We start from the raw sequence: 115,343 nt of genomic DNA, 5'->3' as shown, positions 1-115,343 counted from the left end.
GAAACAACCAACCGACTGATGCAGGGAATCGACCCGCACTCGCAGGTCTGGATGTCGCACGCCGATACGATCACGCAGGTCCCCGATTCGTTCCACATCATTGCCTCAACCGAAACGGTCCGCGTGGCTGCTTTTCAGGTTACGGGCGAAGAGACGTACGGCATTCAGTTTCACCCCGAGGTGACGCACTCACTACAGGGAAAGCAGTTACTGCACAACTTTGTCGTTGATGTGTGTGGCTGTAAGCAGGACTGGACCGCCGATTCGTTTGTGGATAGCACCGTGGCCGATTTGAAAGCCAAACTGGGCAACGACAAAGTAGTGATGGCGCTCTCGGGCGGTGTCGACTCGTCGGTGGCCGCCATGTTGGTACACCGCGCCATCGGGCAAAACCTGTACTGCATTTTTGTCGACAACGGGCTGCTCCGTAAAGATGAGTTTGCGAGCGTACTGGAGAGCTACCGTACGCTGGGCCTAAACATTAAAGGGGTCGACGCCAAGGAGCAGTTTTACACCGCACTCGCCGGTCTTACCGACCCCGAAGCGAAGCGGAAAGCCATTGGCAAGACGTTTATCGACGTTTTCGACCAGGAGGCTCACTTGCTTGAAGATGTCGTGTGGCTGGGTCAGGGCACCATATACCCCGACGTAATTGAGTCGGTTTCGGTCAAAGGCCCCTCGGCCACGATCAAGTCGCACCACAACGTGGGTGGTCTGCCCGATTTCATGAAACTGAAAGTCGTGGAGCCGCTCAATACCTTGTTTAAGGATGAGGTGCGGGCCGTGGGTCGGTCGCTTGGGTTGCCACAAAATATTCTGGGCCGTCACCCATTCCCCGGTCCGGGTCTGGCGATTCGGATTCTGGGCGACATCACCCCCGAGAAAGTAGCTATTTTGCAGGAAGTCGATTATCTATTTATCGACGGTCTTCGCCGGTACGGCCTATACGATCAGGTTTGGCAAGCCGGTGCCATGTTGCTCCCGATTCAGTCGGTGGGTGTTATGGGCGACGAGCGTACGTACGAGCGAGTTGTTGCTTTACGAGCCGTAACCAGCGTGGACGGTATGACCGCCGACTGGGCCCATCTCCCCTACGAGTTTCTGGCCGACATCTCCAACGAGATTATAAACCGGGTCAAAGGCGTTAACCGGGTTGTGTACGATATATCGAGCAAACCACCCGCTACCATTGAGTGGGAATAATACGTAGTAGGCAGTAATTAGTGGCATTGGGCAGTGGCAGTAAGCAGTAGCTGACCGCACCGGCGGACCGGCAAGAGTACTGCCTACTGCCACTGCCCACTGCTACTGCCTACTACTTACAAGAGAAGCAATTTTATCGACGTCGTTCGGGCTAAACCACGCATAATTAGCTCGGTGCCTGAACCAGGTCAGTTGCCGTTTAGCGTAGCGCCGGGTATTGCGTTTGAGCAGAAACACCATTTCGTCGTAGTCGTAGGCGCCATCGAAATAACCAAATACCTCCTGATACCCCACCGTACGCAGCGCCAGGTGATCTCGGTAGGGCAATAGACTCCGTGCCTCGTCGACGAGCCCAGCCGCAAGCATGGCATCCATGCGGGCGTCGATGCGAGCGTATAACTCCTCCCGGGGTCGGTCGAGGGCACAGAGAATAATCTCGAACGGGCGCGGGGCCACCTGCTGCCGCCGGAACGACGAAAACGGCTGCCCGGTCCCCAGGCACACCTCCAAAGCTCGTACTACCCGCTGTGTATTTTGCAAATCAGCCTCGGCTGCGTACACCGGATCGAGTTGACGCAACTCCTGCTGCAGAGGTTCGAGCCCCTCGGATGCGACCCGAGCCATGAGCCCGTCACGAATGGTGCCATCGATAGGCGGAATATCGTCAAGGCCAAAACAAAGCGCGTCGATATATAAGCCCGTTCCACCGGTCAGAATCACTACATCGTGTTGGTTGAAAAGCCCATTGAGCAGGGTCAGGCACTCACGTTCGTAGCGCCCCGCGCTGACCACCTCCTGTATGGAGTGTGAATTGATAAAATGATGCGTAACCCCGTCCATCTCGGCCCGAGTCGGTTTGGCCGTACCGATATTCAGTTCGCGATATAGCTGCCGGGAGTCGGCCGATACAACGTCGGTTTGTAATTTTTTGGCCAGGCGAACACACAACTCTGTTTTTCCGACGGCGGTGGGTCCGGCAATGACCAGCAACGTTTTTTTCACAAATGATTTACCTTTTCCGCAAAGGTACGGGTCGGACGGTTTGCCTTTTCATCTAAGTACCGGTTCCCTGTAATTTGCCTCACGAACGAAACAATTATCTACCAAAACTATATAGATTACTGGCACTATTCTGGTTCAACTACCGTTATGGAAGCAGGTCAGGAAACAAGTCTAGAAAGTATGAAGAATTTGATATTCATCGGATTAGTTACGCTTCTCAACGGCTGCAACCCCACCACCAATGAACGTAACGGAGCAACCGCTCCATCGGCACCCGTTGAAAAGGAATACGGAGATTCGGCCCGTTCACCTGTCTTGACTGACTCCGTAGCTACTGATATACGTTAATTCGAAATTAATCGCCACCATTTACTTTATTCGGAGGTTTGCAATTCAATGATATAACATCTTTCTTTGGTTAAGTTGTTTTGCTATCTAAAGTGCTATTTATGCGAAATAAGTACTTAAAATAGCATTTTACAGCTTGATATAACAAATGAGGATTTATATTTGCTTATTCGCACAACCCCTTACAAATCAGTAACTTACACACAAAAAAGTTAGTAAAAAGGATTTTCTAGGTGAATTGTCCAATTGAAATGAAAGACAGTAATCGTGATGTGACTATGGCTGAACGGGATCAGCTGGTTCTGAGAAGAACACTTGATATTATCTGCGGGAAATGGCGACTTTTTATTCTGCTCAATCTTGGTGAACATACCCGGCGCTACGGCGAACTTCGGCGCATGATGCCCGACGTGAGTGAAAAGGTACTCATTCAGGAGCTGAAATCGCTGATTTCACTTGGGGTGCTGGAGAAAGAGTCGTTTAGTGAGGTTCCCCCCCGTGTTGAATATCGGTTAACCACCAAAGGCCGCGGAATTCTGCCTCACCTGAATTCCCTGCACTTGATTGGAGCGCCTTTTATGGAAGACTGATACGGTTCAGTTATTCGCTTCAACTAAATTATATGCGATGACGTTACTTGAGTGTACGTCATCGCTTTTTTATGCCCGTCATCCTGGTTTTAGTATGCACCGTCGTCTTGTCTCTACTCCGCCCATCCCTGCCGGAGCAGAGCCCGATTGTGTTTTCTAAACAGTTGACTTTCAATATTTACAACTTTCAGATAACCACGCTGGATACAGGTACAAGCTCAGAAGTAGCCATTCAGGCCCGGCGAGGAAGCCTGTTGCTCACCGCTTTTCGCTTACCCATCGACGGTATTGTGGTGGGAGCCGATGTGGCGGATCTGGATAGCAATCGGTTTCCCGAAATCTATATTTATTTGCGCAGCACTGGTACAGGGTCATTTGGGCGGGTGGTCGGCTGGCAGTTTTTACCCGACCGGCGCGTCGATATTTTACCTACCGAATGGCCTATGCCGGCGACATCCGGCTATATGGGGCATGATAGCCTATGGACTGAATCGTATATCCTATGCCGTAAGTTTCCGGTCTATGCCTCAGGCGATGCGAATGCCTACCCGACCGGAGGTGTACAAATGGTGCGTTATCGTCTAAAACCTGCCGGACAGGTTTACGTGTTGGAACCGGAAAAAAGTGATACCAAAAAAGAACAAGGAGGCTGACACCGGGGCCAACCTCCTTGTCTGTAAAGGCAATACACCGTCTGTACGGCATTGACCTCATTGCGTGATTCAGACTAAAATGCCGCGTACCCGATTGTCAGGCTGGCAATTCCCAGAAACCCCTTGATTTCGGTATTTTTGTAAACGCCCCCAACCGGTACCGCATACCGCAGGTCTACGTCCATTCGGCGCGTGGGCGACACCCCTAAGCCGAACTCAAGCGCATAGGTAACGTCTTTCACTTCCAGATCGGCGGCTTCGAAACGGTTGAGCAGATTCGTTTGGCTCGTAGTGAGTGGAATCTCTCGCTGCGGAAATCCAATCGTTTTGTTTTCGTTTAGTCGGCCGCTCGTATTCCGAATCGCCTGCGCATTGGTCACAAAAATGAAGTTTGGTCCAAAATAGGCCCGCACTTTATCGTTCAGCAGGCGACGGCCGAGCAGAATTGGCACATTGACCGATTTCAGCGTCGACTCCGAAGTAGCATTCAACGTGGCATTAACCAACCCAGGGGCCACGCTGATGGGGAGGGCATTGACCAACGACGGGTTGGCATTCACATCGAGCGTGACATCGGCAACCTGCTTGAGCACAAACATATTGTAGGTCACCTCGGCCTGAATATACCCTTTCCGCATATTTTTCCGAGCAAACAATCCAGCGGTGTAGCCGTAGCCAATGCCGTTGTTGTTATTGGTAATTTCGGGGACCTGCACGTTGGCTATCGCCGTGGGCAAGGCGGGTATCACGGTATAGCCGTGGGTGGCTGTTCCGCCCACTTTCAAACCATATTGTATGTCTTTGAACAAACCGCCCGTGTTTTGCGCCCAGGCAGCCGTCGAAACCAGCAACAGACCCGCTGCCAGCAGTTTTTTAGGTGTATTCATAAAGAATGAGGTCTAAAAGATTTCGCAGGGAGGCATACCCAATCGGGGTAGCTCCGCCTGAACTTAAGGCTGCAACAGCACCCGACGGTACCGGCTCGCGTTCAGGGTCGGAATCGTTGATTTGTATTTCGCGTTGATGGTATTAATAATGTCGTTGGCCGTCAGCGCGTAGCCGGCGGGGGTCAGGTGAACCCCATCAAGGCTGAAAATTCCGCCTTGCACAAACGTGGTATTGTATGTCACGCCGTTTTCGGTAATCCCTTGCTGGGCACGGGTCAGCAACACGCCGGGGTCCAGGTACGCAATATTTTTGGCTTCGGCTCCCGTTTTCATAGTTTGGTTAAACGCAGCGATGCGGGCATTGAGCAACGTCACCTCTTCGGCATCGAGCACAAACTGCGAGGGTAGCGGGTTCGTAGCCGATAGCCCGTAGGGTCCGCGACCTGTACCTGCCGAGGTTGATCCGATTTTGTTGTATTCACCCGAAATGAACGGCTGTAGTAACAGCAGATCACCGGACTTGGTAGCGCGTACGCCACCCGGAGCCGCCGGCGACTGAATCACCAGCGCCGTGATTGACGGCGTGCCGGGAGCCTGCTGCTGAACAGCCGCATTCACCTGCGCCAACAGTTGAGGCAATGTTACCGTGGTAAAGAAGGGCACCACCGAAACCGGCGGAATCCCGATTACAATACCCTTGCGGTTGTTTTCAGTTAGTTTGTTGAGCATGGCCGTGTAATTCGTATTGAAAACGGCTTCGTCGGTCAGGGGCGATACCCCGCCAGAAGTTGCATACCCCAGGGCGTCGTTGTTACCCAACCAGCAGCTAAAAAACGTAGCCCCGTTGAGATTATCGCTCACGTATTGCAGATACGTTGTGGTCGAATTATCGGGCAGTAACCGCTCGAAAAACGCGTTGCCCTGTACACTTCCGTAACCCGGCCGCTGAATGTCGGCCATACGGATACCCGGTACGCCCAGGTTCTGATTTGCTCCGCTGTACTTAGTCAGCAGCAGTTGGCCACCCGTAGTTTGACCACCGCGGGCCGCCCCCGGCAACACAATTCCCGTAGTAGGCGTCAGGCTGGTCAGCTTCAGATAACCCGAACCATTTGCCTGAGCCTCGGCAAACAACGGCTGTACAAACTCGCCCCCTCCTGCCGTTTTAAACTGGCCTGCCAGCAAAGCCGGATATGAGCTCAGCTGCCCCTCACGGTACAAGCCCCCATCCTGGTAGCCAGCCGTGAGCGAGTTTCCTACGGCTACATACTTCGTAAAGTCAGCTTCGCCCCGAGTTGGGGTAGGTAACCCGGCATTTGGGTCAATATCGTTGGAACAAGCCGACACACCCAACAGAGTGCCCAGCACCAGCCCCCATCGTAACTGTTTGTTATTTACCATCTTAAGTAAATTAAACAATGGAAAAATTATACTTTCATGTAAAAGAACGCAAAAGTACCCGTTTCTGGGCTTTCAGAATCGATTTTGTATAAATATTCAGATTAACGGAAGGTTAATAAAACGATACGGATGAGCGTACGGGGTTGACTTTTAAAAGCGATTTCTGTTCTTTGCCCCGTTAACTCATGTTTCACATTAATCTATAAAAACGATGGGTCTATTAAATTTTTTTAAAGGCGTTGGTGAGAAAATCTTCGGCAAAGAGCACGAAGCGCCAGCCGCCGAGCCCGCCAAACAAGCTGAAGTTGAGCCCCTGAAAGCACAGGCGCTGCTCAACCACGTGAAGCAACTTGGCTTAGCCTACAACAAACTGACGGTTAAAACCAAAGGCGATACGGTGATTCTGGAAGGGGAAGTGAAAACCCAGGAAGATGCCGAGAAAATTGCGTTGGCTGTAGGTAACGTTGAGGGCGTTCAGGTGGTAGACAATCAGCTGGAAGTTGCCGACCCAACCCCAGAAGCACGTTATTACACGGTTAAAGAGGGCGATTCGCTGTCAAAAATCTCGAAAGAGGTGTACGGTGATCCCATGAAATACGGCGTCATTTTCGAAGCCAACAAACCCATGCTCAAAGATCCTGACCTGATTTACCCAAATCAGGTACTGCGGATTCCGCAATTGTAAAAAGGAAGGGAAAGGAAGAAGGGAGGAAAGGAAAAAAGGGAAATTAGCTCTCCCTTCTCCCTTTCCTTCCTTCTCCTTTTCTACCTAATTCACTCCCCCATCAATCCGGCTTTCGAGTATTTGTTGCAACTCGGCAGGCAGATTCGACAGGAAATCGTAGCCGGTACGGCGCTCCAGATCATCGATACTGAGGGTGTATGCATACCAGGGCTTATCGGCGGCCGTTTGCCGGTTCGGAATATTTACCGCAATCACCCGGGTATTGCTGTTGATCCGTTGCAGATCATTAGACCCCACGGGCAGCACAACAATTACTTTCCAGAGCGAGGCCGGCACAGTCAGCTTACCATCGGCCAGTTTACTTGCTTCTCCATTTGCCCCGGTGCCGCCCGTACCGCTCGTACCAGCCACGATATACAGTTCATTGTTGCCGTTGAGCAGATTCCGGCAATAATCTTCAAGCTCTTTCCACACTTCGCGGTTATGTCGTGGAGCTTCTGGCACGATATTGGTCAGTAAAAACGTAGCACTGTTGTCCTCCGCTGATCCGTCGCGGTCGTCGGAAGGACAAAGATGCCCCCGGTCGAAACCGGTGTTGGTGTAATCGGCCGTCTGGATGATAGGCCAATCGCGCGGGAGGGTGGCATCGGCCCGAAAATCGTTGCCTCGGCGAACGGTTCCTTTCCAGGCAGTGCTCAGGTGCCAGCTTACCCAGTTGGCAATACCCCGACGGCGATTGTACGAGAGGGTATAAGCCGACTTGATCATGAGGTAATTGTTAGGGTCACCCACCGATGCACCACTCGGATTGCCCATGGCCAGATTATCGTCGCGGGTGGGTTGTGTGTTGTTGGTGGTCGATCCGCCGGGTTGCGGAATCATGGTTCGGCAACCCTGATTAAGACTTAACAGCAATGCCGTTGCCAGAACAAGACCGAAATGAGTTGAGTAACAAATTGCTTTTTTTAGCATCCTTTTTGAACTTTACAGGGGTTAAACTGTGCCTCTACCTCAACGGGCGTTGAAATGCTTCACTCGCTCGTTGCATACCAATAGACTGAATACTCGTACTTTTTCCTTTTGTCATGTCGAAAAAAAAGCAGCCTTCTTCGTCAAGACCTGCCCCTAACTCAACGCCGAACGCCCGCCCTACTCCGCCCCCGCCAATTCGGGTCGGCGGTACCGCAGCAACGGCTCCACGCCCTCAATCGACGTTTGTGAAGCCTACGCCCCCCAAAGCGGCCGCTCCATCGGAGCCGGAGGTTTCGTTGCCGATTCCAACCCGGCCCGTTGCCTGGTGGCCCCCGGTGGTGTTGGCCCTTGTCGGCTTTTTGCTCTACGTCAACACGTTCAATCACGGATACGCCCTCGACGATATTGCGGCCATCAGCCAAAACTTATTCGTGAAGGCCGGTCTTAAAGGGATTCCCGATCTCCTTCGTACTGAATTCTGGCACTTCAGCAATATCTCGCTCGGGTATTACCGTCCGCTATCGCTGATCACGTTTGCCATTGAACACGAATTTGCCGGTAGCAACTCCGGTCTGAATCACCAGATCAACACGATTCTGTACGCCATTATCGGTTTGGTACTGGGTATGCTGCTGCAAAAATGGTTTGTACAGCCTGCCAAACAAACTACCGATGGCCTAGCTATTGAGGGCGCACAGCCCAACCGCACGGGGCAAATCATTACGGCTTTACTCATTGGTCTGATTTTCATAGCCCATCCGGTTCATACCGAGATTGTCGCTAATATTAAAGGGCGCGACGAAATTTTGAGCTTCCTGTTTATTTCGCTCATGTTACTGTTTCACTGGCGTTACCTCGAAACCAATCGCTGGGGCTGGATCAAGCCCGATGCGCGGCTGGCAGCCGGGGCAGTGGTTAGCCTTATTGGTGGTTTACTCGGTGGTTCACTGGTGTGGGGTATCATCGGGAAAGACAGCGTGAGCCTTCCCAATCAGATCGAAGCCGGTGTTAACCTGCTCGAAATTTTCCGCATTGCCGCAGCGGGTGTACTGGGCAGCTTGCTGGTAACGGCGGGGCTGTCAGCGCAGTACTCGAAGAAAGTTGGTACGCAGGAATTGTGGTGGAATAACCCCGAGATCAATGCTAAACTCACAGGCGTTGCTCTGACTACCGTTGCCGCCGTAATTGGGGCCGTCTTTATGGCGAGTACGCGGGGGATTCCCGAGATTACAACCGGTAAGGCAATCTGGATTGGTCTGGGCGCGGCAACAGGTAGCCTCCTCGTGACAAGCTGGCTCGGTTTGGCCTGTGCCTCTCTTTACTTCGCATTTCTTTCGAAAGAGTCGTCTATTGTCAGTATCGCCTTTATCCCGGCCGCACAGTATTTCTTTGCCCGGCGCAACATCTGGCGGTCACTGCTGAGTTTGTGGCCATTCCTGATCGTAGCCGCCTTGTTCTTCTACCAAAAGTTACAAATGATTGGTACGTTGAGCGGCAAACCTCCTGTCGACTGGGCCAACTACCCTTACGCTATCGAAGGTACGCAGATACGGAGTACGTTTAAGTTCTTTGCGTATTACCTGAAGCTGCTGTTTCTGCCGCACCCGCTCGTGTATGATTATTCGTACAACGTGATTCCGTCATCGAAAGGCACGCAGACCATGCTCGTAGTAACAGGCCTGATTCTGATGCTCGGCCTGATTTACCTTACCATTAAGGGTTTCTTCCGCAGGACGGTCTGGGGTTTCGCCTTGTTCTGGTTCTTCGTGGCTATGGCGCCGGGTCTGGGCTTTATCTGGATGCGGGGTGGTATCCTGGCCGAACGTTTCCTGTTTGCCGCCGTGTTGGGCTTCGCTATCGTTGTGGTTTGGGGCCTGCAACAGCTTTTTGCGAAAATACCGGCCTTAGCAGCTACCCAATCCGACGCGTCGGGAGCCTCTACCCCTCGCCCGGTACTGGCTCAGTACGCTCCGCTGATTGCCTTGCTGACAGTGGTGCTGGGGCTGTATTCGTTCAAGACCGTAACGCGCAACGAAGACTGGAAAAACAACTTCGTGCTGTTTAACTCTGCCTTGCCCTACTCGCCAAGTAGCTGTCAGGTACAACGGCACGTGGCCAACGAATGGATTGAAAAAGGGCTGAAAGACCGGGCTAAAGCCGATTCGATTGCCAACGCGACCAATGCAGCTGTGGTTAAACTGACAGACAACCAAAAGAGGGCTGACATGGTAAAAAAAGCGCAGGTGCTCATTGATACCAATGTGGCCGCAGCCAACAAGCACGGCCGGTGGGCCCTCGATCACCTGAAAGAAGCTACGCAGATTTATCCGGGCTTTGGTGAGGCTTATTTCTCTATGGCTTACGTGTTTCAGAAAATTATTCCGAACCGCGACTCGGCTGTGTATTACTACAAGCAGACGATCCGGGCGGCCAATGCGTATGCGCCAGCCTACAACAACCTCGGGGTTATTTACCAAAACGAAGGCGGTGCTGACCGCCGGAAGCTGGAACTGGCCTCGTACTACTACAACAAGTCGATTGAGGTAAACCCGGCTTATATCGACGGGCGCAACAACCATGCAGCCTTGAAAAAAGCGACCGGTATTGATGTTAAAGTGCTGCCGCAGCAAATTATTGATTCGTATTAAACCCGGTCTGGTAAAATCAGCGCCCGGCTGACCTAAGCGGAGTCACTTGACCGAGTGGCTCCGCTTTTTTTGTTGCAGCAACTTAACGTGAATTACGGAATGGCTTTTCGTAACTGATTGTTTGATAGTTAGTTGCTGACACATAGGGCTGCTTCTGCGTTCTGATTCGACGGGCTCAGCCTGACTGGGGACTCTTAAGTTTGTGGTCAGACGGGTCCCGGCGGGGAACCGCGCGTCTGCTATTTTCCATAACTCACGTAGCTTATTATTTGGGCTTCCAAAAACCTGACGCGAGAGTACAGGTACAAATATAATTTTCCCGGGAACAGCCCCTTTTTGATCTTAGCTATGTAGGCCACTCGCTCAAAAATGGGAAGTAACAACGGGGGCTTATCCTCTTATGTCAGCCCTCTATTTTATTAAAAATATACCAGAATAAGATACAAAATTAAATACCTCAATATCAATATTTTACATATCACAAATAAACTAAAATCCACATAAAATACCCATCAACAAAAAACCCTACTAATGTAATACACCCGCCATAAGGTTACTAAAACAATACAACAATCTATTTTTCTGGAGCGTTGGAGCATTAACAGTCCGCCCGGCAACATCGGGCGTATTGGAGTAAACTATATAACAAAACCTCTCAACGTATGAATGTTAAACTTTCTGGTCGCCTGGTTCGCCAAGCCTTAGCGGCCGCTTTACTCAGCACAGCTCCATTCTTGTACAGCTGTAGCAATCAGGTTGTAGACCCCGCCCCAACAACGGGCACCACGGGTCCGGGTTCCGGTACCGTAACAACCCCTGGAACAGGTACAACTACTACCCCGGGCACAGGTACAACCACTACGCCGGGGACGGGCACAAGCACCACGCCAGGTACGGGTACAAGCACTACACCAGGTACCGTGTTCCCAACAGCTACGTATGTAAGTCAACAGGCTAATCTGAACTTCCTGGAAGCTGCTATTGCCCGCGCTGGCTTGACTGATGAGGTCAACAAAGGTGGTATTACGTTGTTCGCGCCGTCCGACGAAGCGTTCCGGGCCGCAGGGTATGCCAGTGAGGCCGCTGTAAGCGCAGCCCCCGTAGCCGATCTGCAACGGATTCTCCGGTACCACATTGTCGGCTCTGTTATTGACCTCCCCGCTTTTCCGACGGCCGTTAACACATCGTACCAGACGGCATTGGCCAACGCCCGACTCACGGTTTATAAGGCGAGTGCTTCGGACATTAGTGTCAACTCTGCCAAGATTACACAGGGTAACAACCCAACGGTAAGCAGCGTGGTGCACATTATCAATCGTGTATTGATGCCACCTACGGCTAACGCTACCGATGTAGCCAAAGCAAACGCTAACCTGTCGTTCCTGGCTGTAGCCGCTGAGCGCGCAGGAACTTCGATCCAGACGATCCTGTCGGGTGATTCGCAAAACGGTGTGACCATCTTCGCACCAACCAACGATGCGTTTAAGGCCGCTGGTTTTGCCGATGAGGCCGCTATCCGGGCTGCAGATCCAAAACGTCTGGCCGACATTCTGTCGTACCACGTTCTGAACTATCGCGCTTTCTCGCAGACGTTCCAGAACGGTGCTGATGTAGCTACCGCCAACGGAGCTACGGTCCGTTTCAATGTTAACAATGGTAAGGTGACCATCCTGGGTAAAGGTAATGGCAACAATGCCGCCAATATCGTAACGCCCGATCAGGTAGCCTCAAACGGGGTTATCCATGTGATCGACCGGTTGCTGTTGCCTACTAACCCGTAAGCAAGTTCTCAATTAGGTAGGTAGTAAAAAAAGGCCCTGTTCGCTTGAACAGGGCCTTTTTTTAGTGCGTTTCGGCCATCAGTTCTTCCAGAATTTTCTGGGCTGCCACGGATATAATCGTACCCGGCCCAAACACGCCCTTCACACCGGCATCGTACAGGTATTGGTAATCGGCCGGTGGAATAACCCCTCCGGCAATCACCAGAATATCCGAACGGCCAATGGTCCGCAGTTCATCGATAAGCTGAGGAACCAGCGTTTTGTGTCCGGCTGCCAGGCTCGACACGCCCACAATATGAACATCATTTTCGGCGGCTTGCCGGGCTACTTCCGCTGGCGTCTGGAACAAGGGTCCCATGTCGACATCGAACCCTAAATCAGCAAAGCTCGTGGCAATCACTTTGGCCCCCCGGTCGTGCCCATCCTGCCCCATTTTGGCAATCAGGATGCGGGGCCGTCGACCATCGAGTTCGGCGAACTGGTTGGCCATTTGGCGGGCAGCCGCAAAGTTTTCGTCATCCGACACCTCGGCAGAGTACACCCCCGACACCGCCCGGATCGTGGCTTTGTGCCGACCAAATGCTTTCTCCATTGCATCTGAAATTTCGCCCAGCGTAGCCCGATACCGGGCAGCCTCAACCGCTAATGCCAGTAGATTAGACGTCATTGAGCCCCCCTGGGTGGGGTTCTTCGCGCCTTCATACAACCGGTCCAACGCTTCGTTTACCATCTGCTCATTCCGCGTGGCTTTGACCTGTTTGAGTCGGGCAATCTGACTCTCCCGAACTGCCTGATTATCCACTTCGAGCAGTTCAATCTCCGTCTCCGATTTAGTTTGGTACCGGTTTACACCCACAATCACATCTTTGCCGCCGTCGATGCGGGCCTGCTTCCGAGCCGCAGCCTCTTCGATTCGTAACTTGGGCAGACCGGTTTCAATGGCTTTGGTCATCCCCCCCAGCTGTTCAACTTCCTCAATAAGAGCCCAGGCTTTTTGCACAAGCTCATGCGTGAGCGTTTCCACATAATACGAACCGCCCCAGGGGTCAACGGCGCGGGTTATGTCGGTTTCGTGCTGTAGGTAAAGTTGCGTGTTGCGGGCAATCCGGGCCGAAAAATCGGTGGGAAGGGCAATGGCCTCATCGAGCGAGTTGGTATGCAGACTCTGGGTTCCACCGAAGGCTGCGGCCAACGCTTCGATAGTTGTCCGGGCCACGTTGTTGAACGGGTCTTGCTCGGTCAGGCTGTAGCCCGACGTTTGGCAGTGAGTCCGCAATGCCAGCGACTTTTTATTCTTCGGATCAAATGATTGCACAATCCGGGCCCACAGCAACCGGGCCGCCCGCATCTTGGCAATTTCCATGAAATGATTCATGCCAATACCCCAGAAAAACGACAGCCGGGGCGCAAAATCGTCGATACCCATGCCCGCAGCCAAGCCCGTTCGGATATACTCCAGACCATCGGCAAGCGTGTACGCCAGTTCGATATGGGCAGGAGCACCAGCCTCGTGCATGTGGTATCCGCTGATGCTGATCGAGTTGAACCGGGGCATGAACCGGCTCGTAAAGGCGAAAATATCACCCACAATCCGCATCGATGGCTCGGGCGGGTAGATGTAGGTGTTACGCACCATGAACTCTTTCAGAATGTCGTTCTGAATGGTACCCGACAGCTTATCGGGCGACACGCCCTGTTCCTCGGCAGCCACGATGTAAAACGCCATCACCGGAATTACGGCCCCGTTCATTGTCATCGACACCGACATCTGATCGAGCGGAATCTGATCGAACAGAATCTTCATATCCTCGACCGTATCGATGGCTACGCCCGCTTTACCAACGTCGCCCACCACGCGTGGGTGATCAGAGTCATACCCTCGGTGTGTAGCCAGGTCAAATGCTACCGACAATCCTTTCTGCCCAGCTGCGAGGTTTCGCCGGTAGAATGCATTGGAAGCCTCTGCCGTTGAAAAACCCGCATATTGCCGCACAGTCCAGGGTTGTCTCACATACATGCTACTGTATGGTCCACGCAGAAAAGGTGGAATGCCAGCTACGTACTCCAGGTGATCGGCCGGGGCGAGGTCAGCCACCGTGAACCGGGGTTTGAGCTTGATTCCTTCAGCTGTGGTTACCGGTACGGTTCGCGAAACGGCCGATTGAGTCGTTTCGGACATTGAAACCGGTGATTGTATAGATGTAAAATCGGGACGCATGGTACAAAAAATACGTTTCGTACGTTGAAAACTACTTCTCCTTTACGGCCGCCAGCACCCGCTTGATCAGCTCATTAGGCGACCCATTGTGCCAACGCCACACAACCACTAAATCATGCTCCGGATCGACCCAGATGGTATTCTGCCCGGCTCCCAGTGCCGCGTAGCTCGTAGCGGGAGCGTCGGGCCACGCTTTTTGTTCGGTATTGAGCCACCACAGATACCCGTAATCGGGTCCGACGGGGCCGCGCGTCGTGGCCTGTTTCACCCAATCGGCAGACACAATCTGTCGGTCGTTCCAGCGCCCCTGCCGAAGCATCAGATAACCAAAACGAGCCTCGTCGCGGGTATTGATCCAAAGACCGCCCCCCCACCGGGTGCCGCCACTTACCGACGGCATTGCCCGCCCCTCGACGGTAGCCACGGCATTCGGGTACGGAATATACTGCCAGGTATCCGATGCTCCAATCGGGTTCATGATTTCGTCGCGGAAAACTTCGGGGATCGGTTTCTTCCAGATCCGTAGCAATGAAAGCGCAAATCGATTGATCCGCACATCGTTGTACTCATAAAATGTACCGGGCTTTTGCAGGGTACGGGGCTTTCGCTCGCCTTTTCCAAATGCCTCTTTACCAACAAAATCGGAATTTTTGCCCCACAGCTCTCCTTCCCACTCACTTGTCTGCCGAACATGGTGCTCCCACGTAACCTGACTATTCTGAGCGGACTCGTAGCCGCCATCCCCAATCCGTTGGCGCACGGGTTCGTCGATACGCCCAATTAACTTCCGGTCGAGTGTGATGCCCAATATCGTAGAGAGCACACTTTTGGCCACGCTATACGTAGGGTCAGCCCGGCGGGTATCGCCCCATTCGGCCACAATGTAGCCGTGCCGGAGCACAATACCATTCGTGGCTGCACGGCTTGTGGGCATGGGGCCAAGCAGCTTTCCGAAAATTTCTTCCTGCGTTGAGAAGTCGGGTGCCATCTGTGTGGTTTCCTGTGTCTTGGCCCAGGAAACAGCCTCGGCTAACCTGGCCGCATCCATGCCAACCTGTTCGGGCTTGCGGGTTGCCCAGGCATTATCCTTTTCCGGAAAATAGGCCGATGAGGAAGCGGATGGCCGCTGACAAGCCACCCCAAAGGCAAGAAGGACAAAAAGATAGGGCCGATAAAGAAATCGCATAGATGAGTTGATGAATTACGGTTGCGGCACGAATATCGGGAATCGGCCCGAAGCTCCTCTTTCCCCACCCGTATTTTTGCGTTCTACCGACTGTAACCAATCAACGGCCCACCTATCCTTATTCAGATTATTTCTAAACAACTGTTGTGGGAAAGCGTTTGACCTTATACTTTTGCATTGTTTAAAATGAGTCTAAAGAAATGCAACTCCGTCAGACAGCACTCCTATATAGTTTTCTTTTACCGTTCATCTCATACACAGCGCCAACGGCACTGGCTAAGTCCTCGGGCACCCCGACCGTTTTTGCCGACGACAACGAAGGCCCTGTAACAACCGGAGGGCTTCAGGGCCAGATTCGTGACCAAAACGGCGAACCAGCCGCCGGTCTGACCATCCAACTGAAAGGTACCGTCCGGGCACTCAGCACCGACGCCAATGGCAATTTCGATTTTCGTAGCCTGCCAACCGGCACATACACGTTAGTTGCTTCGGGCGTGGGTATTCAGCCGCTGGAGCAGAAAGTGGAGGTTCGCCGGTCTGAAACAACGACCCTGACCCTGACCGTTCAGGAAAGCATTCTGCAATTAGCCGAGGTTCGGATTCGGGCAGCAAAGGGACTGCGTGAGCGCGAAACCCTCCCCGAAATAAGCACAACGGCGATTTATGCCGGTAAAAAATCAGAAGTGATTAACCTGGCCGCCCTGGATGCCAACCTCGTGACCAACAACAGTCGGCAGGTATTCAGCAAAACACCGGGCGTGATGGTCTGGGAAAGCGACGGATCAGGTATGCAGGTGGGCGTATCGGTGCGTGGACTCAGCCCGAACCGCTCATGGGAATTCAACGTGCGTCAGAACGGGGTCGACATTAGCTCCGATCCGTTTGGCTACCCCGAAGCGTATTACAACCCACCGATGGAAGCCGTGGAGCGTATCGAACTGGTGCGGGGTGGAGCATCGTTGCAGTATGGGCCGCAGTTTGGTGGCTTGCTCAACTACGTACTTAAGCCAGCCGCGCAGGATAAACCCTTCAGCTTTGAAACCCAGCAAAGTGTGGGAAGCTACGGTATGTTTTCGACATACAACCGGGTGAGTGGTACCTCAGGCCGGTTGCAATACAATGCCTATGTCCATTACCGGCGGGCCGATGGATGGCGGCAGAACAGCCGCTACGGCATTTTCAACGGGTTCGCGTCTATTTCGTACGCCGTGACGAACAAGCTCCGGCTGGGTTTTGAGGTATCGCAACTGTATAATGAAAGCCAGCAACCCGGCGGCCTTACCGACGCTCAGTTTGCGCAGGATGCCCGCCAAAGCAGCCGCGCCCGCAACTGGTTTAGCACGCCCTGGACCGTACCGACCCTCAAGGCCGAATACGCCTTCAGCGACAATACCCGACTGACCGCAACGTTGCACGGACTGATTGGAGAACGCAATAGCATCGGCTTTACATCGGCCATAACCACGACCGACGCTCCTGACGCAACAGGCCAACAGGCTAACCGCCAAATCGACCGCGACCTATACAAAAACTGGGGTGGCGAGGTACGCCTTGTGAGCCGGTACAACTGGCTCGGTCAGCAACATGCACTGGCTACGGGCGTGAAATACTTCAACGGGCACACCCACCGTACACAGCAGGGTCGGGGCGACCGGGGTAGCGATTTTAACCTCGACCTGCAAACCGAACTGTTTCCGCGCGATTTGAGCCTGCGTGTGACCAACGTGGCGGCCTTTGCCGAATCGATGTTCCGCCTGAACAAGCGCTGGACGGTTACGCCCGGTCTGCGGCTCGAATCGCTCCAGAACGACATCAGCGGCCGGTTGAGCTTTGCAGCCAACGGCTCCGAAAATCGGGTTGCTCAGCAGAGTTCGCGTCAGTTCTTACTGGCTGGCATCGGCACCGAATTCAAACTGGCTCAGGATATCAGCCTGTACGCCAACGCGTCGCAGGCCTACCGCCCGGTCCTGTTCTCCGACCTGACGCCAGCCGCCGTAACTGATTTTGTGGTTGACCCTAACCTGCGCGACGCCCGTGGCTACTCGGTTGATGCCGGGGTGCGGGGTAAGTTCCGCAACTACCTCAACTTCGACGTGAGCTATTACTTCGTGAATTACAACGACCGGATTGGTACCCTGTCGCTCGTGAACGAAGCCGGTCGTACGTATCAGTACCGCACCAACATTGGCCGGAGCGTGAGCCGGGGAGTGGAAGCCTACTTGGAGTTTGACCCGATTGTAGCTCTGGCGGGCCGGTCGGCGGTGGGCTACCTGAGCCTGTTTACCTCGCTTGGCTTCACGGATGCCCGCTACCGTAACCTCCGCACGACGAGCGTAACCAACGGACAGGTGAACGAAACCAACCTCCGCGACCGCTTTGTTGAAAATGCGCCCGAATTTATCGGTCGTTTCGGTGTCAACTACTCATACCGGGGCTTCACACTCACAGCCCTAATGAACCGCGTAGGCAAAGCATACAGCGACGCCAACAATACCGAGAAGGCGTCGGCCAACGCCCAAACCGGCCTGATCCCTGCCTACCGGGTGTTCGACCTGTCGGCATCGCTCAATCTGAAAAAACGCTACATCATCCGGGCGGGTGTCAACAACCTCACCGATGAGCGCTACTTTACCCGCCGGGCGGGTGGCTATCCCGGTCCGGGTTTGCTGCCAGCCGATGGCCGCACGGGCTATCTGTCGGTTGGGCTGAAACTGTAGCCGTTCGCTAATGCCGGACGCGCTTTCCTGAACCCGAAATTTCTCTTTCCTCGTTTAACTCATCGATTACCCAAAACGCCGAACGGGGAGCTCTGCTCCCCGTTCGGCGTTTTATGATAGTATGGTCGAGACTGCCTACTCAAACGATTCAGCCAATCGGCGGACCGGCAGGCCTTCTCCCGAAGGTTGAGCAACAACCGGTTTATCGGCCTGAACACCCTCATCGAACCGGAACTTGTTGACGCCTACCAGCACCTTACCCTGCGCTACGGCTTCGACACGGGCGTTGTATGCTGCCTCAATTTCGGCCTTTACCCAATCAGCCGCTTTGGCAAGCCCACCTTTGGCTTCCACGTCCAGAAACAACTGCCAGGCGGCCTCGGTCAGTTGGTGTGTAATTTTTTCGATGTAATAACTCCCGGCCGACGGGTCGGCTACACGATTGAAATAGCTTTCTTCGGTCAGTAGCAACGACACATTACGCGCAATTCGCCCCCCAAATACGTCGGAAGAATGGGTCAGTGCATTGTAAGGGCGCACCGTGAGCAAATCGCAACCGCCCACTGTAGCCGACATGGCTTCGGTAGTTGCCCGGAGCAGGTTGGTGTAGGGCGTTGCCGTTGATTCGTAAAATGCGGACGTCTGCGCGTGAACAAACGCCGGAACCGAAATGCCATATGCCGCCCCAACGCGCGCCCAAAGCACTCGCAGCGCCCGTAGTTTGGCAATTTCCAGAAAGTAACTGGTGCCCACGGCTACAGACAGTATTGTTTTCGGGCCGAGTTGCGCTGGTGTCAGGCCCTGCTCGGTCAGCGTGTCGTAGGTGTCGACCAAACGGGCCAGCAGAAACGCCAGTTCCTGCGTGGCCGTGGCCCCGGCAGTATGAAAATCGAGACCGGACACACATACCGTTCGAAACTGGGGCGAATCGGCCGATAGCCGGGTGGCCTCCGCCGTGCCTGAATCAAGATGACTCAGGAGACCACCTTTTAGCTGATATGGCGCTACCTGTTGCAACGCCTTTAGCAAATCGGCCGCGGGTAACGCCGTCCTAAAAAACAAGGGCGTTTCGCTCAGTTTGATTCCGTTCAGCAATCGGCTCAATTGGCTTGGGTCTGCTTTAGCCACGTCCTCGGCCCGGCTCGATGCCAGAATAAGCGCATCGGCTCCACTACTCAGTTGCTCAATGATGGCTTTATTGTCGGCTTTCGCATCGCCGGTCAAGTGAAACACCGGGGTGTTGAGCCAACCCGGCTCAGGTTTCTGTGCGGCCTGTATGGTTTGTTGTGGCACATCGCTGAGTCCGTCGCGGGTGTAGAACGGTTCAACGACAATTCCCTCGGCCGATACCGACGTTTCGATACGCCACCGAAGCGTTTCGTAGGCATTCGGATCTTTAAGGTCTTTGCCAACCTGTGCGATCCAGTCGGCTTGTGAACTACCCGAAAAAAGCGCGCTGCTTGGTGGGTTCATACCAGACGTAGTTTGTTTGTCTGTAAAAGTAGCAGATCGGATTTGGGTCACCAAAACTGACCGGCTACTCGAAAGTCTGTCCTGTATTTGTACTATTTCAAGGTCTTTCAAAATAAGATTGACAAGCGACCGAGAATCGCCGTATTTTCGTCATCAGAAAGCCATCACGGGCACCGGGCCAATCGGTTTTTTACTACTTTTGTCTCCCTTTTTAGGAAACACCCACCGAATAAGTCAAAGTTTACCCGTGAACGTAGCCATACAGACAGGAATGCAGCGCGAAGTGACGATGGTATGGAACCGATGCCTACAGGTAATCCGCGAGATTGTACCTGAGCAAAGTTTTAATACCTGGTTTGAGCCAATTATTCCGCTTCGTTTGCAAGGTAACGTTCTGACGATTCAGGTACCCAGCCAGTTTTTCTACGAATGGCTGGAAGAAAACTTTGTACACGCCCTGCGCCGGGCCCTGGATGCAAGCATCGGCCGCGACGGGCAGCTGGAGTACAGTATAATTGTGGATCAGGGCAACGAACGCAACCGCCCCCTTGCGGTGCAGATGCCCACCACCAAGTCGCCCCAAAATGCCAAACCCGACAACGTCAACCCCGACATTCTGCGGAGCCCCTTTCAGCTGAAGAATCTGGACTCGATGGATCTGGATTCGTACCTGAACCCGACCTACGCGTTTGACAATTACGTGGAGGGCGACTGTAACCGACTGGCCCGTTCGGCAGGGTTTGCGGTGGCCCAACGGCCGGGGGTAACGGCCTTCAACCCGCTGATGATTTACGGCGGGGTGGGCTTAGGCAAAACGCACCTTGTGCAGGCTATTGGCAACTATATCAAGAATAACTATGGGGATAAATTTGTCCTGTATGTTACCTCGGAGAAGTTTACCAATCAGTTCCTCAACGCGATCAAAACCGACACCCTGCGCGATTTTACGCAGTTTTACATGCAGGTAGACGTGCTGGTGATTGATGACGTGCAGTTTCTCCAGAAAAAAGAGAAAACGCAGGAGATCTTCTTCCATATCTTCAACCACCTGCACCAGTCGGGGAAGCAGATCATTCTGACTTCCGACCGGGCGCCCCGGAACCTCGACGGCCTCGAAGACCGTCTGTTGTCGCGCTTCAAATGGGGCCTCACCGCCGATCTGCAGACGCCCGACCTGGAAACCCGGATTGCCATTATGCAGAAGAAGCTACAGGCCGAAGGGGTTTACATTGACGACAACGTAATTGAGTATCTGGCCCACAGCATCAACACCAACGTGCGCGAGCTGGAAGGGGTTATCGTGTCGTTGATGGCGCAGGCTTCGCTCACACGCCGGGAGATCGATCTCGATCTGGCTAAGCAAACCCTGCGCAATATTGTGGTCGACTCCGATAAGGAGGTGACCATCGATACGGTGCAGGAAATGGTGGCCGAGTTTTTCAACGTGACCGTCGCCGACCTGAAAGCCAAGAGCCGCAAGCGTGAACTGGTGTATCCCCGGCAGGTGGCCATGTACATCGCCAAAGAGAAGACCGATCTCTCACTCAAGTCAATTGGGTATCATTTTGGTGGCCGTGACCACAGCACGGTGATTCACGCCATTCAGACCATCAACGATCTGATGACCGAAAAGCCCGAAACCCGCGACGCGGTCACTAAACTGAGAGGCTATTTCAAGTAAACGGAGCCTCATCCTGCCCCTGCATCTTTGCTCCTTACGGCCATTCTGGTGAGAAAATACAGCGCCCGTGCTTACGTACGCGAAAGGGCAAACCGTTGAAACACACAGCCAATATTGTTCGTACCTGCAGAGCGGAGATAGACGATACGCACTGGAACCATTGCGTAGATCGCTCAGCTTCGGGTTCCTTTTATGGGTACAGCTGGTATCTTGATGCCGTTACAGGCTTGCCGGGCTGGAAATGGGAAGGTCTCATTTTGCGAACCGAATTGGGTGCTTATAAGGCCGTAATGCCTGTTCCGCTCCGTCGGAAATACGGATTCTGGGTGGTACACCAGCCCCTTTTCTGCCAGTTTTTGGGTATTTATGGGCAACAGCAAACACCTACCATTATCGATCAGTTTGCTAAGGTACTGCTCGCCGAATACCGTTACGGTTCCATCCTGCATCTGCAACTTCCCGTAATGGGGTCGTGCTTTACTCAGAAGCCTTTTCAGGTTCGCCAATGTCACACGCACCTCTTGCCCCTGCAACGCCCTTACCCTGATCTATATACAAAATACGCACCCGACACGCGCCGACACCTGCGCCAGGCGAAAGCCGCCGGATGGGCTGTAGAGGCATCAACCGAACTGACGCCTTTGCTGGAGTTATTTAAAACGAATCATGCGGCTACCATTCCAGGTGGCGTAGGTGACTGGGCGTACGATGGTCTCAAAAATGTCGTACAGGGACTTCAGAAACGAGGACTGGTTACCATTCGCTACGCATTACGTGACGGAAAGCCCGAAGCGGGCGTCTTGTTTGCGCATACTGACAACCGGGCGGTGTACTTGTTCAATGCGGCTTCGCGGGTGGGCCGAAAACACCACGCCCGGACCCTCCTGATCGATCAATGGATACACGAAATGTCCGGGCGTATGTCGTATGAATTTGATTTTGAGAGCCCCGAAAAGGAGTCAATAGCGCGTTTTTATCAGAAGTTTGGTGCAACTCCCTCCACCTATTTAGCACTCCGCTGGAGTCGACTACCGCTACTATCTCGGAGCATCCTAAGGCTAAAAAAGTGGTTTCAGCGGGTTTACCGAGCCAAACCTGGAGCGATTAGTGAAATCTGGGGGGCTGCTTCAGGCCGTCGAATCGCTTGATATCCATATCGAGGGAGCCAATTGCCAGCTCAACCTCTACTTTCATAGGCACCTTGTTGGCATCGTCCGAAACCCAAATTTTGATTGACTCCTCGTCTTTAAAAAAGCCGTTGGCCGGCATTACCGGGTTCAGCCGAATGACATTAATCTTACCGAACTTGGTCTTGATCGTCTCTTTGCCCCGATACCGGACTTTGAAGTTGTACACGGTTTCGTCGTAAAAGGCGGGCACTTCGACAATCTGACCGACCGGCATTCGGTTGAAGTCGATCGTGCGCAGAAAATAGTAGCTACTTACCACATCGTGCACATTATCAGGCACTTTAAAGACATCCCGCTCAGTCCGTTCCTCAGCCTTCACGGTATTGGAAAAGTGGTTGAACGTAACGTTTTCTTCTTTCCGATACCGGTTTTCCTGAATGTTGCTATAAAAACGCTGCGGCAAAATAGCGGCCGTGTCGATGTACGAGCGCCAGGTATCACGCACCCGCGTCACCAGGTCAAAAGCGCCGATGGTACGGCCTTTTACATCCACTTTGTAGCAGGCCCGATCATTTACTTTGTATAGCCCAGGAGCCACGTCCACCACGGCTTCGGCCGCGTTGACAAAGCCATAATGAACCCGGTATTCAATATGTTCGCCCGGCCCAAAGCTGTTGTTGACCACACGCCGGTAGGTGTTCAGATTACCATCGTACGCGTTTACAAACCCAAACGCGACAACAGCGGCCAAACTTATCCCTGCCAATACCTTTTTCATAGTCTTCAGTTTTCTGTCTGCCGGTTTACAGTGTATTCAGCCTACCGCTGAAATCTGTAACCTGTAAACGCTAAACGTTTTAGAGCGACGGATAGGTTTGTTTTAAATAGGTCAGATAACGCCCAAAGTTACCGCCAAACCGCCCCTTAAATTCCTGCCGGAACTGGTTTTGTTGTTTTCGATACGTAAGGTATCCAACAAAATACGCATTGTTGGGTAGGTTTAGTTTGCTCCATCTCCGCTTTTTCCTAAGCGGTTGCCCACTTAGGGTGTCAACCGATTGAACAATCTCACCGATCATCGCCCACTTCCGTTCTTCTTTGACCTCTATCGGCATAGCAGGTTTAAACGACCGGTACAAACTATCCAATTTTCTGGCCCCCCGCAGCACGTGTTCATCGTACCGGTCGGAGAACGCTTTTGACGCCAGATACTCCGTGTACTCCCGGCTGTCCGATCCGTAATGCTGCGCCAGAAACCGTAGCGCTCCGTACTCGCCCACAAAATCGGCTAAATTTTCGTTGTACTCCAAACTATTCTTTACAAACAACGTGCCGTGTGTGAGCTCATGAATAATCAACTCAGCCAGGCTTCCGGGATCCCGCTCGGTCATGCTCGACAAGATCGGATCTTTCAAAAATCCTAACGTCGACCAGGCCGAAACTTCCCCTAACCGGGTGTCATACCCGCTTCGCTTCAGTTGGGCAACGGCCGAATCAGCACGCTCCTTTTCAAAGAACCCTTTATATGAAAAAGTGCCTAAAACGGGGAAAGACCATTCTTTTGCTTTTAACTCGTACGGCGGAGCTGCCGTAATAACCCACAGGATTGGCTTCCCACCCTGATCGTAATACGTCGAATAACTTTCCGACGGATTCAGCCCAACCGAGTCGAATGCAAAACGCTTGATTTCTTGTATAAGTTCTATTTTTCGCTTCACCGAGTCGGGTACAGCGGGGTTGGCCAACACCGTCTCAACCGGTTCTGTATTAGCGATAATTCGGACCTGTCCCCGAGCCTGCATCCAGCCGTAGCTGACCAGTTCGCGTTGCCAGATTGCCAGCCCTACCAAGACTGCAAGCACAATGATTCCTATTTTTTTGACCATTTACGTGGAAATAGATACCCAAAAGTAAACCAAAACGCGGATGATTGCAGGACCTGCGTGAGTCCTACCATCATCCGCGTGCGGGTGGGTTTGATTGGCCCGAACGTCTATTTGCGGTATTCCAATATGCCCCCAACCAGGTTGCGGACATTGGTAAAGCCGTTTTCTTCGAGCAGTTGCTGCGCCCGTGCACTCCGGGCACCCGAACGGCAATGTACAATCACTTCTTCATCCTGCAACCCGTCGAGTTCGTCCATCCGGAAGGGCAGTTCACCCAGCGGGATAAGCGTTGCACCGATGTTGTCCTGCTCGTACTCGTTAGGCTCCCGAACGTCGAAGAGGTTCAGCTTTTCGCCGTTTTCGAGTCGCTCCTTCAACTCCTGTACGGTAATATCCATAATGGTATTGGTTTAAGTTGGGCTATTTAGATTTAGATCGTCGGCCGGGTCAAACGGGGTGTTTTTATTGAGTCACTACCACCCGCTGCACGTCTGTCCGTTGTCCGTCCGACAGGCGGAACAGGTACAGCCCCGTGGGCAAGTTACGCAACTGGGCCGATTTCTGCCCGCGTGCTGGTACAATATCCTGCACCAAACGGCCATTCAGGTCGAGCACCTCAATCCGGTCGATTCGCTCATTATCCCAACGAACAAGGCCTGTAGTTGGGTTCGGATAGACCTGAAGTGCGGGCTGATTTTCGTCCTCGGGGGTACCGGTCACCACGGGGGTCAGCTCACCACCCACCACAGCCCGCAGCATCAGAGCGCCCTGAATACCCCGCCCCGACGAGCCGGCAAGGTTGCCTTCCCATTGCGCACCGGGCGAATTGCGGTAAAAAATCTGGTTACCAAACGGGCTGTTTTTATCAATACCCATCCGAACCAGGGCATTACTTTCGCTGCTAATCTGCTGCCAGCCTACGTAAATTGTATCTCTGACCGGCACACCCCGGTCAAAGTTGAATGCCACAAACCCGTTGCGGCTGGGGGCATTCTGAATGGCAAAGCCCTGCGTTTTCAGCTCGCGGCCCGGTCGGCCGTTGCTGTTTTCGTACACGGTGACAATGAACCGCTGATTCGTCTGATCGATCCCGAAAGGTACCATTGACGCCAATACGCCGGTCATTACATCGGGTTTGTTCAGCACAAACCGAACGGCCACCCGTTCGAGTCGCCCAATCTGCACAGCGTATTCGGCGGTACCGTCGTCGTAGGCGTAATAATTGTCCAGCACCGTGACCGCCGAAATGGTATCATTCCGCCGGAGGTTAACCGTCGGGATGGAGGGGTTCTGATCGTCGGTAGTCAGAAAATCAAACTTGTGCCGAAGCACCACCCGTTTGGCACTCTCGGCCCCGGTTAGGGGCGTCAGCCGAACCGACTTCCGCTGCGACGCCAGCGAGGGCACCAAATCGGGCGACGCCTGCTGAAACGTCTGTACTACCCGGCCTGTCAGCAAATCGGTGTTTGTAAAGCGAAACGACGTAAAGTTGAACAGATTGAACTGATTGGTAATGTCGGTACTGATCGAGTCGGCGGTTTCGGCGGCCGGGTTCACCAGATACTGACTCAGCGGCATGGCGGTGTACCGTTTCAGAAACGAGGGGCCAATAGCCTGCCGGGTGGTGATGTCTTTGATAAACCGGTCGGTGCTCGAACGCCCTTTGTTCAGAAACAGGTAGTCGATACTCCAGCTATCGTACGGCCCCGACTGCCGCCCGAATGCACGGAACCGGAACTGAAAGGCTCCGTGCAGGAAACGGGCCTCGCGAATGGCCACAAATGCCTGCGGGAAGTTCAGGTTTGGCCGCCCTCCTACCCGAAACCAGACCGTTTCCCAGACCCGGTTTGCGTTGAGGAACTCCAGCTTGAGCGAATCGCCGGGCACGGTAGCACCACCCCCCAGGTCGGGCAAATCGCCCAGGCCCTGAACCTGCCAGAAAAAACTCAGATACACCGAATCGCGGGGGGCCAGGCCGGCCAGGTTGATGGGTTGCGACGTAAGCGTATCGGTGTACCCCTGCGCCAACACATTGCTCAGCTCGTAGGGTTGTCCATTGGCCCGGAGCCCATCAAACGTAGCCACGTTGACCGACGGCTGATTGATCGGCATGGTGTTGTTGATGTACACCCCACTACCCGGCACCCACAGGCGCGGGTCGGGTTGGCCACCCACAGCAATGGTCGAAAAGTCATCGAAAAACGGAATGGGTAACGCCCCACCCGACTGCGCCCGACCGTTCAGAGCAGCCAGCAACAGGCCCAAACAAACAAAGAAACCTCGCCCACCCCGCAAGGGGCCGGCAAGGTTTCGGAATATCGATAAAACGATAGATGTGAACTGCATACCTACGGTGTGTCCTCTTGTTCAACCGGCCCCACGACCCACAGGTCAACTGTTTCACCAACCCGAATCCGTTCGCCCCGGTTGGCTTCGGGCCGCTGCCGTACAATGGTGCCAACTTCTTTTTCGGGATCGTCAACGGAAATAATCGTGCCAATTTGCAGGTCAGACCCACGAATCAGAGCCTTAGCCTCGTCGAGGGGCATACCAACAACGTCGGGAACGCTAAAAATTGTATTGCCCAATCCATCTCCAATATGCAGGTCAATTTTTGATCCTTTGGCGATGGGGGTACCGGGGGCGACTTCGCGCCCGTTGAAAAACTGTTTGAGCACCGAGTTTTTGGCCACGTCGGGCACGTAGGTTTTCTGGCCTACCTCAAGCCCCACCGAGCGCAGCGACAGTTCGGCGCTTCGGAACGTCAGATCTGTCAGCTTCGGCATCGGAATCGTTGGCGCCGTTTGTTTAATCAGGGTGATGTAAATTTTACGACCCTCTTTCACTTTGGCACCGGCTTTAGGGTATTGGCCGTACACGGTGAGCGGCTCAGCACCGGCTACAAATGTGCAGTCGCTTACCTCATACCGCAGCTCACGGTCGTCCAGATACGACTCCAGTTCGTCGAGGCTCATCCGCGACAGATCGGGTACCGTAATAGCCTGCCCATGGTTGGTAGAGAAGGGCAGATACACAAAGAAAAAGCCTAAAAACAGGACGATAAACAGGGCAGCGATAATGCCAATATGAATCAGCAGGTCGGATTTATTACTGGTGCTGATTTTAGCCATTCGGTAGGGTGATTACGGGTTTGTAGTGATTGAAGGGTTACGATCTGAGGCACAGCGGTCGGCAAAGTGACGTAACCCTTAAACTCCAAAGTACACAAATTTAGTGTTACACCCCGGCTCACCGATACCCGGCCAACATTTTTTTAATATACTTCCCAACGATATCGAACTCCAGATTGACCCGATCGCCAGCCTGCAGATCGCGGAAGGTAGTGTGCTCAAAGGTGTACGGAATAATGGTCACCCGGAATGAATTAGCTTCGGAGTTGAACACCGTCAGGCTAACTCCATTGATGCAGATAGACCCTTTTTCAACGGTCACATTCCCGTTTTCGTCGGCATCGTATTCAAAATCGAACAGCCAGCTTCCGTTCATATCCTGCACGTTGGTACAACGACCCACCTGATCCACATGCCCCTGCACAATATGCCCATCGAAACGGCCGTTGGCAGGCATACACCGCTCCAGATTGACCCGATGCCCAACCTGCAAGCCTCCCAGATTCGTTTTTTTGAGGGTTTCGTCGACGGCCGTCACGGTGTAGGCGTCTCCGCTTACGCTCGTTACAGTCAGGCAAACGCCATTATGACTTACACTCTGATCAACTTTCAGCTCGTGGGTCAGCGACGACTCAATAGTAAAGGTGAGGTTGGTTCCCTCGGCCTGAATGGCGGCAACGCGGCCGGTAGTTTCTACAATTCCGGTAAACATAGCAAGTGAGAAGTCGGGAGAACGTAGGTAAGCAGTGGCGTTTCTCGCCTATTTTCTCGCTTCGTTCTCCTCTTTTTTTAACACCATGAACAGCGAACTACCAAACGGGGTTCGGGGTAGCACTACCTGTTCGGTCCGAACCAGGGTGTAAAACAAGGTATTCAGCCAGTTGGAAGGCAAATAAACATCGGAATGCGGCTGATCGGCCGACTGCCAACCCCGACGCAACTGCCAGTTTTGCCACTGCCGAACGGCCAGAATCAGGGGCGACAGCAACAGACTCCAGTAAGTTGCGTACCCGGTCTGCAACCGGGAGCCAGGCAACAGCCGCTCAATATCGGCCCGAACAAACCGGCGGGTGCTGCCCACCGCCAGGTCGTGCGACCCACGAAACACGTTAAATGCGTTGTTGTTGGTCACCAGCAAGCCGCCGGGTTTCACCCGCCGGGCCAACTCACCAATGAGTTTGCTCAGTTGCTCATCGTTGAAATAGCAGAACACATCGTCGCAGACCACCACATCAAACGCTTCGGGCGAGGTGTCGGTTTGCCAGGTATCCAGATTGAGCAGGTTCAGTTGATCCACGCGCAAGCCACGTTCGTGGCAAAAAGCCACCGCATCGGCCGAACCGTCGAGGCCCTGAGTTTGGGTATAGCCCCGCTCACGCAGGTAACTGAGTAAGCCTCCCGTGCCGCAACCGGCATCGAGAATTCGGAGACCCTGCCGGGTTCCGTAGCGTTTCTGAATAGCCGCCAGCACGCGTCCGTGCAGAATGCGGTACCACCAGAGCTGCTGCTCTACCCGAAACATTTTTTCGTATTCAGCTTTTTTATCAAACATGGTTGGTTCTCCACTAAATCCGTTTGCTCAACCTCTTTCCTTTACCACAAACGGTTTGAGGCCACTTTGGGCCAAAAACAACTTACCCAGATACTCACTCATCACGGCCAGAAAAACCATTTGCAAGCCCGCCAGGAGCAACACCACCCAGGCAACAAGTACCCAACCAGACACCGAAAACCAGTGCAGGCTGCTTCCGAGTAACAACCCCAGCCCCAGCAACAGGCTCAGGCCAAACAACCCCAGCCCCAGCCCGGCAAACAACCGGAGTGGCACCGTCGAAAAACCAAACAGCACATTCAGAAACAAGGCTACCAACTTACTCAGCGTGTAATTCGATGCGCCCGACTGACGCGGGTGGTGCGGTACCTCTACACTCGTCACGTTGCGCGTAACCCGAAAAATGAGGGCATCGATATACGGAAACGGACCGGTATAACTTACAATTTCCTGCACAACTGCCCGATTGATCAGCTTGAAACTGGACAGGTAGAGTGACTTTGGTTTGTCGAGAAGATAGGTGGTGAGGTAGTTGAGCAGGCTACTGCCTGCATTCCGAAACCAGGCGTGTTTCTTCTGGGCGTACCGGCTGTACACTACGTCGTAATGCCCCGACTGCGCCCTTTCGAGCAGGGTCAGAATCGCTTCGGGGGGGTTCTGAAAATCATCGTCGATCAAAACGGCATAATCCCCCCTGGCGTAGGTGAGGCCGCACAATACGGCGTTGAACTCCCCAAAATTCCGCCGGAGAGACAACCCCTGCACATTCGTATATCGCTCGGCCAGGCGATACACAACAGCCTCCGAATTATCGCGGCTGCCGTCGTTCACCAGCACTACCTCAAACGAAATCGCCGACAGACAATCCTGTAATTTCTCAACAAGCGGCTCCAGGGTCTCCTGACTATTATAGACCGGAATAACTACAGATAATACCATCGATTAGGCGAATGAAGGCATTTGATTGATGACCCGAACAACCTGTTGCATCTCCTCGTCGGTAAGCGTGGGGTTGAGGGGCAAACTAACCACCTCGCGGTGCAACTGATCGGCAATTGGTAACGACAGGTGGGCCAACTCCGCATAGGCTTGCTGCCGGTGGGGCGGAATAGGATAATGAACGTCGGTTTGTACACCCTGTTCGAGCAGGTACGCCCGCATGACCTCCCGATTGGGGTGGCGCACCACAAACAGATGCCAGCAGTCGTCAGAAAGTCGGTCGGCAGGCGGTAATGTCAGGTCGGGGTGGCTAATCTGGGACAGGTAATACCGGGCTATTTCGCGACGACGGGCATTGTCTGCGTCAAGAAAGTCGAGTTTACCCAGCAAAATAGCGGCCTGCATCTCATCGAGCCGTGAGTTATGCCCCGGCAAGTCATTCACGTATTTCCGGGCCGAGCCGTAGTTACGCCAGTAGCGCAGTTGTGCCGCCAACGCATCGTCGTCCGTTGTGATGGCGCCGGCATCGCCCAGGGCACCCAGGTTTTTGGTCGGATAAAAGCTAAAGCCAGCCGCGTGGCCCAAAGTGCCCGCCATTTGGCCTTCGTACCGGGCGCCATGTGCCTGAGCCGCATCTTCGAGCACCTTGAGACCATGGCGGTCAGCTACGGCCCGGATACCCGCCATGTCGCAGCACCGACCGTACAGATGGACGGGCAAAATAGCGCGGGTTCGGGGGGTAATGGCTGCTTCGAGCCGAGTGGGATCAAGGTTGTAGGTGCGCGGGTCAGGCTCAACCAGTACCGGCCGAAGCCCCGCCTGCGTAACCGCCAGCAATGAAGCAATATAGGCATTGGAGGCCACGAGAACTTCGCTATCGGGCGGGAAACGCCAGGCTTTGAGCGTCAGCGTGAGGGCTTCGAGCCCGTTGGCTACCCCGATGCAGTATTTTGCCCCGGTGTAGCGGGCAAACGCCTGCTCAAAAGCGGCTCCTTCTGTTCCCAGAATGTACCAACCCGATAAAGCAACCCGTGAAGTGGCAGAAAGTATAGTTTCGCGATAGCGCTCGTTTAAACGTTTCAGATCAAGAAAAGCAATCATGCAGGCACAGCGGCAAAACGCGAAGTCGGGTACGGTTCGGCGATATAGTCGGCCTGATCGTACGGTTGGTTAGCAACGACCAGCAAGATGGCGTCGTCGGAAAAATGATCCATCAGATGCCAGTCCTGAGGCTCCAGTACCAGACATTGATCGGGGCTGTCGAGGTAGTGAAATTTTTCGACTTGTCCGTCGTGGGAGTAAATTCGGCAGCTTCCGGCCAGGCAAACCAATGCCCCCCAGGTTTTCAGGTGCCGGTGTCCAGCCCGTTGTGCGTTACCCGCACCATAGATGTAAAACACTCGTTGGATGGTTCCGGGCAACACATTCTCGAGTATCGTTAAATTTCCTTTTTCCGAGGAAAAGGTCTTAAGTTGATGGAGTTTTGCCATGTTTACCAATCATAGGGGTTATTATCAAGCTCGTTGGACAAATTTATCCGATATTTACTTAAAATTTTATCCCAGTCCCTCAATTCCAATTTGCGAATGAAATTTCCTACCGTGTTACGACTCAGCGTAATAGCAGTTTTTGCCGCAATCGCCTACTTTTTACTAAAACCGATATTGTTTAACGGTGACAATTCGAGCACAGGCGGGGCAGTTAACGTAGCAGAATGGGAGAAAGAGCTTACTAATAGCCGAAAGAATAAAGATGAATTTTTTCGGACCGACAAAGAATCTCCCCTTGAAGACAAAGCCTCTTTTAACGGATTAATCTACTTTCCGGGCAATATTGAGTACCGGGTTGAAGCCAGATTTGAACCTTTCGCCGACAAAACGCAGCGCATCGTGATATCTCTGTCCGATGGTTCGGAGGAAGTCTACGAACAGTCGGGCCATGCCGTATTCAAACTCCGGGGCGAAGTCTGCCGACTCCTCATTGTGAAACAGGGCGATACCTATTCCATTCTGTTTAAGGATGCAACCTCGGGCAAAACGACCTACGGCGGTGGCCGATACATCGATTTAAAGGAAAGCGCATTTCAGGGAAATAATGTAACCATCGATTTCAACACGGCCTATCACCCCTACTGCGTGTACAATCACACGTATGCCTGCCCGCTCCCACCCGCTGAAAACACCTTGCCGGTAGCCGTGGAAGTAGGCGAAAAACTTCCGGCGCAATACAATAAGTGATCATCTCAATACCGGACACCGGATGGTGGACGCTAGTCTTCTCTACAGAATGGTAGTAAGTCTAGTGTCCAGTATCTGAAGTCCGAATGTTCAGTACTGAAAAAAAATCATAACTGCGGGTTGCGATTTTGCCGGGTAGAAACCAAACAAAACCGCAACCCGCAGCGCCCACCTGTCAGTTATGAACTCCCTGGCTACTGCCCGGTTCCAATCGGCATACAGCTTGCGGTGTACGATGAGGTAGCCGTGGGTACGACATCAATGAACAGCACCCCGCGCGCGCCGGTACTCCAGACCACCTCCTCGCCGGTTGGGCAGGCGGAGGCTGTCAGTCGCACACTCTCGCCGGGGCAAATAGCTGTTGTACTAGCGGTTATACTGATGGGGGCCACTACCTGAAACTGCACCACGGGGCTGTAAACGTTTGTCCCGTACCGAATTCTGAGCGAATAGTTGGTTGATGTACTGAGTAAGCCCGGTACGGCGTACACCAACTGGGTTGAATTACTACTGAGCGGAGACACCGATACCGGCGTTCCAAAACCTTGCCTCGCCGGGGCTATCTCGACCACATAACTACCAGCCGGATTGAAAGGGCACCCTCCGCTCACGGATGCGTACGTCAGCGTAACCGACTGCCCGGCTACCACGAGTGCAGCACTTTGCCCCAGAGCTGCCGCAAAAGCGGGATTCTGCACAGTAATCGATGCTGTAGTCTGCGCCATTTGTACCGATCGACCATCGGTTATGAGTAGCGTAACCGACAGCGGCCCGGCCGCCCCTACCCCTACCGACGCACTAAATGGCGAAGCAGTAAGCCCCGTTCCCGACACAACACTACCCGTACTGGCAGTCAGCGTGTAGCTGTACTGGGGGCTTGTTGTGCCGATCACTGCCGTAAGCGTAGCCGCTCCATCGGCGCAAACCGGCGCGCTACCAGTAGCCAATCCTGTAATCGTCGGTAGACCGGGCAATACATCCATCGCCACAACCCCCGAAGCCGAACGAGCCCCTCCGCTACCGGAATTCCCCTGGTCATTAACCGTGACAACCAGCGAAGCCGCTCCGGCATAATTCACCGACGGCCTGAAGGCTAACCCATTGAGCGCGGTGTTAATGTTGCTCAACGTGCCCGAAAAAGTCATGGCAGCGTCGGATGTGCCATCCCCGACTGAAAACGTCAGCCCACTCGTGGTTGCCAGCGAAAAGGTACCCTGTGTAGCACTCATGGTCACCTCCATAAGTCCGCTACCAGCATCTTCATCATCAACCCGAATCAGCTGACCACTGCTAAATAAAACCGGGCTGTTTTCCTGTACCGTCAGGTTAGTCGGGTAGGTCAGTACGGGGGCATCGTTGACAGCGCTTACCGTCACGGCAACACTTGCCGAATTCGAGCAGCCATTACCATCTGTACCCGTGACACTGTAGGTTTGGGTTGTTGTAGCCAGAAACTGAGCCGTACTGCCGGTAATCGAGTTGGCTGGCACATTGGGCGAGAACGTGTACAGGAAAGCCCCACCGGCTTGCAATGTTAGCGACTGGTCTTCGGCAATGGTTCCGCTGGGCGAAGCCACCAACGTAACATTGGGTCTAACTACCGTGACGTTGGTCGTAGCAGAAGTTGTTTCGCCCGGTCCATTTCCAACCGTCAGGGTTACGGTACGTACCCCGGTTACAGGCCCAACAAAGAGCGGCTGCAGGAAGGAATATGTACTCGAAACGCCAGTTGACGATGTTCCTCCACTTATACTCAACGTGTAATTGTAGGGGGTACTTACTGTAGCCACGGTTGCCGTGACCGTGGCTATCGAATTCGGACAAGCCACCCCATTGGTGGTCTGTAGGTTGGTTAAAGTAGGTATGGGTGCCGAGGTATAAATCGCTCCACCTGAACCTACGACCACAAATCGCCCTACGCCATAGGCAGCACCGTACAAGGTTGGGAGCGTCCCTGAACCAATACTCCGACTCATCCAGCCGCTTGTTGGGCTTGTACTGGTGTAAAGAAGGCCATTTGAACCAACAGCCACGTAAGTACCGGCGCCTTCAATTATGTCAAAAAATTGGGTGCCTACGCTTGGCGTAATCAGGGATGTGTTAAAATTGATCCCATCCGCAGAGGCTTGAACAAACCCTGCCCCCTGAATATTTAAATTCCCAACGAGTATATACGCCTGATTGAGGATCGAATTGGGGTAAACCAGCCCGCCATTCGTTTGGGTTTGTTGCCAGTTAATCGCATCAAGCGACTCGAACCGATACAGCAACGCCCCATCATCACCGTAAATCACATACCGACCGCCAACAAACCCGACTACATCCAGGAATATTCCCGCGTAAGGAAGAGCCTGCCGAGTCCATGCAGGCGACGACCGATACAAAAACCGCTGATTATCAATGGCAACGAATTGATTATTTCCAAACGTAATTTTAGTCAGTCGGGTGGTGGAGTTTGTACCACCAGGCAAGGTGACAGCAGCAAAGCCACTGCCCGAAGAAGATTCCATGATTACAGCCCCATTACTATTGCGACCTACGGCAACAAATCGGCCGTTCCCGTAGGCAACCGAGTACAAATCAATAGATTGATCCGCCAGTAGCGAAGCCGACCAGTTGATTCCATCTGTTGAGCGGGCCGTAACCCCCACGCCGACCGCGACAAACACGCCATCTCCGTACACGATATCACGGAAACTATTAAACGTCCCCGACGACCGGGCTATCCAGGTCTGTTGCCCCCATACCGGCACCAGCAGCGTACACCAAGTTAACAGAGAAAACAACCCAATTCGTACCGTAGAGTTATTCATAAATACTAAATTTATGTTACTGTCGAAGTATAATCAAAGACCAGTTTAATTGATAAATTATCCTGACAACTGGTTAGTTTTTTCTACTACCGACCGTTCGGGCAGCTGCTTTCTTCCCACTTTCGCCCCTTCTTCCTACTTTTGCATTTTGCCCCCAATAGAGCGCATGACTATATCGTATAAATGGTTGCAGCAGTTTATTGAACTGACTGAAGCCCCCGAACAGGTAGGCAAAATGCTGACCAGTACGGGTCTGGAAGTAGAAGGAATTGAACGAGTCGAAGCTGTCAAAGGTGGTTTGGAAGGCGTAGTGATTGGTGAAGTACTCACCTGCGAACGTCACCCCGACGCCGATAAACTGAGCCTCACCACGGTCGACGCAGGTACCGGTACTCCGCTCAACATTGTGTGTGGCGCACCCAATGTAGCGGCTGGTCAGCGGGTGGTGGTAGCCCTCGTAGGAGCTACGCTGTACCCTACTAACCCAAACGGCGGACCGGCCGAGCCCCTCACCATCAAGAAAGCTAAAATCAGAGGAGCTGCATCGGAAGGGATGATCTGTGCCGAAGACGAAATCGGTCTGGGTCATTCGCATGCCGGGATTATGGTGCTCGACACCGACGTCCCCAACGGTACGCCTGCTGCCGAGTACTTTAAGCTTCAGCCCGATTATCAGATCGAAATTGGCCTGACGCCCAACCGGATCGACGCGGCCTCGCACATGGGTGTGGCCCGCGACCTGCATGCCCTCACCGGGCGCCCCATCTCGTTGCCCCCGGTTGATGCATTCCGGGTAGATTCAACCGATTTCTCCCTCGATGTGCGGGTAGAAGCTACCGAGGCATGCCCCCGCTACGCTGGCCTGACAATCAGCGGCCTAACCGTACAGGAGTCACCCGACTGGCTGAAGCAGCGCCTGCTGAGCATTGGCCTGACGCCAATCAACAACGTGGTCGACGTGACCAACTTTGTTTGCCACGATTTGGGGCAACCGCTGCACGCTTTTGATGCAGATCAGATTGAAGGCGGCACCGTAGTGGTAAAAACCCTGCCCGAAGGCACTCCATTTGTCACCCTCGATGGCACCGAGCGCAAGCTAAAAGCCACCGACCTGATGATCTGCAACGGCAACCCCGATCCTGCTGCGGCAGGCATGTGTATTGCCGGAGTGTTTGGCGGGAAGAAATCAGGCGTGAGCGAGCAGACAACCCGCATTTTTCTCGAATCGGCCCATTTCAGTGCGGCATCGGTCCGGCAGACGGTGCAACACCATGACCTCCGCACCGATGCTTCGTTTCGGTTCGAGCGGGGTACCGACCCCAACCTGCCGGTGTACGCTCTCAAGCGGGCCGCCCTGCTCATACAAGAGGTGGCCGGCGGGCAAATCAGCTCCGATATCGTCGATATTTACCCGACGCCCGTAGCGCCGTTCCGAGTACCGGTTCGGTACCGCAACATCGACCGGTTGATCGGTATTCAGATCGACCGTGCCGAGATTACCCGAATTCTGAACGCCCTCGACATTCAGCTCGATGAGGTTGTGGCCGAACCCGACCCAAATGCCAGCTTTGTGGCTGTCGTGCCCCCGTACCGGGTCGATGTGACGCGCGAAGCCGACGTGATCGAAGAGATTTTACGGATCTACGGCGTCGATAACGTACCGCTTTCAGCTACCCTCCGGGCCGATTCGCTATCCGAGTTTCCAACTATCGACGTCAATCAGCTTCAGGGACGGATTAGTGAAATGCTGGCCGGCAATGGTTTTTACGAGATCATGTCGCTTTCCCTCACCCGCCCGGCTTATCACGATGCCATCCGGTCGGCACTGCCCGGTACCGACGTGACGTTGCTAAACCCGCTCAGCGACGAGCTGTCGGTGATGCGGCAAACGTTGCTGTTTTCGGCCCTCGAAGCCATGGTGTACAACCTGAACCGGCGGCAGAAAGACCTCAAGTTTTTTGAGTTCGGAAAGGTATACCACCAGAAAGAGACTACCAACCCACAAACGGGGACAGCAGGCCGTAAGTACGTGGAGACTATGCGGATGAGTCTGGCCATGGTGGGTAACCAACAGGCAGAAAGCTGGCAGCAGAAAGCGCAGCCGGTTACGTTTCATAACCTGGCAGCCGCTGTGCAGCGGGTACTGGGCAACCTGCGCGTGCGGTCGTTCGACAGTCAGCCAACTGACTCTCCCCTATTTCAATATGGGCTCACGTACAGCGTGAACAAGAAGCCCATCGTGAGCCTGGGTCTGGTGAATCCCAAACTGACCAAGCTCGTCGACCTGAAACAGCCGGTATTCTATGCCGACTTCGACTGGCAGGCCCTGATGAAAGGGTACAGCGGCAAAGCCAAGTACGAAGAGGTGCCCCGTTTCCCCGACGTTCGGCGCGACCTGTCGCTTGTGCTCGACAAAACCGTCACGTTTGACCAGATCAGCAAGCTGGCACATCAGACCGAGCGGAAACTGCTGCGGTCGGTTGGCGTATTCGATGTGTACGAGGGCGAGAACCTGGGTGCCGGCAAGAAATCGTACTCGGTTAGCTTCACGCTGCAAGATCCTACCCAAACGCTCAACGATACAGTCATCGACAAAACGATGCAACGGCTCATGGGCGCTTTTGAACGGGATCTGGGCGCCGTAATCCGGAAGTAAGTTGCCTTAAAGGAGCCGGGCATCAGCCCGGCTCCCATTACCGATCCACCCCGGAATCTCATGCATACTGAAGCGCAACTCAAACTTCTTTTCGACCGGTTGGAGCAAAAGATCACGTACCTACAGGATCATGCTAACCAACTGAGCGTACTTGTCGACCAGCTCGAACACGAAAAGAAAAGCCTTCAGAGCACGATTCAGGAACAACGGAACAGGATAAAAGAGTTAGAGAAAAAACCGGTAAGTGATAAACAAACCTTTACAAAATCAGCAAAAATTGGTAAGATTGTGAAGGATAATCTGGCCCCTACAGCCGATCACACCGAACTTAAACGAAAACTCGACGAGTACATTCGGGAAATTGAGCAACTAATTGCCCACTTGAGTACTTTGTCATAAACCAGAAAAGGCCCTGCCCGGCACACGCGCCTGCGCTCAGGAACGAAGCCGTAGACAACGCCTGTAAAAGCGATGGAAGACCGTTTATCTATCCGCATCAAAGTTGCCGACAGAGAACTTAGGTTGAAATCGCAACCTGAAGAAGAATACTTTGTCCGTCAGGCTGCTGCCATGATCGCAGAACGAATCGATTTCTACCGGGCAAATGGATGGCATGATAATCAGGAGATTCTGAGCATGATTGCAATTGATTGCATCGTGGCCCGCTTGAAGGGCGATGAACAGGTGCAGCGGATGCAACGCATGGTATTTGACAAAATTACTCAGTTAGACCAGTCTATTTCACTGAATCTAACCCCCTAATGTCTTTAATCTGATCAGCGAATCGGCTCTACCCTAAACCCCGTAGCCTATGCCTGCACAAAGCGGGCAAAATGTGTCTGACAGATTACCTCGTTGTTAGTGAGCAATATACTACCCGACCCGGCGTACAGTGCGCCCGGTTTTTCCGCTGGTCTGGCTCACTTTTTGTTCGGAAACGGCTGTATCGGACCCGGTTGATGTAATTTTTCAACCTTAACGATATAGATCGTATGGAGACTTCATTGTGGGTGACCCTACTAACCGATATAGTAGCCGTTGCCATTGGTGTGTTTGCCGGCTTTAAAATGGCGAGCCGGGAAAACAATAGAAAAGCGGCCGAAGCGCAGTCGCAGGCCGACATTATTCTGAAAAATGCCGAAATGCAGGCCGAGTCGATTAAGAAAGACCGGATTCTGGAAGCTAAGGAGAAGTACCTCAAACTAAAAACCGAGTTTGAAGAAGAGACAAACCGGAAACGGCAGATTCTGACGCAGAACGAAGGTAAACTGCGGCAACGCGAGCAGGAAATCAATCAGATGCAGCAAGCTGCCCGCCAAAAGGAAAGCGAGCTGAACAATCAGCGCAACTCGCTCGAACAGCAACGCAATAGCCTTGATCAGCAGCGGAATCACCTCAACCAACAGCTCGAAACCGCCAAGCGGAAGCAGGAAGAGGCCGAAAAAATGCTGAGCGAGCAGGTAGAGCAGCTGGAAAAAATTGCCAACCTGACCGCCGAACAGGCCCGTGAGCAACTCATCAGCACACTCAAGGCCGAAGCCGAGTCGCGCGCGTCGAGCTACATCAAAAACATTGTTGAAGAAGCAAAGCTGACGGCTACCAAAGAGGCCAAGAAAGTGGTGATCGAAACCATTCAGCGCACGGCGACCGAGCACGCTATCGAAAACTGTGTGTCGGTTTTCAATATCGAATCTGACGACATCAAAGGCAAAGTAATCGGGCGCGAAGGCCGTAACATCCGGGCCCTTGAAGCCGCAACGGGCGTCGAAATCATCGTTGACGATACCCCAGAAGCCATCATTATTTCGGGCTTCGATCCGGTTCGGCGCGAGATTGCCCGGTTATCGTTGCACCGGCTCGTGCAGGACGGTCGGATTCACCCGGCGCGTATCGAGGAAATTGTGGCCAAAACCCGCAAGAACATCGAAGATGAAATCATCGAAATCGGCGAGCGCACGGTTATCGACCTTGGTATTCACGGGCTGCATCCCGAGCTGATCAAGATGGTGGGTCGGATGCGTTTCCGCTCGTCGTACGGGCAAAACCTGCTGCAACACTCACGCGAGGTAGCCAAACTTTGTGCCACGATGGCTGCCGAGCTGGGTCTGAATGCCAAGCTGGCCAAGCGTGCCGGTCTGCTCCACGATATTGGTAAAGTATGGCCCGAAGAGGCCGAACTGCCCCACGCTATTCTGGGGATGGAGCTGGCCAAGAAATACAAGGAGAACGCCGAGGTCTGCAACGCCATTGGCGCGCACCACGACGAAATTGAGATGACCAGCATGCTCTCCCCGATTATTCAGGTATGCGACGCCATTTCGGGCTCGCGGCCGGGTGCCCGTCGTGAGATGATGGAGTCGTACATTAAACGTCTGAAAGAATTGGAAGAGCTGGCGCAGAACTTCCCCGGTGTGCAGAAATGCTACGCGATTCAGGCTGGCCGCGAACTGCGGGTAATGGTCGATGCGGAGCGCGTGAGCGACGAGCGAGCCGGTGCACTTTCGTTCGATATTTCGCAGAAAATTGAGAAAGAGATGCAGTACCCCGGTCAAATCAAGGTGACCGTTATTCGGGAGATGCGCTCTGTAGCCTACGCGAAGTAAGGCTATCCCGTTTAAATGGATAATGAATAATGGTCAACGACCCATGTTCATTATCCATTTTTCTATTATACATTGGTGTTATGGACTTTCTGAATACGCTTCTCCTTCTTTTGGTCGGCAGTGGGGCCGGGTACGCTATTGCCAACTCCATGCGCGCCAAAACCGATGTAGGCGATGCCCGCCGGGAATCAGTTGTGCTGCTCGAACGAATCGAGAAAGTATTCAAAGTGGTCATGGCCGAGGGATATTTCTCGGAGATCTACAATTATCAGGATCAGAAGAAAATCCTGTACGTGCTCAACGACCCCAAAAAAGCCATGATCATTGCCAAATCGAAGGTACTGGTCGGCTTTGATTTCCAGAAAGTCCGATTCTACCAGCCGGACCCCGAACAAAAGAAATTGATGATCGAATCGTTTCCAGACCCTGAAGTTCTGTCGATTGATACCGATTATAAGTTTTACGACATTCAATCGGGTTTTCTGAATCAGTTCAATAGCGACGACTACACCAAAATCCTCGACGACGCCAAGCAGGCCATGCAAAGCCGGGCTCTGCAAAGCGACTTGCCCCGTATTGCTACCAACCAGATTCAGTACATGATTTACCAACTGGCAGGGAGTATGGGTTGGGAACTGCAACTCTCGCCCGATGAGCAGTTTAAGATCGAAGCCATTCAAAAGCGGTACGATGATCTCGATGCCAGCCCGAAAACACTCGGGCCGGGCGAATGAGGTCCGTCGCGCGTTGTCGACCCATGAAGCAGCTATTTACACTTCTTTTCGTTTTAGGGTCGTGTCTCACCGGCCTCGCCCAACTTACCGATGGCGTTGATGCCTGCCAGGCTACCAAAGTGCGCTACTTTGGTAAATGGTTTGCCGATGCGCGAGCCCGGCAGGCTTCGGTGGCCGACTACCAATCAGGTGCAGCCTACCCCGGCGACCCCACCATCGACATCACCTACTACGGGTTAGCCTTGCGCTTAACCCACACGCCTGCGTACCTCAACGGAGCCGCTACCCTCTCGCTAAAGGCCGCAACGGCCAATGTGGGCCAATTTTTTCTGGATTTGAGCCCCCAACACCGCGTCGACTCGGTGAAATCGGGCGGACAAAAACTGGCCTTCACCCGCACCACCGACCGGGTCCAGATTTCACTGCCACAATCCTTATCGGTTGGCCAGCCCCTTACGCTTACCGTTTATTATCAGGGCAACCCAGCCAGCCTGAATGGCTTCGGAAGTTTTGCATTTGCCACCCACGGCCCAACCAATGCGCCCGTTATCTGGACGTTGAGTGAGCCTTACGGAGCCAAAGACTGGTTTCCGTGTAAAGATACTCCGGCCGACAAAGCCGACTCGTCGGCCGTTTCGATTACGGCAGCCCGCCAATTTGTGTCTGTCTCAAACGGGCGGCTCGTGAGCACGACTGACAACCCCGACAGCACCCGGACGTACCACTGGCGAAACAGCTACCCCATTGCCCAGTATCTGATTTCGCTGGCAATGACCAACTATGACCGGTATGACACGCCGTTTACGACCAACGGGCAAACCATGCCGGTAACCCACTACATTTACCCGGAAACGTTACCGTCGATCCGACCGAATCTGGACGTTACCCCTCGCATGTTAGCGCTTTTCACCGATCTGTTTGGGCCCTATCCTTTTTTGCGCGAAAAGTACGGACACGCCCAGTTTGGCTGGGGGGGCGGTATGGAACACCAAACCATTTCGTCGATGGGGGGCTGGACATCCAGTTTGATTGCGCACGAGCTGGCTCACCAGTGGTTTGGCGATAAAATTACCTGCCGCGACTGGCAAAATATCTGGCTCAATGAAGGATTCGCTTCCTATGCCGAAGCGTTGTACGCCCAGTCGGCCACGGGCCAGGCCGCTTACACGGCTACCATGAACACATTTATGGGCCGCGCCCGCAATACTACCGGTACCCTCTATGTCCAGAATATCGACAACGTAAACACCATTTTCGATAGCAACCGCAGCTACGCCAAAGGAGCCTCAGTACTGCATATGCTGCGCGGAGTGCTGGGCGATGCAGCTTTTTTTAAGGCTATCCGGGCCTATGCCGCTGATCCGACAGTAGCGTACGGTACAGCCGTGACGGAAGATCTACAACGTATTGTGGAAAGTTCTTCGGGCAGGAAACTAGACTATTTTTTCAAGCAATGGGTGTACGGCGAGGGGTTTCCGGCCTATACTGTTGCCTGGTCGAACAGCCCGCAAGCCAACAGCCCCGGGGTTCGGGTACGTATTCAGCAAGCACCCCGTTCGTCGAGCCCCGGCTCCTTCACTATGCCGGTTCAGCTACGGGTACAATCGTCGGCTGGCGACACCTTAGTAACTGTGTTCAACGATCAGGCCGATCAATTTTTCACCCTGCCCGCCAAAGGAACGCCCACGGGTGTGGTTTTCGACCCCTACAACTGGATACTGAAAACGGTCGCTTCCACCACATTGGTTACGGGTAATGAGCCATCTACCGAAAGCACACTGGTCGTATTTCCCAACCCTGCTTCCGACCAACTTTCCATCCGGTTTACAGCCCCCCAGGCCGGACGAGCTACCATCCAGTTATATTCAAGCCTGGGCCAATCGGTTTTGCAATTCACCAGTGTACCTGTACGGGCGGGCGAGCAAACCCTTTCGGTTCCTCTTGGGCATACTCCACCCGGCCGTTACGTACTAACACTCGAAACACCGACCGGCCGACAATCCACTGCGGTCTGGATTCGGTAGCGCTTCGGGCATCCTGGTGCATGTCTGTTCGCCAGCCGTTTAGCTCGTTTTTTCCTGAAGCCCCACCACGCCTTCAAACAAAGGTGCGTAGGTGTCGGGCAGAGTAAGCCTAAGCTTGTGAATCTCGCCCGCTGTTACCAGTTGTCCGAGCAGCTTCATGTACGTCAGTGTATAATGCTGCCCCTGTTCGTCGGGTACACCGGCGCGGTCGGCCACCCGCTCGTAGAACTCGGATAAGGAAAATCGTTGGCCCTGATCGCGGTCTTCGGGATGAATTTCTTTGATTACATCGGCCAAGGGCGCGGGCAACTGCGACGCCAGCTTATCAGCCGCATTCCCCGCCATATGGTCAGTGAGTGTGTGCAGAAAAGCCCGACTGATATTCATTACCTCATCCTGGGTTTGTACACCCAGTTGCTCTTTCGCCAGGTGCAAAAAATCATTATACTGCATAACGTCGATATAGTTAGTTGTTTTAGTACAACCCGCCCCTTACCGGTTGGTTCTAGCTTTTTACGCAAAACAAAACGCCAGCACCCCACAGGGCACTGGCGTTTGTACGAACACGAAACGAATTTAACGACCACCCGGTGCCACCAACATGCGCCGGTTATCAGCCGGGGAGGTTAATCCGAGCGGTTTACCAACTGCACCTGGCTTAGCCGGCTCAGAGGCCGCCGGGGTGGCGACGCGGGCCGCTCCCGATGGCATAATACACGAGGCCGAGATGGTAGTAGTGGCGGTCAGACTCACAATAATGAACGGAGCCTGCTCACCCGTCGACCAAACGACAACGTTGGGGCTTGGGCATCCACTGGCCGTGAGTTGAATCGTTTGACCAACGCAAGCTGTCGTTTGCGAAGCCGTGATCGACAGGCTGCTCACCGTAAATGGAGAGCTTGCCGGGCTATAAACCGACCCGTTGTAAATCACTTTGAGCCGATACCCGGCCGATGATACCAAGGCTGGCGGTACTGTAAATGTCAGGCTGGTAGCGGTGCTGCTGGTGGCCACAACGGTAATTGAGTTAGCGCCGAACACACCACTTCCATCCGAAACTTCGACCGTGAAGGCAGCTGGATTGACAAAACTGCACGCAGCCGGTGCGTACGTTACAACGAACGGAAGGCCTGGCCCCGTGCTGGTAGCAACCAGTGTGGGGGCCGCAGCAAACGAAATGGCGTTTACACTCACACTGCCCGCTCCCGTGGTGAAGCAGCCCGACGCATTATCGGTCACGGTATAACTATACACTTTACGGCCGCTATCTGTCAGGGTATTCAAGGTGCCAGGGATGGTCACAGATGCCGTATTATGCGCTGGTGCAGGTACATTAGCCGTCCATTGGGCTCTTCCATTACCCGTTGTTTCCACCCAATTATACGACAATCCGTCTACGCCACCGGTGGCAGTTACGCCCACCGTAAATGGTTGCTCGGCGCAAACGAATGCGGGCGCAACCGACGTAGCCGAGATGGCCGGCGTCAGGGTATTTTGCGTAACCGAAGTCGTTTGCAGACTTGTACACCCATTGGGGCCCGTAACCGTCACGGTGTACGTGCCAGGACTTGAGATCACCCGTGCATTGACCGTCGACGCGGACCCGATTACCCCGGCAGGCCCCCGGAAACTGTACAGCACGTCGGCCGTAGTGCTACCGGCCGTCAGGGTTACAGTAGGTATGGCACAAGTCAGAACCGTGCTACTTGCCAACAGGGTAACCGTTTGGGGCGGTACCAGGTCCGACGGCACCGTGTTACCAGCAACGCTTGTGCAGCCATTGGCATTTGACGAAACCACAACCGTGTAAATACCCGGCGTACTCACTATTCGGGTGTCGCCTGTTCCAGAAACCACGCCCCCAGCATTACGAAACTGGTATCCAAATGTACCAGTCGAGGAGGTACTTGCCGTGAGAGTAGCCGAGCCCGTGCACGACACCCCACCCGCTACGGCCAACAACGGACTGGCCGGTGGGGTCTGGTCGAGCAGGACGGTGGCAGATGCCGTACTGGTACAGGTATTTGGAGCCGTAGCGGTTACCGAATACAGGCCGGGTACAGGTGTAGTAAACACCCGGGTAGTATTTGAAACACCAACGGGACCCGTGGGGCCAGTGTACACAAACGTTGTAGATGGCGTTGTGGTGCTGGCGGTGAGCGACACACTCAGGGCCGTACAGGTTATGGGGCTACTGGGCGCAAGGGCCAAACTCTGGGGCGGGTCGTTAACCGTTAGCAAGGCTGTCAGCGACGTTACCGACGAGGGTTCAATGGGTTCCATCGCAAGGCACCGGTATCGGGTATTGTTCAGACCCGACGCATTCAATACCGACAGGGTTTGCGAAGTAACTCCGGAGTACACCACCCCATCGGTCAGGTCAGTCCAGGTTGTTCCATTAGGCGAACTTTGCCATTTATACGTTTGCGCGTTCTGTGAGGTGATGGCAAAACTGGTCTGCTGATACGAGCATATGGTTCGACTCTGGGGTTGAGCCGTAATCTTTACCTGTAACACCGTGAAAGCACAGGCATTAGGCATCGTAAAGCCCGCAGGAATTACCGATTGTGGGCAATCCAGTCCGGGGTTTGGCTGATAAATAAACCCATCACAGCCCCCTCCCGTTGGATACGTCCACCGGAGGGCAGTGGGGTTACTCCCCGTAGCGCGGGCATATACGGACTGTCGCAACTGTTTTGGAAAGCCAAGCGTGATGTTTGCTGGATTACCGCAATCGTACTTGGCCAAGTTGTACAAATAGTTCAGTAAATAGACATTGTCGGGCGGATCGGGGACCGACAACTCAAAGGCTGAATTCCCCATGACCAGTGTAGTTGGCAGGGTCGAGCTGCTCGAATTGGGCGGAGAGCCGTCGATTAGGGAGCTGTTCCAGCCTCCTTCACCCCGAATCAACACTCCGGTCAGGATGGTAGGGTTAGCTGCCCGCGCCGATGAAGCCTGATAGGCAAAAATTTGATCGGGAGCGCCGTCCGACAGATCCATGAAATACGTATCGGTACAGGGTGGCTGTGCGTTGGTAGCCAGAAGAGCTGCCGTTTCAATACCCGTTGCGGTCCCGAGCGAAGCCGACGGGCTGAATTTACACCGAATGGCAATCTGTGTTCCGGCTGCCACGCTAACCGAGGTCGTCCACGAAATGATCCCATCGTTAGTACCGCCCATACCAGTTCCGTTATTAGCCGGGCTAGCCACCCGCCTGCTCTGAAATCCACCCCCACTTATCCAACCATAATCCGTAAAGTAGATCACCGTACCAGCCGCCAGATCCTTCAGGGGTACAAACACAAACTGATCGTTCACACTACTCCCATTACACTTGTCGTCCGATGCGTTGTAGGCCGTAATCATAACATCACCAACGCCCAGCACGTTGGTTGGGGCCGGAACGGTCTGAGCTGGGCTGCTGGTAAGACCTGCCCACAGGCCAAGCAGGCTGGTTATCAAAAAAAGTCGGTAAAGGATTGTAGTCATAGTCTGAAGGGAAGGCGTAATTAACTCATATACACAGGTAGATATTATTCCAGCCAGTATGCTGCCCCACAAGCGGCTCAGCCAGAAACATAGCCCGATCCTGTTCCCAGTCGGGTTCTTCGGTTAGGTTCGAGAGCTGGGTGTAGCCCGCTTGAGTACCGGCGAGGGTAGCCCTGTATTGCGGTCCGAACGAATAGCGCGTTTCGGAATCAAACGCAACCTGCCCCCGTGGTCCTGCGAATGCGTATTGAGCAAGTATTGATGCGTGCTCAAGGGTTGGATAACCCGTTTGTTGGAGAAGGCCTTCGTAAAAAGCCATCATCTGCCCGGCCTCGTAACCCAACAGCGAAACCAGGTTGGCCTGCCGCCCTCGGCGCTGCATTGCCGTTATAAAATCTCTATTCTCGGGCGTGTCCAGGTGCACGGACCAGGGCGTGTGCCCTTCGGCCTCAAGACCCGAGTAGGGCACGTCGCGCAGCATAGATTCCTCCAGAAGCATAGGCCCCAGCCAAAGGGGCAAACGCCCCGGTAAGCTTGGGTAACCCTGCAAAAACTGACTCGCCATATCGCCCGAGTACAAGGCAACAACCGCCTGCCCCTCCCCCGACAGCATGCCTGCGGCCAAAGCGTCAAATGTAACTTCCTGAGGCTTGTGCGAACTCACAAAGTATTGCACCATATGGCCGCCATTAGGCACTACCCCCTGCGAAAGAGAGTAACATTGCAGATAACCAGCATCGTAAAAAGAACATGCCTGAATAACACCTTTTTGGCCTTTCTGGACCGCCTTTCGAGCGGTGAGCCGGGTGCTGAGACAAAACTGGAGCGAGTGAAACAGCACCGACGGGTGACGGGGTAAATCCAGAAAAAACTCCCCCAGTGTTTCGAGCACCAACAGCAACCGATTGGCCCCGGCCACAAGTGGAGCAATTGCCTCGACGGTTCGTCGGTTCATCATACCCACCAGCACATCTACCCCATCCTGAAGCAGGAGCTTCTGGGTTTTGTCGCGCAGTTGTTCGCTGTCGAGGCCGAAGCCGATGTTTTCAACCACCAGCGTCACCTCCGTTGAGCCACTAGTTGCCATCCCCGCTCGTATGCCCTCCACCACATCGAACGCAAGCGATGGGTAGAGCGATGAATGCGGAACCAAAACGCCAAGTTTCATAGGCTGCCCTTAATTACGTGACGGGAAAACCCCTTGTAAAGCAATGACGAAATTGATGACCGTATAGGGCTGCATGATCGAAAAGGGTTGTCCGCCCCCGGCCGGTCCTGTATTGGCGGTGGTTGTACCAACCGCCAGGTTAACGTCGGCATTAGGCCCATAACTACCCGTAGTGGTTGCTGCCGGATACGCCCCTGTCGGATCACTCGTGGTACCCGGCCCGGTATTGCAGGGCGGCCTGAACGTCAGATCGTGCGTGTGCAGCGGTAGGTTATTGATTGTTAGCGTAGCCGTGGTAGCACCGATTTTCTCACCAAGGATAAATCCGGAACCCATATGGATCGGAACCCGGCCCCGTAAATCAGGAAGGGCAAAATTTACCCGTCCATCACCGCCATACGTAGTACCCAGGAGAGAGAATAAAGCCTGATTTTGATTGATAGGCAACAATTGACCATTACACATCGCCCAACCTTGCGGTGCAAAGTTGAAAGCGGCCATGCCAATCGAAGCTAAGTAAGGAGTATCGCCCATAGTAGTTACCGGTTATCCCCGTGCCGGAAAAACGCCTTGCAGGGCAATACAGAAAGTCAGCACCAGAGAGGGTTGCATGATAGAAAACGGTTGGTTTGCTCCCCCAACATAGCCCACCTGAAGCGTGTAGGGAGCCATGTTGGCGTTTGTTGTGCTCGCGTACCGATTGTCAGTACCTGTACGAGCTGGTGCCCGCCCCGCCGGCGATGCACTATTACCCAAATCAGTAGTAGCCAGTTGGGTCAATGATACCGCGTCGGCGGCCGTGTGGGTGTGAATGGGGATATTATTTGGCAGTAACGTCTCAGTCTGACTACCACTTACTTGCCCAATTACGTAGTTGGGGAGGCCAGGGCCTTGCCCATGCATCAACGGGGCGCTTCCTTGAAAGTCAGGGAGGGCAAACGTCGATTTACCGTCGCCCCCGTAAAAAGTGCCTAATAAAGCAAACAGGGCTGTATTCTGCGAAATGGGCAAAATCTGGCCGTTACAAAAGGCCCACCCCGTTGGGGCAAAGTTCCCTGCGAAAATCCCTATCTCTGCAACAAACGAGTTTATATCCATCTTGCAAACGTTAATTTTGTGTGGGGTAGCGCCCGTAGAGTGAAATAATAAAACTAACTGCCAGATAAGGCTGCATTAGGTTGATGGGTATGTTTCCGCCATTCAGATTAGCACCAGTCTGAATGCCTGTATTATTGCCAATGTTTGCCATATTGGCCGTGTTGGCTGTAGGAGTTCGGTAAAACGCTTTACGGCCCGAAGCGGCATAGTAATTACCCTGTGGACTACCCGAAATACCCGCACTGCTGGATGCAATAGGTTGATACGTGTACGGATGGGTATGGGGCGGTATGTTATTCAGGGAAAGCGTTACCTCGATCTGCCCACCTTGTTGACCTAGCTCGTATGTGATTCCACCACTGTTTCCTGTATGCACAGGAACCCGCCCCCGCAAATCGGGCAATGCGAACGTCTCCTGACCATCGCCCCCGTACGTGGTTCCAATCAATGTAAAGAGGGCATCATTTTCAGAAATCGGCATCAGTTGCCCCTCGCAAAAGGCCCAACCTACAGGGGCAAACAGGCCGGCAAACAGACGAATCTCTCCAATATACGGCATAGCAATAAAGCAGTTTGTATGTGAACAGAGCGTATCAAACGCCCTAAACAGATGTATGCTTAACCGACTCTGCGGGGCCCGTTTCCACCAGTGACTTCCCTTGGTAGTCGATACAGCTTAGCACCTTAAAATTGTCGGTCAGAGTTAGGGTCCCCCTATCCCCAAAAATTTGGAGCCGCTGTCCGGGCCCTATTAGTTGCGAACCGTGCAGCGCCTGTCCCTGCCAATGTACCGTAACCCCGGCCATTTGAAACGTAACGGATTGAGAACCCATAACGGGCTCAGCCATAACAGGCAGTGTAGGCACTGGCCCACCGAGCAAGGCGTTAACAGCCTGTAATCCCAGCTGCAGGCGATTCTGTAAGAGAGAAGCTATATCCTGACCAGGCTGGAACGGATAAATATCCGTTAACCATACCTGCGTCGGCTGCCCAATACCCTGAGCAGTCAGGAGCGATTTGGCCAGCAGATGATTGTCTGCCAACGCAGGCGCACAGGCACCCATCGCATTAATGATAGGGAGCACAGAAGTCGCCGACAGCCCTACGGAGAGCTGTTTCACAAATTCCCGACGATTAGACATAGAATGGTGGTAAGGATTCAGAATAGACCGTCGAAATACGTACGATCTAGTTTACTAAATGGTCACAAAGCTATTAAACGCCGTAAAATATCAAAGCACGATCAGTTAAACCCATATACATACCTAAATGAAAAAATTGACCCCCACCCCCCAGAAGGGCGTGAAAGCCAATTCTATTTTTTGATAACTGGTATCTTATTTTCTATAACATAGCTGCGCCAAACACGCCGGCACTATCGCCTAGTTTGGGCCTCAAAATGGGCGTGCGGACAACTCCATTGTTGAAGATGTATTTTTTGATCCGCTCGGTGCCTTCGGTGTACAGCTCATCGACGTTACCAACCCCCCCGCCGAGTACAATGGCGTCGGGATCGAGCACATTGATGATGGTCGAGATAGACCTGCCGTAGAACTCCAGCATCCGCTCGAACGTTTGAGTCGCTACGGGGTCAATGCCTTGCCGGTGTCGCTCAATGATCTCTTTCATCTTACGCTCTTCACCGCATTGCTCGTGGTAGAACCGTTGCAGGGCCGGCCCCGAAAGCACCTGCTCGTTGCAGCCGCTCTTACCACAATAACAGGCGTAGCCGTTTTCCTCCAGGATGTTGTGCCCCCACTCGCCCCCAATGCCATGTAAGCCGCCCAGAACAACGGGTTTACTATCGGTACCTGTTTTAAACACAACGCCCCCGCCCACACCGGTACCCATGATTACACCGAACACACACCGGAAATCAGGCGTCACATCAGGCACAATACCCATGGTGGCCTCGGCGAGCGCGAAACAGTTAGCATCGTTGGCAACGGTAATAGGAACATCGAGCCGCCGAGCCAGATCCTGCACCATCGGTTTGCCGTTGAGCACCGTGGTATTGCAGTTTTTCATGGTATTGGTCGAGGGGTCATTAGTACCGGGCGTTCCAAAGCCAATATGCTCAGGCTGATATCCCGTTTCGACGCGCAGGATATCGACCAGCAGCTCGATCCGGCTGAGAATATGGTCGTACCCTTTATGGGCTTCGGTATCAATTCGTTTCCGAAGAACAACGGCGTCGGGCGATGGGCTTGAAAGTACTACTCCTTCAATTTTGGTTCCTCCCAGGTCAATACCCCAATAGGTCTGCATAGCTTATTGTATCGATTTAGGCATCGCGAATTAAGCAATTTTTTAGCCCTCCGTCTATACCTTTGCTAACAAACTAAAAATGCAACCCACGTATGGTAGGCCAAATAGCCCCTTCATTTACCTTATTTAATACCGACAAGAAAGAGGTATCTCTTCACGACTACGCCGGTAAGAATGTAGTTCTCCTGTTCTTTCCGCTTGCTTTTACCAGCGTTTGCACCGCCGAGCTTTGTGAACTCCGCGACAACATTGCCACGTACCAGAACCTGAACGCCGAAATCCTCGCAGTTTCGGTGGATTCGCCGTTCACCCTGGCCCGGTTCAAAGAGGAGCAGAAACTGCCGTTTCCGCTTCTTTCGGACTTTAACAAAGAGGTTTCGGCCGCCTACGGAAGCCTTTACGACACGTTTGTGTTCGGCATGAAAGGGGTAAGCAAGCGGTCGGCTTTCGTGATCGACAAAACCGGCACGATACAACACGCTGAGGTACTCGAAAACGCGGGCGAAGTGCCCAGCTTCGAGGCCGTACGTGAAACGTTAAACAACTTACAGTAGGTAGTTGGCAGTAGCAGTAGGCAGTGGCAATAAGCGGTATTTTTCACTGCCTACTGCCACTGCCTACTGCCAACTGCTACTGCCTACTGCCACAGCTTATGTCCTGGTACCAAACTTTTTTTCACGGCTTACCCCAACAAGCCTGGCAGGCCGCCCAGACCGATGAGCAAAATCAGCTCGATCTGGAAATGATTGTCGAAACACTGTCGTTTGGCCCCGACGACCGGGTACTCGACGTGTTTTGCGGCTATGGCCGACACACGTTGCCCCTTGCTCGCATGGGTGCCCAAATGACCGCCGTCGACATATCAGAGGAATACATAACGGCTGTGAACGCTGCTGCCAAAACCGAGAACCTCAATATCCGTGCTATTCAGGCCGACTTCATAACAACCCCGGCCCTGACCGGCGATGCCGAGTCGTTCGATGCTGCATTCTGCCTGGGCAACAGCTTCTGCTTTTTTCCCTACCCCGATATGCTCACCTTCCTCCAGCGCATTGCCGACCTGCTTCGGCCTGGCGGACGGCTGCTGGTGCATTCGAGCATGGTGGCCGAGGTGGTGCTCCCTGATTTTCAGGAGCGCAACTGGATGCCCGTTGGCCATGATATGACGGTACTGGTCGAAAACCAATACGAACCCCTGCAGGGCTGCATCCATCAGCAACTCACATACTTAAAAAATCATACCGACGGTTCGGTCGAGTCAGCGCAGCGCACGGCAGCGTATTATGTGTACACTCTGGCCGAACTCACGCGGCTGATGGCGCAGGTGGGCTTAGCCGTGGAATCGGTGTATGGTACGATCCATTTAGACCCGTTTATGGTTGGCGACGAGGGAGCCTGGATCGTGGCGGAGAAAGCGTAAATCCTGAGCCATAAACATCCGTATTTTCACTCATAAAGATGCCTCTTATCACGGTTTTATAGTCAATATTTTACGCTGGAATCTCTGTTCATTTTTAGGCTATTTTATGGAAAGTGAGGCAGAAAAAGAGCAATTGATTGTACTTTTTTAATAATTATTGCATTGAATGTGGTTGTAAAAAGTTAAACTGGTAACTTTCAGCCAGTTTAACACCGTTAACTGAGCTATACGGATCTTGTATGGAAGTTCTGGAACGCAAGCAACGCAACCGCGAACAGACCCGCTCGGGTATCGTTTCGACGGCCAAAGACATTGCCCGCCGGGAAGGGTGGCAAGCGGTTTCCATTCGCAAAATTGCGGACGCCATTGAGTACAGTGCCCCTATCGTCTACGAATACTTCGACAGTAAAGATGTACTGCTCGACGAAATTCGGCAAGAGGGATTTCGGCACTTGCGAAATGAGTACGAACGGATTACCAAACTATATCGGGATCCCGAAAAACGGCTGTACGAGATTTCAATGGTGCAGTGGGAGTTTGCTGTAAAACAGCCCGAAATCTACCAGGTCATGTACAACCTCAACGGCGCTTTTTGTGCCTTGCCTGTGCACGAAGGGCAGGAAACGCAGGCCGTGTCGTCGCTCGTGCAAGACATTATCTTCTCGTTTATTCCCAAATCGAAGGAGAGTATTCGACGCCTGTATTTTGAATGGTGGTCGATTTCGCACGGAATGATTACCCTGGCCATGATGCTCAAGGGTCAACAATCGGTCGAACAGTCGCAGCAGGTGTATCAGGAAGCCATGCGTCGGTTTGCCCGTAGTCTGAAATAAATGGCCAAACCTACTCTTTTGTACGTGTACGACGCCCTGTGCGGCTGGTGCTATGGTTTTAGCCCCGTCATTCGGCAATTGTACGAACGCTACGGCGATCAGATCGACTTCACCGTACTAAGTGGCGGCATGATTACGGGAAACCGAATTGGGCCTCTGAGTCAGATGCGCGCATACATTCAGGGGGCGTATAAAACCGTTGAAGAACGGACTGGCATCCGCTTTGGCGATGGGTATCTGAACGGGCTACTGCTCAAGGATGACTACATCTCGGACTCCACCAGGCCTGGCGCGGCCATGACTTTGTTCAAAGCTATTTTGCCCGACCGCGCCATTCAGTTTGCCGCTGACCTGCAACGGGCGCACCATTTCGACGGTATGGATCTGAACGTCGACGCCAACTATGGCCCGTTGGTAGAGTCTTACGGCATCGACCCGGAGGAGTTTGTAGCCCATATCGGTGATGAGGCCATTCTGCAGCAGACCGAACAGGAGTTCCGTTTGGTAGCCAGCTACGGCATCAACGGGTTTCCATCAGTAATTGTGGGAAATGGGGATCAGTTATACCTCGTGGCACGGGGGTATTTACCCTATGAGGCCTTGGAAGCCAATGTGCTCCGGGCTATAAACAGCTAAGAACGGAGTAAGCCTTTGCTCCTACTCCACTTCTTTTGTCCGCACCTCAATCTGACTTTGGTGGTACACCAGAGAGTAAGGTTCTACACTGCTCGTAAGCCATACGTTGCCCCCAATAACGGAGTCGTGACCCACCACAGTTTTACCTCCCAGAATGGTGGCATTGGCGTAAATCACCACATTGTCTTCAATGGTTGGGTGCCGCTTCTTCTGCGCCATATTCTTCGCTACGTGCGTTGCTCCAAGCGTAACCCCCTGATACACTTTCACGTTTTCGCCAATCACGGTGGTTTCGCCAATGACAACCCCCGTGCCGTGATCTATGAAGAACGAGCGGCCGATTCGGGCGCCGGGGTGAATATCAATACCCGTTTGCCCATGCGCGTATTCGGTTAGCATACGCGGAAGCAAGGGCACATTGAGCCGCAACAAGGCATGCGCAAACCGATACACAGCGATGGCGTAAAAACCCGGATAAACGGCAATTACTTCTTCGAAACCTTTCGAAGCGGGATCGTTGTCGGCTATGGCGCGGGCATCGTACAGCAGATCATCGTAAATAGATCGAAGCTGCTCAAAAAACAGCATAGACAACTCTTCGGGGGCCTGGTGCAGATGCCCCGACAGTGGCCGCATCAGACACACCAACTGATCGTTGAGCTGAGCATAGGTACGGCTTACATCCTGCGTAGCCGACTGGCAATCCTGCGTGACCGGAAACAGAAACCGCATCAACTGATCAATGAACCGACCCGCGTCGGGCCGCGACGGTAGCCGATACCGAAACAAATCCCGTTGCTGACGGAGGTACTCAAGCAGATCGTTGGTTTGGTCAGAAGTTGTCATGCTGTGACAAGAATAGTGGATTCGCTGCCCCGTACTGAGGAACATTCCCAACACCCTATGTGCCGGTAACGCGGTTTATAGGGGCGGCTGTTCCGTTGAACAGTAGGTTTTTGAGCAATAAGCGGCTTTCTGATGCTTTGTAAGTGGCAATGGCGTCACTTTTGCCTTACCCTGCCCGTAAAAATACGGAGAAGTCCAACAAAGTCATGATTTATAAAGCCATATCCACATTGTTTCTGTCACTGGCAGCCACAGCGGGCGTTTCGTCGCTGATTGCCACGGCCTGCGGTGGATCTGGGTCGTCCGAAGATTCCCAACCGACTCAGGCCGCAGTCGTTTCGACTCCAGCCCCCGCGGCCAAAGCCGCCCCCGTTGAGGCCGTCAATGCCTTTCCAAAACTTACCTTCGCGCAGCCAGTTGAATTTACCCACGCGGGCGACGGCTCCAACCGGGTGTTTGTGGTGGAACAGGAAGGCCGAATTCGCCAGTTCGATAACAACGCACGTGTAACAGCAGCCGATACGTACCTCGATATTAAAAACCGGGTAACATCGGGTGGCGAAATGGGCCTGCTGGGGCTTGCGTTTCATCCGCAGTTCGCCCAAAACGGCTATTTCTACGTCAACTATACCAAGAATAATCCGCGCGAAACGGTGATCAGTCGGTTCAAGGCAACCTCTGCCAAAGCCCCGTCTGTTGATCCGGCTACCGAAACCGTTTTGCTGAAGTTCAAGCAACCCTACTCGAATCACAACGGTGGCAAAGTGCTCTTTGGACCTGATGGGTACTTGTACATCGCCACCGGCGACGGTGGTAGCGGGGGCGATCCGCAAAACAACGGGCAAAACCGGCAGACGTATTTGGGCAAGATTCTACGCATCGACGTGAATGCCACCGACAAAGGCAATTATGGGATTCCGAAAGACAACCCGTTTGCCAGTGGGGCGGATAACACGCTCCCCGAAATTTATGCGTACGGGTTGCGTAACCCCTGGCGCATCAGTTTCGATGGACAGGGGCGGCTCTGGGCCGGCGACGTGGGCCAGAACAAAATCGAAGAGATCGATATTATCCGAAAGGGTGGCAACTACGGCTGGCGCATCAAAGAAGGCCAATCAACGTACAATCGGGAAGGCAATAGTACAGCTGCTGTGATTGATCCCATCTGGCAATATAACCACGACAATGGCGATGTGTCGGTAACCGGCGGGCAGGTGTATCGGGGTAAAGCGAATGAAGCCCTGTTTGGTAAGTACATTTATGCCGACTATGCCAGCGGACGGGTATGGGCACTCACGGCCGATGGAAGCCCTACAGGCGGCAAACCCACCAACCAGCTGCTAATAAACCGGGCGGGTACCATTTCGGCTTTTGGCGAAGATTCCAAAAACGAGTTGTACCTCTGCGACCATGCCGAAGGGCGCATTCTGAAACTCGCACCCGGCAAATGACCCGGCTTATTGGCTATTTTTACTCATAGGGCAAAAATGTAACCGATCCTGGTACATTCTACCGGTTCCGAATCGGTTTTCTCAAAGCGAGAGCCGTTGAGTAAGCCTTTCAGCAAAAATCAATTATCGGTTTCTACGCTGTATCGGGCGTAGCGTCTGCTCGAAATAGGCCGAGGTTATGAGTTACCGGTGGCATTTGAGAATCAATTTTAGGTAACTTTGTCTTATTCGAATTAGTTAGTAACTACCCGCTTTTGTCCCTGATTACTTATTAGTAATCCATTTCTGTGATGTCGAAACCCATTCGTTGTATTTTACTGGTTGATGATGATCCCGATGACAACTTTTTGCACCGGATGATTATTGAAGACTCAGGCTATTGCGATACCGTAAAAGTGGCCGAAACCGGGCATCAGGCCCTGCAATATCTGGTCGATACGTCGTCGACGGAGTACTGTAGCCCTGACGTTATTTTGCTGGATATCAACATGCCCGGCATGAATGGGTTTGAATTTCTGGAAGAGTACGAAAAACTTGACCCCGTGTACCATGCCAAAGTGGTACTGATGATGCTCACAACCTCGCTAAACCCCGACGATGAAAACCGGGCGCACCGGCATGGTGTGGTCAACGGGTATAAAAGCAAGCCATTGACCCGACAAATGCTTGACGATATTGTGAAAACACACTTCTCAGAGTAAATTTCTGCCGGACGCTTCACCCGCTTCCCCTCAATACGACGCCATGTTTAGTGCTGGATTCGATTCGCCCCTCGGCTGGGTAACGGTTTGGGGCGACGACCGCGGTATTGCCCGTATCACCTGCACCGAAGCCCCTACCGATGCGATTTCTGGCGTGCTTCCTGCCCCCGTTCGGGCGGGCGTTGATCAGTTGCAGGCTTATTTCGCCGGTAACCTTACGGCATTCGACCTGGTGCTGAATCCGGCCGGCACCGATTTTCAGCAACGCGTCTGGAAAGCCTTACTCGACGTCCCTTTTGGGCAAACCCGCTCGTACCTGAGCCTCAGCCGCACCCTTGGCGACGAGAAAGCCATTCGGGCGGTAGCGGCTGCGAATGGCAAAAATCCGCTCTGGATTGTGGTGCCCTGCCACCGCATCATTGGCTCCGACGGTAGCCTGACCGGGTACGCCGGTGGGCTATGGCGCAAGCAATGGTTGCTCAATCACGAGCAGAAAAGCGGCCAACTTTCGTTATTTTAAGGGCAACATAGTAGAGTTTGGCCTATTTTAATGCCCAACACCGATAGATAGCGCTTGGCCGTTTCTTTTGCCTCAAACGTTTTCAGGAGCCCTATTTACCGTACCAACAAGCGACACGTTCAATGAAGCCAATTGTCTGCTGCCTGCTTTTTCTACTTTGTCTGACAGGTTGTTTCCGACGTTTTAGCATGACCGAGCGCGAAATTCGGCAACATTACGCGGGCAAAACGGCACGCCCTACGTTTTACACGATCGAAGACGATAGTACCAAGCTCTTCGTAGCTACGCTCGGGGCCGATACCCTCCCTCCATTACTACTCATTCATGGAGCCCCCGGTAACTGGTACGGATACCTGCGCACCATGGACGACCCGTACCTACAACAACGGTTTCAGATGCTGGTGGTCGAACGGCCGGGGTACGGTAAGTCGCGGCAACGTCGCCCGGCCCGGCACCTCCGTACGCGTATGAGTATCGACTTTCAGGCGCGTAGCATTACCAAAGCCCTCTCGCTCAACCGATCAGGGCAACCTGCCATTGTCCTGGGCCGCTCATTCGGGGCTCCCATTGCCGTGCGGGTGGCTACACTGGTTCCCGAAAAAGTAGGGCACCTCTTTCTGATTTCGCCCGCCATTGACCCCGACCGCGAAAAGTTCTGGTGGTTTTCTAAATGGGGCCGCTTACCGTTCATTCAGGCTTTTCTGCCCCGATCGCTGAACTTAGCGACTTACGAAAAATACGCCCATGCCAACCAATTGCGGGGGCTACTCCCCTACTGGTCGAAGGTTCAGGCCCCAGTAACGGTGGTGCAGGGCGCGCAGGATTGGCTTATCGATCAGGGGAATCTGGCTTTTGCCAAGCGCATGCTCGCCAACAAAAAGGCTTGGTTTCACCTGCTGCCCAACGCGGGTCACCTGATTACCAATACCCACGCCGACCTGATGTGCGGGATGCTCGTAAGCACCGCCGACAGCCTGTACCAAAGCCGGTTACCACGCACGCTCTCGCAGGTGGGCGGTCAGTAACATTCGTCTACGGAGCAATTCTGATCTGACCGCCAGCCCCAAATTGTAACGTGCCAGCCACCGTTAACCGCCCAACCGTTACTAACTGACCCACTTCGACCCGGTGCCCCGCACTGATTCGGACCCGGTCGGCTACAGTAGGAACCCGCCCGCAGTTCCAGGTGGCCGCTTCTGAGAAGCCCCCCGTTTTCACACTAACCAACTCACCTACCGATGGGCAGGCAATCGTGGCCGAGGCTTCGGCGGTTGCTTCGGCCTGTGGGGTTACGGCCCGCAGCCGGTACTGGTAGGTAACGTTGTAATTGGTAGAGAGATCGGTAAACGATGTGGTGTTGGCAGGCACCTGCGCCACCGTCAGAAAGGTGGAATCAAATGGCCTTTTCCGTTCGAGAATATACGCTTGTTCGGCCGGATGGTCGGTCCAGGTAAGCTGAACAGCTGTACCCGAGACCACCGAAGCCACCAGCCCTGTGAGCGGAGATAGCGGAGCCGCAATGGGCACCTCCCAGAAACTAAACGCCCGCAAACCCCGGCGGTTTCGGATAAACGGCCCCGGAAACGCCCGGGCCAGTCCCGGCTGCGGTTGTCCATTACCATAGTTTGGCGGCAGATACGCCAGTTTTTGCTCGCTACGGGAGCCATCGAGGGTCAGAATCAGTTGATTCCCAACGGCCCGACCTGCTACCACACGCCCAGCCTGCTGATCAAGCCAGAGCCAGTCGCGAAGCCCGTGGGTAAGCGGGTTGCCGTAGTAGTCCTGCACGGTGGTATCGGCCGGCCAAACCATTTGCTGCCCTTCTTCAAACTGAATGGCCAGCTCACTTTGGGCGGCATTGGTGTAGTAGATCTTCTGCACATTCGGCGAGGTAATCTGGTCGGTGTCGGTCGATCCGTAAAAATCGCGAGCTACAAGCCGAAACACCTCAGCGCCGGTCTGCGCATACCCGGCGGCACTAAAATGAATACCGTCGTACCCAATAGTCCCTACTGTAGCGTGGGTTCGGATAGGCGCGTGCATATTCCCGACCCGGCGCTGGTAATCGCGAAAAACCGCCGTTGCCGCGTTGAACCCACCCAGCAAATGAATCTGAAAGAGATAAAACCGGCTGATCCCCGGCAAGTCGAGCTGCACATTGCTGTACAGTTCTTCAAATTTACTCGGCCAGATCGGCGCATTACCGCTTGTTTCGTTCTCGCCCTGCCGGAAAAAGTACGCTTTTATGCCCCCTTGTAGTCCACCTTTGTGCACCCTATACAGTAAGCGGCCGTGATTTGTGTTCAGGTCCATCGGATCGCCTGCATTCCGAACACTCAGGTATTCAATACCGGCACCACCTGCCGCTGCGTTGAGCACACAAACCGGAATCTGGTATTGTTCCACAATGCGCCGGGCCATTTCCATCCCCCACACCCCCGCCGATGTCGAGCGGGTGAGCCCACAGGTAGTCCAGAGGGTATCGGCGGGATTGTAGTTGCCCAGATTAAAATTCTCGCCATATACCCCAAGCGTGCGGATGTACTCATTCTGGTAACTGTATTCTTCAGCTGGCACATACGCCGACGCGTTGGACTGCCCGCCAATGATAAACACATCGCCAGCCACGATATGCTGGCGGTCGGCTACCAGCACCGAATCGGTTGCGTTGGCTCCGTACAGATAAACCTGCACCCGGTACTGAGCCAGTTCGGCGGGGATGGTTGCCGAAAACGAAAACGGAGCAGTACCGCCCGCATAGGTAAGCGTTTGCATCTGCCGCCCCTGCCACGTGTTGTTTCGGTAAACCTGCACGGCTACCCGGCTGTAGCCTGTCTGCATCACACGCCCGGCTACGGGCACACTCGCTACCGACTGCGCGTTGCGGGGGTAAAGCTGGTACGACTGGGGGAGTTTAGAAAACGTTACCAACTGAGCAGCAGCCGATAGGCTCGCCACTAATCCGAGTAGCAGAAACGGTAAAAATAGTCGCATGGGATGGGTTTATAAAAAAGGAATCTGGCCAGGGCAAACCTCACCGTTCGGGCACGTACCAGAACGGAATCGCGATCAACTCTTTCGGCTTATCAGACCCCCCGTTTACCAGTTGCACCCGCAGCATATTTTTTCCCGTTCGCATATTGGTAGGAACCAGAACCGTTTGAAAGCCTCGTTGCTGAACTTCGCCCAGCTGCGAAAAGAGCAAACCTGGCTGCTGATACAGCGAGTCGTTGACAGTTATCTGTATAAGACGATTTACCTCGCGGTTCCTCCAGACCGCCAGACGTTCGCGAACTTCCTGCCGCGACAGAGTATCCGACAAGATAGGAGCTTTGGCAACGCGCGTAAATAGGGTGTCGAGCGCCTTGGGGTAGGCAATAAACAAGCGGATGTAGGGTTCACGAATCACATCGGCCTGAATGGCAGCAACATCAACAAACCCAGTAACATCACGCTGATTGTCATAAACGTTCTTGTTGATAAACAGGCTGTCGACCCGGGCCGAGTACAAATGTCTACTGGTGAAGAAAGAAACGCGCGGGTTTGTACGGGCGGTGTCGTTTAAAAACTCGACGATGAACGCTACCATGAATATGCACATGGCTATGACCATGGTACGTACTACTGATTTTTGGGGTAGGTGGCTATAAAACGTATTGCTGATGTACGACGACGGTTTGTGAATTCCCATCATCAGGTACTGATTGAATTTCATGTATCGGTAGTGAATCTTTGTTCCGGTTGGGTGCTCCATTACCTTTTTGTTACTGAGAATCATACTCATAGCAACATAAACTACCATAATGACCGCCCCTCCTATCTTCACCATCTCCCACACAGGTTGGGGAAGCAGAGGGCGCAGTACGGAATACACCAACAGGGTTACCAGATACATCAACCCCAGAAAGATGAACAGAAAAACGAATTGGAAAGCCAGTGCAAAAATGATGTTGCATCGCCGGTCGAGTCGCAGGATATAATTATCGAGCGTCCCGAATTCGACCGCTAGTTTTGCTTTGGCAAACTGCGACATAAACGGCAACCGGTCGTAATTGATACCAGAAGGGTACACAGCCAGCAATCCCACCAGCCCGACCCAAAAAGCCCGCATCACAAAGTTGATCAGAAACGCCAGAAAGAGTACGTTACCCGTGGCTCTGATCATGCTGTAGGCTAACGAGGGCAGCAATCCCTGCATCCCTTCTGTTTGGGTTTTGAAATTGTACTGAAAATTGTCGAACAATACGTCGAGGAGCTCGGGGAGCTGCAGGATGGCAAACATGGCAACCCCGGATATGGCCAGTTCCATGTTCCAGCTTTGGGATGTAAGTTCCCGCAGCTTCTCCTGATCTTCGGCCGACATGGCCGATTGAGGATTGGTTACAGGTTGGGGCTGATCTCTGTCTGTTAGCTGTGGGGAGGTGTGTTGAGTAGCGTTGGGCGTCACGACGTTTGGAGTTAGAACTCCCCAAATTACATAAAAAGGCAAAACCCACCTGCTACGGTAGGTTTTGCCTTTTTATTTTCGTGATCAAGTCGTTCAGACGTTCGCTTTCAGAACGACAGCCCCCAAAGGCGGAATATTGATTTCGAGCGAATTGTCTTTACCATGCCAGGACACAGCCTGTGCCGTTAAGGCTTCGGTGTTGCCTACGCCACTGCCGTAAAAAGCCCGATCGTCGGAGTTGAACAACTCCACGTACGTGCCTGCTGCGGGCACACCAATCCGGTAGTTGGTCCGGGGAACCGGCGTCATGTTCAGCACCACCACCAGCACCTCGGCCGGATCGTTACCTTTACGGGCGTACGTCACAATGCTATTTTCCCGGTCCGTCGTGTCGATCCACTCAAATCCGTCTTCGGTAAACGTCCGGTCGAACAGGGCCGGTTCGGAGCGGTACAGGTTGTTGAGGGCTTTCACGCATTCGGCCATCCCTTTATGCGGAGCATGATCGAGCAGATGCCAGTCGAGGCTGGCATCAAATTTCCACTCGGCGGTTTGCCCAAACTCGCCCCCCATAAACAGAAGTTTGGTGCCTGAGTGGGTAAACATGTACGAAAACAACAGCCGCAGGTTGGCAAACCGCTGCCACTCATCGCCGGGCATTTTGTTCACGAGCGAATGCTTGCCGTACACGACTTCATCGTGCGAAAGGGGCAGCATAAAGTTCTCGGTAAACGCATACACCGTGCTGAACGTGAATTCGGACTGATGGAACTTGCGGTAACCGGGGTCGCGCTCAAAGTACCGGAGCGAGTCATTCATCCAGCCCATCATCCATTTCATACCAAAGCCCAGGCCACCGGCATACACCGGCCGCGATACGCCCGGAAAGGCTGTCGACTCCTCGGCAATGGTCTGTACATCCGGGAACTGCTCGTACACCGCCAGATTCAACTCTTTGAAGAGTGAGATGGCATCCAGGTTTTCGCGTCCGCCAAACATATTAGGCTCCCACTCGCCCGCATTCCGCGAGTAATCGAGGTACAGCATCGACGCCACGGCGTCGACGCGCAGGCCGTCGGCATGGAACCGATCGAGCCAGAACAGGGCGTTGGACAAGAGAAACGACCGAACCTCGTTGCGACCGTAATTGAAAATATACGATTTCCAGTCGGGGTGGTAGCCCTTGCGGGGGTCGGGGTGTTCGTACAGGTGCGACCCGTCGAACTCGTAAAGGCCGTGCGCATCGCCGGGGAAATGGCTGGGCACCCAATCGAGAAACACCCCGATTCCGGCCTGATGCAGTTTTTCGATCAGGGCCATGAAATCCTGCGGAGAGCCAAATCGGCTGCTCGGAGCATAATAGCCCGTAATCTGATAGCCCCACGAGGGCGCATAGGGGTACTGCATCACAGGCATAAATTCCACGTGCGTGAAGCCCATCTCCTGCACATACGGCACGAGGGCGTCGGCAATTTCGCCGTAACTCAGCTCCCGATCGGGGTTCGCCGGGTCACGACGCCAAGATGACAGATGCACTTCATATACTGAAATCGGCGCATTCAGTGCGTTTTTGGCCTTTCGGCTCTGCATCCACTCGCCGTCATTCCATTCGTAGTACGTATCCCACACGCGTGAGGCTGTGAGAGGGGGTACCTCCCAGAGGTGCGCGTAGGGGTCACCTTTTTCGAGTTCGCGGCCGCCTTCGTGCACAATAAAGTATTTGTACGTTTGGCCATTGCCGATATGCGGAATGAATACCTCCCAGATCCCCGACGAGTCCCAGCGTACATTCATGGGGTGGCTGCCTTTATCCCAGCCGTTGAAGTCCCCAATCACGGCTACGTACCGGGCCGAAGGAGCCCAAACGGCAAAGTAGGTGCCTACCACACCGTTGTGCTCCACTACGTGCGAGCCAAATTTCTCGTACAGACGGGTGTGCTTGCCTTCGCGGAAAAGGTGTATGTCAAAATCAGTGAAGCGGGAGTACGGTCCGCTGGGGGCCGCAATGTCGGCAGAGTCGGGTTGTGGACTGGCGGGAGTCGGTTCGGGAGCCGTTTTCTTTTTTGAAGAAGCCTTTACGGGCCCGGTCGGTTCCGAAGCAGGAGTGCGTTTTGCCATAGGTCAATTGACAGTCAGTCTGATCCCGGCATGCAGGGCCGGGATTGAAGTCCGAAAGTTAACAAAAAATGAATGGGGCCATCGCCCGATACAGAAAAGGGACAGCGGGCAAGGTGCCAACTGTCCCTCTAAAGTACGTACTACGGGCTGGGGCCGATTGTTCGTTTTTAGGCCAATACCTGACCCTACGCCCCACCCCGACGCTTGCTTATCGTTTAGCTACCGGCTTTTTAGCGGCTGCCTTAGGGCTGGGTGCGCCGGGCCGGGCCACACTAGGTCGGGCAGCCGGGGCCGATGGGTTTTTCTGGGTCATCGTCACGGGGTCCCAGTGTACTACTTTCTGCTCAAAATAGCTTTCGTTGCAGGCCAATACGGGGGCCGCGGCCCGGAAGCCAAATACAGGGTCTTCGATGGTTCCCTGACTACCGGCCCGCACGTTTTTGAAGAAATCGGCAAAATGCTGGGCGTGGGCATCGTCACCTTTGGGCGAGTCGAACCGCACCTCTTTGGCAGGCTCGGCCTTGCGGGTTTCGGGCGGGTACTGGGCGTCGTACTGACGGACAAACTCCTGCTGCACCGGTTCGGTAAACGTGAAGAAACTGTCGTAATTCCCATAACCGGGGGCAATGGGTAGTTTTTTCTTGGTCAGGATCAGGTTGTTCTCCGAAAATTCGATCTGCCCTTCGTTACCAATAATCCGGGTCACGTTCTGAATTTTACCGGCATTGGCAAAGTTGACCCGAAGCACCATCTGGAATGCCTCGTGCGCGTCGGTTTTGGGGTAATCCATCACACTCGTCATCACGTCGGGCACGTCGCGGCCATCTTTCCAGAACGCCAGATTCCCCGATGAGTAAATGCGCGTAGGCCCAAGCGAATTGGTCACAAAATGAACGCCCGTGATAAGGTGCACAAACAGATCACCCGCTACACCGGTCCCGTAGTCGCGGTAATTGCGCCACCGGAAAAACCGCTTTGCATCGAACGCCCGCTTCGGAGCATCACCCAAAAACCGATCCCAGTCGAGGGTTTGGGTTGAGGCATCGGGTGGGACCGAGTAGTTCCAGGCCCCAATGGCATTGAACCGGTCGTTGTTGGATTCGATGTAGTTGATCGCCCCGATTTCGCCCGCCTGCACCAGTCGTTTGGCTTCCTGAAACGCGGCACTACTAATCCGCTGACTACCCACCTGCATAGTCTTACCCGACTTTTTCCAGGCGTCAATCACGGCCTTGCCTTCATTAATGTGGTGCACCATCGGCTTTTCACAATACACGTTTTTGCCCGCTTTGAGAGCGGCAATCGTGATATGGTCGTGCCAGTGATCGGGCGTCACAACGAGCACGGCATCCACGTCTGACCGGGTCAGAATTTCGCGGTAGTCGCGCGTGGTAAACAGGTCGCGGTCTTTGGCAAAGGCCGTTTTGGCGTGTTCGAGTCGGCCGTCGTACAAATCGGCCACGGCTACCAGCTCTACATCGGGGTTACGCAGGGCGGCCATGGTGTCGTAATTACCCTGAATTCCCATACCGATGGTGGCAATCCGGATTTTGTCGTTCGGACTCACTTTTTTCAGATTGGGAATATAGGCGGGGGCACCGGAGCGGGCCATCACGCTCGACACAGTGCCCGAAGCTGCCAGCGCCGAGGCTGCGGTCAGTTTCTGCAAAAAGGTACGCCGGGAAGATGTCATCGTTATAAACGCGTTTGTGGCTAAAAGCGCGAAAATGAGTGTACATACCCGTCGGGCTTCACGGCTCCTGACCGGGTAAATCAGGGAGGTCATATTGCTTTGCATCACAACTGTTTTCCATTTTTTATGAAGTCCCTTTATCGACCAATAGCAGGCCTGCTGGCTAGTCTGATCACCCTGGTTTCGCCGACCGTTTCGGCCCAAACCGCCACGCCCAATGTGTTCGACCGAGCGTACATCCACGATGTCATGATTCGGGCTACCGACTGGCAACTAGCCCACCCCAAACACAAACTCACCGACTGGACCAACGGGGCATTTTATGCCGGGGTCTGGGCGGCCTACGAAACCACCAAATCGCCCAAAATTCTGGATTCGCTCATGGCTATGGGCGAGCGCAATGGCTGGCAACCCGGCCGCCGGTTCGACCATGCCGACGACATTGCCATTTGCCAGACGTACATCAACCTATACCGGCTCAAGAAAGATAAGCGCATGATTCAGGCCACGATCGACACTGTGCAGAAACTGCGGCAGGTGCCGGGCCCCGAGGTGCGTAAGCATGGTATTACGTGGTGGTGGTGCGATGCGTTGTTTATGGCCCCGCCCGTGTTGGCTCAGTTGAGCAATGAACTGAAAGATCCGTCGCTACTCACGTTCAACGACTCGTTGTTTCGGCAGACCTACAAGCTCCTCTACAACGCTGAAGAGCATCTGTACGCCCGCGATGCGTCGTACCTGATTGCAGCCGATGGCACGGGTAAGCGCGAAGCCAACGGGCAGAAGATTTTCTGGTCACGGGGCAACGGCTGGGTAATGGGCGGCCTCGTCAAACTACTTACCGAACTACCCCGGAAGCATCCAAGCCGGGCGTTTTATCTGGAACAGTACAAGCAAATGAGCGAGCGCCTGCTGGGGCTGCAACAGCCCGATGGCCTGTGGCGGTCGAGCCTGCTCGATCCGGCAGCCTACCCCGGTGGTGAGGCTTCGGGATCGGGTTTCGACTGCTACGCGTTGGCGTGGGGGATCAATCAGGGCATTTTGCCGAAAAAACAATACCTGCCCGCCGTTCGGAAAGCCTGGGTAGCGCTCAATGCGTTGGTTTCGCCCGAAGGCCGGGTGGGCTGGGTGCAACCCATCGGGGCCGACCCACGCCGGAATTTCAGCGCCGATAGCTGGGAGGTGTACGGCACGGGGGCCTTTCTGCTGGCTGGCTCGGAGGTGGTCAAGCTGAAGTAGGAGGCCTTTTTTCAAGTATCTTTTCTGAAGAGATGTCATCTTTTCCAACGAGATGACATCTCTTCAGAACACAAATCCCCAAACACCCATGCCTTCGGTATCGCGTCGTCGTTTTTTACAGGCTTCGGCCGTGTTGGCAGGTGGAGCTATACTCCCGCGCGCATTCGCCCATAGCCGTAAATCTAAGGCCCTTCGGTTGGGAGGCCCAATCTTTCTAAAGTCCGATGACCCGGACGAGCTCGCCCGCGAACACCGGCGGTTGCAGTACAGCGCGGCTTACGTTCCCAAAGTCGACCTGAACGACTCGGCTCGAATCCGGGCAATTGAGAAAGCCTTTGCGGCCCAAAACGTGGTGATTGCCGAGGTGGGTGCCTGGGTAAATATGCTCGATACTGACCCCGAAAAGCGCCGAAAAAACCTTGCCTACGTGACCGAACGGCTCGCGTTGGCGGAGGCCGTGGGGGCACTCACCTGTGTTGATATTGCGGGCTCGTTTAACCCCACCGACTGGGCCGGCCCCGACGCCCGCAATCTGTCGGACGAGTTTTTTGAGGCTACCGTCGAAAATTGCCGGAAGGTGATCGACGCGGTGAAGCCTAAACGCACCCGGTTTGCTCTCGAAATGATGGGCTGGAGCCTGCCCGACAGTGCAGACTCCTACCTGAAATTCATCAAAGCAATCAACCGACCGGCTTTCGGGGCCCATATCGACATAGCCAACATCGTGAACACACCGGGGCGGTACTACCAGAATACCGCGCTGATTAACGAGACCTTCCGGAAGTTGGGCCGCTGGATTGTGTCGGCCCATGCGAAAGATATTGTGGGCAAGGATGGCCACTTTGCCGAAACTGCGCCCGGCCGGGGTGGTTTGGATTACACGGCCTACCTCCGCAACGTGACCGCTCTCCCGCAGGCCGTGCCGCTTATGCTTGAGCACCTCAGCACGCCCGAAGCCTATGATGAAGCCCGGCAGTTTATGATCCGCAAAGCCAACGAGCTTCAGATTCCGCTGGGGTAGCCGGATTGCTCAACAGCTAACTTTGTAGAACGCACGTACCTCACTCAAGCGAGCAATACGGTTGCGGGTATCCCTAATTCTTTGTGAAAGAAACGCGCCATTTCCAGCGTGAGCGGTTTACGGCGATTCAGCACAGCCGAGACATAGCTCTTACTACCCAGCCGGCCAACAAAGTCTTTGTTTCTTATCCCTCTTTCATTCATTTTCAGACGAATGGCCTCTATAGGGTCAGGTACCGGAATAGGATAGTGTTCGTCTTCGTACGCTTTAATGAGAAGCAAAGCAACTTCCACAGCATCGCCCTCGGGGGTTCCCGGCGTAGGCTTACGATCAAATTGTTCATCAATCCAAACCATAAAAGCATCATACTCCTGCTCGTTTCGTATCGGCTTAAGGGTCATTATTTCGTGAATTAAACAGTTTCTATGTCTATCTTGTCATACTCCGCGTGCGTACCAAACCATTTAATTTGGATTGCTTTGTAATCAACCACAACCCGCACAACAAGCCGGTATTTGTTGCCCATGATGTTGAAAACAACTCGATCATCTGCAACAATACTCGCATTACCATACACCGCTTTTAACTGGTTAAAGTTGGCAAAGTCCTGCTCCTGCCACTCAGCATACCACTGTTTTAGCGCATTTGCTGCCGCCGGATACAACTGACAATACGCCAATAATGTACGCCGTGCTATGATGTTGAACATAGTCCCGCTTTAAAAAAGTTCACCTATAGTAAACTCCTCCTTACTTCACGTAACCCAGCGTGCGCGGAATCGTGTAGATTTCGGTTTGCCGACCGTCGATGTACCGGAACGATTTACCGTCGAAAGCACCGTCTTCTTCCAGCATAATCCGAATTGTTTTTTTCCATTCGGGCACGTCGACAGCGGCATTCAACTCGATTGAGTAGGCAGTGTTGGGAAACAATGGGTAATCGCCGGAGCCGGGTACACCTTTCTGCTGATCCCACAGACCAATGGTTGGGCCGGCCGCATGACCATGACTCCCAATCGGGTGGGTGTAAATAGTACCCCGAATCCCTTCTTTCCCGGCCTGCTCCAGGGCTTCGCGCAGAATCTGATTGCCCGATTTTCCACTCTGAAACCGCTCGGTCAGGATATCCTGAAGGCGGTTACCCTGCCGGAAAGCCTCCCGAATAGCCGCCGGAACCTCGGTTTCGCCGGGGCGCAGCACGTAGGCGTGCTGTTGCTGATCGGTGTTCAGACGGAGGTACGTGATGCCAAAGTCAACGTGCAGTAAATCGCCGGGCATAATCACTTCGCCGGAGGGCCGCTTGGCAAACGTACGTAGGTGATCAAACTTGGCGTCGTCGGCCCGCTGAATATCCACGGTCGGGTGAAACCACGTATCGAGGCCCAGCTCGGTAACCCGTTGCCGATACCACCACACCACGTCGTCGGTGGTAGTAATCCCCGGCTGAATCACCTTTTCCGATAGTCCCTCCTGCACAATTTGATGCGACAACCGGCAGATGAGCGGATACACGGCCATTTCTTTTTCGGTGCGGGTTTCGAGCCAACCCACGGCCAGCCGCTCAGCTGATACAATCCGCTTTTGCAGATCGGCGGGTAGCTTGGCCGTAAATTCCTTCTGCTCCGTAAACGTCAGGCCGTCGGCATGGGCGTAATGTTCGGAGAAGTTCAGGCCAATTTTTTTGGGATTTCGTTTCTGAATAATGTCGACCAACGCATCCCACTGATTGGGTCGCACGTCGATATCCCATTCGCCTTTGAGCAGATTTCCCACATCGTAACGGGCGATAGCGAGACGCTCCACGGCTTTTCCATTGTCAAAGAACACCATGATCGTCCGCCGACGGGCCGACAGCCAATTGGCGGGCAGCATGGTTTTAAGCACCGGGTCTTCGTTGTACTCGCGGGAAATAATCACCCACATATCGATACCCTCCCGGCGCATCAGCTGTGGCAGCAGATTGGTAAATCGGTCTTCGAGCACCTCATCGACAAACCGGGCCCGGTCGCGTTCGGGCAGAATGGTGGTGGGCGTTTGAGCAAACGTAACGGCAGCACAAAAGAGGAGGCTGCAAACCAATAAAACGTGTCTGGTCATGGTTGTTTCTGAAGGGGTGGGCAACGTAAGGCATCCACAATCCCAAAAATGAGTCAGGCTAGGCATATCTCCTACGCCCAGGGACCGGTTTTTCGGGAAACAAAACGGATTGCTCTAACCGATTGCTAAAGCGTAAACGATTTTTCCAGCTGCCGCTTAAACAGGCGGGTGTATGATTTGGGCAGTAAGCGGGTCAGCCAGTCGATAAGCCGCCCATCGGGCCCAATCACGATGCGGGTATTGCCCTGTTGTACGCCCGCCCAGATCTGTCGGGCCGCTTCGTCGGGTGAGGTACGGGCCATCTGTTTGAAACTCGTAGTGGTTTGTGCATGCATGGCGTCGGTCACGTAACCACTCGCTCCCCGCCGGGCCGCCCGGGCAATGTTGGTGTCGATACCGCCCGGATGCACGCAACTGACACCCACACCGGTGCCCATCAGCTCCATGCGCAGGGTCTCGGTGAAGCCCCGAACCCCAAACTTGGCCGTGCAATAGGCCGATTGCCCCTGTATGCCCGCAAAGCCAAACACACTCGACAGGTTGACAAGGTGACTCCCTCCCCCACCCGACCGGCTCTGCTCGAGCATGTAGGGCAAAAAGGCGCGCGTCATCCGAATCACGCCGAACAGATTAATGCTCAACAGCCAATCGAACTCCTCGGCCGATGTTTCGGAAAACGGCCCACTGTTGAGCGCCACGCCCGCATTGTTGACCAGGATGAGCGGGCGCCCGGCCAATGTCGGGATCACCCGACCGGCAAAAGCGGTGATGGCCTCGGCATCGGCCACGTCGAGCCGGTGCCGAATCAGACCACCACCCGCCAGTTGGTCTGTCTCGGTCAGGCCTGCCTCGTTCACATCGGTAGCGATCACCTGCCCCCCAAGTTGGGCAGCCTGAATCGCCAGAGAACGGCCAATGCCCGATGCGGCCCCGGTAATCAGGATTATGGAGTTAGTCAGCGAAGACTTCATTGAGGTCTATCTTAAGGTCAGGGAAAATATGGGGACTTACTATTTCGTCGGAAAAAAGGGGAGGTTGCGCCTGAAACTTTCCATCCTGAAGTGTGTAAACGAGTACGTTGTCATAAGCAGGTTGTACGATCCAGTATTCTCTGACACCTGCTTCCTCGTAAGCTTCAAACTTCTCTTTCATTTCTTTCCTCGTATTGCCTTTAGAAAGAACTTCAATAACCCAGTCCGGTGCTCCCTTGCACCCTGCGGTATCCAACTTTGTCGGGTCACAGATAACGCATAAATCCGGTTGCGTCACGGTGGCAATTTCCTCGTTTGTTACCTTGTGTTTCCGAGGTAAGCGTACATCAAAAGGTGCCTGATAAACCCGACATGGCTTTCCACGCAAGTACATCCATGTGTTGCCGTGCAAATCACTGACAATTTTTTGATGCCGACGATTTGGGGCCGACATTTTCCGAATGTACCCCCAAATCAACTCAACTCGCTCCGAAAACTGCCAGGTCAGGTAATCGGCATAGGTGTACTGCTTGTTAGGGTCAAGTTGGTCAAGACTGGTGATTGCGGCCATGTCTGTAATTGCTGGTTTATGGTCAAAAATACAAAAAAACGGGTCATTTCGGCGGTCCCCCCCGTACAGGTATTCGGCTCCAAACAACCTGTAAACGGCTAAAATTCCGTATCTTTGCGGTTCAATTCAGCAATCATGGTCAATGTATCCAACGTCTCGCTGCGCTATGGCAAGCGAGTTTTGTTCGACGATGTTAATATCAAGTTTACACCGGGCAACTGCTACGGGGTAATCGGGGCCAATGGCGCCGGCAAGTCAACGTTTTTGAAAATCCTTTCGGGCGAAATTGAGCCCCAAACCGGCTCGGTATCGATCCCGACCGGGCAGCGTATGTCGGTGCTCAAGCAGAACCAGTCGGCTTATGATGAGTTTCCGGTATTGCAAACCGTAATCATGGGCAACCAGCGCCTGTACGACATTACGCAGGAGAAAGATGCCCTCTACGCCAAAACCGACTTTACCGATGCCGACGGTGAGCGGGCCGCCGAGCTGGAGGCCGAATTTGCCGAAATGAACGGCTGGGATGCCGAGTCGGATGCAGCAACCCTGCTCTCGGGCCTGGGCATTAAAGAAGATATGCACTACGCCCAGATGACCGACCTCAACGGTTCGGAAAAGGTGCGGGTGCTGTTGGCGCAGGCCTTGTTTGGTAACCCCGACATTCTGCTGCTCGACGAACCGACCAACAACCTCGACGTTGAATCGAGTATCTGGCTCGAAAATTACCTTGCCAACTTCAAGAATACCGTAATCGTGGTTTCGCACGACCGTCACTTCCTCGATCAAGTGTGTACGCACATCGTGGACATTGACTTCTCGAAGGTGAAGATGTACGCGGGCAACTACTCGTTCTGGTACGAATCGAGCCAATTGGCACTCCGTCAGCGGCAGGATCAGAACAAGAAAATTGAAGACAAGCGCAAAGAACTGGAAGAGTTTATCCGGCGCTTCTCGGCCAATGCATCCAAGTCGAAGCAGGCAACCAGCCGCGCCAAGCTGCTCGAAAAACTCACGATTGATGATATTGCTCCATCGTCGCGGAAATATCCGTATATCAACTTCAAGCCCGACCGCGAAGTTGGCGACCAGATTCTGACCGTCGAAAACCTTTCGTACACGGCCGAAGACGGCACTAAGCTGTTCGAAAACCTGTCGTTTACGGTTGGGCGGAACGACAAGATTTTCCTCTACAGCCGCGATGGTCTGGCCGTTACCGCCCTGATGGACATTCTGGCGGGTGAGCGTAAAGCCGATTCGGGAACATTCCGCTGGGGTGTGACGATCACGATGGCGTATTTCCCCAATGATGCCGGCCGTGAATCCTTTTTCCAGAACGACCTGAATCTGGTTGACTGGCTACGGCAATATTCGGAAGAAAAGGACGAAAGCTTTATCCGGGGTTTTCTGGGTCGGATGCTGTTTTCGGGCGAAGAGTCGCTGAAGAAATCGTCGGTACTGTCGGGGGGCGAAAAAGTCCGGTGTATGCTGTCGAAAATGATGCTGTCGGGGGCCAACGTTGTGATGCTCGACGAGCCGACCAACCACCTCGACCTCGAATCGATCGAAGCCGAGAACCGGGGTCTGATCGAGTTCAAAGGGCCGGTGCTGTTCAGCTCGCACGATCACCAGTTTGTGCAGACCATCGCCAATCGGATCATTGAGATCACCCCGAACGGTGTGCTCGATAAGCTGATGACTTACGACGAGTTCATCTCCGACGCCCGCGTAAAACAGCAACGTGAGGAGCTGTACGGCGCTGCGGTGTAAAACCATTAAAGCAAACGAAAAAGCGTCTGGTTGATAGTCCAACCAGACGCTTTTTCGTTTACAGGACTGCTCTTACTGCCCCAGCCAGCCGCCCGTGAAGCCTGCTTTCACAAGTCCCCGCCGGATGTGCGGATTTTTCTGCATCAGTTTCCAGATAAAGCCCGAACGCAGGTTTTCGGCCATGAGCAAAATTGGCCCCTGATCGATGCCGAGGTAGTCGATATCAAACCAGCCCTGTGCAGTAGACCCATTGGCCGACAACGCCCGGTACCGGTATGTCGGGTTAAAGGCGTCGCGGAAACCGTACGGGCCGTACAGCTTTGCACCATAGCGGGTTTTCATTGCCCGGAGGGCAGGCAGGCAAATTTCGGGGGCAAAGGCCATCGACCCACCCGCAGCCGTAGGGGCAATGGTGCCATCGTCCACAATCTGTGTGCTGGCGGCTCCCCGCGCCCGGTACGAGAAAAACTGCCTGCCGTTTACAAGCGTGTCCTTCGGGCCGTCGCACGCAGTAAGCCCCCAAATGGTGGAGCTGTAGTCCTGCCAGCGGCCGGGGTTAGCCATGCAATAGGCGCGATTGGCGTAAGTTGCCCGGCGCGAATTCTCGAAGTAGTCGATACCCCGCCCCCGCATGTACTCGTCTTTGATGCCCCGAAAATCGATCCAGACGTGCGAATACTGATGCCCAAACAAGGGGTCGAAGTTGACGTGTGGCTGGTCGTAGAACGTAGCCCAGGGGTACGAGTGGGTCCAGGCTTGCCATACGCCCGGCTCTAGCGGGTGCGTAGGCGACCCCAGCGCCAGCACATACAACAACATGGCTTCGTTGTAGCCCCGCCAGTCGCTTTTGATAAACCCTGACTCCGGGTGCCAGCCCATCGACACAAACTTGTCTTTGTTCAAAAACCAAGTCCAGTCGGCGCGGCCGTAGATCAGATCGGCCAACTGACGTATTTCTGTTTCGGCGGGTGTGTTTCCGTCGAAATAGGTTTGCGCACTCAGAATCCCGCCCAACAGCAGCGCCGTGTCGATAGTCGACAATTCGACCTGTTTGAAGCGGGTGCCGGTTTTCATATCCAGAAAATGGTAGAAAAATCCTTTGTAACCAGCCACCCCGGCAGCCTGCTCAGCCTGAGGTGCGTTGGCAAAGAAACGGAGCGTTTGCAGGGTTCGCTCGGCCGCCTGCACCCGCGTGATGTACCCCCGCTCCACGCCCACAAGGTACGAAGTCAGACCAAAGCCCACGGCGGCAATACTGGCAAATGAGTTGGTCGGGGCGCGGTCGGGCACGAGGCCGTTTTGGGGGTTAGTGGTCTCCCAGAAGTACCGAAACGTGTCGCGTTGCAGACTATCCAGAAACGTCGCATCGCTCCCCGACAGGCTAAACGCCGGTGTGGTCGGGGCCACCGTTTGCGGTCGAGACTGGCAGCGCGCCAACTGAACACAGCCGCTGAGGAGCAATAAAATAAGGAGTTGCTTCATGAAATAAAGGGGGAGTTGAGCTAGCCGTCAGCCGAGCATAAACTACAGAGATGACATTTCTCCAAACGAAATGTCATCTCTGTCAGCTAACAAGTTGAGCAAAATCTGGCTGTCTGACAATTTTTGTGGAGATTCGGTATCCTTGTAGCTCTGGCCTGTCGGCCCTCCGGCCGACCCGTCGGACCGCACAGACCAGAACTACACAATTTTCACATAATCTGACAAACAACCCAAAACCATGAACCAAAAACCCCTTAATACCCCGGATTTTGGGTTAGTTGCCCCCCGCTGAGCTGAATCTGCGGCTGTGGGATCGGGAACAGCTCGTGCTTACCAGCCACAAAGTTTTTACCCAGTGCCCGGTACACCTCGGCGGCCCGCCCCTGACGTACCAAATCGAAGTAACGGTCATGTTCAAAGGCCAGCTCGACCCGGCGTTCGCGCCAGATAGCCTGCCGGAGGTTAGTCTGAACTGTAGTGGTCAGGTCGGGCAAAACGCCCGTAGCTCCACCCCGTGCCCGCGCCCGAACCCGGTTGAGCGCGGTCAGGGCCTTGGCCGACTGCCCCAGCTCATTGGCGGCTTCGGCATTCATCAGCAGCAATTCGGCATACCGCAGCACCCGCACGTTTTTACCCGTTTCCCAGGTGTTTCCGTTGTTCGTTTCACGGGTGAAGCTCACGTATGCTTTGTAGTTATACCGTGGGTTTTCGGCGTTGGGGCTCACCACCCGGCCGTCCCATAGGGTCGTTCCTCGCTCGATGATGGTGCCTGTCCGGCGTGTATCGCCTGTTTCGTAGGCTTTGAAAAGGTCTTCAGAGGGGGTGTTGAAACCCCAGCCCCAGCCGTTTTCGCCCCGCGCCCCCTGCGACTCAAAGTACCCCTGTACCCCCTTGTTGGGCGTTACGCCCCGGCCCTGAATCTCAAAAATCGACTCAACACCGTTCTCCGACGACTCACGCCAGAGTTCGCCATAGTTTGGCAAGAGCGAGTACTGCCCGGAGGCAATCACCTCGTCGGTAAGCCGGAGCACCACATCCCATTTTTTCTGGTACATCGACACCTTAGCCAGCAACGTTTTGGCTGCTCCTTTCGACGCCCGACCCAAATCGGCCGCGTTGTACTGCGATTTTTCGGGCAGGTTGGCAATAGCCGTGTTCAGATCGGTCTCGATTTGGGCGTACACCTGAGCAGCTGTGGCCCGCACGCGCCCATTCTGAATATCGCTTTGACTGGTTGGATCGGCGACTTTGGTAATCAGCGGTACCCCCCCAAACGCACGCACCAGATTGAAGTAGAAGTACGCCCGCAGAAAACTGGCTTCGCCAATGAGCCGGTTTTTGAGCGTATCGTTGATGCTCAACGCGGGCAGGTTGTCCAGCGCCTGATTGGCGCGGGCGATGGCCTCATAATGCCCACCCCACACCTCGTTGAACGAAATGCTCGACGGGGTAAACGTGAAGTTATCGAGCTGATCCTTATCAGTGCCAGTATCGCCGGGCGAGCTTCCCTTATCAGCATCGTCGGAGGCAATGCTTGTGATGCCATTCCACGAGAACGAGTGGAAGTTCCAGTCGACCATTTTGGCATACACCGCATTGACCAGACTCGTAGCCGCGTCGGCATTGCTCGAAAAGAAATCCGTGGGTGTTTGCTGACCCTGCGGGGGTACGTCGAGAAACGACTGCGAACACCCACCCGCAACCAGAAGACCGCCAACACCGGCGTAGGTTAGAATTTTTTGAAGCGTTTTCATCTGCGTTGTTTACTTAAAAGCCAATATTCAGACCTGCCAGATAAGCCGATGTGACCGGGTACGTGCTCAACTCGACACCGGCATTGAGCGGGTTAGAGCCGGGCAATTCAGGAGTGTATCCCGAAAACGCTTTGATCGTCAGGGCATTTTGGGCCGTTACGTAGAACCGAACCCGGCTAACTTTCAGGCTCGATACCAGCTCGCGCGGTAAGGTGTAGCCCAACGTCACGTTGTTGACCCGGAAAAACGACCCCGACTCCACATAGTACGTCGATGCAATGGGCACGGCGTTGCTGGCCCGCGGCTCAGTCGTGCTGGGGTTCGTGGGAGTCCAGCGGTCGGCCCTCGACGCTTCAATGTTTTCATTACCAAAGCGTTGGGCCTTTTTACCATTGTACACCTTGTTGCCAAAGTTGGCGTACCAGTCCGTCGAGAAGTCGAAATTGCGGTAGGTAAACCCGCCGTTCACCCCAAAATACAGCTTGGGCTGATACGAGCCCACAAACACGCGGTCGTTGTCGTCAATAACGCCATCGCCGTTCTGGTCTACGTACCGGAAATCGCCCGGCTTCGTACCCTGAACTTTAGCGCGGGTGTTGTTCACCTCCTCCTGTGTCTGGAAAATGCCATCGGTTTGCCATACCCAGAAACTCCCGATAGGCTGCCCCACGGCGGTGCGGGTCGTGAACTGTCCGTTGCCCAGACCACCCTCATTAATAGGCAGGCCACCCTGTACATCTTCAAGCTGGTTGCGGTTGATGGTCGCATTGACCCCCACGTTGTACGAAAATCCGTTGGTGGCATTGTTGCGCCAGTTCAGGGCAAACTCAAACCCACGGTTGCGCACACTGGCGGCATTGGTCAGGTACGAGCCGTCGACATCCCCAAAAATGGCGTCGATCGGGCGCGTGAAGAGGGCGTCGGTCGTTCGCTTATTGTAGTACGTCAACTCACCCGTCAGGCGATTGCGGGCCAGGGCAAACTCCAGCCCAATGTCGGTACCGGTGGTCACCTCCCAGCGCAGGTTCGGGTCGATCAGGTTGGTAATCGTGCGGCCCTGTTGCAGGGTCTGATTCGCGCCAAACGCATAGTCGAGACCGCTGGCAATGGTGTACAAGAACGCACTGGGGCTGATACGATCATTACCGGTTTTACCCCAGCTTACGCGGGCCTTTAGCTGATCGAACGGGGTTTTGCCACGCAGGAATGGCTCTTCGCTAAGAACCCAGCCTACACCCACCGACGGGAAGAATCCCCAGCGGTTATTTGTCGGAAACTTGCTCGACCCATCGTAACGGGCCGTAGCCGTGAGCAGATACCGGTCAGAATAATTGTAGTTGACCCGCCCGATGTACGACTGCCGGGTTTGAATACTGCCCGACTCCGAGTTGGTTGCCGTCGACGCGTTACCGGTATTCAGATAGAAGTAGTTCGACTGCGGGGGTACATCCTGCCGCGCTGCACTCAGAATGTTGTCCTGAAACCGCTCGGCCACGTAACCGGCCAGTATCTTCACGGTATGCTTTTCGGCAAACGTGTTGTTGTATTCGGCCGTGTTGGTCCACAACCAGCGTGCACTATTCGACCGGCCCGTGTTGAGCGTACTGGTCAGATTGCGCTGATTCGACGACACCTGATACACCGGGTTGTAGGTATAGGCCCGGCTGCCGTTGCTCTCAATACCAAAGTTGGAGAGCAGCGTTACCTTCTTGAAAACCGTCAGATTTCCGTAAAACGAGCCTTGCAGCCGCAACCCGCGTGAGCGGTAATTGGTGTAATCGAGCTGAGCAACGGGGTTTGCCACGTTGTTGCGCGAGGTAAACCCATAGGTGCCGTCGGCATTGCGCACGGGCACGGTCGGAGCCTGCTTGTACGCATTGGTAAACGCCGAAAAAGCAGCCGTACTGGGCAGGGCGGGGTCGCTGGTACCGGTCAGGTTCGAGTTGTCGTTGGCTAAGCTCAGGTTATGGCCCAGCTTGAAAGCGGGTGTCAGCGTGTATTCATTGTTGAGCCGCAAAGTCAGGCGGTTATAGTCTGAGCCTTTCAAAATCCCTTTTTCGGTAAAGTAGCCTGCGCTGAAGAGGTACGTCGACCGGTCGGTGCCACCACTCACCGAGAGAGCGTGATTTTGCTGGAAGCCCGTGCGGGTGATCGCCTTGAACCAATCGGTGTTGGTAGCCGCAGCCGTAGCCGGGTCGAACGGCAGCGGAGCTGTGGGATTATCGTAACGAACAGCCTCGTTGCTGTACGTGGCAAACAGCTCCGAATCGGCCATGCGCACCCGGTAGGCGGGAGTTCTGATCCCCACATACCCATCGTAGGTCACGCTGGGTGCGCCAGTTTTACCGCGCCGGGTTGTGATCAAAACGACCCCATTGGCCGCCCGCACCCCATAGATAGCCGTGGCCGATGCATCTTTGAGCACATCGACCGAGGTAATATCGGCCGTGTTGATGTTCCGAATGTCTTCGGTAATGATCCCATCGACTACGTACAACGGGTCGGCCCCGCCCAGCAGCGTGCCCGTTCCCCGAATCCGGACGGTAGGTGCCTGTCCCGGTGCGCCGGAGTTGATAATCTGCACCCCCGATACCTTGCTTTGTAGGGCCTGCGTGGCCGACAACACCGGCTGGCGGGCCAGTTCTTCGCCTTTTACCTGCGCCACCGAGCCCGTCACGTCTATCTTACGCTGCGTGCCGTAGCCTACCACAACCACCTCTTCAAGAGCACGGGCATCGTCGGCCAATTGAACGTTGATAACCGTCTGATTGCCCACCGGCACCTCCTGACTCGTCATGCCAATCATGCTGAACTGGAGCACTGCCCCGCTCGGCACATTGAGCTGAAAGTCACCGTTCGCATCGGTGGCGGTACCCGTGGTGGTGCCTTTCACCAGAACGCTGACGCCGGGTAACCCCTGCCCGTCGGTTTTACTAACCACCCGACCCGTAACCTGCTGATCCTGTGCATAAGCACGGCCACAAACCACGAGCCATAATCCTGTTAAGATGTAAGCGAGTGTTCTCATACGTGAGTTAATTTGAAAATAGGGGTGCAAATATAAGCGACCTACAGGCTCATTATACATTTGATCTATATAGTCACATCCAAGCAACAACAGATCAGTTGCTTAGGGATAAAAATTTTATTTAATACTACCCCAATAGCCTTATTCCTCTTTGTCGACGTATATAGTCTGGATTCGTATCCGGTCAATTTAGTCTTCATAGGTTAGAATGCGGGCCTTCTCCCGGTCGATGATCGGGAGAAGCCTCACCCCTCCCCCTTTCTGCCGACTCGGTTCCGTAACGTCGGGCACTCATTCGCCCCTGCCTGATGTTATCCGGTAACACACCCGACTGGCCATTGCCAAACGGGTTAGTTTCTCAACGACCGTTTTTGTGTTTCCAATCATGGCATCCATTCCGTTTTCGATACTTGATCTGGCTCCCGTTCCGATGGGCAGCACAGCCGCACAAGCCCTCCGCAATACACTCGATCTGGCTCAACACGCCGAACGCTGGGGTTACCACCGCTACTGGCTGGCCGAGCACCACAACATGACCGGCGTGGCCAGTGCCGCTACAGCCGTGGCTGTCGGCTATGTGGCTGGCGGTACCCAAACCATTCGGGTTGGTTCGGGAGGTATCATGCTCCCCAACCACTCCCCGCTGGTTATTGCCGAGCAATTTGGCACTCTGGCCTCACTCTACCCCAACCGGATTGATCTGGGCGTGGGGCGGGCACCCGGCTCCGATCAGCTCACGGCCCGGGCCCTCCGCCGGAACCTGACCGGCCCCGATACTTTTCCGCAGGATGTGGTGGAGTTACAGCGGTATTTTCAGCCCGCAGCCGACGATCAGGCCATTCGGGCGGTACCCGGCGCGGGGCTGAACGTGCCCGTCTGGATTCTGGGATCGAGCTTGTTCGGGGCACAGTTAGCAGCCTTGCTGGGTTTGCCGTTTGCGTTTGCGTCGCACTTTGCGCCCAACGCGCTCATGCAGGCCATCGACATATACCGGAGCCAGTTCAAACCGTCCGAAAATCTGGCAAAACCGTATCTGATGCTGGCGATTAATGTAGTAGCTGCCCATACCGACGCCGAGGCCCAACGACTGTTTACGTCGGTACAGCAACAGTTTATCAATCTCCGAACGGGTACGCCGGGCTTACTGCCTCCCCCCATCGACCATCCCGAACTGCTCAGCTACGCGGCCGAACAGGCCGGTATTAATCAGGCACTCCGTTACGCTGTTGTGGGTGCTCCCGAAACGGTGCAACAGGGTTTAGAACGGTTTATCGCCCAAACGCAACCCGACGAGCTGATTACCACGGCTCAGATTTACGACCACACGGCCCGGCTCCGGTCGTTTGAGCTGACCGCCCAAGTGCGCGATGCTCTAGCTCAGCAAGCCGCCCCGCAACTGGTGTAAGTTGATTTTGGAGATATGCCCCCATGCGATGTCATCTTTCTGAACAAGATGACATCCCTCGCCCAAGCAAGGTGTCGGGAAAATGCTTTTTTCTATTTAGCTACAGAGATGACATCTTTCCAAACAAGATGTCATCTCTGTTCTGCGCATCGCTTTTTGCGCTACATATACCGTCCGAAAAACAGCAAGGTATCTTCCAGATGCGTTTCCCAATACGGCCACTCGTGCCCGCCGGGGTACTCGGCGTATTCGTGCGGAATACCGGCCTGTCGGAGCGTTTCGTGCAGAGTCCGATTGGCGGCAAGCAACGTATCGTCGGTGCCACAATCGAACCGGAACGGGGGTAGCTGGTCACGGTTGCGCAGCAGCAACGCCCCCACCGATTCGTCGGCCGGGTCGGGTTGCCGGTACAAGTCGAGAGGCTCTTCGACAAAATCGGCCATCTGCGCCAGTTCCGTAATGGACGACAGTCCCGAAGCCGCCCGGAACTGATCGGGATAACGGGCCATGAGTCGTAAAGCACCATATCCGCCCATCGATAGCCCCGCGACGAAACAGGCCGAAACCGCGCCCGGACAAGCCGCCGGTACATCGTCGATAATCCAGCGGTCGAACCCATACCCATTGTGCGGCAGGTAGCCACTGCCATCGCCCCAAAGGCCATCGGAGGGCATCGCTAACCGAAACAGCGGCAATTGACCCGCCTGCATAAGCCGGTCGGCGGTACGGTGAGCACCCGCTTTCAGGCTCCAGGCCCAATGACTGCCGTACACGCCGTGCAGCAAAATCACGAGCGGCAAGGGTGTGTCGGCATTGGCTCCTTCAGGCGACCAAAAAGTAATATCGCCCCGCCCGCGCAGGTTTGGCGTTTTGACCGTAACATAACGAAGGCCCTCGTGTTCAAACCGGGAATCCGACAACTCAATGGTGCGAAACATGCACGTAGAATTAGTTATGAGTTAGTAGTTCAGAGTTGGGTTAGCAACGATTCTATCTACCGAATCTCCGACACAATAACCTCGTTGCCTTTGCGGGTGATACCGTACAGCACCAGCGCACCGGTCACGCTCCGGTCGAAGGAAAAAGCCTGCCCCTCGCTCACCGTCGGAATCGTTTTCACATGTTGCAGCACCGAGCCCCGGTCGGGCAGTTTGAGCACGTACATCTCGGGTTTGTCGTGCCCCGTGCAATACAAGAGTCCGTCGGGGCCCCAGCTGCCGCCCGAGGTGCTGTAAGGCGCAAAGGCTTGCAGCACCGGGGCCGGAAAGGTCCAGGATTCGACCGCTTTCCAGTCGGGCGTGTACTTCACCAGCATGGTCCAGCGGTTGTCGCGGCCCTCGGCCGACGCCTTATTGGAGTAATTAGCAAAAGCTACCCACCAATGGCCCCGGTAAAAGTCGGCCCAGGTTACGGAGCCGGGCATGAGCCCAAAGCTATGGGTATCTACGTGCCGCAACGTGCGCGTATCGAACACCTCAATGGAACTGCTCATGGGTACATCGGGATAGTTTGAATGCGTGCAAATGAGGGTATTGCCCCGCACCAGACCGCTGTTCATGTGCTTGAGCAGGCCCGTACTGTCTTGCCAGGCCGCCACCTGCCGTCCGTCTTTCTTGTCGTGCTTGGTCAGCGAATGATTGTTGATGACGTAGAAAAACGCCTTGTCGACCGCCACGCCCTGTTGTACCTGCTCCACGGCATACCGCCGAATTTCGACCGCTCGTTGCGCTTGCCCTACGGCCGGGCGGGTGAGTCCAACCATAGCAACTATGAAGACAAGAAGGTATTGGATAAAGGCAACACGGAAAGCCATACGTGAATGAATAGTGTGTACTGGATAGTGGATAATGGATAATGCAACTAACAATTGATTGTCAGAGCATCGCTCATCCATTCTGCACTGTGTGATTTTGGCATGATACGTAGCGACGGAAAGCCGACCAACGATCCGGCAAATCCCAGATCGAGAGGTATGGGGTAAAGAACAGGGACCGTGTCTTCTTACTTTTTGGGAGCTACTCATGTTCTATTTAACGTGAGTCATGGAAATTGGCTACCGCATCTTATCCACAACTGACGTCATTTAGCCTGAGCCGCCACTGCCCGGTTGTACGCATCGAGGCAACGGTTGAGCGGTTGCCCCTGCCGATGAATACAATCGCAGAACTCGGCACAGGCCACTGGGTTACGGCTATCCCGACAATTCTGCTGGCAGTCGTTCAGGGTGTTGTACGGTTTCATGTCAAACAGGTTCAATACGGTAAAGCCCACCGTAACCACCGTAACCAGCACACCCGCAAAAAAGGCAAGGGGAAACTCGTTTGAAAGCCCTTTCGAGCGATTGACCAGTACCGTACGGGAGTCGGGCTGGAGAATGACCTTCAGGCGGTCGTAATCCCAGCAAAGCAGATACAGATTGGCCAGCACCATCAACGGCGACGATACCAGCGACCCATCGAACCGCACCGAAAACGACAGAATACAAATATTCAGAATGATGGGAAAATACAGCAAGGCTCCCAACAGGGCGGTTCGGGGAATAAGCAGCAAGACAGCGGCCGTCATTTGCGCCACACCGATAAACGTGTAGTAGTAACCGGTATGAAAGAGGGCTTCGAGATAATGCCCCATCGGGTGGTTGTTCGACAGCGACGTAAACCGCTCCCCCGCAATTTTTACATACCCTGACGGCAAAAAACCGAGCGCCAGGGCCACCCGGTTGAACCCCGTGAAATACCGCATCCAGCGGTTTTGTTTGGCCTGATGGTATAGCTGACTCAGTAAAAACGTAATTGCCATGCGGTTAAACATTGCACCAATAAAAAGAACTTTGTTTTGCAAAGTAAAAGATAAATTAGCCGACAAACCAAATCATTTCGGGTGTATTTAGCGTAAACTTGTAAACCAGGCTCCTGCAAGGCATCTATGTGCGCCCCTCTACTCCAAACGCTGTACCGACATCCTAACCGGCTTTTTCTGATCGATGGCCTGGGCGCCTTACTTACAGCCGCCGGGCTTCTGCTGATTACATACCCGTTCGACGAATACTTTCATCTGCCACGCCCTATTGTGAGAGGCCTCATGTGGGCGGCCGGTGGGTTTTCGGTTTATTCGTTTGCTTGCGCCCGCCGGGTTGGGCCAAACTGGCAACTTTATCTTAGAGCCATCAGCTTTGCCAACGGCCTGTATGGTTGCATCACATTGGCTCTTGTAGCCTATCACTTCCCGGCGTTAAGCTACTGGGATATAAGTTATTTCACGATTGAAGCCCTCCTGATAACTGGGCTTGTATGGGTAGAATTAAAGGTAGCCAGTAAACCCGCCGATTAGAGTAACTAATAGAATATAGATAAATTAGATATTAGTATAGAAAATATTAATTTGATCTATAAAGATAGAAATGGCAGATTTGTAGCGGAATAATTGGTAAGCGCATAATTTTACCGGACGGCTCAGAATCGAGTTCTTTTCAATGCTCGGCTTTTCTATCCGGGTCGTACACATTCAAAAAAACGATTAAGCAAATGAACCCATCAGAAACTACAAACAGCTACCAGGTTAATGGAGCAAACGGTCATCACCACGACGCGCTCAACGGAGACGTAGCAAAATGTCCGTTCATGAGCGGTCAATTGAAGCAGATAGCTGGTGGCGGTACCCGCAATCAGGACTGGTGGCCTAACCAACTGAAACTAAATACGCTGCGGCAGCACTCGGAGCTGTCGAACCCACTGGGCGAATCGTTCGACTATGCCGAAGCGTTTAAGAATCTGGACTATGACGCCCTGAAGCAGGATCTGCACGCACTCATGACCGATTCGCAGGATTGGTGGCCCGCCGACTTCGGGCATTATGGCGGTTTGTTTATCCGTATGGCCTGGCACAGCGCAGGCACCTACCGCGTGGGTGATGGTCGTGGGGGAGCCGGTGCCGGTATGCAGCGTTTTGCTCCGCTCAATAGCTGGCCCGACAACGTAAGCCTTGATAAAGCGCGTCGGTTGCTGTGGCCTATCAAGCAGAAATACGGTCAGAAGATCTCCTGGGCCGATCTCATGATTCTGGCCGGTAACGTGGCACTGGAGTCGATGGGTTTCAAAACGTTTGGCTTTGGCGGTGGCCGCGCCGACGTTTGGGAGCCGCAGGAAGATGTATATTGGGGTTCTGAAACAACCTGGCTCGGTAATGATGCTCGCTATGGCAAAGGCTCACCAGGTGTGGCTGGCCACGGCGTGGTATCGTCGGACGAAGACCCCGGCCGACCCAAACACTCACGCCCACTCGAAGACCCGCTGGGAGCGGCACACATGGGCCTGATCTATGTGAACCCCGAAGGCCCAGACGGCAACCCTGATCCGGTAGCGGCTGCACACGACATCCGCGAGACCTTTGGCCGTATGGCCATGAACGACGAAGAAACCGTTGCGCTGATTGCTGGTGGACACACCTTCGGTAAAACGCACGGAGCCGCTTCGTCTGACCACGTAGGGAAAGAGCCGGAAGCCGCTTCGATTGAAGAGCAGGGCTTTGGCTGGACCAACAGCTACGGCAGCGGTAAAGGCCCCGATACCATCACGAGTGGCCTCGAAGTGACCTGGACCACCACGCCAACGAAGTGGAGCAACAACTACTTTGAAAACCTGTTTGGTTTTGAGTGGGAACTGACCAAGAGCCCCGGTGGAGCGCATCAGTGGGTAGCTAAAGATGGTCCCGAAATTATCCCGGACGCCTACGACCCCAACAAGCGGCACAAGCCAACCATGTTGACCACCGACCTCTCGCTGCGGTTTGATCCGGCCTATGAAAAAATTTCGCGTCGTTTCCTGGAAAACCCCGACGAGTTCGCTGATGCCTTCGCCCGTGCGTGGTTCAAACTGACCCACCGCGATATGGGTCCACGTGCCCGCTACCTGGGTCCTGAAGTGCCGGCCGAAGAACTGCTCTGGCAGGATGTCGTACCAGCGGTTGACCATGCGCTGATCGACGAAGCCGACGCAGCAGCCCTGAAGGCAAACATTCTGGCATCGGGTCTGAGCGTATCAGATCTGGTTACAACAGCCTGGGCGTCTGCCTCGACGTTCCGGGGGTCCGACAAACGCGGAGGTGCCAACGGTGCCCGCATCCGGTTGGCTCCGCAAAGCAACTGGGCCGTGAACAACCCGCCCCGTCTGCAAAAAGTGCTGGGTATTCTGGAAAGCATTCAGCAGGAATTTAACGCGATTCAGACGGGCGACAAGAAAGTATCGCTGGCCGATGTGATTGTGCTGGCGGGTTGCGCAGCCGTTGAGAAAGCCGCAGCCGACGCCGGTCAACCCGTTCAGGTGCCCTTCACACCGGGCCGCACAGATGCCTCGCAGGAGCAGACAGACGTCCAGTCATTTGGTTATCTGGAACCGGCAGCTGATGGCTTCCGCAACTACCGCAATACAAGAGTGCGCGTTGCTACCGAAGAATTGCTGATCGACAAAGCGCAACTGTTAACGCTGACGGCCCCTGAACTGACGGTGCTGGTAGGCGGTTTGCGGGCCTTAGACGCCAACTACGATGGCTCGAAGCATGGCGTATTCACAAGCCGCCCCGGCCAACTCACCAACGATTTCTTCGTAAACCTGCTCGACATGAACACCGCCTGGAAAGCGATGGACGACAGCAAGGAGACTTACCTGGGCACCGACCGCGCTACCGGCCAACCCCGCTGGACGGCCACCCGCGCCGACCTCGTGTTTGGTTCTAACTCCGAGCTTCGCGCCGTGGCCGAAGTCTATGGCAGCAGTGATGCACAGGCGAAGTTTGTAAAAGACTTCGTAGCGGCCTGGAACAAGGTAATGAACCTCGACCGTTTTGATCTGAAGTAAACCTCTGAGATGATAATCGGAAGCCCGGCGTCTACTGGATGCCGGGCTTTTTTTGGTTAGGCCCCTACGTAAGGAATCGCTAAATCCCAGTGACCCATCCGTTCGGTTAGACTCGATTAAAGATAGCGGTTTGTATTTCGTCTGTTTTTAGTATGTTAGCCAAACAACTAAATCCTGAAGCCATGAAGCCTCTATTACTGACAGTTTTTGGGGCAATCGCCCTGCTTTCTTGTGACAATCAAACGTCAAGCAGTACAACCGCTACCGAAAATAAAAAAATCGTGCGTCAGTTTTACGAGTACTTCAACAAGCATGAATGGGATAAGATGGCAGCGTTGTACACCGATGTGGCCGACTTTAAAGATCCCTCTTTTGGGCAAGGGATTGTAAAACAGACAAGACAACAGACTATAAAAAAGTACTCAGAGCTGGAGGCAATGTTTCCTGACGTGAAAGACGAGATTGCGCAAATGTACCCCTCCGGCGAGAAACACGTTATTGTTGAGTTTGTCTCATCAGGCACGGCACCCGACAGCACCAAATTTGAACTTCCGATCTGTACCGTTTTTACCATAGAGAACGGTAAAATCACAAAGGACTTTACCTACTACGATAACTTTGAGGACCCCAAGCGCTAAGCCCTTTATTCCTACTTCACCTAAACGTGTATCGCCCCCAAACTCAACGTCTACTCATGCAACCAACCACTTCTAACCCGCTCAGCCCGACCGCCTTCGCCCAAACGTATTTCCACGGCACCAAAGCCGACCTTCAACTCGGTGACCTCATCGACGTAGGCTTTAATTCAAACTACGGCCGTCAGAAAAACGCCAAATACATTTTTCTGTCGGCCACGTTAGATGCCGCAATCTGGGGTGCCGAATTGGCCCTGGGCGAAGGCCGCGAACGGATTTATCTGGTTGAGCCAACCGGCCCCATCGAAGACGATCCCGACCTGACCGACAAGAAATTTCCGGGCAACCCAACCAAGTCGTACCGTTCTACACACCCCTTCAGAGTGGTAGGTGAGGTAACGAGTTGGCAGGGACACCCGGCCGAGCAGGTCAGCGCCATGAAAGCGGGATTGGAACGGCTCAAACAGCAGGGGACCGATTCTCTAAACGACGAGTAAATCTCAAACAAACCACGTATCAACCCGGCCCTCTTATGAGCGACCCGAACCCCGAAGTCGATTGGTTTTTCGCTAAAACCGGCCCTTGGCAGGAGGCTTATTCCGAATTGCGCGAACTGGTGCTCGAATCCGGCCTCACCGAAGAGCTGAAATGGGGCTGCCCCTGCTACACGGGTCAGGGGAATGTGCTTCTGATTCATGGACTAAAAAACTACTGCGCTCTACTCTTCTTGCAGGGGGCTTTGCTTTCGGACCCCCAAAAGCGGCTCGTGCAACAAACCCAAAACGTACAGGCTACCCGGCAGCTACGGTTTACGAGTGTGGAAGAAATTTTAGCGAATAAACCCCTTATAACCGCCTACATTCAGGAGGCTATAGCTATGGACAAAGCCGGTTTGAAAGTAGCCTTGAAAGAAACAGCGGACTACACTTGTCCACCCGAGTTTCAGCAGGTTTTAGATGACATGCCCGAATTACGGGCCGCCTTCGAAGCCCTGACACCGGGTCGGCAACGGGGGTATTTGCTTTACTTTTCCTCGGCCAAACAAGCCAAAACCCGCGAAGCCCGGATTGAAAAATACCTGCAAAAGATTCTGGATGGCAAAGGGTTAGACGATTAAGTGTAATCATGATTCCCTCTACATTTTCATTTACCCGGCGCTATTTTCTGATCGCTGTAGCGTTGTTCGTGGTTGAGGTGATTATTGCTCTGTTTGTGCGCGACCGGTTTATACGCCCTTACGGCGGAGATTTTCTGGTAGTCATTATGCTCCACTACGGGGTAAAGGCATTTGTGCGGACACCACCCCGAACTATAGCGCTGGGCGTGCTCCTGTTCGCTTACACCTTGGAGATACTCCAACATTTCAGGCTTGTCGACCAGCTCGGTTTGTCGCACAGCGAAATAGCTAAAACGGTCATTGGATACGGCTTTGAATGGTGGGATATGCTCGCTTACACACTCGGTATAGTCACGGTATTGGTATGGGAGGGACGAAAAAAGCGACTTCGCCCTCTTTTAGATGAACTGTGACTTTTGTGACAAAACAACCGACGCAGAAAGGGGAAATTTGCAACTGGGTACTGCAAAACAGACATGACCAGAAACGTAAAACTTGGCCTCAAGCAAAACTGGAAACAGTTTTCCCTCCTGGTACTTATCAATGCCTTTGTGGGCGGTATGGTCGGTATGGAACGGACTATTTTCCCCCAGTTTGCCCAGGCGCAATTTGGCATCGACTCCAAAACCGCAGTTCTTTTGTTTATCACCGCCTTCGGGCTCTCGAAAGCCGTTGCCAACTACTACACCGGGCGGCTGGCCAACACATTAGGCCGTAGAAATTTACTCTTGCTTGGCTGGCTGATGGCCATTCCAATCCCGTTCATCCTGATTTATGCCCCGAGCTGGAATTGGGTGATTTGGGCCAATGTGCTTTTAGGGTTTAGTCAGGGGCTGACCTGGAGTAGCACCGTTGTCATGAAAATTGATCTGGTTGGCGAACAGGATCGGGGCTTTGCTATGGGCCTCAACGAGTTTGCCGGGTATCTGGCCGTGGGCGTTGTGGCCTTCTTGACTGGGTTGGTGGCTGACCGGTATGGGGTTACGCCCTACCCGTTCTACATCGGGATATTTATTGCCACAACTGGCTTTCTTTTAACCCTTTTGTGGGTAAACGATACCCGAGCGTTCGTACAGCAGGAAAGTAAGACCGTCACCTCAACACAGGTTGACAATGTATTCTGGGAAACAACGGTCAAAAACAAAACCTTGAGTTCGGTTACGCAGGCAGGCCTGGTCAACAACCTGAACGATGGTATGATCTGGGGCTTGTTCCCGATTGTACTCCTGTCGCTGCATTATACGAACGAAACGATTGGTGTTCTCACCGCTATTTACCCCTCAGTTTGGGGGATTGGCCAACTCGTTACGGGCAAAATGTCTGACCATTACTCAAAGAAACGAATGCTTTTTTGGGGGATGCTCTTGCAGGGATTAGCCATCTCGATCATCCCGTTTGTGGATGCCGTTTACGGGTTTGCTCTAATTTCGGGTCTTCTGGGATTGGGCACGGCTTTGGTTTACCCTACGTTCCTGAATACGATTGCCCAGGCAACCAATCCGCAGCAACGGGCCGAAAGTATCGGCACTTTTCGGCTATGGCGCGACTTAGGCTATGCATTCGGGGCCATTCTATCCGGTATCACCGCAGACCTGTTCGGCATTGATTATGCCATTTTGCTAATTGGCGGTCTCACCATTCTTTCTGCCCTGATCATTAAATTCCGTATGCCAGAGTCTGCGCGACCACCGGTTAACACAAACACCCTCAGCCGGGTGCATTCATGAGATAAACGAATTTTGGACAAAGCCCACTTGGCTCTGGACCGAGACGATTCTGTCCGAGACCATTCTGTCCGAGACCATTCAGCCCAAAAACCATACACGCTGTGCATCATCCGTTAATCAGCTACTTCCTGAAAATAACCACACTCACGCCCCATGAAGTCGATACACTCATTGCGAGCATGGAGGTTAAGCAGTATCCTAAAAAAGCATTTCTCTTGAAGGAAGGCCAACAACACACCGACACTCTTTTTGTGCTCAAGGGCTGTGTTCGTCAATTCCATATCGTTGATGGCAACGACATTACCACCAACTTCTTTACCGAAGAGCAATGGATAATTGCACCCGATACCCTGAGCACAAAAAGGCCCTCACCCTATGCGTTAACATGTATGGAAGATACCACCGTAGTGGTAGGCAACGAGCAAAAAGCACAGGCTTTATTCCGCCAATTCCCCAAATTTGAAACCACTTCACGCCAGATTATTGAGGCCGTACTGATGGAACAGCAACGCTTGCTGACCTCTTACATCACCGACAGCCCGGAGCAGCGTTATCTAAACGTATTAGAAACCCGCCCCGACTTACTACAGCGCGTACCCCAGTATGATATCGCAACGTACATTGGCGTTAAACCTGAGTCATTGAGTCGAATCCGACGAAAACTCCAGACGAAGCGTTAAGCCACCTCCTCCTTTAGCCAGTGCCATGCATACATTATGATAAACAAGGTAGTAGCTATCTCAATCGACGCAAAGAATATGTAATAAAGCGTAGCCGAACCCATAAAGAAGGTAGCAATCATGACGGCCGTTTTTATACATCCAGCCACAAGATTGGCCCAGCCATTCGCAGTTTTAGGGAGCACGGTTGCCAGCAGCACCATAGCAATGGGGATCTCCATCAGAATACCTGCGCCAAGCAGAAAAGGCTCATTGATCGTTAGCCCGTCAACCCTTCCGGTCAGGTATTGCCTTAGCAGATTCGCATCCATCAACCCGATCAAATCGCAATAGAGATAGTTCAACGTGACGAAAATCCACAGGATTGTAAGCAGTTCCTTTCTTGATTTCATAATGCCGCTGTTAGCAAGGTAGAGCGCAAAAGTATCGGCTCCGGTTTCGGCATTCGTTGACTTCGGTTAAGAAACAACACCCGAAAAACGCCAGAATTCAGCCTACACTCGGCAACTTCTGTTATATACACAATGGATTTAGGTTGTCAGACCTTAACCGACTACGAGGCTGTATTGCAGCGTCATTATACCAACCCATGAAACCAACCCTTTCTGTACTTACGCTGAGCGTAACCGACCTCCCCCGCGCAGTGGCCTTCTACCGCGACGGACTAGGCTTGCCCACAAACGGCATCATTGGTGAAGAATTTGAAAACGGGGCGGTGGCTTTTTTTCAGTTGCAGTCCGGCCTGCGGCTTGCCCTGTGGCCTCGCCAAAGCATGGCTCATGATACCGGCCTCCCCGATTCGAGTCCATCCATACTCGCTCTTACGCTCGGTCATAACGTAGACAGCCGGACCGAAGTAGATACAGTGATGCAACAGGCTGAAAAAGCGGGTGCCCGGATTGTAAAACCGGCCCAACCCACGTTTTACGGCGGCTACGCGGGCTACTTTGCCGACCCCGACGGACACCTGTGGGAGATTGTCTGGAATCCGCACATTGATACACTATAATGACCGTAAAATTTCTGCAAGTAATCTATAATAAGACCCTTCTAAGTACTGAGTTGAAATATAATACACAGTGTATAATGCACAATGAACGAGCTGATTGTCAACAGCTAGTGTAATTATTCATTATATATTTTACAGTATTCATTCACTTAGAAATTTAAATTATAATGGGTTTAAAAACTGAAAACCAAGGTAATAGCCGAAAAATAGATTGAAACGAGCTGAAAAACAGTGCGTCTCTGCGCCTGACAAGGGCACTATTTTTTTCTCTTGGCTTGACATTTATGAAATCACCTTTAACTTTGCAATACAAAGTACTTCGCAAAAAGAAAACCTAAACCAAACCGCTCATATTTCGGAATGCAGAACAAACTAAAGCGTTAGCGCTCAATTTTTTGATTCATTCACTTTTAAATACAAAGTACTTTAACAGAAACAACTATGGCACAGTCAAACAACACGCCAACACAATCGCTACATCCTACTCCGCTCATTAACCGCGTGCTGGTAGGAGCAGCTCTTGGTTTAGTCCTGATTTCGGTTTTTCTACTGACCGCCGATGAACCCGACCCCAACTGGCCCCAGTACTGGATGGTGCGCCCTCTGCTGATTGTCCCGATGGCCGGGGGGTTGGCGGGTGGTATCAATTACGCGCTTGATTTTGTGCGGGTTCAGGGAGAAAAACAAAAGATTGTTGCCAACATCGCCAGTATTCTGATTCACCTAATCGGGCTCTTCATGGGCTTTGTGCTTGGCCTCGACGGCACCATGTGGAACTAACCCCTACCAACAGTACTTACTTTCATATTGGTAATGTAAAAATCCCGGCACCTCCTGGCTACCGGGATTTTTTGTACTCACCCAACAAGGCAGGTATGCTCACGAGCAACTCTCTAGAATACCACAACCCCTTTGGCATTTCGGCCGGCAAGCATATCGTCGAAAGCCATTTGTAGCTCATCGAGGGTGTAGGTGCGGGTGATGAGTTCGTCCAGCAGGAGCGCGCCCGTTTCGTACAGTCGTTGGAGGATCGGGAAATCAATATCGGGCCGACACTGCCCGTACAACGGATTGATGTACACCTTGTCCCACTCAAACAGGTTCATGTCGATTGAGATGGTTTGCTCAATGCCGCTCACCTGCACGGCCATGCCCGCGTTACGCACCATAGCAAGCGGAGCTGCACCTAACTCTGGAATAGCCGTGCATTCAAACGCATAGTCGGCCCCGCGCCCAGCGGTGAGCGTTTTGACCTGCTGGGCCGCCCAGAGCAGGCCCGTATCGGCACGGTCGGCCTGAATGGTGTGGGTAGCGCCGTATTGCCGGGCCATATCGAGCCGGTTGGCGTTGATGTCGATGGCGATAATCATACCGGCTCCGGCAATGCGGGCACCCTGAATCACGTTCAGGCCCACGCCCCCACTGCCGAGCACCACCACCGACCGGCCGGGCTTCACCCGCGCAGCATTAACCACTGAGCCATAACCGGTCATAACCCCGCACCCTACAATGGCTGCCGACGGAAACGGCATCTCGGCGGTGATCCGTACGGCCGCGGCCTGCCGTACCACCGTGTAGGTCGACAAGGTGCCGAGGCTGAAGGCCCGCTCGATGGGCTGTCCGCGGTAGGTGGTGCGTTCGAGGGCCGCGTGCCCCCCACTGGCCCGGTTGCCCGACGTGACGGGTGAGTTGACCTCGCAAATGTGTTGATTACCCTCCTGGCATTGAAAACAGCTGCCGCACGGAATGGCCCAGTTCAAAATAACCGGGTCGCCCGGCCGAAACCGGGTTACATCGGGCCCTACCGCGCGAACAATACCGGCCCCTTCGTGCCCCATGACGAGGGGTTTCTGCCACGACAGCGAGTCGTAATCGGTGTGGCAAATTCCGGCCGCTTTCACCTCCACCAGAATCTCGTCGGTCTGGGGCGGGTTCACCTCAATGGTATCGATTCGGAAATGGCCATCGCCGGTGGCAACGGCAGCTTTTGCGAACATGGCAGGCGGGTTTAGGTTTATCAGTTTGGTTTTGGGAGCTACCTCTTATCTCCAAACGCCGGACCGCCCTTCTCAAAACAAGAGGGTGAGGCTTACCAGACTAAATCTGGTCTCTCCTTTTTGAAAGCAAGTCGGCCTTTTTATTCCCCCTCCTGAAAACAGGAGGGGGCTAGGGGTGGTTTTACACCGTAACGGCTTTGGGCTTACGCAGACTCAGGAAAATAGCCAGCGCGATAAAGGCAATCAGCAGCCCGTTGAAAACAGCATCGAGCGTATCGCCGAGGGCCACTACGGGCGGCTCAAACTTAAACTCGATTGTGTGCTTGCCAGCCGGTACGCGCATGGCACGCAATACGTAATTGGCGCGCAGGTGCGGCACCTTTTTCCCGTCGATATATGCGTTCCAGTCTGTATCGCCCCGGTAGTAGATCTCCGAAAATACAGCCAGCTGTTCGGTTGGGGCGTTACTTTCGTAGGTCAGGTGATCGGGAATGTAGTTAGTCAGGCGAATGGTTGCCCCGGTTGGGTCGAGAGCAGGCAGACCGTTGAGTTGCTCGGCAAACCGCTTGTCGACCACCACCGAATCGCGGGGGTTGAACGTCTGTACGGCGGCCATTTCGGCATCGGCATCGGGCACCTGCACCACCGTGCGCACAAACCACGCATTACCGAGGGCTTCGGGATTGGGCTGGGCAACGGGTGCCGAGGGCTGCTGTTGCGGGTTGGCCGGGTCGGGCTGAGGCTGCATAATGGCGTATTTGCCATTGAGCATGTTCAGGATGTTCAGCGTGTTTTTGGGGAACGCGTATTCGATCAGCTCCTGATACCGGCGCAGCTTGGCCGCGTGGTAGCCACCAATGGATTTGTGGAAAAACGACGTCCGGTTGTCGTTCATGAAGCTCCCCGTCTGATCCCACACCCGATAGCTGAGCGATTTGTCCCCTAAAATCTGGGCATCGGCGGGGGTTTCCTCAAAAGCCGCATTAACCTGCGTTTTCGGAATGAAGTTGCCGTTGTTCAGGAACCGCTTATCAACCATATACAAATCGAACACCATCAGGGCCAGCAGCACGGGAAAAAACACCCCGGCTTTCAGTTTCTTCAGAGCAAAGCCGTATATAGCACCGGCCGCCAGCAGAATGAAAATGACCGAGCGGAAGGCGTCGGCCCGGGCCATACTTTGCCGGTCGCTGATGAGGGCGCGCTGCATATCGCTCGCCATGGCCTGATCGCCGAAGTACTGCATCAGCACCGGGATATCGTTGGTCGTCTGGAACGAGAAAAACACACTACCAAGCAGGGCAAGCACCAGGGCCAGACCCGCCGTAAGGCCCACACTGATGGCCAGCGGCTTTTTCAGTTGGTCGGCACTCAGGTTGCGGCTCACGATGGCATGAATACCCAGTACGGCCCCACCCGCAAAGAACAACTGCGCCAGTCCCATGGTCATGGTAACGGCCCGGAACTTGTTGAACAGCGGGAAATAATCAAATAGCGGACCGTTGATCACCAGCAGGTTTTTGCCCATGGCAATGGCAATCATCAACAAGGCTCCCACCAGCAAATACCACCGAATACGGTGTGTGGAGAGGGTCAGACCCAGCACAAACAGAAATAGCAGCACCGCACCGGCATACGACGGCCCGCCCACGCCCGGCTGATCGCCCCAGTATGTGGGGGCCCCCAGCTCGACAAACTGCCGGGCTGCACCGGGATCGACGCCTTTGTTGACCAGGGCCTTGTAAAACTCGGAGCCCTCGTCGAGCCCACCTCCCGAGCCGCCCCCGAAGAAATTCGGGATAAGCAGGTTGAGGGCCTCGGCCTTACCGTAACTCCAGTTGAACGCATAGTCTTTATCGAGGCCATCTTTGCTCCCCGACGCCGAGGCTGCAGCCGCTGTGGTTGAGTCGGCGGTTTGGGCGGTTGTTTTGGCGGTCAGCTCCGAACGCCCCCGGATGGTTTCTTTCTGATACTGATTCAGCACGAGCAATCGCTTGCTGAAACTTGCGGCCCCTAGGCCACCGGCTACGGCCAGAAAAGCCAGGCCCAGCGCCAGTTGCTTTGCTTTACCCATCCGAACGAGGGCAATACCTTCCATCAGCACATAAATCGCAACCAGGATAAAGAGGTAGTAGGTAATTTGAAGGTGATTGGCGTTCAGCTCCATACAGGCGAAGAAGGCCGTCAGGGCGGCACCCGCCCAATACTTGCCCCGGAGCGTCTGAATCACCCCCGCCAGCACACCCGGCGCGTAGGCCATGGCCCACACTTTTGAAACGTGCCCCGCTTCGACGGTCAGCATCAGGTAGGTACCAAATGCATAGGCTACGGCTCCGGTAGCAGCCAGCCAACGCCGGGCTGCGGGCTTATCAGGGCTGGCGTCTTCGGGATCGGTGCGCCCAATCACGAGCAGGAGCAGGTACATGCTCACCATCGTGACGAACAGGAGGTTCACTGGCCGGGGAATGAGATTGAGCACCGACTCGACCGTGCGTCCTACAAACGTATAGGGATAATCGAAAGCGATCATGTACGCGGGCATGCCGCTGAAGAGCGCGTTGGTCCAAAGCGGAAACTCACCGGTTTGTTTTTTGAACTCGCGCAACTCAATGGTCGATGCGTAGCTCTGCCGGATATCCTGCATGGGCAGCTCTTTGCCCTGAAACGCCGGAATAAAATAAATACCGGCTAAGACCAGAAAGCCCAGCACAAATAACAGATGCGGGCGCAACCGACTTAGACTCGGCCGCTCTAAGGGGGAATTTTGATTCATAGATCCAATTGGCAATGAGGGCAAAGATACTAAGCGGGTCCTTACGCAGTTTACCGTTTGACGTTTTCCCTTCTCAGCCATGAATACTGGGGCACCAGTTTTCAATTTCTGGAGCGAATCCATCCAAATATGGCTTATCGACTCAGGCCCCAGTACCCTCTTTTTTCGCCTTCTGATAGTTTACCAGTGGCCCACTTAATTGATTTGTTACCTACCGATCAGTATTGTCATTTTTCTGATTGATAAGAAGTTACTTTTATTCAATTTCAACTTACTCTAAACACTAAACCGCATACCCTTTTGGTAACTTGGCAGGTTGAAAAAAAAAAAAAACATCTTTGTTCTTTCATCTACATCTAACCCTACTTTTCTATCCCTACATCTGATGATCAACCAAACACTCCGGCGCGGCCGATCTATTCTCAAAAAAGCATACCAGCAGACCCTCGATTCGGGCGAGCGACTTCTGGGCCTGCGCGATGCCCTCACTCCACCCCGTTCCATGATTTTTGTGGGGGCTGGCGACTACAAAGAGGTTGGCGAGCACTTTCGTACCCTGTTTATCGAGCTGGGTGGCCTCAAACCCACCGATGAAGTACTCGATATTGGCTGCGGCATCGGCCGAATGGCCGTTCCGCTGGTGAACTACCTTGCCCCTACTGCCCGCTACGAAGGTTTCGACATTGTGAAGTCGGGAATCGACTGGTGTCAGCAACACATTACGCCCCGGTACCCAAACTTCCGGTTTCAGTTGGCCGATGTGTACAACAGTCATTATCAGCCGACTGGCCGCTACCCGGCAACCGAGTACAAATTTCCGTTTCCCGACGCGCAGTTCGATTTCATCTTCCTGACCTCCGTGTTTACGCACATGCCCAAGCCGGAGCTGGAAAATTACATCGGGCAAATTGCGCGGGTACTCAAACCGGGCGGGCGGTGTTTGGCTACGTTCTTTTTGCTGGATGAGGAGTCGCGCCGGCTGATGCCCTCCCCCCGAAGCCGGTACAATCTGCAATACGAGCTCGATGGCCGGTACGTAGCCGACCTCGGCGACCCCGACATTTGTACGGGTTTCGACAAGCAGTACGTACTCGATTTGCTGCAACAAAAAGGCTACAGCACCGCCCCGGCCTTTTATCCCGGCACCTGGTGCGGCCGGCTCGAAGGCAAGTCGTTTCAGGATATTCTGGTTTTCCAGAAACCCGCCTGATCCGGCTCCGCCACTTTACCCCCAAGCCCCGGCATTCGCTTCGGCTCCAATTTTTCAGTACTGGACATTCGGACTTCAGACACTAGACGTTAGACCCACTACCATTCTGTAGAGAAGTCTAACGCCTAGTGTCCAACATCTCATGTCCAGTACTGAGCTCCAGTTTTACACGGAGCCGAGCGAGGTCGAGGCTTAATCTATTGATTTAGAAGACAAACCAAGTCGACACATTCCGTTCGTCTATACATTTGGGGTGTTCATCGATGTTTGGGCGGCATTTCGGATCTGCGTATAGGCATCCCTGCAACTTTCAACGGCAATTCTGTTTCTTTGGCGTATGAAAAAGATACACGCTTTTTTACCCCTTGCAGCTTTTCTGCTGACCCAGACGGTAACGGCACAGGACGCCATCACGTCGGGCGAAATTCGGTACGAAGCCACCCGCCGGATCGACCTTTCGCAGGTGCGGGTCAATATCAATGGTCAGGAGGTGCGGCCGGGCGGCACCCTGCCCAACGGGCAGACATTCGATGTCCCCCAAACGACGACCTACGGCCAATCGCTGCTGTTTTCGGGTGATATGGCCATGGAGAAGCGGGATGCGCCGGCCATGATGATGCGCACCATGCGGGTAGGTGGCCCCGACGGACCCGGCGGTGCAGCCGGTGGCGACCGTGGGCCCGACAACCGCCCGATGCGCAACGGCCGGTTTACGCCCCCCTTCGACAATAGCACCTACATCGATATGTCGTCGCAAACAATGATCACGGTGCTGAGTGTGAAAAAAGATTCGGTCACGACGGAGCACTACCGCAACGATGAGCCCATCACCCGCGACTCTACCTGGCGCGAAGACGATAAGACCAAGAAACTGCTGGGCTATAAATGCAAGCGGGCTACAGCCAATATACGGAATACGCCCTACACGATCTGGTACACCACCGAGATTCCGCTCACGTACTCGCCAGTGGCCCGGCTAACGCCCGACAAAGGCGTGGTGCTTCAGATCGAGAGCGATCAGGAAGCTTTTAAAGCCACCAAGATTGAGGCCAGGGCTATTGATGCCGTTACACTACGGCCCAACGCCAAAGCACAGCTGGTATCGAAAAAACAGATGGAAGAAATCCGGCGGAAATCGATGGCCAGTTTCCGGCAACGCATGATGGCCGAAAACCCCATGCGGAATTAAGCCCCACCTTTTTATGCGTCTACTCCTACTTTTCACTATCCTGCTGGCTTCCCTTTCCTCTTTCGCGCAGAACCGGGGCATTGGTACTATTCGGGCCTCGGTTCTGGACTCGACCACCAAACAGGGCCTGCCCGAAGCAACCGTTTCGCTCCTGCGCGGGCGCGATTCGTCGTTGGTTACGTTTCAGGTCACCGGGGGCGAGGGCGAATTTATGTTTCGCAACGTGGCCGAAGGGCCCTATCAGCTCTTGATTACCTACGTGGGTTACCAGTCGCTCCGGCGCAACGTGACCATCACGGCGGCCGAGCCCGCGCCTAATCTGGGGCCGCTGTACATGGCCACGGAAGCCAAATCGCTCAACGAGGTGACGGTGCAGGGCGCGCCGGTTGTGATCAAAGGCGACACGCTTGAGTTTAACGCCGGGTCGTTTAAAACGCAGCCCAACGCCGTAGTCGAGGACCTGATCAAGAAACTCCCCGGTATGGAGGTAGAACGCGACGGAACAGTGAAAGCGCAGGGGCAGGAGGTAAAACGGATTCTGGTGGATGGCAAGCCGTTTTTTGGTAACGACCCCAAGATGGCCACCCGCAACCTGCCCGCCGAGATGATCGACAAGGTGCAGTTGTACGACCGGCAGTCGGAACAGTCGCAGTTTTCGGGGGTTGATGATGGCGACCGTGAGAAGACCATCAACATCACCACCAAACGCGACCGGCGCAAAGGCGTGTTTGGGCGGCAATCGCTCGGGATGGGTCAGGAGCCACCCAGTGGACCTACCCGCTACCAGGGTCAGGTAGGTATCAACCGCTTCGACAACGGGCAGCAGCTCTCGCTTATCGGGACGGCCAATAATATAAACCAGCAAAATTTTTCGGCCGAAGGGCTGGGTAATGGCGGTGGATTAGGTGGCTTTGGCGGGGGAAACAACTTCGGCGGGGGCGGCATGGGCGGCAACGGGGGCGGTAACCGGGGTGGTCAGGGTGGTAATAGCGGAGGGAATTCGGGGCTGCCTACAGGTCAGCAAACCAACCTGACCCGCGCCATTTCGGGCGGTCTCAACTTCTCCGACGGCCTCAGCTCTAAAGTCGACTTTAGCGCCAGCTACTTTTACAACAATACCCGCACCATAACCGAGCAAACGTCACGACGGGAGAATATTCTGCCGAGTGCGGCCCTGCGCGGTGCACCCTACCCCGACTCGACGAACATCACCAACCGGCAATCGTCGTCGGTGAGTACGTTTGGAAATCACCGGGTCAATGCCCAGCTGATTTGGCGGATCGACAGCATGAATACGCTGCGCGTGATTCCTAACCTCGTGTTCACCGACAACGTGTCGAACAGCCTGAGCGACTCGCGCACGGCCTCGAACCGGGGCACTCCGCTCAACAGCAGCCTGACCAATTACGACGCCAATGGCCGGGGCGTATCCGGGACAAATACGTTGCTCTGGACGCACAAATTCAAGCGCCGGGGCCGCACCTTTTCGGCCAACCTGAACACCACGCTCAACGCGCAGGTTACCGATGGGTTCAACCGCTCAAAAAACGAGTATTTTCAGTCGATCACGAACATTCCGCTGTCGAGTTCAATCACGGGCGGGGGCTCTCTGACGGGCGTAGGTGGCTTGTTTGCCGCCAACATCAATCAGCGCAACGATCAGCGGACGGAGGCCATGACGAGCAACCTCAACCTGTCGTACACAGAGCCACTGTCGTTAGCCAAAACACTTGAGTTTCGGTACAACCTGAACACCAACGACAACTCCTCGGACCGGCAGGTGTTCGACTTCGACGAGCGCGTTAATGCCTATGCTCTGCCCAATGAACGACTGACTAACCGGTTCGACAATATTTTCCGGACGCAGCGGGCGGGCATGTCGCTACAAACCCGGCGGTTGAAATACAATTATACCTTTGGGTTCGATGTGCAGGATGCTAACCTTCAGACCAACAACATCTCGCGCGACATTGAACTGACCCGGCATTACCTCAACCTGTTGCCCAACGCCCTGTTTACGTACAACGTGTCGCGCAATCAGCGGCTGATGATCAACTACCGGAGCCGGATTCAGCCGCCCTCGGTCAATCAGCTACAGCCGGTTCTCAACAATACCAACCCGCTCAATATTCAAACCGGTAACCCCGACCTAAAACCGGAGTTCACCAACACACTGAATATCAATTACAATAATTTTGACCCGACGACCTTCCGCTCGTTGTTTGCGTCGATCAATATAAACCAGATTAACCGTCGGATCGTGAATGCAACCGCATTTAACAGCGCCGGTGGTCAGGTGACCAAACCGGTCAACGCAGATGGGTACTACTCGGTCACGGGCTTCCTGAACCTGGGTCGCTCCATTGACTGGAGCGGGCAGCGGATCAATCTGAGCTGGGCCACCAACGGCAGCTTTGTGAACAACATCAGTTTCGTAAACGACCAACTCAACAAGGGCCGCAACCTGAGCGTGGGGCAGCGCGTGAGCATCAACACGTTCTGGAAAGACAAACTCGACCTGAACCTTTCGGGCAACGTGTCATACCAGTCGGCTCAGTACTCTTTGCAGCCGCAACAGAACAGCAACTTCCTGTTCACATCGCTCAACGCCTTCGTTTTCTACCAGTTGCCGGGCCGGTTTACCCTGACCTCCGACTTCAGCTACAATGCTAACTCGGGCCGGGCTGCCGGGTTCAACCAGCGGTTTGCTCTCTGGAACGTGGGCGTAGCCAAACAGTTGTTTAAGCAGAAGCAGGGTGAGTTACGCCTGTCGGTCTACGACCTGCTGAACCAGAACCGGAGCATTGTCCGCAACGTAAACGACACGTATATCGAAGACGTACAAAGCCTGGTGTTGCGCCGGTACGTGATGCTCACTTTCACGTACAACCTCCGCAAGTTCGGTATGACCTCGACCCGGCGAAACTAATCAGACGGAACACGGATGAAACGGATGGGACAGATTAGCGCGGATAAAAAAATCCGTGTGGATCGTTTAAAATCCGTTCAATCCGTGTTCCTGTCTTTAAATCCGCGCTTCATCCGAATGTTCGGAACGTCGACCTTGCCGCCGGGGTTGTATACTAAAGCCCCGACAACTGCTAATGTCCTTATTTATTTCTTCCCTGAACTCGGGCAGCAATGGCAACTGCTATTACGTTGGTAACCAGCAGGAAGCCGTACTGATCGACGCCGGCATTTCGTGCCGCGAAACCGAACGGCGCATGGACCGGCTCGGCCTGTCGATGAAAACGGTGAAAGCCATTTTTATTTCACACGAGCATTCTGACCATATTGTCGGCGTCGACCGGCTGGCCCGTAAGTATAAGCTGCCAGTGTACATCACGCCCGGCACCCTGCGCAACACCCGCCTGTCGGAGTCGGCCATTACGTTTCAGCCCCTGCGCGGGTACGAGCCGGTCCTAGTTGGCGACTTGTCTGTAACGGCTTTCCCGAAGCAGCACGATGCGGCCGACCCGCACAGCTTTCTGATCAGTTTTGGGGGCATCAACGTGGGCGTGTTCACCGACATAGGTACGCCGTGCACGCACGTAATCGACCATTTCAAGCAATGCCATGCCGCTTTTCTGGAGGCCAATTACGACGATGATCTGCTGGCCTTAGGCCGGTACCCTTACTTCCTGAAACAACGGATTTCGGGCGACAATGGTCACCTGTCTAATCAGCAGGCTCTCGACCTGTTTCTGACCCATCGGCCGACGTACATGAGTCACCTGTTGCTGGCGCACCTTTCGCGCGACAACAACAGCCCGCAGGTAGTGGCCGATCTGTTTACTCCTCACCTCGCTCACACGCAATTGATTGTAGCTTCCCGCTATGCCGAAACGGCTGTTTACCAGGTTGGCGGGTTGGCAGAATAGCCCAAAAAAAGAGCTGACATCTTGTTTGGAAAGATGTCAGCTCTGGCACTGCACAAGTCAGCCTGGTGCTGAAAAAAAAGAGATGACATCTCTCGAAACGAGATATCATCTCTGGTACTGCACAAGAAGATTGCTTATTTTTTCTCGCTCACGTGCGCGTCGTAGTTCACGCCGTACTGTTTAAGCACTGGTTCGGGTACACCATCCCATTGATTGGGGACGTTGCCGACGTAGCCCAGATCCTGAATACCCATTTTTGAGGTCCAGAAACCGGTAGCCGTCATGTTGCGCATCATGTTGAAAAACGCAACCCCCTGGCTCATCTCAGGTTTCGCCTGCTTCGGGTAAGCGATCTGATCAACCATCTTGATCTGCTGCTCACCCGTGCACTCGGCAAATGGCTTACCGAATTGCTTGCGGCACTGGTTATCGAGCCACCGCAAACCACCCCGCATGGGGGTCTGGTTGGCGGGCTGATCCTTCATCATAAACTCGATAAAGGCCGGTACACCCGCCTGCGACGCACTCCCCGACTTTTTGTCGGCCGGAATGATGATGTCGCACAGCAGGGTCACGGTTTTCAGCTCCTGTGGCGTGAAGAACTTCTCAGCCATCAGCTTCGCATCGCGCTCTGCTTCAAATTTTTGCCGACCGCCGGGTATTTTCACCGCGGGGGTTGGTGGTGGCACCGCAGCCTCGACTGGCCCTACGGCCAAACCGAAACCACTCAAACCGATTGCCTTAAGTGTATCTCTGCGTTTCATTTTTCTGTAGAAGTTTACAGTTTTCGGTTTACAGTTTTCAGTTCCTCCGGCTGTGATGCGCTATCTCGCTGAAATTTACGTCCTTTTACGTCAGACTCTTTCAAATAGCTCATCAGCCCATCAATCACCCGACCAGCTTCATCAGCTTGGGCGTACAGATCGTCAAACGTCGTCTGATCAATGTAGTCGTTATCATGTGCTCTGTAGAGTTGCGATTTAGACTCGTCCAAAGAGCCTTTGGCTATTCCCAGAAACTGCACAAACTCAACTCTACCTCCCCGACCAAAGCCTTCCGAAATGTTATCCATCACTGAACCACTCGCGCGCCTGATCTGACGTTTCAGATCGGGGTCATCCAAGAAGGTTCGGTTTCGGGTTACAGCATACACCGCTTTTGAAAACCAGCGGGCTTTTTGCCAGGCTGTCAAATCCTCGAACCGACGAATGGTGGCCATGCAACTAACTGAAAACAGAAAACTGGAAACAGAAAACTTGTTTTTAGATATTCTTCTTCTTCACCTCGTCAATCAGGTATTCGCTCGTGCGCATCGAACTGGCCAAGATAGTCCAGGTTACGTTTTTGTCGCCCTGCGAAACAAACGGAGCCGCATCGACTACAAACAGGTTCTTACACTCGTGTGCCTGCTGAAACTTGTTCAGGGCCGACTTCTTCGGGTCGTTGCCCATCCGAACCGTACCAATCTCGTGAATAATCTTACCGGGTGCTTCCAGACCGTATCCGTGGTTGGTATTCGGGCCCGGCTTCGGTCCCATCGGGATACCGCCCAGCGCGTGGATAATTTCCTCGAAGGTATCCTGCATGTGCTTCGCCTGCTTTACTTCGTAATCAGACCACTTGTAGTTGAACCGAAGTACCGGAATACCGTATTTGTCTACCTTGTTCGGGTCGATTTCGCAGTAGTTGTCCTCGCGTGGAACCGGCTCACCCCGACCCGCCATGTGCACATAAGCACCGTAGTAACGGCGATAGTCATCTTTCAGACCAGCACCGTAACCACCTACCGGCCGGGTCCGACCGGGCTCCAGGGCCTGTGTATTTTCAATCCCTGAGCCGAAACCGTAGCCCGGCATACCCATGCCACCGCCGTACTCGATGTGGTAGCCACGTGGGAAATCGAGTTTCTTATTGTCGAGCCACCAGGGCGTAAACACGTGCATACCGCCTACGCCGTCTTCGTTGTAACGAACACGGTCCATTAGAGCAGGCACAAACGCACCACGCGAGGCTCCTGTTGAGTCATTAAGGTATTTACCCACCACGCCACTGCCATTGGCCAGACCGTTGGGGTACCGCGACGATTTTGAGTTGAGGAGAATCCGCGCTGATTCGCAGGCACTTGCTCCAAGCATAACCGCTTTGGCGCGTACCGTATGCTCCTGCAACGTGCCTGTGTGTACATAGCTAACACCCGTAGCCAGACCCGTTTGCGGATCGGTAAGTACCTCGCGGCACATAGCGCCGTTAATGAGCGTTACGTTGCCAGTTTTGATAGCCGGAATACACAGTACCGACGACGATGAGAAGTCGGCGTATGCCTGACACGCCCGCCCGCACTGATGGCAGTAGAAACACTGCCCACGCTCATTGTTGATGGGTTTTGTCAGAATCGACAAGCGCGAAGGAACAACCGGCACACCCGCGTTTTTGCCCGCCTTCTGGAGCAACAGCTCATGCAAACGAGGCTTCGGTGGAGGCAGGAAGTAGCCATCGGGCTCGTTCGGAAAGTCGGGCAGGTTGGTTCCAAACAAGCCGAGCGTTTTGTCGCAGCGGTCGTAGAACGGCTTGAGGTCTTCGTAGGTAATTGGCCAATCGTCGCCTACACCCGTAAGCGAGCCCCGCCGGAAGTCATCGGGTCCGAAACGGAGTGAGATACGCCCCCAGTGATTGGTCCGCCCACCGAGCATCCGCGACCGGAACCAGTGAAATTCGGTGCCGGGCTTCGCCGAGTAAGGTTCGCCATCAATATCCCAGCCACCCCAGGCCGCATCGAAGTCACCAAACGCCCGGGTAGTACCCGCACCCCGCCGGGGCGATTCGTAAGGCCACTTCAACTGAGTAATGTATTTAGGATCGGCGGGGTCAAAATACCCACCTGCCTCAAGCAGGATAACTTTGGCTCCGGCTTTGGCCAGCATATAAGCCGCCATACCACCGCCAGCGCCCGACCCGACGATCGCGACGTCGTACTCGACGGGGGCCTTTTTAATTTGTGGAATGTCCATGTAGGAAGACGATTCTGGTTTACTCAATCAAAAGAACAACGTTAACCAATTTTAATGCTTTCAGGGCAAGATTGCCGACTAAGTTGGCGAATACCCGCTTATTTTTTTGCTCACCGCTCAAAATCCCGAATTTTTAATCATTCCCCGAGCGCTTTACACCCAAAAACGGCAAACGGGCAGGTACCCGGAGGAGAAAATGAGGAAGGAAGAGAAGTGAGAAGTGAGAAGTGAGAAGTGAGGAGTTGCTGACGCATGAGTATTGCTTACGCGTCAGCAACTCCTCACCGCCGGGCAGCCCCGTCCTATCTCTTCACTCCTATCTCCTCACTCCTCACTCCTACCTCCTCACTCCTACCTCCTATCTTCTCACTCCTATCTCCTATCTCCTCAATCCTATACTATCTTTGCCGGTAATTATGGCACAAATCGGGACGGATTGTTTAGCTGCGAAGGCATTTTTAGAAGCGGGTGATGTGGTCGGAATTCCGACCGAAACGGTGTACGGATTGGCGGGTAATGCGCTCAATCCTGATGCGGTACTCCGCATTTTTACGGTTAAAAACCGGCCCGCCTTCGACCCCCTCATTGTCCATACCGACACCCTTGATAAGGTAAACCGGTACGTGACCCACCTGCCCGATGCGGCCCGTCAACTTGCCGAGGCCGTATGGCCCGGCCCGCTGACGCTGCTACTGCCCAAGCGGGCGTTGGTGCCCGACCTGACCACGTCGGGGTTGCCAACCGTGGCAATTCGCATTCCGAACCACCCACTCACGTTACGTCTGCTCAGTCTGCTCGATTTCCCATTAGCCGCGCCGAGCGCCAATCCGTTTGGCTATATTAGCCCCACTACGGCGGCCCACGTAGCCGATCAGCTGGGCGATCAGATTCCGTACGTGCTCGATGGCGGCCCCTGCGGCATCGGTGTCGAATCGACCATCATCGGATTTGAAAAGGAGCAACCTACTGTGTACCGGCTCGGTGGTATGGCGCTCGAACAACTGACCGCCCTCGTGGGGCCGCTCACCGTTCGCGACCATTCGACCTCAAACCCACAGGCGCCCGGGATGCTCAGTAGTCATTATGCCCCGCGCAAACCGGTTTTTCTGCTCAACCCCGATGAGCTACCAGCCGACGTTGACGAACAAACCGGCGCGCTTGTGTTTACCCAACCGCTGCCGGGTATTCCGCTCGAAAATCAGCGAATTTTGGCTCCTGGAGGTACCGTGACCGAAGCCGCCCGCAATCTGTTTGCGTACCTGCGCGCCCTCGACCAACTGCCTCTTACCCGTATCTACGCCCAACGGTTACCGGCTGAGGGCTTGGGTCGGGCTGTGAACGACCGTCTCAAACGCGCAGCCACCCGGTAAACTCCGTTACACATTAGGTGGAGTCACTGCGGGCAGGCGCCCCTGCGACAGGCGATCCTGCGGCAGGCGTCCTTGTAACCCGCCGGTATGGATAGCCACCACCCGGGCGCCGGGTTCGAAAAACCCTCGTCGTGCCAGGTCGATCAGGCCGTAGAGCATCTTGGCGGTGTACACCTGCTCAATCAGCACACCGGTTTGGGCCTCAAAATCGGCCATGAACTGAAGCAGTTCGGGGCGGGTTTTGGCGTACCCGCCAAAGTGATAATCGGTCAGGTAGTGTAGATTCGGGTAGGCCGGATCGAGGGGCGGATGCCAACCTTTGAGGGCCATAAACCCCAGCACCCTGGTCGACTGGGGTGCCGACCGGGCCAGGCCCGCAACGGTGCCGCCCGTACCCACCGCACAGCAGACGGCATCGGGCGCTGTACCAAGCTGCTCCATTAGTTCGGGCATAATTTCGGCCGCGCCCCGGATGGCTTCTTCGTTGGTACCGCCTTCGGGCAACACATAGGCAGGGCCGTACAGCTTCTGCAACTCGTCCAGAAATTCGGGCGATTCTATTTCGCGAAAAGCCGCCCGGTTCACCGGATGCAGGTGCATACCGGCCGACGCACAAAACTGAAGCGTAGGCGACTGCAACAAGGCAGGTTCATCGCCCCGCACCACCCCGATTGTCCGAAACCCGAACAATTGCCCGGCCGCAGCCGTCGCATACAGGTGATTGGAGCGGGCTCCGCCAAAGGTGAGCATGGTCTCTAAGCCCGCCTGTTTAGCCGCTAACAAGTTGTATTTCAGCTTCCGCCACTTATTACCCGACACCAGCGGGTGCAGCAGATCGTCGCGTTTGAGGTAAAGCTGCACCGGTAGCGACCGGGTCAGCGGCACGTCGATACGTTGCAGGGGCGATGGCTGTTGAGCGGGTATCATGGGCAGATAAACGGGCCGGGTAGCGGTTTGGTTGGGCAATCCCGTATTTTTGTACCGACAAGATTAGCTATGACGGAGGAAATCTCAGAGTCTTTAGAAGAAGACGACTTATACGAACACCATCGGATTGTGGTCGACGGGGGCCAAAGCCTGCTGCGCATCGACCGGTTTCTGATGATTAAACTGCCCAATGCGAGCCGTACTAAACTACAGGCAGCTATCGATGCCGAATCGGTGCGGGTAGCGGGCAAGCCCACCAAGGCAAGCTACAAAGTGAAGCCGGGCGATGTGATTACAGTGGCCCTGGCGCACCCGCCCCGCGAAACTGACCTGGTACCCGAAAATATTCCGCTCGACATTGTTTTTGAAGACGACGACCTGCTGGTGGTCAATAAACCGGCGGGTATGGTGGTTCACCCGGCCTTCGGTAACTGGACGGGCACGCTCGTCAACGCGCTGGTGTACCATTTTCAGCATCTGCCCTCTATGGCTCCGAGCCACGCGCAGGCCAACGTGATCCGGCCGGGGCTGGTTCACCGAATCGACAAAGACACGTCGGGGTTGATGGTGATTGCCAAAACCGAGCTGGCAATGGCTCACCTGGCCCGGCAGTTTTTCGACCACTCCATTGAGCGCACCTACTACGCCCTGGTGTGGGGCACACCCGACCCTCCCGAAGGCACCATTACGGGCTATATTGGCCGCAGTGTCCGCGACCGCAAGGTGATGTCAATTTACGACGACGAAACCAAGGGAAAATGGGCCGTTACGCACTACCGAACTCTGGAGCCCCTTCAGTACGTATCGTTGGTGCAGTGTAATCTCGAAACCGGCCGAACGCACCAGATTCGGGCTCATTTTCAGCACATTGGACACCCCCTGTTCAACGACGCGAGCTACAGTGGAGACCGGATTCTTCGGGGCAACCCCAACGGGTCGTTTAAGGCGTTTGTCGACAATGCCTTTGCGTTGCTGCCCCGGCAGGCCCTGCACGCCAAGTCGCTCGGGTTTACGCACCCGCGCACAGGGGCCCGGCTTCAGTTCGACTCCGAACTCCCGGCAGACTTTGCAGCCGCTCTCGATAAATGGCGGAAACGAGGATAAACCGAAAGCCGGACGAGGTAGCGTACCCCGTCCGGCTTTTTTTCATTTTAACACATCCAGCACAATTTCTTCGAAGCCCGGCAGCGTTTTGTACGCATACACAGCCCGCCATTTGGTGTCTTTGTACTCGTACGACACTTCCAGGTACGGCTTGGTCTGAGTCGGATCGGTATCGCTCTGGCGGGTATTGATCCGCACCGGAATATCGGTGTAGTATTTGAAGTACTCCGGGTGCGTCAGATAGCCTAACGGCGTGGTATCCCAGGGCACAAACCCATCCACCCCAAACAGCTCCTGATTGAACTTTTGCCAGGGCCGGAACTGCTCGTACAGCCACTTATCGCCGGGGCGCTTGCTTACGTCTAGAAAATCAATATCGGTTTTGCCAAACAGGGTGTACACGCTGCATTCGTAGCCCGATAACACCACCCGCACCCCCGAATCAAACAGCACCCGAAACGCTTCAGGGTCCATCTCAAAGTTGTAATCACCCACCGACAGTTTTTCCAGACCCGGCTTAAACGGCAGACCCGGTGTGCGCCCGGCACAAACTACTACCTCTTCGATTTGCGGGATCAGGTCAGGGTGATTTTTAATCAGCGTAGCCACATTGGTCATAGGCCCAATAGCCAGAATCGGCATTTTTTCGCGACGGAGCGCGGCCGCCATCGCCCGGGTAGCGTCGTTTTCGCGGCCAATGTCGCGCAGGGTATCAGAGCCCCGGTACACCGGAATCGGGCGGGCGGGCTTCCCGCCTTTGGGCGTATTGTACCAGTTCAGGAGTTTCTGGGTTACGTCGTAGCCATAGTTGACGTAGGTAACCGTGCTGATGCCCACCAGTTCGACCTTGTCGGCATGGCGCAGGGCCATCAGCAGAGCCACCGCATCATCGACCTCACGCGGGGTTTTGTCTTTCATCCCGACCATGATGTCGGTATCCAGCCAGATACGCCGGGGCTTGGTTGGGGCGGTTTGGGCAACAGCTACGGTGGTGAGCAGAGAGAGAAAAAAAGCTTTATACATCGTTTGTGTTTAGTGCAGCAGGTGGGCCGCCCGGTCGAGCAGGGCCACTTTGGTTTCGAGGGATAACGACAGCGGAAGTTGAGCCAGCCCGATAAGCCGACGCATGATTTCGACGCCGGTAAACTGCCGTAGCAGGCTTTCGTCGAAGCCGTCCGGGCGGGCATATTGCGCCAGAACCGCTTCAATCTGCTGTGTCGGCTGCTCACTCATGTGCAGGTGCGCGAGCATCACGCCCAGATCAAACTCAGCCGGGCCGTAAAAGCAAAATTCGGGATCAATAACCCGCACCGACACCCCGTTGCCCCCGGCATTCTGAAGCCGGAGCCAGCTACCGGGGTAGTAATCGCCGTGCAGAAGCGTAGGCGCTGAACCCCGCTGCACCTCACCGAGGTACACCCGTCCCAATTGGGCAATCGTTTCTTTCAGCGCTTCATTTTGCTTGTAAGGCATGGCGGCTTCCTGCAACCCCGCCTGAACCTGATTCAGGTCAAAGCCATTGTCGAGCATGAACGGATACCGGAAGATGTGCTCGTGATTGAGGGCACGCATAGCCTGATTGGCAAAGGCCGGATCGGGCTCAGCTTGCCGAAATTGGTTGTGCAACGTGCTCAGATAGTCGACGAGGGCCATCTGCTCGGCTTCGGTGAGGACAACGCCAGGCTTGTACAGATCGGTAAAATCGCGCGATGCGCCGAGGTCTTCCATCACCAGAATATGGTGCTCTGCATCGAGGTCCAACAACTCAGGTTGCCGGGCTCGTAGATCGGGGACAGGACTGGTTTTGCGGTAAAACTGCCCTTCAATCACGGCCCGGTCGGCGGGGGCCGCAATACTTGGGTACTTTTCGACATACCCCCGCGACTGCTTCACAATGAGCGACCGGGTTGCCGACGTACGGTCGTCATGAAACCGACTCGTCTGCACCCGTAGCGTATAATTCATGTTGCCTTCGCCGGGCTTTTCAACAGCCACAACGGATTCATCTTCGCAAATCCACCCCCGGCGAGCCAGATATTCCTGTATGGCCTGAGGGTTCTGAGCATCTAAATGCATTGATTAGAATGATAGACGTTACTGTTTAGATATTTCTTCGCGGTGAGGTCGCGGTAGTAACCACCCCCTGCCCCCCTCCTGTTTTCAGGAGGGGGAGAACTTATCAGTCCAACAAAGAGGCTTTTGCAGTCTCTTTATTGGTTCGAGATTGGGTTTACACGCCCCCTCCTGAACAACAGGAGGGGGTTGGGGGGTGGTTACCCCATTAACCCCTACTTTACAAATACGAAGAATGAGTCTCTTCCGATTGATCAGCGGACCACCGCCACTTTGCCGGCAATGCCCTGTTGCCCGTTGGCACCTATGACCACAACCAAATAAACGCCCGTTTGGGCAGGCCGTCCGCGATAATCCGACAGATCCCACGTAGCCGTTCCCCCCTGCGCCCGGGTCTCGTATGCCAGAATCCCGCCCGCATCCAGAATTTTTACCACGGCATTATCGGTAAGCCCCCGGATACTCACCAAACCGGTGTAATCGGGCCGTACGGGGTTCGGGAAAATGGTGATGCCCGTCAAGGCGTCGGCAGGTTCGGTAGCCAGACCGCCGTACGACACCAAACCACCCGAAGTCGAGACAAACACCCGCCCGCTCACCGGCTCTACGGTCAGCGCGTTGATGTCCGCCGTAGGCAGAGGGCTATCGGCCGGAGTAAACCGGGCGTCGAGTGAGGTACCGTCGGGACCAAACCGGTACAGGGCCGACGCCGTAGCAATCCATTTAAAATTACCCCCGTCGACCGTCATGGCCGTGATAGCCTCGGTAGCCAGTAGCCGCCGACGTTCGAAAATAGGCGCGTTGGCCGACACATTGCCGGTAAATGCCCCCGCCGGATCGTCGAACACGGTGACGCCCCGCTCCGTACCCACCCAGATAAACCCATTTCGGTCGCGGGTCAGGGCCGTCACGGTATTGCCGGGCAAATTACCATCGCCCGGTGCGCTGGAAAAATAGCGTTGCTGCCCGGTTTTAGGGTTGAAAACAAGCATGACCCCATAGCTCAGGCGGAGCCAGAGGTTTCCGTAATCGTCGGGGACAATCTGCACAATGGGCAACGACCGTAACTGCCCAAACGACTCAAACCGACCGTCGACCCGGCGCACGTGCAGCGAAGCCGTCCCCTGCCCGGTGCCTATCCAGAGGTTACCTTCCGCATCGGTAGCCAGGGCCGAAACGGCAGGGCTGATGATTGCCGGCAAATTGACCCGCGCGGGGGCCTCGGAACCGACCTGTGTCCATAAACCGGTCCCGTATCCACCCAAAAAAAGTCGCCCTTCACCGGGCAGGTAAGCCGCCGAGTTAAACGATTGCCCCAAGCCCACAACCGGGTTTATTTGCCAGCGGCCGGATGGCACATCGTAAAAATCGGCGGGGGGCTGATTAGCTCGCAGGCCCGTACTCAATTCTTTGTCACCGGTGAGAGCCACCAGACCGTTGGGGTAAGCCAGCACATCGGTGAAGGTATCGGCAAAAGGGCCTTCGGGCGCAATTCGGGTGGCCAGATTGGGGGCACGCAGGTCGAGTAGTCCATTTGTCGTGTCGGCCACCCAAACCCGGTTGCCGTCGGCTACAACCTCGGCCGGGGCTTGCAGCAAGGGGCTCGTCAACGTTCCCGTACCGGGTACCGTAAGTGCGGGAGTGCCCGTGGGGCTGACCACAAACGCACTGGCGCCGGCCGTGCCTGCAAACACACTCGCCAAACCAGAGCTGCTGGCTACCGACGTCCACTGCCCGCCCACCGGCCGGGCAAAAATGGCCCCGCCCCGCCCCACCGTGCCAGCCGTACTCACCAGCAACCGATTAGCCTCGGCCACGAGCCCGGTCATTTGACCCGCTTCGGGTGCGGGCGAAAGCCGCCAATTGGCTGGGTCGGCAAGGTTGACCGTGGAAGCCAGCCGCACTGCCCGAATCGCCGTGGCAACGGCAAACGGATTAGGTCGGGTAAGCGCATACAGACTATCGCCCAGGGTAGCCGTCATCAGCACCGGCCCCGGTGTACCGCCCGTAGTAGGACTAAAATACGTATCGCGAATTTCGTTGCGGACCAGGTCGAACACGACGACGCCAAAATCAGTGCTGAGGTAGGCTGTATTGCCCTGCCGGTTGATGTGGTTGATCCCCCGAAATGCCGGTTGAATGCGGCTGGATGCGACAATTGTGTTTACATTGAGCACCTCGCCCGGTGTGCCGTCGGGGGCGACGGCCAGAAAATCAATGTTTCCCGACCGGTACACGAGCATCAGTCGTTGTTGGTCGGGCAGGGCCAGCAGTTGGCTCACGCCCACATCGCTCAGACCATTGTCGCGGGTCAGGAGTCGGATTTCGGACGTTGATTTATCGAACCGATACAGGCCATTACGGGTAGCCGCAAACACGCCGGGTCCAAGTACCGCCACCGACCGCGCCGAGCGGTAACTGAAATGCGTTTGCCAGGTGCCGGGCTGAGCTTTACAGTGAACAGTGAGCAGTGAGCAGTGAGCAGTGAGTACTAAGCACAAATAGGTTGATAGCATCCACTTTTTTTCTCTTCCTCCCTTCTCCATCCTCCCTTTTCTTATTACTCATTAAACATCTGCCGACCGGTTCCGCTCACGAGATGAACAGCCTCGGGGCCCAGATGAAAACAACGGCGGCAGCGGGCTTCGTAGCTATCAGTTTCGCCCAGCAAAACCCGCGCCTGCGAGGGCACCAGCCGGTACGAATAATGCGCAATGTCGCCACAAACCACGCAGATAGCATGCACCTTGGTCACGTATTCGGCAATAGCCATGAGCTGCGGCATGCAACCAAAGGGCTTCCCGGCAAAGTCCATGTCGAGACCCGCCACAATAACCCGTTTGCCGCTATTGGCGAGCTGCTCGCACACGTCGACAATGGTGCTGTCGAAAAACTGCGCTTCGTCGATACCCACCACGTCGCAGTCGCCGGTATGCAGGAGGATATCGGCGGGTTTCTGTACAGGAATCGACGAAATAGAGAGCGAGTTATGCGAGACAATATCGGCCTCGTGGTAACGGGTATCGATACCGGGTTTAACAATAACGACGTGCTGTCGGGCAATGCGGGCACGGTTAAGTCGGCGGATCAGTTCCTCGGTTTTTCCGGAGAACATAGACCCACAAATCACCTCGATCCAGCCGGTTCGGAGGTGAGGGGGTTCGCGCCGGGAGGCCGGTTCAATAAACATAGTCGATCAATCGTTGTTGAGGCACACAAACCGGTTAGGCATCAAATTTGCTACCTTCCCGATAATTTCACCTGTTTTCTGAATCAATGGCTCGATAACTTCTCCGGCAGTCAGGAAAAGCTTGATAATATCAGAAAAAAAAGGCTTTTTGGCATTAGTATTGTAGGCCAGAAGCTGTTGATTCCGCATACAACCCTCATACAAAGCAACGAGTTTTACCAATGTCGAACAAGTTCCACCAGAGCGTCCTGACCGAATACTCCCGCTCGTATGCGCGTCGGGTTTGCGCCGATTTTTTTAGTAATCACACGTTTATCTCCGGTAAACAGATTCTGACCCTGACTCCCATCGGCCAGATAAATTTGTTTATCGTCAGTAATCTGTTCGACAAGTGGAAGTCCGACGCCGAGAAGTTTCGCAGCCCTT

98 protein-coding genes (2 of these 98 only partly in view) are annotated in these 115,343 nt (G+C 54.2%); 45 read left to right on the top strand and 53 right to left on the bottom strand.

What is annotated here, in order from left to right:
* Window positions 1-1,203 carry the 3' portion of a glutamine-hydrolyzing GMP synthase gene (gene guaA / locus RUDLU_RS0123010; protein WP_019990797.1) on the top strand. 330 nt of this gene lie to the left of the window's left edge, so only the last 1,203 of its 1,533 coding nucleotides appear in the window; the start codon falls outside the window, past its left edge; its stop codon occupies window positions 1,201-1,203.
* Between the two features lie 102 nt (window positions 1,204-1,305).
* Here the strand turns inward: guaA and miaA are convergent, their stop codons facing one another.
* Window positions 1,306-2,205, bottom strand: a complete 900-nt coding sequence (miaA, locus tag RUDLU_RS0123005; protein WP_019990796.1) for a tRNA (adenosine(37)-N6)-dimethylallyltransferase MiaA — start codon at window positions 2,203-2,205, stop codon at window positions 1,306-1,308.
* A gap of 626 nt (window positions 2,206-2,831) precedes the next feature.
* On the opposite strand from miaA, the gene RUDLU_RS0123000 reads away from it, so the two are divergent.
* Together RUDLU_RS0123000 and RUDLU_RS0122995 are read left to right on the top strand one after the other, a co-directional pair.
* Window positions 2,832-3,143, top strand: coding sequence for a winged helix-turn-helix transcriptional regulator (locus tag RUDLU_RS0123000; RefSeq protein WP_245581705.1), 312 nt, complete (start codon window positions 2,832-2,834; stop codon window positions 3,141-3,143).
* Window positions 3,144-3,214: 71 nt separating this feature from the next.
* Window positions 3,215-3,796, top strand: coding sequence for a hypothetical protein (locus RUDLU_RS0122995; protein WP_157580367.1), 582 nt, complete (start codon window positions 3,215-3,217; stop codon window positions 3,794-3,796).
* Between the two features lie 74 nt (window positions 3,797-3,870).
* On the opposite strand, the gene RUDLU_RS0122990 is transcribed toward RUDLU_RS0122995, so the two are convergent.
* Both RUDLU_RS0122990 and RUDLU_RS0122985 read right to left on the bottom strand, forming a co-directional pair.
* The gene (locus RUDLU_RS0122990; RefSeq protein WP_019990793.1) at window positions 3,871-4,683 is read right to left on the bottom strand and encodes an outer membrane beta-barrel protein; all 813 of its coding nucleotides are present in this window, start codon (window positions 4,681-4,683) and stop codon (window positions 3,871-3,873) included.
* Between the two features lie 63 nt (window positions 4,684-4,746).
* Window positions 4,747-6,084 carry an SGNH/GDSL hydrolase family protein gene (locus RUDLU_RS0122985; RefSeq protein WP_019990792.1) on the bottom strand — a complete coding sequence of 446 codons (1,338 nt, stop codon included), beginning with the start codon at window positions 6,082-6,084 and terminating at the stop codon, window positions 4,747-4,749.
* Between the two features lie 211 nt (window positions 6,085-6,295).
* On the opposite strand from RUDLU_RS0122985, the gene lysM reads away from it, so the two are divergent.
* Window positions 6,296-6,769 carry a peptidoglycan-binding protein LysM gene (lysM, locus tag RUDLU_RS0122980; RefSeq protein WP_019990791.1) on the top strand — a complete coding sequence of 158 codons (474 nt, stop codon included), beginning with the start codon at window positions 6,296-6,298 and terminating at the stop codon, window positions 6,767-6,769.
* Window positions 6,770-6,853: 84 nt separating this feature from the next.
* On the opposite strand, the gene RUDLU_RS0122975 is transcribed toward lysM, so the two are convergent.
* Window positions 6,854-7,651, bottom strand: coding sequence for a DNA/RNA non-specific endonuclease (locus tag RUDLU_RS0122975; RefSeq protein WP_019990790.1), 798 nt, complete (start codon window positions 7,649-7,651; stop codon window positions 6,854-6,856).
* Between the two features lie 203 nt (window positions 7,652-7,854).
* Between RUDLU_RS0122975 and RUDLU_RS30315 the strand changes: the two genes are divergently transcribed.
* Window positions 7,855-10,389 carry a tetratricopeptide repeat protein gene (locus RUDLU_RS30315; RefSeq protein WP_044129647.1) on the top strand — a complete coding sequence of 845 codons (2,535 nt, stop codon included), beginning with the start codon at window positions 7,855-7,857 and terminating at the stop codon, window positions 10,387-10,389.
* A 662-nt stretch (window positions 10,390-11,051) separates the two neighbouring features.
* Window positions 11,052-12,170: a fasciclin domain-containing protein gene (locus RUDLU_RS0122965; protein WP_019990788.1), complete on the top strand. Its 1,119-nt coding sequence runs from the start codon at window positions 11,052-11,054 to the stop codon at window positions 12,168-12,170.
* A gap of 61 nt (window positions 12,171-12,231) precedes the next feature.
* Here the strand turns inward: RUDLU_RS0122965 and scpA are convergent, their stop codons facing one another.
* Window positions 12,232-14,388, bottom strand: a complete 2,157-nt coding sequence (gene scpA / locus RUDLU_RS0122960) for a methylmalonyl-CoA mutase (RefSeq protein WP_027303319.1) — start codon at window positions 14,386-14,388, stop codon at window positions 12,232-12,234.
* A gap of 31 nt (window positions 14,389-14,419) precedes the next feature.
* Window positions 14,420-15,574, bottom strand: coding sequence for a serine hydrolase domain-containing protein (locus RUDLU_RS0122955; protein ID WP_019990786.1), 1,155 nt, complete (start codon window positions 15,572-15,574; stop codon window positions 14,420-14,422).
* A gap of 200 nt (window positions 15,575-15,774) precedes the next feature.
* Here RUDLU_RS0122955 and RUDLU_RS0122950 point away from each other — a divergent pair, with 200 nt between their 5' ends.
* A complete protein-coding gene (locus RUDLU_RS0122950; RefSeq protein WP_019990785.1) occupies window positions 15,775-18,291 on the top strand; it encodes a TonB-dependent receptor in 2,517 nt (838 codons plus the stop codon).
* Window positions 18,292-18,426: 135 nt separating this feature from the next.
* Here the strand turns inward: RUDLU_RS0122950 and RUDLU_RS0122945 are convergent, their stop codons facing one another.
* Complete coding sequence (locus RUDLU_RS0122945) at window positions 18,427-19,764, bottom strand: methylmalonyl-CoA mutase family protein (protein WP_019990784.1); 1,338 nt, start codon at window positions 19,762-19,764, stop codon at window positions 18,427-18,429.
* Window positions 19,765-20,035: 271 nt separating this feature from the next.
* Between RUDLU_RS0122945 and dnaA the strand changes: the two genes are divergently transcribed.
* Together dnaA and RUDLU_RS28010 are read left to right on the top strand one after the other, a co-directional pair.
* A complete protein-coding gene (dnaA, locus tag RUDLU_RS0122940; protein WP_019990783.1) occupies window positions 20,036-21,445 on the top strand; it encodes a chromosomal replication initiator protein DnaA in 1,410 nt (469 codons plus the stop codon).
* A gap of 95 nt (window positions 21,446-21,540) precedes the next feature.
* Window positions 21,541-22,593 (top strand): GNAT family N-acetyltransferase, encoded by a 1,053-nt coding sequence (locus tag RUDLU_RS28010; RefSeq protein ID WP_019990782.1) that lies wholly within the window; start codon window positions 21,541-21,543, stop codon window positions 22,591-22,593.
* Here the strand turns inward: RUDLU_RS28010 and RUDLU_RS0122930 are convergent.
* The 10 genes from RUDLU_RS0122930 to RUDLU_RS0122885 all read right to left on the bottom strand — a co-directional run bounded on the left by RUDLU_RS0122930 (window position 22,550) and on the right by RUDLU_RS0122885 (window position 31,573).
* Window positions 22,550-23,353 (bottom strand): DUF3108 domain-containing protein, encoded by an 804-nt coding sequence (locus RUDLU_RS0122930; protein WP_019990781.1) that lies wholly within the window; start codon window positions 23,351-23,353, stop codon window positions 22,550-22,552. The two genes, RUDLU_RS28010 and RUDLU_RS0122930, sit on opposite strands and share 44 nt — an antisense overlap.
* Window positions 23,354-23,432: 79 nt before the next feature.
* Window positions 23,433-24,461 carry an aminopeptidase gene (locus RUDLU_RS0122925; RefSeq protein WP_027303318.1) on the bottom strand — a complete coding sequence of 343 codons (1,029 nt, stop codon included), beginning with the start codon at window positions 24,459-24,461 and terminating at the stop codon, window positions 23,433-23,435.
* Between the two features lie 107 nt (window positions 24,462-24,568).
* Window positions 24,569-24,859: a rhodanese-like domain-containing protein gene (locus RUDLU_RS0122920; RefSeq protein ID WP_019990779.1), complete on the bottom strand. Its 291-nt coding sequence runs from the start codon at window positions 24,857-24,859 to the stop codon at window positions 24,569-24,571.
* A gap of 64 nt (window positions 24,860-24,923) precedes the next feature.
* Entirely contained in the window at window positions 24,924-26,807 is a 1,884-nt protein-coding gene (locus RUDLU_RS0122915) for a T9SS type A sorting domain-containing protein (RefSeq protein ID WP_157580364.1), read from the bottom strand.
* Window positions 26,808-26,809: 2 nt separating this feature from the next.
* The gene (locus tag RUDLU_RS0122910; RefSeq protein ID WP_019990777.1) at window positions 26,810-27,592 is read right to left on the bottom strand and encodes a PASTA domain-containing protein; all 783 of its coding nucleotides are present in this window, start codon (window positions 27,590-27,592) and stop codon (window positions 26,810-26,812) included.
* Window positions 27,593-27,710: 118 nt separating this feature from the next.
* A complete protein-coding gene (locus RUDLU_RS0122905) occupies window positions 27,711-28,304 on the bottom strand; it encodes a riboflavin synthase (RefSeq protein WP_019990776.1) in 594 nt (197 codons plus the stop codon).
* A 48-nt stretch (window positions 28,305-28,352) separates the two neighbouring features.
* Window positions 28,353-29,144: a class I SAM-dependent DNA methyltransferase gene (locus RUDLU_RS0122900; RefSeq protein ID WP_019990775.1), complete on the bottom strand. Its 792-nt coding sequence runs from the start codon at window positions 29,142-29,144 to the stop codon at window positions 28,353-28,355.
* A gap of 27 nt (window positions 29,145-29,171) precedes the next feature.
* On the bottom strand, window positions 29,172-30,083 hold the full coding sequence (locus tag RUDLU_RS0122895; protein ID WP_019990774.1) for a glycosyltransferase family 2 protein: 912 nt from the start codon (window positions 30,081-30,083) through the stop codon (window positions 29,172-29,174).
* A gap of 3 nt (window positions 30,084-30,086) precedes the next feature.
* A complete protein-coding gene (locus RUDLU_RS0122890; RefSeq protein WP_019990773.1) occupies window positions 30,087-31,184 on the bottom strand; it encodes a DegT/DnrJ/EryC1/StrS family aminotransferase in 1,098 nt (365 codons plus the stop codon).
* Window positions 31,181-31,573 carry a sugar 3,4-ketoisomerase gene (locus tag RUDLU_RS0122885; protein ID WP_019990772.1) on the bottom strand — a complete coding sequence of 131 codons (393 nt, stop codon included), beginning with the start codon at window positions 31,571-31,573 and terminating at the stop codon, window positions 31,181-31,183. Before RUDLU_RS0122885 ends, RUDLU_RS0122890 begins: the two co-directional genes overlap by 4 nt.
* Window positions 31,574-31,669: 96 nt before the next feature.
* Here RUDLU_RS0122885 and RUDLU_RS0122880 point away from each other — a divergent pair, with 96 nt between their 5' ends.
* On the top strand, window positions 31,670-32,320 hold the full coding sequence (locus RUDLU_RS0122880; protein ID WP_083940627.1) for a DUF1684 domain-containing protein: 651 nt from the start codon (window positions 31,670-31,672) through the stop codon (window positions 32,318-32,320).
* Between the two features lie 194 nt (window positions 32,321-32,514).
* Here RUDLU_RS0122880 and RUDLU_RS0122875 read toward each other — a convergent pair whose 3' ends face one another.
* Complete coding sequence (locus tag RUDLU_RS0122875; protein ID WP_019990770.1) at window positions 32,515-35,133, bottom strand: hypothetical protein; 2,619 nt, start codon at window positions 35,131-35,133, stop codon at window positions 32,515-32,517.
* A 166-nt stretch (window positions 35,134-35,299) separates the two neighbouring features.
* Here RUDLU_RS0122875 and pheT point away from each other — a divergent pair, with 166 nt between their 5' ends.
* From pheT to RUDLU_RS0122845, 6 genes are all read left to right on the top strand, one after another.
* Window positions 35,300-37,789 (top strand): phenylalanine--tRNA ligase subunit beta, encoded by a 2,490-nt coding sequence (pheT, locus tag RUDLU_RS0122870; protein ID WP_019990769.1) that lies wholly within the window; start codon window positions 35,300-35,302, stop codon window positions 37,787-37,789.
* 60 nt (window positions 37,790-37,849) lie between these two features.
* A complete protein-coding gene (locus tag RUDLU_RS0122865; RefSeq protein WP_019990768.1) occupies window positions 37,850-38,188 on the top strand; it encodes a hypothetical protein in 339 nt (112 codons plus the stop codon).
* A 72-nt stretch (window positions 38,189-38,260) separates the two neighbouring features.
* A complete protein-coding gene (locus tag RUDLU_RS0122860; RefSeq protein WP_019990767.1) occupies window positions 38,261-38,551 on the top strand; it encodes a cell division protein ZapA in 291 nt (96 codons plus the stop codon).
* A gap of 230 nt (window positions 38,552-38,781) precedes the next feature.
* The gene (rny, locus tag RUDLU_RS0122855; protein ID WP_027303317.1) at window positions 38,782-40,392 is read left to right on the top strand and encodes a ribonuclease Y; all 1,611 of its coding nucleotides are present in this window, start codon (window positions 38,782-38,784) and stop codon (window positions 40,390-40,392) included.
* Between the two features lie 80 nt (window positions 40,393-40,472).
* Complete coding sequence (locus RUDLU_RS0122850; RefSeq protein WP_019990765.1) at window positions 40,473-41,126, top strand: DUF4230 domain-containing protein; 654 nt, start codon at window positions 40,473-40,475, stop codon at window positions 41,124-41,126.
* 23 nt (window positions 41,127-41,149) lie between these two features.
* Window positions 41,150-43,150, top strand: a complete 2,001-nt coding sequence (locus tag RUDLU_RS0122845; protein WP_019990764.1) for a M1 family aminopeptidase — start codon at window positions 41,150-41,152, stop codon at window positions 43,148-43,150.
* Window positions 43,151-43,189: 39 nt separating this feature from the next.
* On the opposite strand, the gene RUDLU_RS0122840 is transcribed toward RUDLU_RS0122845, so the two are convergent.
* The 8 genes from RUDLU_RS0122840 to RUDLU_RS0122805 form a co-directional block, all read right to left on the bottom strand.
* On the bottom strand, window positions 43,190-43,603 hold the full coding sequence (locus tag RUDLU_RS0122840) for a DUF2267 domain-containing protein (protein WP_019990763.1): 414 nt from the start codon (window positions 43,601-43,603) through the stop codon (window positions 43,190-43,192).
* A 123-nt stretch (window positions 43,604-43,726) separates the two neighbouring features.
* Window positions 43,727-46,642 (bottom strand): alpha-amylase family protein, encoded by a 2,916-nt coding sequence (locus RUDLU_RS0122835; RefSeq protein WP_157580361.1) that lies wholly within the window; start codon window positions 46,640-46,642, stop codon window positions 43,727-43,729.
* A gap of 25 nt (window positions 46,643-46,667) precedes the next feature.
* Window positions 46,668-47,810: an ABC transporter substrate-binding protein gene (locus tag RUDLU_RS0122830; RefSeq protein WP_019990761.1), complete on the bottom strand. Its 1,143-nt coding sequence runs from the start codon at window positions 47,808-47,810 to the stop codon at window positions 46,668-46,670.
* Between the two features lie 9 nt (window positions 47,811-47,819).
* Window positions 47,820-48,344, bottom strand: a complete 525-nt coding sequence (locus RUDLU_RS0122825; RefSeq protein WP_019990760.1) for a phage tail protein — start codon at window positions 48,342-48,344, stop codon at window positions 47,820-47,822.
* Between the two features lie 12 nt (window positions 48,345-48,356).
* Window positions 48,357-48,908 (bottom strand): phage tail protein, encoded by a 552-nt coding sequence (locus tag RUDLU_RS0122820; protein ID WP_019990759.1) that lies wholly within the window; start codon window positions 48,906-48,908, stop codon window positions 48,357-48,359.
* A 10-nt stretch (window positions 48,909-48,918) separates the two neighbouring features.
* The gene (locus RUDLU_RS0122815; protein WP_019990758.1) at window positions 48,919-49,467 is read right to left on the bottom strand and encodes a phage tail protein; all 549 of its coding nucleotides are present in this window, start codon (window positions 49,465-49,467) and stop codon (window positions 48,919-48,921) included.
* Window positions 49,468-49,510: 43 nt separating this feature from the next.
* Window positions 49,511-50,050, bottom strand: coding sequence for a hypothetical protein (locus RUDLU_RS0122810; protein WP_019990757.1), 540 nt, complete (start codon window positions 50,048-50,050; stop codon window positions 49,511-49,513).
* Window positions 50,051-50,252: 202 nt separating this feature from the next.
* On the bottom strand, window positions 50,253-51,176 hold the full coding sequence (locus RUDLU_RS0122805) for an ROK family protein (protein WP_019990756.1): 924 nt from the start codon (window positions 51,174-51,176) through the stop codon (window positions 50,253-50,255).
* Between the two features lie 92 nt (window positions 51,177-51,268).
* Here RUDLU_RS0122805 and RUDLU_RS0122800 point away from each other — a divergent pair, with 92 nt between their 5' ends.
* The 4 genes from RUDLU_RS0122800 to RUDLU_RS0122785 all read left to right on the top strand — a co-directional run bounded on the left by RUDLU_RS0122800 (window position 51,269) and on the right by RUDLU_RS0122785 (window position 54,065).
* Window positions 51,269-51,730, top strand: a complete 462-nt coding sequence (locus RUDLU_RS0122800; protein ID WP_019990755.1) for a redoxin domain-containing protein — start codon at window positions 51,269-51,271, stop codon at window positions 51,728-51,730.
* 98 nt (window positions 51,731-51,828) lie between these two features.
* The gene (locus RUDLU_RS0122795; RefSeq protein WP_019990754.1) at window positions 51,829-52,596 is read left to right on the top strand and encodes a class I SAM-dependent methyltransferase; all 768 of its coding nucleotides are present in this window, start codon (window positions 51,829-51,831) and stop codon (window positions 52,594-52,596) included.
* Between the two features lie 239 nt (window positions 52,597-52,835).
* Complete coding sequence (locus RUDLU_RS0122790; RefSeq protein WP_019990753.1) at window positions 52,836-53,429, top strand: TetR/AcrR family transcriptional regulator; 594 nt, start codon at window positions 52,836-52,838, stop codon at window positions 53,427-53,429.
* Window positions 53,430-54,065, top strand: coding sequence for a DsbA family protein (locus RUDLU_RS0122785; protein WP_019990752.1), 636 nt, complete (start codon window positions 53,430-53,432; stop codon window positions 54,063-54,065).
* Window positions 54,066-54,086: 21 nt separating this feature from the next.
* Here RUDLU_RS0122785 and epsC read toward each other — a convergent pair whose 3' ends face one another.
* Window positions 54,087-54,911, bottom strand: coding sequence for a serine O-acetyltransferase EpsC (gene epsC, locus RUDLU_RS0122780; protein WP_019990751.1), 825 nt, complete (start codon window positions 54,909-54,911; stop codon window positions 54,087-54,089).
* 206 nt (window positions 54,912-55,117) lie between these two features.
* Here epsC and RUDLU_RS0122775 point away from each other — a divergent pair, with 206 nt between their 5' ends.
* From RUDLU_RS0122775 to RUDLU_RS0122760, 4 genes are all read left to right on the top strand, one after another.
* A complete protein-coding gene (locus RUDLU_RS0122775; RefSeq protein WP_019990750.1) occupies window positions 55,118-56,362 on the top strand; it encodes a PQQ-dependent sugar dehydrogenase in 1,245 nt (414 codons plus the stop codon).
* A gap of 290 nt (window positions 56,363-56,652) precedes the next feature.
* Complete coding sequence (locus RUDLU_RS0122770) at window positions 56,653-57,063, top strand: response regulator (protein ID WP_019990749.1); 411 nt, start codon at window positions 56,653-56,655, stop codon at window positions 57,061-57,063.
* A gap of 43 nt (window positions 57,064-57,106) precedes the next feature.
* Complete coding sequence (locus RUDLU_RS0122765; RefSeq protein WP_019990748.1) at window positions 57,107-57,583, top strand: methylated-DNA--[protein]-cysteine S-methyltransferase; 477 nt, start codon at window positions 57,107-57,109, stop codon at window positions 57,581-57,583.
* A 188-nt stretch (window positions 57,584-57,771) separates the two neighbouring features.
* The gene (locus RUDLU_RS0122760; RefSeq protein WP_019990747.1) at window positions 57,772-58,608 is read left to right on the top strand and encodes an alpha/beta fold hydrolase; all 837 of its coding nucleotides are present in this window, start codon (window positions 57,772-57,774) and stop codon (window positions 58,606-58,608) included.
* A gap of 7 nt (window positions 58,609-58,615) precedes the next feature.
* Here the strand turns inward: RUDLU_RS0122760 and RUDLU_RS0122755 are convergent, their stop codons facing one another.
* The 4 genes from RUDLU_RS0122755 to RUDLU_RS0122740 all read right to left on the bottom strand — a co-directional run bounded on the left by RUDLU_RS0122755 (window position 58,616) and on the right by RUDLU_RS0122740 (window position 65,841).
* Window positions 58,616-60,577, bottom strand: coding sequence for a sialate O-acetylesterase (locus tag RUDLU_RS0122755; protein ID WP_019990746.1), 1,962 nt, complete (start codon window positions 60,575-60,577; stop codon window positions 58,616-58,618).
* Between the two features lie 40 nt (window positions 60,578-60,617).
* The gene (locus RUDLU_RS0122750) at window positions 60,618-61,946 is read right to left on the bottom strand and encodes a hypothetical protein (RefSeq protein WP_019990745.1); all 1,329 of its coding nucleotides are present in this window, start codon (window positions 61,944-61,946) and stop codon (window positions 60,618-60,620) included.
* A gap of 177 nt (window positions 61,947-62,123) precedes the next feature.
* Entirely contained in the window at window positions 62,124-64,148 is a 2,025-nt protein-coding gene (gene glgB / locus RUDLU_RS0122745; protein WP_019990744.1) for a 1,4-alpha-glucan branching protein GlgB, read from the bottom strand.
* 208 nt (window positions 64,149-64,356) lie between these two features.
* Window positions 64,357-65,841, bottom strand: coding sequence for a Gfo/Idh/MocA family protein (locus tag RUDLU_RS0122740; protein WP_019990743.1), 1,485 nt, complete (start codon window positions 65,839-65,841; stop codon window positions 64,357-64,359).
* A gap of 126 nt (window positions 65,842-65,967) precedes the next feature.
* On the opposite strand from RUDLU_RS0122740, the gene RUDLU_RS0122735 reads away from it, so the two are divergent.
* Window positions 65,968-67,080 carry a glycoside hydrolase family 88/105 protein gene (locus RUDLU_RS0122735; RefSeq protein WP_019990742.1) on the top strand — a complete coding sequence of 371 codons (1,113 nt, stop codon included), beginning with the start codon at window positions 65,968-65,970 and terminating at the stop codon, window positions 67,078-67,080.
* 52 nt (window positions 67,081-67,132) lie between these two features.
* On the top strand, window positions 67,133-68,101 hold the full coding sequence (locus RUDLU_RS0122730) for a sugar phosphate isomerase/epimerase family protein (protein WP_245581704.1): 969 nt from the start codon (window positions 67,133-67,135) through the stop codon (window positions 68,099-68,101).
* Window positions 68,102-68,145: 44 nt separating this feature from the next.
* On the opposite strand, the gene RUDLU_RS0122725 is transcribed toward RUDLU_RS0122730, so the two are convergent.
* From RUDLU_RS0122725 to RUDLU_RS0122705, 5 genes are all read right to left on the bottom strand, one after another.
* On the bottom strand, window positions 68,146-68,502 hold the full coding sequence (locus RUDLU_RS0122725) for a helix-turn-helix domain-containing protein (RefSeq protein ID WP_019990740.1): 357 nt from the start codon (window positions 68,500-68,502) through the stop codon (window positions 68,146-68,148).
* Window positions 68,503-68,513: 11 nt separating this feature from the next.
* Complete coding sequence (locus RUDLU_RS0122720; RefSeq protein WP_019990739.1) at window positions 68,514-68,810, bottom strand: type II toxin-antitoxin system HigB family toxin; 297 nt, start codon at window positions 68,808-68,810, stop codon at window positions 68,514-68,516.
* Between the two features lie 40 nt (window positions 68,811-68,850).
* The gene (locus RUDLU_RS0122715) at window positions 68,851-70,197 is read right to left on the bottom strand and encodes a M24 family metallopeptidase (protein ID WP_027303313.1); all 1,347 of its coding nucleotides are present in this window, start codon (window positions 70,195-70,197) and stop codon (window positions 68,851-68,853) included.
* Window positions 70,198-70,322: 125 nt separating this feature from the next.
* Entirely contained in the window at window positions 70,323-71,168 is an 846-nt protein-coding gene (locus tag RUDLU_RS0122710) for an SDR family NAD(P)-dependent oxidoreductase (RefSeq protein ID WP_019990737.1), read from the bottom strand.
* Window positions 71,149-71,739: a Uma2 family endonuclease gene (locus RUDLU_RS0122705; protein ID WP_019990736.1), complete on the bottom strand. Its 591-nt coding sequence runs from the start codon at window positions 71,737-71,739 to the stop codon at window positions 71,149-71,151. Before RUDLU_RS0122705 ends, RUDLU_RS0122710 begins: the two co-directional genes overlap by 20 nt.
* Before the next feature lie 135 nt (window positions 71,740-71,874).
* Between RUDLU_RS0122705 and RUDLU_RS0122700 the strand changes: the two genes are divergently transcribed.
* Entirely contained in the window at window positions 71,875-73,506 is a 1,632-nt protein-coding gene (locus RUDLU_RS0122700) for an ABC-F family ATP-binding cassette domain-containing protein (protein ID WP_027303312.1), read from the top strand.
* A gap of 72 nt (window positions 73,507-73,578) precedes the next feature.
* Here RUDLU_RS0122700 and RUDLU_RS0122695 read toward each other — a convergent pair whose 3' ends face one another.
* The 3 genes from RUDLU_RS0122695 to RUDLU_RS0122685 all read right to left on the bottom strand — a co-directional run bounded on the left by RUDLU_RS0122695 (window position 73,579) and on the right by RUDLU_RS0122685 (window position 79,770).
* Entirely contained in the window at window positions 73,579-74,988 is a 1,410-nt protein-coding gene (locus RUDLU_RS0122695) for a glucoamylase family protein (RefSeq protein WP_019990734.1), read from the bottom strand.
* Window positions 74,989-75,242: 254 nt separating this feature from the next.
* Complete coding sequence (locus RUDLU_RS0122690) at window positions 75,243-76,742, bottom strand: RagB/SusD family nutrient uptake outer membrane protein (protein WP_019990733.1); 1,500 nt, start codon at window positions 76,740-76,742, stop codon at window positions 75,243-75,245.
* Between the two features lie 13 nt (window positions 76,743-76,755).
* Window positions 76,756-79,770 carry a SusC/RagA family TonB-linked outer membrane protein gene (locus RUDLU_RS0122685; protein WP_027303311.1) on the bottom strand — a complete coding sequence of 1,005 codons (3,015 nt, stop codon included), beginning with the start codon at window positions 79,768-79,770 and terminating at the stop codon, window positions 76,756-76,758.
* A 385-nt stretch (window positions 79,771-80,155) separates the two neighbouring features.
* On the opposite strand from RUDLU_RS0122685, the gene RUDLU_RS0122680 reads away from it, so the two are divergent.
* Window positions 80,156-81,175, top strand: a complete 1,020-nt coding sequence (locus tag RUDLU_RS0122680) for an LLM class flavin-dependent oxidoreductase (RefSeq protein ID WP_019990731.1) — start codon at window positions 80,156-80,158, stop codon at window positions 81,173-81,175.
* Between the two features lie 161 nt (window positions 81,176-81,336).
* Here RUDLU_RS0122680 and RUDLU_RS0122675 read toward each other — a convergent pair whose 3' ends face one another.
* The 3 genes from RUDLU_RS0122675 to RUDLU_RS0122665 all read right to left on the bottom strand — a co-directional run bounded on the left by RUDLU_RS0122675 (window position 81,337) and on the right by RUDLU_RS0122665 (window position 83,974).
* On the bottom strand, window positions 81,337-82,113 hold the full coding sequence (locus tag RUDLU_RS0122675; RefSeq protein WP_019990730.1) for an alpha/beta hydrolase: 777 nt from the start codon (window positions 82,111-82,113) through the stop codon (window positions 81,337-81,339).
* A 56-nt stretch (window positions 82,114-82,169) separates the two neighbouring features.
* Window positions 82,170-82,988, bottom strand: a complete 819-nt coding sequence (locus tag RUDLU_RS0122670; protein ID WP_245581703.1) for a hypothetical protein — start codon at window positions 82,986-82,988, stop codon at window positions 82,170-82,172.
* 266 nt (window positions 82,989-83,254) lie between these two features.
* The gene (locus RUDLU_RS0122665) at window positions 83,255-83,974 is read right to left on the bottom strand and encodes a DoxX family protein (RefSeq protein ID WP_044130765.1); all 720 of its coding nucleotides are present in this window, start codon (window positions 83,972-83,974) and stop codon (window positions 83,255-83,257) included.
* A gap of 126 nt (window positions 83,975-84,100) precedes the next feature.
* On the opposite strand from RUDLU_RS0122665, the gene RUDLU_RS0122660 reads away from it, so the two are divergent.
* The 8 genes from RUDLU_RS0122660 to RUDLU_RS0122625 all read left to right on the top strand — a co-directional run bounded on the left by RUDLU_RS0122660 (window position 84,101) and on the right by RUDLU_RS0122625 (window position 91,186).
* Window positions 84,101-84,505, top strand: coding sequence for a hypothetical protein (locus RUDLU_RS0122660; protein ID WP_019990727.1), 405 nt, complete (start codon window positions 84,101-84,103; stop codon window positions 84,503-84,505).
* Window positions 84,506-84,795: 290 nt separating this feature from the next.
* Window positions 84,796-87,027, top strand: coding sequence for a catalase/peroxidase HPI (gene katG, locus RUDLU_RS0122655; RefSeq protein ID WP_019990726.1), 2,232 nt, complete (start codon window positions 84,796-84,798; stop codon window positions 87,025-87,027).
* 182 nt (window positions 87,028-87,209) lie between these two features.
* Complete coding sequence (locus RUDLU_RS0122650; protein ID WP_019990725.1) at window positions 87,210-87,665, top strand: nuclear transport factor 2 family protein; 456 nt, start codon at window positions 87,210-87,212, stop codon at window positions 87,663-87,665.
* A 56-nt stretch (window positions 87,666-87,721) separates the two neighbouring features.
* Complete coding sequence (gene arr, locus RUDLU_RS0122645) at window positions 87,722-88,159, top strand: NAD(+)--rifampin ADP-ribosyltransferase (RefSeq protein ID WP_019990724.1); 438 nt, start codon at window positions 87,722-87,724, stop codon at window positions 88,157-88,159.
* A gap of 35 nt (window positions 88,160-88,194) precedes the next feature.
* On the top strand, window positions 88,195-88,779 hold the full coding sequence (locus RUDLU_RS0122640) for a YdeI/OmpD-associated family protein (RefSeq protein ID WP_019990723.1): 585 nt from the start codon (window positions 88,195-88,197) through the stop codon (window positions 88,777-88,779).
* An 8-nt stretch (window positions 88,780-88,787) separates the two neighbouring features.
* Window positions 88,788-89,192, top strand: a complete 405-nt coding sequence (locus RUDLU_RS0122635; protein WP_019990722.1) for a ribosomal maturation YjgA family protein — start codon at window positions 88,788-88,790, stop codon at window positions 89,190-89,192.
* Between the two features lie 63 nt (window positions 89,193-89,255).
* A complete protein-coding gene (locus RUDLU_RS0122630) occupies window positions 89,256-90,506 on the top strand; it encodes an MFS transporter (protein WP_019990721.1) in 1,251 nt (416 codons plus the stop codon).
* Between the two features lie 101 nt (window positions 90,507-90,607).
* Window positions 90,608-91,186 (top strand): Crp/Fnr family transcriptional regulator, encoded by a 579-nt coding sequence (locus RUDLU_RS0122625; protein WP_019990720.1) that lies wholly within the window; start codon window positions 90,608-90,610, stop codon window positions 91,184-91,186.
* On the opposite strand, the gene RUDLU_RS0122620 is transcribed toward RUDLU_RS0122625, so the two are convergent.
* The gene (locus RUDLU_RS0122620) at window positions 91,183-91,578 is read right to left on the bottom strand and encodes a DUF6326 family protein (RefSeq protein WP_019990719.1); all 396 of its coding nucleotides are present in this window, start codon (window positions 91,576-91,578) and stop codon (window positions 91,183-91,185) included. The two genes, RUDLU_RS0122625 and RUDLU_RS0122620, sit on opposite strands and share 4 nt — an antisense overlap.
* 197 nt (window positions 91,579-91,775) lie before the next feature.
* Between RUDLU_RS0122620 and RUDLU_RS0122615 the strand changes: the two genes are divergently transcribed.
* Window positions 91,776-92,195: a VOC family protein gene (locus tag RUDLU_RS0122615; RefSeq protein ID WP_019990718.1), complete on the top strand. Its 420-nt coding sequence runs from the start codon at window positions 91,776-91,778 to the stop codon at window positions 92,193-92,195.
* Between the two features lie 441 nt (window positions 92,196-92,636).
* Window positions 92,637-92,975, top strand: coding sequence for a hypothetical protein (locus RUDLU_RS0122610; RefSeq protein ID WP_019990717.1), 339 nt, complete (start codon window positions 92,637-92,639; stop codon window positions 92,973-92,975).
* Window positions 92,976-93,088: 113 nt separating this feature from the next.
* Here the strand turns inward: RUDLU_RS0122610 and RUDLU_RS0122605 are convergent, their stop codons facing one another.
* Window positions 93,089-94,192 (bottom strand): Zn-dependent alcohol dehydrogenase, encoded by a 1,104-nt coding sequence (locus RUDLU_RS0122605; RefSeq protein ID WP_019990716.1) that lies wholly within the window; start codon window positions 94,190-94,192, stop codon window positions 93,089-93,091.
* A 181-nt stretch (window positions 94,193-94,373) separates the two neighbouring features.
* Window positions 94,374-96,965, bottom strand: a complete 2,592-nt coding sequence (locus RUDLU_RS0122600; RefSeq protein WP_044130763.1) for a hypothetical protein — start codon at window positions 96,963-96,965, stop codon at window positions 94,374-94,376.
* Between the two features lie 385 nt (window positions 96,966-97,350).
* Here RUDLU_RS0122600 and RUDLU_RS0122595 point away from each other — a divergent pair, with 385 nt between their 5' ends.
* From RUDLU_RS0122595 to RUDLU_RS0122580, 4 genes are all read left to right on the top strand, one after another.
* Window positions 97,351-98,175 carry a class I SAM-dependent methyltransferase gene (locus RUDLU_RS0122595; RefSeq protein WP_019990714.1) on the top strand — a complete coding sequence of 275 codons (825 nt, stop codon included), beginning with the start codon at window positions 97,351-97,353 and terminating at the stop codon, window positions 98,173-98,175.
* Between the two features lie 337 nt (window positions 98,176-98,512).
* A complete protein-coding gene (locus RUDLU_RS0122590; protein WP_019990713.1) occupies window positions 98,513-99,364 on the top strand; it encodes a GLPGLI family protein in 852 nt (283 codons plus the stop codon).
* A gap of 13 nt (window positions 99,365-99,377) precedes the next feature.
* Window positions 99,378-102,293, top strand: a complete 2,916-nt coding sequence (locus RUDLU_RS0122585) for an outer membrane beta-barrel family protein (RefSeq protein WP_019990712.1) — start codon at window positions 99,378-99,380, stop codon at window positions 102,291-102,293.
* 175 nt (window positions 102,294-102,468) lie between these two features.
* A complete protein-coding gene (locus RUDLU_RS0122580) occupies window positions 102,469-103,245 on the top strand; it encodes an MBL fold metallo-hydrolase (protein WP_019990711.1) in 777 nt (258 codons plus the stop codon).
* A gap of 134 nt (window positions 103,246-103,379) precedes the next feature.
* Here the strand turns inward: RUDLU_RS0122580 and RUDLU_RS0122575 are convergent, their stop codons facing one another.
* From RUDLU_RS0122575 to RUDLU_RS0122565, 3 genes are read right to left on the bottom strand one after another with little or no spacing between them, the layout of a single operon-like run.
* Complete coding sequence (locus RUDLU_RS0122575; protein WP_027303309.1) at window positions 103,380-104,009, bottom strand: gluconate 2-dehydrogenase subunit 3 family protein; 630 nt, start codon at window positions 104,007-104,009, stop codon at window positions 103,380-103,382.
* A 14-nt stretch (window positions 104,010-104,023) separates the two neighbouring features.
* Window positions 104,024-104,464, bottom strand: a complete 441-nt coding sequence (locus RUDLU_RS0122570; protein ID WP_019990709.1) for a four helix bundle protein — start codon at window positions 104,462-104,464, stop codon at window positions 104,024-104,026.
* A 43-nt stretch (window positions 104,465-104,507) separates the two neighbouring features.
* Window positions 104,508-106,253, bottom strand: coding sequence for a GMC oxidoreductase (locus RUDLU_RS0122565; protein WP_019990708.1), 1,746 nt, complete (start codon window positions 106,251-106,253; stop codon window positions 104,508-104,510).
* Window positions 106,254-106,669: 416 nt separating this feature from the next.
* Here RUDLU_RS0122565 and RUDLU_RS0122560 point away from each other — a divergent pair, with 416 nt between their 5' ends.
* Window positions 106,670-107,623 carry an L-threonylcarbamoyladenylate synthase gene (locus RUDLU_RS0122560; RefSeq protein ID WP_019990707.1) on the top strand — a complete coding sequence of 318 codons (954 nt, stop codon included), beginning with the start codon at window positions 106,670-106,672 and terminating at the stop codon, window positions 107,621-107,623.
* A 6-nt stretch (window positions 107,624-107,629) separates the two neighbouring features.
* On the opposite strand, the gene RUDLU_RS0122555 is transcribed toward RUDLU_RS0122560, so the two are convergent.
* Window positions 107,630-108,589, bottom strand: coding sequence for a pyridoxal-phosphate dependent enzyme (locus tag RUDLU_RS0122555; RefSeq protein WP_019990706.1), 960 nt, complete (start codon window positions 108,587-108,589; stop codon window positions 107,630-107,632).
* Window positions 108,590-108,619: 30 nt separating this feature from the next.
* On the opposite strand from RUDLU_RS0122555, the gene RUDLU_RS0122550 reads away from it, so the two are divergent.
* Window positions 108,620-109,654 (top strand): RluA family pseudouridine synthase, encoded by a 1,035-nt coding sequence (locus RUDLU_RS0122550; protein WP_019990705.1) that lies wholly within the window; start codon window positions 108,620-108,622, stop codon window positions 109,652-109,654.
* 42 nt (window positions 109,655-109,696) lie between these two features.
* Here RUDLU_RS0122550 and RUDLU_RS0122545 read toward each other — a convergent pair whose 3' ends face one another.
* From RUDLU_RS0122545 to RUDLU_RS0122530, 4 genes are all read right to left on the bottom strand, one after another.
* Window positions 109,697-110,677: a nucleoside hydrolase gene (locus RUDLU_RS0122545; protein ID WP_019990704.1), complete on the bottom strand. Its 981-nt coding sequence runs from the start codon at window positions 110,675-110,677 to the stop codon at window positions 109,697-109,699.
* Window positions 110,678-110,686: 9 nt separating this feature from the next.
* Window positions 110,687-111,730, bottom strand: a complete 1,044-nt coding sequence (locus RUDLU_RS0122540) for a phosphotransferase (RefSeq protein ID WP_019990703.1) — start codon at window positions 111,728-111,730, stop codon at window positions 110,687-110,689.
* A gap of 251 nt (window positions 111,731-111,981) precedes the next feature.
* Complete coding sequence (gene porZ / locus RUDLU_RS0122535; RefSeq protein ID WP_211220223.1) at window positions 111,982-114,228, bottom strand: type IX secretion system anionic LPS delivery protein PorZ; 2,247 nt, start codon at window positions 114,226-114,228, stop codon at window positions 111,982-111,984.
* Window positions 114,229-114,287: 59 nt separating this feature from the next.
* Window positions 114,288-114,917 carry a thymidine kinase gene (locus tag RUDLU_RS0122530; RefSeq protein WP_019990701.1) on the bottom strand — a complete coding sequence of 210 codons (630 nt, stop codon included), beginning with the start codon at window positions 114,915-114,917 and terminating at the stop codon, window positions 114,288-114,290.
* A gap of 221 nt (window positions 114,918-115,138) precedes the next feature.
* Between RUDLU_RS0122530 and RUDLU_RS0122520 the strand changes: the two genes are divergently transcribed.
* Window positions 115,139-115,343, top strand: the start of a protein-coding gene (locus RUDLU_RS0122520; protein WP_019990699.1) for a hypothetical protein. The gene runs 1,118 nt beyond the window's last position; the window shows 205 of its 1,323 coding nt (coding positions 1-205); it begins with the start codon at window positions 115,139-115,141; its stop codon lies beyond the right edge, outside the window.

The sequence above is a fragment of the Rudanella lutea DSM 19387 genome (assembly GCF_000383955.1).
Classification (GTDB): domain Bacteria; phylum Bacteroidota; class Bacteroidia; order Cytophagales; family Spirosomataceae; genus Rudanella; species Rudanella lutea.
This window is presented reverse-complemented; position numbering and strand designations above follow the sequence as displayed.

Coding starts and splice junctions, on each gene's coding strand:
- RUDLU_RS0123000 (WP_245581705.1), top strand. CDS start 2,832: ATGGCTGAACGGGATCAGCTGGTTCTGAGAAGAACACTTGATATTATC.
- RUDLU_RS0122995 (WP_157580367.1), top strand. CDS start 3,215: ATGCCCGTCATCCTGGTTTTAGTATGCACCGTCGTCTTGTCTCTACTC.
- RUDLU_RS0122990 (WP_019990793.1), bottom strand. CDS start 4,683: ATGAATACACCTAAAAAACTGCTGGCAGCGGGTCTGTTGCTGGTTTCG.
- RUDLU_RS0122985 (WP_019990792.1), bottom strand. CDS start 6,084: ATGGTAAATAACAAACAGTTACGATGGGGGCTGGTGCTGGGCACTCTG.
- lysM (WP_019990791.1), top strand. CDS start 6,296: ATGGGTCTATTAAATTTTTTTAAAGGCGTTGGTGAGAAAATCTTCGGC.
- RUDLU_RS0122975 (WP_019990790.1), bottom strand. CDS start 7,651: ATGATTCCGCAACCCGGCGGATCGACCACCAACAACACACAACCCACC.
- RUDLU_RS30315 (WP_044129647.1), top strand. CDS start 7,855: ATGTCGAAAAAAAAGCAGCCTTCTTCGTCAAGACCTGCCCCTAACTCA.
- RUDLU_RS0122965 (WP_019990788.1), top strand. CDS start 11,052: ATGAATGTTAAACTTTCTGGTCGCCTGGTTCGCCAAGCCTTAGCGGCC.
- scpA (WP_027303319.1), bottom strand. CDS start 14,388: ATGCGTCCCGATTTTACATCTATACAATCACCGGTTTCAATGTCCGAA.
- RUDLU_RS0122955 (WP_019990786.1), bottom strand. CDS start 15,574: ATGCGATTTCTTTATCGGCCCTATCTTTTTGTCCTTCTTGCCTTTGGG.
- RUDLU_RS0122950 (WP_019990785.1), top strand. CDS start 15,775: ATGCAACTCCGTCAGACAGCACTCCTATATAGTTTTCTTTTACCGTTC.
- RUDLU_RS0122945 (WP_019990784.1), bottom strand. CDS start 19,764: ATGAACCCACCAAGCAGCGCGCTTTTTTCGGGTAGTTCACAAGCCGAC.
- dnaA (WP_019990783.1), top strand. CDS start 20,036: ATGCAGCGCGAAGTGACGATGGTATGGAACCGATGCCTACAGGTAATC.
- RUDLU_RS0122930 (WP_019990781.1), bottom strand. CDS start 23,353: ATGAAAAAGGTATTGGCAGGGATAAGTTTGGCCGCTGTTGTCGCGTTT.
- RUDLU_RS0122925 (WP_027303318.1), bottom strand. CDS start 24,461: ATGGTCAAAAAAATAGGAATCATTGTGCTTGCAGTCTTGGTAGGGCTG.
- RUDLU_RS0122920 (WP_019990779.1), bottom strand. CDS start 24,859: ATGGATATTACCGTACAGGAGTTGAAGGAGCGACTCGAAAACGGCGAA.
- RUDLU_RS0122915 (WP_157580364.1), bottom strand. CDS start 26,807: ATGCAGTTCACATCTATCGTTTTATCGATATTCCGAAACCTTGCCGGC.
- RUDLU_RS0122910 (WP_019990777.1), bottom strand. CDS start 27,592: ATGGCTAAAATCAGCACCAGTAATAAATCCGACCTGCTGATTCATATT.
- RUDLU_RS0122905 (WP_019990776.1), bottom strand. CDS start 28,304: ATGTTTACCGGAATTGTAGAAACTACCGGCCGCGTTGCCGCCATTCAG.
- RUDLU_RS0122900 (WP_019990775.1), bottom strand. CDS start 29,144: ATGTTTGATAAAAAAGCTGAATACGAAAAAATGTTTCGGGTAGAGCAG.
- RUDLU_RS0122895 (WP_019990774.1), bottom strand. CDS start 30,083: ATGGTATTATCTGTAGTTATTCCGGTCTATAATAGTCAGGAGACCCTG.
- RUDLU_RS0122890 (WP_019990773.1), bottom strand. CDS start 31,184: ATGATTGCTTTTCTTGATCTGAAACGTTTAAACGAGCGCTATCGCGAA.
- RUDLU_RS0122885 (WP_019990772.1), bottom strand. CDS start 31,573: ATGGCAAAACTCCATCAACTTAAGACCTTTTCCTCGGAAAAAGGAAAT.
- RUDLU_RS0122880 (WP_083940627.1), top strand. CDS start 31,670: ATGAAATTTCCTACCGTGTTACGACTCAGCGTAATAGCAGTTTTTGCC.
- RUDLU_RS0122875 (WP_019990770.1), bottom strand. CDS start 35,133: ATGAATAACTCTACGGTACGAATTGGGTTGTTTTCTCTGTTAACTTGG.
- pheT (WP_019990769.1), top strand. CDS start 35,300: ATGACTATATCGTATAAATGGTTGCAGCAGTTTATTGAACTGACTGAA.
- RUDLU_RS0122865 (WP_019990768.1), top strand. CDS start 37,850: ATGCATACTGAAGCGCAACTCAAACTTCTTTTCGACCGGTTGGAGCAA.
- RUDLU_RS0122860 (WP_019990767.1), top strand. CDS start 38,261: ATGGAAGACCGTTTATCTATCCGCATCAAAGTTGCCGACAGAGAACTT.
- rny (WP_027303317.1), top strand. CDS start 38,782: ATGGAGACTTCATTGTGGGTGACCCTACTAACCGATATAGTAGCCGTT.
- RUDLU_RS0122850 (WP_019990765.1), top strand. CDS start 40,473: ATGGACTTTCTGAATACGCTTCTCCTTCTTTTGGTCGGCAGTGGGGCC.
- RUDLU_RS0122845 (WP_019990764.1), top strand. CDS start 41,150: ATGAAGCAGCTATTTACACTTCTTTTCGTTTTAGGGTCGTGTCTCACC.
- RUDLU_RS0122840 (WP_019990763.1), bottom strand. CDS start 43,603: ATGCAGTATAATGATTTTTTGCACCTGGCGAAAGAGCAACTGGGTGTA.
- RUDLU_RS0122835 (WP_157580361.1), bottom strand. CDS start 46,642: ATGACTACAATCCTTTACCGACTTTTTTTGATAACCAGCCTGCTTGGC.
- RUDLU_RS0122830 (WP_019990761.1), bottom strand. CDS start 47,810: ATGAAACTTGGCGTTTTGGTTCCGCATTCATCGCTCTACCCATCGCTT.
- RUDLU_RS0122825 (WP_019990760.1), bottom strand. CDS start 48,344: ATGGGCGATACTCCTTACTTAGCTTCGATTGGCATGGCCGCTTTCAAC.
- RUDLU_RS0122820 (WP_019990759.1), bottom strand. CDS start 48,908: ATGGATATAAACTCGTTTGTTGCAGAGATAGGGATTTTCGCAGGGAAC.
- RUDLU_RS0122815 (WP_019990758.1), bottom strand. CDS start 49,467: ATGCCGTATATTGGAGAGATTCGTCTGTTTGCCGGCCTGTTTGCCCCT.
- RUDLU_RS0122810 (WP_019990757.1), bottom strand. CDS start 50,050: ATGTCTAATCGTCGGGAATTTGTGAAACAGCTCTCCGTAGGGCTGTCG.
- RUDLU_RS0122805 (WP_019990756.1), bottom strand. CDS start 51,176: ATGCAGACCTATTGGGGTATTGACCTGGGAGGAACCAAAATTGAAGGA.
- RUDLU_RS0122800 (WP_019990755.1), top strand. CDS start 51,269: ATGGTAGGCCAAATAGCCCCTTCATTTACCTTATTTAATACCGACAAG.
- RUDLU_RS0122795 (WP_019990754.1), top strand. CDS start 51,829: ATGTCCTGGTACCAAACTTTTTTTCACGGCTTACCCCAACAAGCCTGG.
- RUDLU_RS0122790 (WP_019990753.1), top strand. CDS start 52,836: ATGGAAGTTCTGGAACGCAAGCAACGCAACCGCGAACAGACCCGCTCG.
- RUDLU_RS0122785 (WP_019990752.1), top strand. CDS start 53,430: ATGGCCAAACCTACTCTTTTGTACGTGTACGACGCCCTGTGCGGCTGG.
- epsC (WP_019990751.1), bottom strand. CDS start 54,911: ATGACAACTTCTGACCAAACCAACGATCTGCTTGAGTACCTCCGTCAG.
- RUDLU_RS0122775 (WP_019990750.1), top strand. CDS start 55,118: ATGATTTATAAAGCCATATCCACATTGTTTCTGTCACTGGCAGCCACA.
- RUDLU_RS0122770 (WP_019990749.1), top strand. CDS start 56,653: ATGTCGAAACCCATTCGTTGTATTTTACTGGTTGATGATGATCCCGAT.
- RUDLU_RS0122765 (WP_019990748.1), top strand. CDS start 57,107: ATGTTTAGTGCTGGATTCGATTCGCCCCTCGGCTGGGTAACGGTTTGG.
- RUDLU_RS0122760 (WP_019990747.1), top strand. CDS start 57,772: ATGACCGAGCGCGAAATTCGGCAACATTACGCGGGCAAAACGGCACGC.
- RUDLU_RS0122755 (WP_019990746.1), bottom strand. CDS start 60,577: ATGCGACTATTTTTACCGTTTCTGCTACTCGGATTAGTGGCGAGCCTA.
- RUDLU_RS0122750 (WP_019990745.1), bottom strand. CDS start 61,946: ATGTCGGCCGAAGATCAGGAGAAGCTGCGGGAACTTACATCCCAAAGC.
- glgB (WP_019990744.1), bottom strand. CDS start 64,148: ATGGCAAAACGCACTCCTGCTTCGGAACCGACCGGGCCCGTAAAGGCT.
- RUDLU_RS0122740 (WP_019990743.1), bottom strand. CDS start 65,841: ATGACATCTTCCCGGCGTACCTTTTTGCAGAAACTGACCGCAGCCTCG.
- RUDLU_RS0122735 (WP_019990742.1), top strand. CDS start 65,968: ATGAAGTCCCTTTATCGACCAATAGCAGGCCTGCTGGCTAGTCTGATC.
- RUDLU_RS0122730 (WP_245581704.1), top strand. CDS start 67,133: ATGACATCTCTTCAGAACACAAATCCCCAAACACCCATGCCTTCGGTA.
- RUDLU_RS0122725 (WP_019990740.1), bottom strand. CDS start 68,502: ATGACCCTTAAGCCGATACGAAACGAGCAGGAGTATGATGCTTTTATG.
- RUDLU_RS0122720 (WP_019990739.1), bottom strand. CDS start 68,810: ATGTTCAACATCATAGCACGGCGTACATTATTGGCGTATTGTCAGTTG.
- RUDLU_RS0122715 (WP_027303313.1), bottom strand. CDS start 70,197: ATGACCAGACACGTTTTATTGGTTTGCAGCCTCCTCTTTTGTGCTGCC.
- RUDLU_RS0122710 (WP_019990737.1), bottom strand. CDS start 71,168: ATGAAGTCTTCGCTGACTAACTCCATAATCCTGATTACCGGGGCCGCA.
- RUDLU_RS0122705 (WP_019990736.1), bottom strand. CDS start 71,739: ATGGCCGCAATCACCAGTCTTGACCAACTTGACCCTAACAAGCAGTAC.
- RUDLU_RS0122700 (WP_027303312.1), top strand. CDS start 71,875: ATGGTCAATGTATCCAACGTCTCGCTGCGCTATGGCAAGCGAGTTTTG.
- RUDLU_RS0122695 (WP_019990734.1), bottom strand. CDS start 74,988: ATGAAGCAACTCCTTATTTTATTGCTCCTCAGCGGCTGTGTTCAGTTG.
- RUDLU_RS0122690 (WP_019990733.1), bottom strand. CDS start 76,742: ATGAAAACGCTTCAAAAAATTCTAACCTACGCCGGTGTTGGCGGTCTT.
- RUDLU_RS0122685 (WP_027303311.1), bottom strand. CDS start 79,770: ATGAGAACACTCGCTTACATCTTAACAGGATTATGGCTCGTGGTTTGT.
- RUDLU_RS0122680 (WP_019990731.1), top strand. CDS start 80,156: ATGGCATCCATTCCGTTTTCGATACTTGATCTGGCTCCCGTTCCGATG.
- RUDLU_RS0122675 (WP_019990730.1), bottom strand. CDS start 82,113: ATGTTTCGCACCATTGAGTTGTCGGATTCCCGGTTTGAACACGAGGGC.
- RUDLU_RS0122670 (WP_245581703.1), bottom strand. CDS start 82,988: ATGGCTTTCCGTGTTGCCTTTATCCAATACCTTCTTGTCTTCATAGTT.
- RUDLU_RS0122665 (WP_044130765.1), bottom strand. CDS start 83,974: ATGGCAATTACGTTTTTACTGAGTCAGCTATACCATCAGGCCAAACAA.
- RUDLU_RS0122660 (WP_019990727.1), top strand. CDS start 84,101: ATGTGCGCCCCTCTACTCCAAACGCTGTACCGACATCCTAACCGGCTT.
- katG (WP_019990726.1), top strand. CDS start 84,796: ATGAGCGGTCAATTGAAGCAGATAGCTGGTGGCGGTACCCGCAATCAG.
- RUDLU_RS0122650 (WP_019990725.1), top strand. CDS start 87,210: ATGAAGCCTCTATTACTGACAGTTTTTGGGGCAATCGCCCTGCTTTCT.
- arr (WP_019990724.1), top strand. CDS start 87,722: ATGCAACCAACCACTTCTAACCCGCTCAGCCCGACCGCCTTCGCCCAA.
- RUDLU_RS0122640 (WP_019990723.1), top strand. CDS start 88,195: ATGAGCGACCCGAACCCCGAAGTCGATTGGTTTTTCGCTAAAACCGGC.
- RUDLU_RS0122635 (WP_019990722.1), top strand. CDS start 88,788: ATGATTCCCTCTACATTTTCATTTACCCGGCGCTATTTTCTGATCGCT.
- RUDLU_RS0122630 (WP_019990721.1), top strand. CDS start 89,256: ATGACCAGAAACGTAAAACTTGGCCTCAAGCAAAACTGGAAACAGTTT.
- RUDLU_RS0122620 (WP_019990719.1), bottom strand. CDS start 91,578: ATGAAATCAAGAAAGGAACTGCTTACAATCCTGTGGATTTTCGTCACG.
- RUDLU_RS0122615 (WP_019990718.1), top strand. CDS start 91,776: ATGAAACCAACCCTTTCTGTACTTACGCTGAGCGTAACCGACCTCCCC.
- RUDLU_RS0122610 (WP_019990717.1), top strand. CDS start 92,637: ATGGCACAGTCAAACAACACGCCAACACAATCGCTACATCCTACTCCG.
- RUDLU_RS0122605 (WP_019990716.1), bottom strand. CDS start 94,192: ATGTTCGCAAAAGCTGCCGTTGCCACCGGCGATGGCCATTTCCGAATC.
- RUDLU_RS0122600 (WP_044130763.1), bottom strand. CDS start 96,965: ATGAATCAAAATTCCCCCTTAGAGCGGCCGAGTCTAAGTCGGTTGCGC.
- RUDLU_RS0122595 (WP_019990714.1), top strand. CDS start 97,351: ATGATCAACCAAACACTCCGGCGCGGCCGATCTATTCTCAAAAAAGCA.
- RUDLU_RS0122590 (WP_019990713.1), top strand. CDS start 98,513: ATGAAAAAGATACACGCTTTTTTACCCCTTGCAGCTTTTCTGCTGACC.
- RUDLU_RS0122585 (WP_019990712.1), top strand. CDS start 99,378: ATGCGTCTACTCCTACTTTTCACTATCCTGCTGGCTTCCCTTTCCTCT.
- RUDLU_RS0122580 (WP_019990711.1), top strand. CDS start 102,469: ATGTCCTTATTTATTTCTTCCCTGAACTCGGGCAGCAATGGCAACTGC.
- RUDLU_RS0122575 (WP_027303309.1), bottom strand. CDS start 104,009: ATGAAACGCAGAGATACACTTAAGGCAATCGGTTTGAGTGGTTTCGGT.
- RUDLU_RS0122570 (WP_019990709.1), bottom strand. CDS start 104,464: ATGGCCACCATTCGTCGGTTCGAGGATTTGACAGCCTGGCAAAAAGCC.
- RUDLU_RS0122565 (WP_019990708.1), bottom strand. CDS start 106,253: ATGGACATTCCACAAATTAAAAAGGCCCCCGTCGAGTACGACGTCGCG.
- RUDLU_RS0122560 (WP_019990707.1), top strand. CDS start 106,670: ATGGCACAAATCGGGACGGATTGTTTAGCTGCGAAGGCATTTTTAGAA.
- RUDLU_RS0122550 (WP_019990705.1), top strand. CDS start 108,620: ATGACGGAGGAAATCTCAGAGTCTTTAGAAGAAGACGACTTATACGAA.
- RUDLU_RS0122545 (WP_019990704.1), bottom strand. CDS start 110,677: ATGTATAAAGCTTTTTTTCTCTCTCTGCTCACCACCGTAGCTGTTGCC.
- RUDLU_RS0122540 (WP_019990703.1), bottom strand. CDS start 111,730: ATGCATTTAGATGCTCAGAACCCTCAGGCCATACAGGAATATCTGGCT.
- RUDLU_RS0122530 (WP_019990701.1), bottom strand. CDS start 114,917: ATGTTTATTGAACCGGCCTCCCGGCGCGAACCCCCTCACCTCCGAACC.